Source organism: Ruegeria sp. CDSA241, from assembly GCF_059611265.1.
The window spans coordinates 111,066-220,619 of record NZ_JBXWPF010000004.1; the positions used below are offsets into that span (position 1 = coordinate 111,066).

Here is a 109,554-nt window from a genome sequence, read left to right on the forward strand (position 1 = left end):
GGCCGACGATAGGTCTGCGCGCTGATATGGACGCTTTGCCTATCCCCGAGGAAACAGGGGTCGCGTACCAATCAACCAAGCCCGGAAACATGCATGCCTGCGGTCATGACGGGCACACCACGATGTTGTTGGGCGCGGCGCGCTATTTGGCGGAAACCCGAAATTTCCGTGGACGCGTGGCGCTGATCTTTCAACCGGCCGAAGAAGAGGGTGGTGGCGCGGGCGTCATGGTCGAAGAGGGGATCATGGACCGGTTCGACATTTCCCAAATCTATGCATTGCACAATGCGCCTGGAATTCCCGAAGGATCCTTTCAGACAACCCCCGGGCCGATCATGGCTGCTGTTGATACGTTCGAAGTTCACATTCAGGGCCTTGGTGGCCATGGTGCCATGCCGCATGAAACCCGGGATCCGGTGATGGCGGCCTGCGGTATCGCCCAGGCGATTCAGACCATCGTCAGTCGTAACAACTATGCTTTGGACAGTCTGGTGATCTCGGTCACGCAAATCCATACCGGCACCGTGAACAACGTGATCCCCGATACCGCCTTTATCAACGGCACTGTGCGCACTTTTGATCCGACTGTGCAGAAAATGGTGATGGAGCGGATGGAACAGATCGTACAAGGACAAGCCCAATCCTATGGTGTCGAAGCGCGGCTGGACTATGAGGTCAACTATCCTGCAACAATCAATGACGCCGACAAGACTGGTTTTGCCGCAGAAATCGCGCGTGATGTTGCCGGTGCAGATCGCGTGATGACCAATGTCGACGCGATGATGGGGGCCGAGGATTTTTCATACATGCTGCAGTCGCGCCCCGGCGCTTACCTGTTTCTGGGGCAAGGCGAGGGGGCCGGATTGCATCATCCGAAATACAACTTCAACGACGACATCGCGCCGGTTGGGGCGTCTTTCTTTGCGCGGATCGTCGAAAAGGCCCAGCCTTTGGGCTGACAGGAGAAAGACATGGCACTGGAAGATTCAAAGAATTTCGTCGATGAGGCGTTTACCAATCCTGAACTGAAAGGCGTCTCGTACGAGAATACTTTCGGGGGGGCGATGTCATTTTTGCGCCGCTTGTATACCAAGGATCTGACCGGGATCGATATCGCCGTAACCGGCGTGCCATTTGATCAGGCGGTGACGAACCGCCCCGGTACGCGTCTTGGGCCACGCGCCATCCGCGAGGCCAGCACGTTGCAATCCCCGGATGAGCCTTATGGCTGGCCGTTTGATGCGCTAAGCGAATTGGCAATCGTGGATTATGGGGACATGGCTTATGACTACGCCAATATACCTGCCTTTCCGGACACATTGACGGACCACATTCGCACAATTCTCAACGCTGACGTGGCCTCGGTGACGCTTGGTGGGGACCACTATATCAGCTTTCCGATCCTGAAGGCCTATGCCGAGAAATACGGGCCAATGTCCTTGCTGCAATTTGATGCGCATACGGATACATGGGCTGACGACGACATGTCCCGCGTGGATCATGGGACCATGTTCTACAAGGCGGTCAAATCAGGGATAGTGGACCCTAAGCGTTCCGTTCAGGTGGGTATTCGTACGACGAACGAAGATACTTTGGGGGTCAACATCATTGACGCTCGGGAGGTGTACGAGTCCGGTCCCGCCGCCGTGGCGCAAAAGACCAAAGGCATTCTTGGTGACAACCCGGTTTACCTGAGCTTCGATATCGACGGTCTGGACCCGGCCTTTGCGCCTGGCACGGGAACGCCGGTCTGGGGTGGACTGAGTTCGATTCAGGCCCAGATCATCCTGCGCGACATTGCTGGGATTAACATCAAAGGCGGGGACGTGGTCGAGGTTTCACCGCCCTATGACACCTCAGGTGCGACAGCGATTGCAGGCGCACATGTGGCGACCCAAATCATTTGCCTGCTGGGATGGAACAAGCTGAAGCCTTAACCTTTGGTTAGCCATCTTTCCGGTATCAGGTTAGCAGCAGGGCAGGACGGAAGACATAACGGCATGACACAATTCAACCAACCAATCAGCGGTAACGATCTGGCGCGTTTTTCCGGCCCAAACACGTTTATGCGCCTGCCGCAGGCGGATACGTTGGCCGGATTGGATGTGGCCGTAATAGGCATCCCGATGGACATTGGCACCTCTTGGCGGTCGGGGACACGGTTCGGACCGAAACAGATCCGCAGCGAAAGTGCGATGCTGCGGCCTTACAATATGGCCACCTTTGCGGCCCCCTTCGACAGCCTGCAAATCGCCGACATCGGCGATCTGGCGATCAACACCTTTTCGCTGTCCGACAGCCTAAGGATCATCAAGGAAAGCTATGACGCGATTCTGGCGCAGGGTGTGACACCTGTGGCGATGGGGGGCGATCACTCGATCACCTTGCCGATCCTGCGGGCCATAGCCGCGAAACACGGGCCTGTGGCGCTGGTGCATGTGGATGCTCATGCGGATGTGAATGATGAGATGTTTGGGGAAAAGGAAACCCACGGCACCGTTTTCCGGCGCGCCTATGAAGAAGGGCTGATCGTGCCGGACAAAACCTTTCAGATCGGCATCCGAGGCTCTGGCTATGCGGCATCGGACTTTACCGAGGCCAAAGGGTGGGGCTTTCGCCAATACCCCGCATGGGAGCTTTGGCAGCAGAACCTGACGGTCATGGGCGCGCAGATACGCAAAGAGATCGGGGATCATCCGGTCTATATCTCCTATGACATTGACAGTCTGGACCCGTCTTTCGCCCCCGGAACCGGCACGCCCGAGATCGCCGGGTTAACCACACCGCAAGCGTTGCAACTGATCCATGCCCTGGGCGGGACAAATGTGGTTGGGTGTGATCTGGTCGAGGTTTCTCCGCCGTATGATCCCTCTGGCAATACGGCGCTGACCGCTGCCAATCTGCTGTTTGAACTGCTGTGCATATTGCCCGGAGTGACGTCACGGTAGGGATCACGGCAGTCTCTTGTTTGCTATGCGGAACTGCATATGGTTCCGCAATCTAACAGAGTGGAAAAGATGAAAATGGCGCTGTGGCTGATTGCTGGTCTGATTGTCCTTGTGGGGGCGTATATACGGCTTGCGCCATCTGATCCCGCCATCTGGCACAATACCCCCGTCGGCGACGCGAACAGAGACCTCCGTGGTGGCGTCGTGCGAGTACTTGAAACGGGGCCGGACGGGTTGGCGCAGTTGAACGAAATCGCTGCGTCCGCTCCGCGTACAAAGGTTCTGGCCGGGTCAATTGATGACGGGATGGTCACCTATATCACCCGTACCAAAGTGATAGGTTTTCCAGATTACACAACCGCCCAGCAGAACGGCGATACACTGCGCATCTATGGCAGGTTGCGCTTTGGTCGCTCAGATTTTGGGGTAAACCGAAACCGCGTTGATGGCTGGCTCGCGCGGATGCAGCCCTGAGGACAGGCATCCTTCCTGTACCTCGCGCCACATCGGAACGTTCAGTGACATCTGACATTGTGCAGTGAAAATGCGACCGTCGACCTGCAGGCAGATCATCTCACCCAATTCAACGCGTGACCCGGATTTGTCAGTGCAATAGCAGTCCTGTACCTTGCCGCCGGGACCGACGACATCGGCCATCACGGGCGTCGCAAAAAGCGATAGAACCAGAACCAACCGTCTCATGCGGGGCAGCTTAGCATACGGACAGCCCTTGACCATAGCCCCGGATTAAGAGACACCGCCCGGATGATCCCCGAAGAACGCCTTGAACAGATAACTCAGCGATTCCAATACCTCGAAGCAGCCATGGCAGATGGTGCTTTGGGCGGCGATATTGCTGTGCTGGCCAAGGAATATTCGGACCTCAAGCCCGTGGTCGATCAGATCATGGCATGGCGCCAGCTGGTCACTGACCTTGCCGAGGCCGAGGCGATGCTGGCCGATCCCGATATGAGGGAGCTGGCCGAAGAGGAAATCCCCGACCTGCAGGCCCAAATTCCCGGTGCCGAACACGCCCTGCAACTGGCCTTGTTGCCTAGGGATGCAGCCGATGCGCGCCCGGCCATGCTGGAAATCCGTCCTGGAACCGGTGGTGATGAGGCCGCGCTTTTTGCGGGCGACCTGCTGCGCATGTATCAGCGGTATTCCGAAGCGCGCGGTTGGAAATTCGAGATTATCGAGGAGCAGGCGTCGGATCTAGGCGGCATCAAAGAGGTGGTTGCCCATATCAAAGGCGACAACGTCTTTGCCCGTTTGAAATACGAATCTGGCGTTCACCGGGTGCAGCGGGTGCCGGAGACCGAAAGTGGCGGGCGCATTCATACCTCGGCGGCGACGGTGGCGGTTCTGCCCGAGGCCGAGGATGTCGATATTCAGATCGACGCCAATGATATCCGTATCGACACGATGCGCAGCTCGGGTGCGGGTGGGCAGCACGTGAACACCACCGATTCGGCCGTGCGGATTACACACTTGCCCACCGGGCTTGTGGTGACCAGCTCCGAGAAATCTCAACACCGCAATCGCGAGATCGCGATGCAGGTTCTGAAGACTCGACTCTATGATCAGGAGCGTCAGCGGATTGACAGCGAACGCTCGGCAGATCGGGCGAACCAGGTCGGGTCTGGCGACCGGTCGGAACGGATCAGGACCTATAATTTCCCGCAAGGCCGCATGACGGACCACAGGATCAATCTGACGCTGTACAAGTTGGATCAGGTGATGCAGGGCGATCTGGATGAGGTAATCGACGCATTGACCGCGGATGATCAGGCGCGTCTCCTGGCCGAGATGGCGCAATGACCGGCGGCCAGACAGCGGCTCAGGCAATGGTGGCCGCTACGGCAAGATTGCGTGCGGCTGGTGTGGCTGATCCGGCGCGGGATGCGCGGGTTCTACTCGCCCACGCCGCCCGGATCGAAGCAAGTCGCGTGACACTGATTACACCCGAAGAGCTTTTACCGGATATTGCTGAGCGATACGAGCAACTGATCTCGCTTCGGGTCATTCGTGTGCCCGTTTCTCATCTGTTGGGGGAACGTGAGTTTTACGGCCGTCGGTTCAAAGTTAGCCGGGACGTGCTGGATCCACGCCCGGAAACAGAGGTTCTGATCGAGGCCGCGCTGAGCGAACCCTTTGACTATGTCCTCGATCTGGGGGTTGGATCGGGGTGCATCCTGATCACATTGCTGTCCGAACGCACCAGTGCATCGGGTATTGGTGTGGATCTGAGTAAGGCGGCCTGCCTACAGGCCAGTGCAAATGCCGTGCAACACGATGTTCAGAACCGGATCGAAATTAAGCAATCCGATTGGTTTGGAGACATTGAAGCTAAATTCGACCTGATTGTTTCAAACCCGCCCTATATTTCCCTTCCGGAAATGGACACCCTGGCACCTGAAGTGCGGGACCATGAGCCGCGGATGGCATTGACAGACGAAGGTGACGGCTTGGGGGCCTACCGCAGGATTGCTGCCGCCGCCCCGGATTTTCTATTGCCCCATGGTCGGTTACTTGTCGAAATCGGACCCGAGCAAGGGCAGAGCGTCGCATCTTTGTTTGACGCAACAGGATTGACAGACGTACGGATCATTCCCGATCTGGACGGTCGCGACCGCGTCGTTTTCGCCAGAATGCCTTCATGACGGAACATTCTGAGGCCGAAATGCGCCGATTGATATAAAAAAGGTACAAAAATTGGGACAAACCTCTTGTCTGCACGCTCTGGACGTGTTTACTCAGGTGTAGTCAGAGAGGTTGACGCTGTTACAGCGGGCCCCTGACGCCAAGCCCAAAAAAGCCGACATCGTGTCATAGCTAAGCCCTTGAGCAGTGCAAGACGCGAACTGATCGGCAGCGAACGACAAGGCTGACTAAAGTAGATGAGATCTTCCAAATCCCGCTCTCGGGCAAAGAATAACCGCAATCGTCCTTCTGGCGGCAACGTCGTAAACCGAGTTTTCGACAGTTCTGGCCCAGAGGGCAAAGTGCGTGGCACGCCGCAACAGATTATTGATAAATATAATCAGCTTGCACGCGATGCTCAGTTGTCTAACGACCGTGTAGCTGCCGAAAACTTTCAGCAGCACGCCGAACATTACCTGCGTTTGCTTAGCGAAGCTCAGCGTGAAATGGATGCACGCCGTGAGGAGCAAGAGCGTCAGAATCGCGAACGCCAGGCTGAACGAGATCGTGAGCGTGCCGAGCGTCAGGAACGCGAAACCGTCCGCCAGTCGGATCCCGCTGAGGCACCTCAACCTGATGTGATGGGGTTTGCCGCTGACGCAGCTGCTCCGGAATCCGGGCTTGTAGAAACGCCTGAAAGCAAAAGCCCTGAAGAGGCCGAGAAAAAAGAAAAACCGGCCCGTCGGCCTCGGGCGCGCAAGCCCAAAGCCGCACCTGCTGCGACTGAGGACACGCCCTCCGGCAACGGTGATACGCCTGAAGCGGCAGAGTAAATCAGCCAGTATAGAAAAGAAAAACCCTGCGATCTGTTAGACTGCAGGGTTTTTTTGTTTCAGGATCTTTTGACTTCGCGGGCCAATGCGCAGAACGCTTCTAAAGGCACTTGTTCCGCACGTTCGGTGGGTTTGATCCCGGCGGCTATCAGGCGGTCTTCGATATCGGGTGCGACGCCTTTCAGTGAAGCCCGCAGCATCTTGCGGCGCTGATTAAATGCGGCGGCAACCACGCGGGACAGGGTGGCAGGGTCAGCCGGATATCGTGGTTGAGGCAGGGCGGTCAGGTGGACCACAGCGCTTGAAACCTTGGGGGGCGGGGTGAACGCGCCGGGTGGCAGTGACATGGCGATGCGCGCGTCGGCCCGCCATTGGGCAAGGATGGCCAAGCGGCCATAGGCTTTTCCGCCGGGTTGGGCGACGATCCGTTCCGCCACTTCGCGCTGAAACATCAGGGTCAGGCTTTGCCAGAACGGAGGCCATTGCGGCGGAGTCAGCCAGCGGACCAGCAATTCGGTGCCGACGTTATAGGGCAGGTTCGCCGCCACACGGATCGGTGGTGTGAGATGCACAAGCGGATCAATCTCAAGCGCGTCACCGTTGATGACCTCAAGCCTACCGGGATAGGCGGCGGCGATGTCGTTTAGGGCAGCGATACAGCGTGTGTCTTTTTCAACTGCGATAACCTTGCGCGCACCTTCTGAAAGTAGCCCACGGGTCAGCCCGCCGGGGCCGGGGCCGATTTCCAGAACATCGCATTCCGCAAGATCTCCGGCCTGCCGCGCGATCTTGGCGGTCAGGTTCAGGTCCAGCAAAAAGTTCTGGCCCAGCGACTTGCGAGCCGAGAGTTGATGCGAGGCGATAACCTCGCGCAGAGGGGGAAGGTTGTCGATAGTGCTCATGATCCGATCACCGTGGCGCGGTTTGATAGGAGAGCGCCAGAGAATTTTTACCTCTGGCCGGGATATTTACAGCCCGCTGAAGGATCAAGAGCTTTGTGCCATCTGCTGGGCAAGTTTCAGCGCTTCGATCAGGCTGGTCGGGTTTGCAAGGCCTTGCCCCGCAATGTCCAGTGCAGTCCCGTGATCGGGTGAGGTTCGGATAAATGGAAGGCCTAGTGTGACGTTCACACCGCGATCGAAATCCAGCGTCTTGATCGGAATCAGAGCCTGATCGTGATACATGGCGATGGCGGCGTCATAGCGCGCGCGCGCTGCGGCGTGGAACAATGTATCCGCGGGGTGCGGGCCGGTTACGGTATACTCTTTGCGGGGCAGCTCCGCGATCAGCGGCGCAATCCAGTCCAGTTCTTCTTGTCCCATCTTGCCGCCTTCACCGGCATGCGGGTTGAGGCCCGCGACGGCTATCCGCGGGGTGGCAATACCGAACTGTGATTGTAGTCCCTGGGCGGTGATTTCGATGGTTTCCCGCAAAAGCTCGGGCGTAAGCTCGCAAGGAACGCGTGAGAGCGGGATGTGGATGGTTGCTGGTACAACGCGCAGCTGGTCGCTCGCCAGCATCATCACAACACGTTGGGACCCAGCCAAGGCGCCCAGAAATTCAGTATGGCCGGGGAATGAGAAACCTGCCCCGTCGATAAGTGCTTTCTTGTGGATCGGTGCGGTACATAGCGCCGATGCAGAACCGGACTGAACCAGCGCCACGCCGGTTTCAATGGCAGTGACAACTGATCTGGCGTTGGCTGGATTAGGGTGCCCAGACCGGTTGGGGGCTGGAAAGTCCAGTTGCAGTACGGGCAGGGCAGAGCCACAGATCTCGACCGCCTGAGAGGCGTCGCTGATCTGTACCGACGGTGTCTCGGGCGGCAAATGCGCGGCATCGCCAATATAGAAGAAAGGGCAGGTGGTTCTAAGGCTGGCCCAGGCTTTTGCGGCGATCTCGGGCCCAATTCCGGCCGGGTCGCCGCAGCTGAGCGCGATTGGCTTCATTGTTCAACAATAGTTGCGTCGGCACGCATTTGCCCCAACAGGCTTTCTGCAAGTGTTTGCAGCCTTTGCTGGGTCAGAGCATTGGCGACATCTGCACGCGTTGTCTCTTCGCCAAGGTTGCGGGTACGTGTGCACAACATCACAAAAGCCAGTGTTTGGCCGTTGTTACGGGTCAACGTGGTTGAAACTTCGTTCAGGTCCAGTTTGGCTAGTTCCAATGCGATATCGCGCGGGATTTCCGACGGTTTGCTGACATTCCGCTCTAAGACTTCTGCTGGCTTGTTTTGCACGATACCGTACAGATCATCGCAAGTGTCTATTTCTTCTTTCAGCTTTTCGGCTGCGGCCAGTGTTTCCGTGCTACGACCACCGGGCATGTAATAGACAGCATAGTCGATCTCGGAATAGGTGGGCGTACTCGCAGCGGTCTCACGCAAACCGCGCATCTGAAACAGTGCAACGGCATTGGGCAGCGGAATGGGCTGGGTGACGTCACCATTTTTGAGCCCGATGATGACCGGCTGCAGCGCCGGGGGCAGATCGGTCAAGTTCAACCAGTCAAGGCGCCCCCCATTGGTGCGAGTTCCGGCCGCCGAGTACTGTGTTGCGGCGGTTGAAAAGGAATCATAGCCCTCGATCAAGGCGATCTCTTCGGCCAGCAGTTGAACCTGTGGCAGGTTTTGTTGGTTCACAGGAATAATGATTTCCGAAAGAAGGACTTGCAGGCCGCCACTTCCAGATTGTCCAAGTGCGCGATTGATCTCGTCTTCCGATGGTCTCGCCTGCGACAGAAAACGCGCGCTGACGAATTCACGCCAGGAAATCTGATCCTCGATGAAATCCCGAACCGTCTCACGGTCAACACCGGCATCCGCCAGAAGCTGCAGGAATTCGTCGCTCGAAAGCTGACCGCGGGCTGCAAATTGGTCTATTCCAACCTGAACGTCTTCGGGGGCGACCACGATTCCAGCGTCGCGCATCGCCTGTTTGCGCAGGCGGTCGTCTATCAGAGCTTTGCGCACGTCTTCCTCGGTTGCGCCGGGAACACCCAGAATCGACAGGAATTGCAGGCGCTGTTCCAGCTCATACCAGGTCACGATGTCTTGATTGACCTTTATGGCAGGCGAGAACAGGTTCTGCGCCACTGCCTTTACAGGTGCTATGGCAATCGAAACTGCAACCAGTGCCGGAGCAACCAGCCCGATATGGCTGGAACGAAAGAAACGTGAAAAACCTGTTATCAACTGCATCTTCTCTTGTACTGTTTGCCGCCACCTTCGACAGAATATCCTGTCAGAGCTACGGTAAAGCCGAATTCGGTCGAAGGCTCAATACTTGATGACGAGGTATAGCGCCTGCTGACCGACATGTTAACCTGAACACACTCGTTCCGGTACGTGATACCCAACCCATATCTGATCGGTTCAGATTCGCTCAGGTCATACCGCGCCTGAGCACGGGTTTGCCAGTTCTGATCGATGTCGTACCGCCCGCGCAACCAGATCTCGGAAATCTCATCGTCGACATTTTCTGCGGGATCGGGTTCTTGCCAGACATAGCTTCCGCTGAGGGCCGTTGTTTCCTTTTGCCATGCAGCACGCAGCTCGGCCTTGGCAAAGCTGAAATCTCCGTTCACCAAACCTCGCCCGGCCAAAGACCACCCATTGGGCGTTTCAAGTTGACCGGCGATCAACACATCGGACGAAGTGCCCTGAAGGCCCGATGTAAGGTTAAAGTCGGGATCAGCATCCGCACGAAAGACCTGACCGATCGTGGCACGCGCTTGCCAGCCCCTGGAGCCATAACGCGCCCAATTCACCCCAACAACGCCGCTGACCCCATCTTCGCGCCTGTCCTCGGCAGGGAATCGGGACAGGGATAACAGGTTACCCTGGTCAAACTCCTGAAACGTACTTTCGTCGATAGGAACATCATTGTCGGAGACATGCGTCCACCCGATCTGCGCGATGGGTTCCAGCAACTGGGTTGCGCCCGACGCCTCGCGGCGGGTCATTGGCAGGCGCAGCGTCAGTGCGGCGCGCGGGGTCGTGCGGGTCACCTGATCGGGATAGGCGCTGTCGTGGCGGATATTGAACGTGTCGATTGACGCGCCTACTTGGGCATCTGCACGCAGCCCCCAGCCCAGTATCCAGCTGCGCAGCCATTCGGTATCGAAGGTCGCTCGGGCAACATCGCGCCCGATAACGTCCTCATTGCTCGTTCTTTCATGGGCATGGCCGATGAAAGCCATCCGCACCTCTCCTCCGACAGCTGCCGGGAAGAAGCGTTTGCGATAGTTCAGGTCGAAGATGCGAGAAGGAATCTGATCCTGATCCTCGCTATCTCGCAAGGTTTTATAGTGGTTTAGGCTGGTCCGGAAAGCGGTATCGCGCTTGATCCTTTCCAGGGCAATTTCGCTGCGCAGACGGTCAAAGTCGGGCAGGCCGTAATCAGCCAGATAGGAATCGTCGGACGTGGTTCGAATGTTGAAGGTCAGGCGATAGTCGTCCGGCAGATCAAACCAGCCGTTGGTAAAGAAATATCCGCGCGCCTCGTCCCGTTGAAGGTCATCGCGAGTATGCGCGCCTTCGATTGTGAGCCGTCCGTTCTTAAAGGCCTGACGATAGCGATAGCCCAGAGTTCTGGTCTTACCGGAAAGGTAAGGTGTCAACGTGAGGTCCTTGTGATCTCCAAGCTTGAAGAAATAGGGAACCTTTATGCCTGTGCCCAACTGCGAGGTGGTGCGGACCGATGGGACCAGAAAACCAGTCGCCCGGTCCAGCGTTGGATCGGGGAGACGCAGGTAAGGGAAATAGAAGACCGGCACATCCAGCACACGGAATTGCGCACCTTCGAAATAGAGCTGTCGTTCCAACTGATCATGGGTCACCTTGCGGGCACGGATTTGCCAGAGCGGTGGCCGCCCATCCGTGCAGACATGGCAAGACGTCGCCGAGACTTTGCTGAACTGGGTGTATCTGCCGCCTGCACGTGTCGCCTGCACCGAGGCAATTTGCACCTGTTGGTCGAACACCATTCGGGCGCCGATCAAAAGGCCGTTGAGCAAACCCCGGTCGAGTTCTGCGGAATCCGCCAGAACTGTCGTTCGATTGCCCTGATCAATCCGGATCGGTCCTTCCAGTGTAAGCTCACCGCTTTCGCGGTCGTACAAAACCCGACTGGCCGTCATTTTGACGTCACCCTGAAACGCTTCGACATTGCCCTCTGCGATCAGCACACGCTCTGGGGTTATGAAAATCTTGTCGGCGACAAGTAAGGCTGGTGGCTCTTGCTGGGACGCGTCCGTCGTTTGATCCTGTTCCGGCAAAGTCTGGGCCAGGACACCCGAAGGCAAAGACAATGCAACCGCACCCGAGAGCAATAGCAGAGCGAATTTGCGCATCAGCCATCCTCCGCGTGCAACAGCAGGCCAAGAGAAAGAAGGATGGCCGCAAATGGCGGGGCCCAGGCTGCAACGAAGATAGGCAACTGACCGTTTTCTCCCAATATTTGCGCGAAATTACGGACGAAATAGATGGCGAAGCCCAGTAACACGGCCGTCAGCACCGCTATTCCGGTGCCGCCGAACCGGACATGCCGCATGGTAAAGGCCGCGCCAATCAAGACCATTGCGACCAGAAACAGAGGTCTTGCCAGTTGGACCTGAAACCAGACCTCGTATTGCTTGGTCGAAAAGCCCGCCTCGCGCAGGTCTCGGATCAACTGGGGCAAATCGTAGACAGACATCGAATCCTGGTTGGCCAGCCTGTCCAGAATGCGCTGACGTGTCAGGGTGGTCGGAATCTCCAGACGATCATGCTCTTTCGAGCCAGCTTCGGGATTGATGCCGTTCATAAGCGGCCAGATCTTGGCATCCTGTAAAACCCAAAAACCGTCTTCCAACTTGGCCTGTTTGGCAGAGATCTGGCGTGTCGGCTGACCAATCGCGTCGAATGTTATTATGGTGACGTCCTTCAACAGCAGGGTGTTACCGTTGGACGTTCGGCGCGCGTGGACAACCGATTGGCCCTCTTCTGTAGCTTGCCGTAACCACAAACCCTCACTGCTGATCGAAAGAGCTGAGCTGGTGCGGTTACGGTAGGAATCGGAAAGCCGTTGGAATTCTTCGGAAGTTGCGGCAGCAAACGGGTTAAGCACCGCAACCGCCAAGGCTCCGATCAACAGGGCCAAAGTTACAGGTGCAAGCAGGACGCGAATTCCAGATCGCCCGATCGAGCGCGTCACCACCAATTCCGAGCTGCGCGCCAATCCGATGAACAACGCAATCGTGGACAGGATGATCAGCAGGGGCAGCATCTCACCGATGGCGGCGGGCGTATTCAATAGGGTCAGATACAAAAGCCGGCCAAATGACAGATCGACCTCATCAAAGCGCCGTACCTGTTCAATCAGATCGATCAGAATCATCAGCGTCAAAAAGATACAGCCAATGACCAGAAAGCTCTGGGTGAACCGGCGGGCAAAATATCGATCCAGGATCACAAACGCGCCCCCGGCATCACTGCGTTGCCTGCAGCGGGGGCCTTGAAGTTAAGAGAATCAGCGGTACATGCGCCAGCGCGCAACGGCCTATGCCTGCCCCGATTTGCCAATTCGCCCTCCCGCTCTCCGACCCTGCCGGAACTTTTTCCGCGACTGTAATGCAAATGCCCGGCGGGGAAAACTGCTATCTGGTCAATGCGGTCGCCGCGGGCTAGGTCTTGGGAAACAGATTTTCAGGAGTTCCCAATGAGCAGTCTTGTTCCAATTCAGTTTAAGGCTTTTGACGTGGACGTGATGGCGCAGACCAAAGGGCGCGTCGTGATTATTGTCTCGGATGAAGGCAAGATGAACCCAGCTGCACGCCGCGCCAACCGTCTGACCCGGGGCGCAGTCGCGCGACTTGTCGAAAGCGACCGGTTCGAAAAGGTGAAATCCGGCGATGTAGTCTCTCTTGCCTGGCCAGGCGGAATGGCCGCTGAAGCGCTTGATATTCTCGTGCTGTCGCGCCGTGCCGATGCTGCAGAGGCGCGCAAGGCCGGGGCGAAGCTGGCCAAATTGTCTGATCACCAGCCCTTGTTGGTCATGGCCGGAAATCAGGCTCGGACCGAAGAACTGGCATTGGGGATCGTTTTGCGCAGCTATGATTTCGATGCCCATAAAACCCGAGATTCGGATGAAGCCGGACCAGTAACAATCAGTCATCAGAAACATGATGAGGTCGAAGCCTCATTCGCACCGCTGTATGCGATTGCCGATGGCGTTCGGATGACACGGGACCTGACCAATGAACCCGCCAATGTGCTGACAACGACCGAATTCGCGGATCGTTTGTCCGAAATGAAGGCACTTGGCCTGGACGTCGAAGTGCTCGACGAAGACAAACTGGCCGAATTGGGTATGCGCACCTTGTTAAGCGTCGGGCAGGGCTCGGTCAGCCCGTCCAAGGTTGTGGTGATGCAGTGGAATGGAGGCGACAAGGATGATGCGCCGCTGGCGCTGGTGGGTAAGGGCGTCGTGTTTGACACCGGCGGCATTTCCTTGAAACCCGCTGCAGGCATGGAAGACATGACTATGGACATGGGTGGGGCAGGTGTGGTCGCCGGCACCATGCGGGCGCTGGCCAAGCGCAAGGCCAAAGCCAATGTCGTGGGCCTTGTCGGGCTAGTGGAAAACATGCCTTCGGGCAATGCCACGCGCCCCGGCGATGTCGTCAAGTCGATGAAGGGCGACACGGTCGAGGTCATCAATACCGACGCCGAGGGCCGTTTGGTCCTGTGTGATGTGATGTGGTACGCGCAAGAGCGGTTTGCCCCCGTGGGCATGATCGACCTGGCAACATTGACCGGCGCGATCATCATTGGGCTTGGGCATGAGAATGCCGGTGTCTTTTCGAACAATGACACGTTCTGCAACGCCTTCCTAAAGGCTGCCGGGGCCGAGGATGAGGGCGCATGGCGGATGCCGCTGGGCAAAGCCTATGACGAGCAGCTGAAATCGCGTATCGCCGATATGAAGAATGTCGGTGGACGACCTGCCGGATCCATCACTGCTGCGCAGTTCCTGCAGCGGTTCGTGAAGGACGAAACCCCCTGGATCCATCTGGACATTGCTGGGGTGGCTTCGATTGCAACCGAGACATCCTATGCGCCCAAAGGGGCCACCGGTTGGGGTGTCCGCGCACTGAGCCGGTTCGTGCAGGACAATTTCGAATAATCCAATGGGCGCCGTTTATTTCTATCACCTGACCCGCCAACCGCTGGAAAACACCTTGCCCGTGTTGCTGGACAAGGCGCGGCAGGCCGGGTGGAAGATAGCCGTGCGGGGAACTGATCCCGCACGGATGGATTGGTTGGACGAAAAGCTGTGGCAGGGCCCCGAGGAAGGGTTCCTGCCACATGGCCGCACCGGGGGGCCGCATGACAGGGACCAGCCCATATTGCTGACGACAGGGGCCGAGGCCGCAAATGATCCGGCTTGCGTGATGGCTGTTGATGGTGCCGCGGTTGAACCCGAGGAAGTGAACGCGCTGGAACGCGTGTGCATCCTGTTCGATGGGAATGATGATCAGGCTCTCCAACATGCCCGCGGGCAATGGAAAACACTGACCGGGGCGGGCTGTTCGGCGCAATATTGGTCCGAGGAATCGGGCCGGTGGGAAAAAAAAGCCGAGGCATAGGGCCTCCGCAGATTTCAGGAGAATGAGCGATGGAAATGAAGCCCCTGGGCCGTACTGGAATCATGGTGACAGACCTGTGTCTGGGTACGATGACATTTGGTACGCAGACATCCGAGGCCGACGCGCATACTCAGATGGACATGGCACTTGATGGGGGCATTAATTTTGTCGATGCCGCCGAGATGTATCCGGTGAATCCCATCTCGAAAGAGACGGTGGGCCGGACCGAAGAAATTCTGGGCAACTGGAACGCCGCCAACCCGTCACGGCGTGGTGAATATGTTCTGGCAACCAAGCATTCTGGGGCAGGGTTCGCACATGCGCGCGATGGCGCACCGATTTCACCGCAGACAATCCCCGAGGCGGTCGAAGGTTCCTTGCGCCGACTGCAAACGGATTGCATCGACCTTTATCAGTTTCACTGGCCGAACCGCGGCAGCTATATGTTCCGGCAAAACTGGACCTATGCGCCTTCGGGGCACAATACCGATGAGGTTCTGGACAATATGCACGAGTGCCTTGTTGCCCTGAAGGAACAGGTCAACAAAGGAAATATCCGAGCGTTTGGCCTTTCGAACGAAAGCGCTTGGGGCACCGCTCAGTGGTTGCGGATCGCCGAAGCCACCGGCACGCCTCGCGTGGCATCGGTTCAGAATGAGTATTCTTTGATGTGCCGGCATTTCGACACCGATATGGCCGAGCTGAGCGCGCATGAGGATGCGGGGCTGATGGCCTTTTCACCGCTTGCCGCCGGATTTTTGACCGGGAAATACCAAAACGGCATGGTGCCCGAGGGTTCGCGGATGTCATTGGTGCCTGAGGTGGGTGGACGTCATCGCAGACGGGCATTTGAGGCGGTTGCGGCCTATCTAGAGATCGCTGACCGCCACGATCTGGACCCGGTCCATATGGCGCTGGCCTGGTGCCGGACGCGGCCCTTCATGATGTCGGCCATTTTCGGCGCGACAACGGTGGCGCAGCTTGGGCATATTCTCGACGGTAAGGAACTTCGCCTTTCTGGGGAAATCCTGACTGAAATCACCGAAGCGCATCGCGCGCATCCTATGCCGTTTTAGGGACGCTGGCCTCGTCTCCGCAGGCGGAGCCTCCCCCGAGGTATTTCAGCCAGATGAAGCAGATCCGCTTAGTGATGGCTGGGTTGTGTCCTGTCTTGCCTCAGGTCCCGGGCCGAAAGGCCGTGCGCTGTGCGAAAGGCACGGGAAAAGCTGGATTGCGAGGCGAAACCCGTCGCCAGAGCCACATCCATCAGTGACATATCGGTGTCCGTCACCAATCTGCGCGCCTCGGCCAGTCGGAGCTGCAGGTAATGGTCCTGCGGCGTGGTGTTCAGGCGCAGGCGGAATTGCTGTTGCAGGGTGCGTGAACTGGTGCCCAGGGTTTCGGCGATATCTGCCAATGGCATAGGGTCGTCCAGTGCGGATTGCATCAGCGTATTGGCTTTGGCGGTCAAAGCTGTGTGGCGGTGCGGCGCACCGGTGCGGCTTTGTGGTTTTGTGGGATCAGGCGCACCGTCATAGAGGAACAGACCCGAGACGCGGGCGGCAAATCCGGCGCCATGGCGGGCGGCGATGATATGCAGCATCATCTCGACCGCTGGGATCGCCCCGCCCGAGGTCAGGCGGCCTTCAGAAACGGTAAACCGGTCAGGGCGCACGTCCACTTCGGGGAAGCGGGCAGAGAAGTTCTCCAAATCTTCCCAATGGGTGGTGGCGGCGTGGCCGTCCAGCAGGCCTGCCTCGGCCAGCAGCCAAGGACCGCCATCAATACCTGCCATTGTGGCGCCGGTCTTGGCGATGCGGCGTAGGCCGGCCAGCAGGCTGGGTGTGGCATGGCGGGCCAGTTGGAACCCGGCAACGACAATCATCAGATCGCAGGATTGCAGCCGGGCCAAAGGTACACCCGGAACCGAAAGCGCACTGGTCAGCATGGCCGGTTCAGCAGTGGCTGTCACATAATCCCAGTCAAAGGCCGGACGATCCGCCAACCGATTGGCGGCACGCATTGGATCAACGGCCGACGCAAAGCTGAGCGTGTTGCATTCGTCCAGCACCAGCACAGCCGTTTTCAGGGCACGATGTTCGGGCTGCAATATGTTTTTTGCGGATTTCATCAAGTTCGATTCGCATTCTGACAAGTGTTTGACCAAAGCTGCGGCAAACTCGGGGGCGAAAGCAAATCGGAATCCGTGGAGAAGCCTGGGGAAAACTCAGGGTTAACCGGGTATAAGCTGGGGAGAACGCCATGCCTTTGGAAATGAACCGCGAAGTCTTCATTACATGCGCCGTCACAGGCTCGGGTGGGACGCAGGATCGCAGCCCGCATGTGCCGCGTTCGCCAAAGCAGATCGCCGACAGCGCGATAGCTGCAGCCAAGGCAGGGGCAGCGGTGGTGCATTGCCATGTGCGCGACCCTGAGACCGGAGCGCCTTCGCGTGATCTGGCACTGTATCGTGAGGTCACAGATCGCATTCGCGATGCCGAGGTCGACGCCGTGCTGAACCTGACTGCTGGCATGGGTGGCGACATGGTGTTTGGCGGTATCGAAAACCCGCTGCCGCTGGCCGAGGCGGGAACTGATTTGGTTGGCGCGACCGAGCGTGTGGCCCATGTGGCCGAATGCCTGCCGGAAATCTGCACCCTCGACTGCGGCACCATGAATTTTGCCGAGGCCGATTATGTGATGACCAACACGCCGGGTGCGTTGCGCGCGATGGGCCAGATGATGACCGATCTGGGTGTAAAGCCCGAGATTGAGGCCTTTGATACCGGCCATCTTTGGTTCGCCAAGCAGTTGGTGAAAGAGGGCGTTTTGGAACCGAACGCTCTGGTTCAGCTGTGCATGGGCGTGCCGTGGGGCGCGCCGGACGATCTGAACACCTTCATGGCGATGGTGAACAACGTGCCGGACGACTGGACCTTCAGCGCCTTTTCACTGGGTCGGAACGAGATGGCCTATGTGGCCGCCTCGGTTCTGGCGGGCGGCAATGTACGGGTCGGGTTGGAGGACAACCTGTGGCTGGACAAAGGCGTGCTGGCCGAGAACTGGCAACTGGTTGAACGCGCGGGCAGCATCATCGAGAACATGGGTGCGCGCGTGATTGGCCCCGCAGAAGTGCGTGAGAAGCTGGGCTTGGTGAAGCGGGCGCCGAAAAGCTAGGCGCGCCATGTTCCGCCGAGTTCTTTCATGGGTAGTTGGATGCTTGCTCGTTGGATTGATTCCAACGTGTGGCTTGGTAGACAATGAGGGCTTTCGAGCACGTCAATTTAATATTCAACCCGTCGAAGCGGTGAACTGGTCGATCTTTGACGAACCGTATTTTGAGGTTGCTGCGTCCAGACGCAAAAGCAAGGGCAAGCAGCGGCTTTTTGTGAGGCTTGAGGGACAGCCATACCCTAGCTATCAATTGCGTGACCCGGACCGGACCGAATGTTTTGGGTACATCGCAGGAGCAAGTGATTGCTTTGAAAACCACCTGAGCGTGCCTACCCGGCGATCCGAGTCTGCACTTGAATATGACATCACTGCCGCAAGCCCCACAAAGTTTCACATCATCTACGTGGGTGACGGGGAGCAGATGGTTGTATTGGCCCGCACAGATAGGTCGTTTGCAGTTGTACTGAGCAGAGATTTAACGATCACACAAAATCAACTGACGATTGCGCGTGACGTACTGAGCGAAAATGGGTTTGACCCTCAAGAGTTGAAAGTAGTGAAGTGATGACAAAAACAGCAGCAATCATTGGCGGCGGAGTTATCGGCGGCGGATGGGCCGCGCGGTTCCTGCTGAACGGTTGGAACGTTCGGGTATTCGACCCGGACCCGGAAGCCGAGCGTAAAATCGGCGAAGTTCTGGACAATGCGCGCCGCTCGCTGCCGGGGCTGAGCGACGTCCCGTTGCCTCCTGAAGGTGCGTTGTCATTCCATGATGATATGGCCGATGCAGTGCAGGGTGCTGCTTGGATTCAGGAAAGCGTGCCGGAACGTCTGGACCTGAAGCTGAAAGTTTACAAGGGCTTGCAAGAGGCTTGTGATCCGGGTGCGATCATCGGCTCCTCGACCAGTGGGTTCAAGCCGTCTGAATTGCAGGACGGCGCGCTGCGCCCCGAACAGATCGTGGTGACGCATCCGTTCAACCCGGTATACCTTCTGCCGCTGATCGAATTGGTGCCAACTGGCGCGAACCCGCCCGAGATGATCGAACGGGCGCAAGACCTTCTGAAATCGGTCGGATTCTTCCCGCTGCACGTCAAGAAAGAGATCGACGCACATATCGCTGATCGGTTCCTTGAGGCCGTCTGGCGCGAGGCGCTGTGGCTTGTCAAGGACGGCGTCGCCACGACCGAGGAAATCGACGAGGCGATCCGTATGGGGTTTGGCATCCGTTGGGGGCAGATGGGTCTGTTCGAAACCTATCGTGTCGCCGGCGGCGAGGCTGGGATGCGGCATTTTATGGCGCAGTTCGGCCCGGCACTGAAATGGCCCTGGACCAAGCTGATGGATGTGCCCGAATTCACTGACGAGCTTGTGGATCTGATTGCGGATCAGTCGGATGCGCAATCAGGCATGCATTCGATCCGCGAGCTGGAGCGTATCCGCGACAACAACCTCGTGGGGATGATGCGCGCACTCAAGGCGCAGAACTGGGGCGCGGGGGCGGTGCTGAACCAGCATGACGCGCTACTGAAACCGGGCGCGCTGCCATCATTGGAGCAAGCGGATCTGAGCCAACCGATCCTGACCCTGTCCCGTGCGGTGCCTTTGGATTGGACCGATTACAACGGCCATATGAACGAAGCCAAATACCTTGAGGCCTTCGCCGCCGCCACCGACCGGTTCATGGAGATCATCGGCTGCGATATGGAATATATCTCGTCCGGGGGCAGCTATTTCACCGCGGAAAACCACATTCGTTACATGAATGAGGTCCATGCGGGCGCAAAGATTGAGGTGCGCACCCAGATGCTGTTGGGGCAGGGCAAGAAACTGCACGTGTTCCACAGCATGTATAGCGGTGAGACGCTGCTGGCGACCGGGGAGAGCTTTTTGCTGCATGTCAGCCTGGACACCCGTCGCCCCAGCCCGCCATCGCCCAGAATTGAGGCCGCTATGGCCCGCATCGCCGAAGCGCAGGCCGGATTGCCTTATCCCGAAGGGGCCGGGGTTGCGATCAGGAAACCCTCATGACCTGCCGGGTGTTGGTGACGGCTGGCGCTTCGGGTGTTGGTCGGGCTATGGCAGAGGCGTTTGATGCGGCCGGGTATGATGTCTGGATCACAGATATTGATCGGGCGGCGCTAGATGGCGTGCCGGATCATTGGACAGCCCACCATGCTGACGTGTCGGATGAGGGTGATATGCGCGCCGTGTTCGCCGCGATTTCTGATGCGGGTGGTCTGGATTCGCTCTGCGCCAATGCGGGAATTGCCGGGCCAACCAGCGCAATCGAGGATATCGACCTGAATGATTGGCGTAGCTGCGTAGCGGTCAATCTGGAGGGGGCGTTTCTGGCGGCCAAATACGCCGCGCCGCTGATGAAATCCGCCCGGGCGGGTAGCATCATCCTGACCTCATCCACTGCGGGGCAATATGGCTATCCGTTTCGTGCGCCCTATGCCGCGGCCAAATGGGCGGTGATCGGATTAATGAAAACACTGGCGATGGAGCTTGGCCCTCACGGCGTCCGCGCCAATGCGATTTGTCCCGGCGCGGTGGAGGGCCCAAGGATGGAAGGCGTTCTGGCACGCGAGGCGGCGACCAAAGGCATGAGCCGGGACGAGGTCTATCAGGGCTATGCCTCGGGCACGTCCATGGGTCGTTTCGTCGAAGCGCAGGACATCGCCAATATGGCTGTCTTTCTGGCCTCTGGCGGGGCGCGGTTGGTGTCGGGTCAGGTGATCGCGGTGGATGGTCACACGGTCAATCCCGACCCGAAACTGTAACCTAGCCCTGGTTGGGGCCTCGGATCTGGCGGATGGTCTGACGAACGGCTTGCCAATCGCGGGCTTGCTTAGCGTTCCCGGCGGCCTCGCATTCGCGCATTTTCATTGCGGCTTCTGCCTCGGCCTGGTCACCGTGCGCCGTGTACAAAGCCCGTGCATATTGGGCTGTTTTCAGTGCGTCCATTCCTGTGGTCCTCCGTCTGTGGTCGGAATGCCCGAAAGTTCGCGCCCGGCGACGATACCACAGGTTGAACGGGGATGCATCACATGTCGCGGGAAATCGCTGCTCTGAGCTGTTGCAGGTGCTCTGGAAAGTCCCGCGCGGTCACGACCGCCTCGCGAACCAGAGTGTCGAAATGGCGGCTGAAAATTTCAATCCGGTCGCGATCGCGAAAGGCCATGTAATGGCTTCCTGCGTAAAACACGCAAAGAAGGGGACCGAAAATCGTTACGGGAGCCGAATACAGCCGTTTGGCATCAAACAGATAGATGCGCAGCCGTGGGTAGAGCTGTTCACACAACTCCAAAAGGTGGTCAATCTGATCCAGCCGCTTGCGAAGGCTAAGACCTTGATAATAGCCGGTTGCATGCGCAAAGCTGTCGATTTCGTACATCGGCATTGCGATCTCGTAATCGGACTGGGCGCTGCGCATCCAGGTCAGTCGATCTTCGGACGCACCTATGGCCTGATCTGCCGTGCGCCCCAGATGCGGTGCGTATTCCCATTCCAGAACGGTGCGGGTCTTGAGCATGTCGGGCAAGGTCGCAGGAACATATCTGATTTTGTAACCCGCTGCCTCTTGGTGCCACTCGAATATGCGCTCATCTACCAGGGCGCGGGGGGCCTCAGTCATGCTCAGCGACAAAGCCAGCAACTCGGCCGCGCTTTCCGGCCGGTCAGACAGGCTCAGCAACCAGTCCGCCGAAACACCCAATGCCGTCGCGCAGCTTCCGACAACATGGGCATTCGGCAACCGTGCCCCGTGATCGGTCAACAGTTGCGATACGGTTGAGCGGTCAACACCGATCTGGCGCGCGAAGGCGCTTCGGCTGATTTGGCGTTCTTCCATTGCGCGGGCCAGGCGCAAACGGAATTGAGCCGCACGGTCGCGTTTGTCTATTTTATCCTGCATGTGGTGATAAATATCATGTTTGATGAGTTTTGTTAATCATATTCAGAATGTTCAACCTAATCGATGGGCCGTAATTCTTAAGCCATAACAATATTATGGGTGACGGAATGGAAACACGGCGCAGATCGGTCGTGAAAGCGGTTGTGTGGAACATGATGGGCCTGATCATCATGTCGGTGATCGGGTTGATCGCCACAGGATCCGCCGCGATTGGCGGAACACTGGCCGTGGTGAACACAGCAATCGGTCTGACGCTCTATGTGATTTATGAGAGGGTCTGGGCGGGCATTTCCTGGGGCCGCAATGCTTGAGCGTCCGGGCCCGGAATGGGGCACTTTCACGCTGATGCTGGCCTGTTATGCTGCCTGGTTGGCCGTGATCTTCTTCCTGCCCATCTGGTTAGCGGTTCCAGTGATGGGCGCGGTGGCCGCGTTACATTCATCATTAACGCATGAGGCGCTGCACGGGCATCCTTTTCGCACCAGATGGATGAATGAGGCGCTGATGGCGCTGCCTTTGAGCTTGTTCATCCCATATCAGCGGTTCCGAGACTTACATCTGGCCCATCATCGGGATGCAACGCTGACCGATCCCTATGATGATCCTGAATCAAACTATCTGGACCCAAAAGTTTGGTCGGGGCTAGGCCATTGGCACAGGCGGTTGTTATCGGTGAACAATACTCTGCTGGGGCGGATCGTTTTGGGCCCTGCAATCGGACAGGTTGCCTTTGTCAGGGACGAGTTGCGAGGGGCCGCGCGTGGCGAATGGGACATATTGCGCGCATGGGCTTTGCATATGGCAGGCGTGGTTGCGGTTATCTGGATCGTGACCTTGTCGCCCATGCCGGTCTGGGCCTATGTCCTGTCCGCGTATTTGGGGCTTGGCCTTGTCAAAATACGCACTTTTCTGGAACACCGTGCGCATGAAGATGTGGGGGCAAGAACCGTTATCATCGAAGATCGCGGGATACTGTCTTTTCTGTTTTTGAACAACAATTTACATGTAGTTCATCATCTGAACCCGCGTACCCCCTGGTATCAACTTCCGAAGATCTACCAGCAGGGTAAAGAGGGCTATCTGGCCACGAATAAGGCCTATGTATACCCTTCATATGCCGATGTTTTCCGGGCGTATTTCTGGAAGGTAAAAGACCCGGTGGCGCATCCGCTCTGGCCAAAGGGTTGATTTGCGGCCACAAAAGGCGGCATGAGCCTCTGGATACCTGTCACTATCGCCGCCGCAACGTTTCAGACGGTGCGGTTCATGCTGCAAAAATCGCTGAGCAGTGTAAAGCTGACGGCCGCCGGGGCGACATTTGCCCGGTTTGCCTATTCAATCCCGCTGGTTCTAATCGCTCTGATCGTGGCGCTGCAGTTGACGGGGTATTCCTTGCCACCGTTGACCGCCCGGTTCTGGGTGTTTGCCACCATTGGAGGAACGGCTCAGATCCTTGCCACGATCTGTGTCGTCGCCTTGTTCAAACAGCGCAATTTTGCTGTCGGCATAACTTTTAAGAAAACCGAAGTAATCCAGACCGCCATCGTTGGTTTTCTGGTCCTGGGCGATCAGGTCTCGTCCTGGTCGCTTGGTGCGATCTTTCTGGGGCTGACGGCTGTGTTGCTGCTGTCGAAAAGTCCCGGTGGAGACGGGGCGTGGTGGCGACATCTGACGAACCGGGCCTCGCGGCTTGGCCTGGGATCAGGTGTGCTGTTTGCGTTTTCCTCGGTCAGTTATCGGGGTGCCTCGCTTGAACTGGGCGAGATTGATGCGTGGTTTCGGGCACTTGTGACGCTGGCAGTCGTTGTCTCGCTCCAGTTCGTCAGCATGGGCCTGTGGCTGTTGTGGCGAGACAGGGCCGAGCTGCGCGCCGTGTGGCAGACACGCCGAACAGGCGTATTTGTCGGACTGACCAGCCTGTGCGGATCGTTCTGCTGGTTCTTGGCATTCACCTTGCAAAACGCCGCCTACGTCAAGGCTCTGGGGCAGGTCGAGCTGATCCTCAGCCTGTTCGCGTCGATCTTGTTTTTCCGCGAAACCATTACCCGGCGCGAGATCGCCGGGATGACGTTATTGGGCGCATCAATTCTGGCGTTGGTTTTGTCTATTTAACCCGTGCGGCGTTCGTCGAAGCTGAGCGCGATAAAGCTGGGCAGGTGATCGCCCATTCCCACGACCGAAGGACCGTTGTCAGCGCGCCGTCCACGGCCTCTGACTTCTTTATCCTTCTTGCGATCTTCTCTTTTATCGTCGCTTTTGGGGGCCTCTGTTGGCCGGACTTCTGTTGGCCGGGCCTTTTTCTCGGGCTTTGGCCTCTCGGGTTTCGGCTCTTCCTTTACCGGATTGTCCAAGCGAGGAATTTCTTTTTGAATCAGCTTCTCGATCGCGGCCAATGCTTTTTCATCGCGTCCCGAACAGATAGTGATCGCTTTGCCTTCGCGTCCGGCGCGACCTGTACGGCCGATCCGGTGCACATAATCCTCGGGGTGGCCGGGGACGTCGAAATTGATCACATGACTGACCGAGGGCACATCCAATCCGCGCGCTGCAACGTCCGAGGCGACAAGCAGGCGTAGTGTTCCGTCACGGAAACCGTCCAGTGTTTTCGTCCGTTGTGACTGATCGAGATCGCCATGGATCGCGGCAGCATCATAGCCGTATTTCTTCAGCGATTTCGCACAGATATCCACATCGGTCTTACGATTGCAGAAGATGATCGCGTTGGTGCATTTTTCGCCCTCGGAGTCGATCAGCGAACGCAGGACCTGGCGCTTGGCGCTGGCCTCGCGGTCACGGCGACCACCTTTGAACATGACCACACTTTGCTCGATGGTTTCCGAGGCCGTTGCCTGACGGGCAACTTCGATCCGGGTTGGGGCCGACAGGAATGTATCGGTGATCCGCTCAATCTCGGGCGCCATGGTGGCTGAGAAGAACAGCGTTTGGCGTGTGAACGGCGTCAGCGAAAAAATGCGTTCGATATCGGGGATAAAGCCCATATCCAACATTCGGTCGGCCTCATCCACCACCATGATCTGGACGCCGGTCAACAGCAGTTTGCCGCGTTCGAAATGGTCCAGCAGACGACCCGGTGTAGCGATCAGAACGTCGACGCCACGGTCGATCAGCGCATCTTGCTCCTTAAAGCTGACGCCGCCGATCAACAGCGCTTTGGTCAGTTTCAAGTGCTTTGAGTAGGTATCGAAATTCTCGGCCACCTGCGCGGCCAGTTCCCGCGTCGGACACAGCACCAGCGACCGCGGCATGCGCGCACGTGCGCGGCCACGGGCCAGCAATGTGATCATCGGTAGCGTGAAGCTGGCGGTTTTGCCTGTACCGGTCTGGGCGATACCCAGAACGTCCTTGCCCTCAAGCGCGGGTGGGATTGCGCCTTCCTGGATCGGTGTTGGCGTTTCGTATCCGGCTTCCTCAATGGCTTTGAGGACCTTCGGGTTCAGGTTCAGTTCGTTAAACTTTGTCATGTATGTCCGGTTGTTGCGGACACTAAAACCTGGCCCGCGCGTAAAGAATGTGCCGGGCCCGGATGGCCATGCGATATTTTGTGCATTTCGGCTTGGCGGGACATAACAAAATCACGGGGCAGGGTCAAATGAAGTCACTTTTATGCTGCGACACCGGCTGACCATGCGGATTTATCGCAACAATTCAGGTACTTCCGGGGAAATGTTTCGCGACTTTTCCATCCAAATCCAGCGGACGGTGCTTAATCAGCCCAAACTTTTCGAGGCGGGTGCGAACTTCTTGGTCGGCGCCACTGATTTCATCATAGAAAGCCCGCAGGCCGTGAGCCCCATCTTCTTCTTCGATCCAGCTCAGTAATTCATTCATGTTCATCCCGCCTTGTTCGCGCGGAACATTGGGTGACATGCCTGGCTGATACGAGCCCTTTTCGAACCGGAACCGATAATGGGCTAGCCAATGATCCCAGTCAGGTGCATGACGGTGGCATAGATCAACCTGGGGCAGCTCGACCTTGGTCGGGAGGATTTCGCCATCCTGAAACAGATTGTGAATCCGGAAATTGATCTGAGGTAAGCCTTTGCGAACAAACAGTTTACCCTGAACATGGCTGAGGAATCCAGCAAGAACAAATCCGCCAAAATTCGGATATAGTGCCTGAACGATCCCATCACGGCCCTGACCAGCGGGGATATAGGCTTTGTACAGGTCTTCGGTTCCGCCCACGGGCTCGATCGGACGAACGCGCACCGCTGGGATATGTTGCGGAATCTCCGCTAATATCGCGCCAAGGTCGGATTGCGGCCAGAGGAACTCGTCCAGATCAATATGGGCAAGCCAGTCGACCTCAGCCTTTCTGTAAGTAAAGCTGGCATTTGCGGTTTGCCGGACCTGATGTTTGTCGGGCCTCTCGCGCTTTCGGTTCGCCCAGTACCCTTCGTCGCAGTTGCGTATTTCGATCCGTGGGTGGCGGTTCAGGGCGTTGAACGCAGCCGGGCAGGGCTCGTCCAGATACAGATACATCCGGTCGGCCCCGAGATCGAGGTGATAGGCCGCAAACCGAAGTATGTCCGGGGCCGAGCCCCGGATCGTTGATACAATGCCCCAGCTTGGGACATTATCCGGCATATGAAGCTCGTGACCCTGTCACGCCATCATCTCTTTGGTGGCGGTCAGGTTCAGGTCGGGATAGTCCCGCACGACCCGGTCGATGTCCCACTGCAGGCGAGTCAAATAGACGATGTCGCCGTCATGATCATGAGCGATGTGCTGCTTGTTGGCATTGACGAATTTCTCGACCTCAGCCTTTTCACCACTGACCCAGCGGGCGGAGGTGAACTGAGACGCCTCGAACCGTACCGGCAGGCCGTATTCCATCTCAATCCGGCTGGCCAGAACCTCGAATTGCAGTGCGCCAACGACGCCGACGATAAAGCCCGATCCGATCGACGGTTTGAACACCTTGGCCGCGCCTTCCTCGGCGAATTGCATCAGGGCTTTTTCCAGATGCTTGGCTTTCATCGGATCGCCCGGGCGCACGGTCTGCAGCAGTTCCGGCGCAAAGGAGGGGATGCCGGTTACCCGGATCGCTTCGCCCTCGGTCAGCGTGTCGCCGATGCGCAGCTGGCCGTGGTTTGGGATGCCGATGATGTCTCCGGCCCAGGCCTCTTCGGCCAGTTCCCGGTCGGATGCAAGAAACAGCACAGGGTTCGAGATTGCCATCGGCTTTTTCGATCGAACATGGGTCAGCTTCATGCCGCGTTTGAAATGGCCCGAGGCCATGCGCACAAATGCCACCCGGTCGCGGTGCTTGGGGTCCATGTTTGCCTGAACCTTGAAGACAAATCCGGACACTTTCTTTTCTTCCGGTGCGATCTGGCGGGGTTCCGCGGACTGTACCTGCGGCTGTGGACCATAGGCGCCGATGCCTTCCATCAGTTCCTTGACGCCGAACGAGTTGATTGCCGAGCCGAACCAGATCGGGGTCATGTGGCCTTCCAATACCGCTTGGGGGTCAAGCGCGGGCAGCAATTCGCGTGCCATCTCAACCTCTTCCAGCAGCTTCTCAAGCAGGTGCTCGGGCACATGTTCGGCCAGCTTGGGGTCGTCCAACCCGTTGATCTGGATGCTTTCGGCCACCTTGTTGCGGTCGGCGCGGTCCATCAGCTCTAACCGGTCGCGCAGCATGTCATAACAGCCGATAAAGTCGCGACCTACACCAATGGGCCACGCGGCGGGTGTGACATCGATGGCCAGCATTTCCTGAATCTCGTCGATGATTTCGAACGTATCGCGGCTTTCGCGGTCCATCTTGTTACAGAAGGTCAGGATCGGCAGGTCGCGCAGGCGGCAGACCTCAAACAGTTTCTGGGTCTGGCTTTCCACACCTTTCGCGCCGTCGATCACCATCACGGCCGCGTCCACTGCGGTCAGAGTGCGATAGGTATCTTCCGAGAAATCGCTGTGGCCGGGCGTGTCCACCAGATTGAACCGGAAGTTTCCATAGTCGAAGGACATGGCCGAGGCTGAGACCGAGATCCCGCGATCCTTCTCCATCTGCATGAAATCCGAACGTGTCCGCCGTGCCTCACCCTTGGCGCGCACCTGACCGGCCATCTGAATGGCACCGCCATAAAGCAGGAACTTTTCAGTCAGCGTCGTCTTGCCCGCATCCGGGTGCGAGATGATGGCAAATGTCCGGCGCCGGGCGATCTCGGGCGGCAAGGTGGGTTGGTTCGTGGCGGTATCAAGCATAGTCGCGCGTATAGGCGGGGAATTCTGCCGAAGCAAGACAAAGAGGCTGGTTCGAATCGTCTGCCTGTGGCAATAAGAACATATAGTGAACAGATAATGGAGAGGATCAATGAATTTGAAAGAAATCGCCGATGAGCTGGTGGCGGGATGCCGGGAAAACCGGGCCAAGGCCAATCTGGATAAGCTGTATGCGGCAGATGCCGTTTCGGTTGAGGCCGTCGATGCATCCGGTATGGGACGCGAGGCGCATGGGCGCGACGCGATCCGTGGCAAGCACGATTGGTGGGAGAGTTCGACCGAAGTGACGGGCGGAAACGTCAGTGACCCGATGGTGCATGGCGAAGACCGTTTTGCCGTGATCTTTGAGGTGCAGGGCAAGTTCAAGGAAAGCGGTGAGAGCTTCGATATGCGCGAAGTTGCGCTGTATCACGTCGCGGATGGCAAGATCGTCCGGGAAGAGTTCTTCTACTAACCCCTTGTCATCAATCTGTCTTCCCTATCTGCTGGGTGCAAGACATGCGGATAATCACAGATGGGGAGGAACAGATGGATCTGGGAATAGGTGGAAAGCGCGCGCTGGTCTGTGCCAGCAGCAAAGGTTTGGGTCTGGGCTGCGCCGAGGCTCTGGCGGCGGCTGGTGTGAATCTGGTGATGAACGCGCGAGGGGCCGACGCGTTAGAGGCTGAAGCCGCGCGTTTGCGTTCGGAATTTGGTGTCGATGTGCAGAGTGTTGCGTGTGATGTGACCTCGGAGGAGGGGCAGGCGCAAGTGATCGCTGCCGCGCAGGGCGTTGATATTCTTGTGACAAATGCTGGCGGTCCGCCTCCGGGCCTGTGGTCGGATTGGCAGCGCGAGGACTTCATCAAGGCGTTGGATGCCAACATGCTGACCCCGATTGCCTTCATGAAGGCCCTGTTGCCCGGCATGATGGATAAGGGCTGGGGCCGGGTGGTGAATATCACCTCGCAATCCGTACGGGCGCCGATTGCCGTTCTTGGCCTGTCTAATGCGGCACGGACCGGGCTAACCGGATATGTGGCCGGAACGTCCAGGCAGGTCGCACCGCATGGTGTGACAATCAATAACCTGTTGCCGGGGATACATGCGACGGATCGAGCGGATTCTCTGGACGGTGGTGTGGCTGCGCAGCAAGGCATTTCCGTTGACGAGGCACGCGCGCAGCGTGAGGCAACCATCCCCACGCGCCGCTATGGCTCGCGGCAGGAGTTCGGGGCAACCTGCGCGTTTCTGTGTTCGCAGCATGCGGGCTTTATCGTCGGCCAGAACATCCTGTTGGATGGTGGCGCGACCAATCTGACGATGTGACCATGGCGCAAGGGTTTTCACTGAAGGATCAGTTGTTTAATGCAGAAAAGACCGGCTATCTGGCGAGGCTTTTTGCCGAGGCTGATCCAGGGTTCGATGCACAGGCGTTTCAAACGCAGGTGATGTCACGCCTTCTCGAGCTTGAGTTGAAAGAGCGGATGGCGTGGATCGCCGAATGCCTGCAGCAACAGGTTCCGGGTGAGCTGCCAACTGTCGCTCCGACCCTTTTACGGGCCTTGCCGCCGCCGCTGGATCCGAACAAGACCGACGACGATTTTGGCGATTTCATCTTTGCGCCGCTGGGGGATTGGGTCGTGAATGTCGGCCTTGATCACCCCGACCTCGCGCTGGACGTGCTGGCTGAACTGACGCAGAGGTTTTCGATGGAATGGGCCATTCGCCCATTTCTCAATCGCCACCCCGAACACGTCATGGAGCGGCTGGAGGATTGGTGCGGACATGACAGCTATCACGTGCGGCGTCTGGTGTCCGAAGGAACACGCCCGCGTTTGCCATGGGGGCAGGCGGTGGGGCTGGAATTAACAGATCCGCTGCCTCTGCTGGATCGGCTACATCAGGACCAAACGCGCTATGTGACGCGGTCGGTGGCCAACCATCTGAACGACATCTCCAAAAAAGACCCGGATCTGGTACTGGACCGCCTGCAGGGCTGGTCTCGTTCACAGCGTCAAGACGCGGACGAGCTGCGGTGGATGACCTCTCATACCCTGCGCGGTCTGGTTAAGGCCGGGCACCCACGCGCGATGAAGATGCTGGGATATGACCCTGATGCCGATATACAGGTCTCGGTTATGGTAAATGGGCAGGCAAAGATTGGCGGCGCGCTTGAGTTTGATGTTTCATTGGCTGGTGAGGTGAACCAACCCGTTTTGATTGATTATATCATCCATTTTCAAAGACCTGGCGGCAAAAAATCGGCTAAAGTTCACAAGCTGAAACAGGCCGCGCTAAGGAATGGAAACCTGACCTTGAGCAAAAAGCACAAGCTCAAAGGCGATGCGACCACGTTCAGGCTTGTTCCCGGCGCACATCTTCTGGAGATTCAGGTGAATGGCCGGGTGCGCGCGGATCTGGATTTTGAGCTGCTGGACTAGCTCAACCTTTCGTCAGATTGCTCGGCTTTTGATTGCACGGTGCGCGGTGCTGGGTTAGCTCAACATCAGTCAGATCAGGGGATGACAGCGATGAAGCATGAATCGGTGCAGAACTATTATGGCGAGGTCCTGCAAAGCAGCGCGGACCTGCAGACCAACGCGTGTTGTACGCACGACGATATGCCGGATCATCTGAAAAAAATCCTCGCCAAGGTCCATGATGACGTGCTGACCCGCTATTACGGCTGCGGGCTGATCGCGCCGCTGGATCTGGAAGGGATGAGGATCCTTGATCTTGGCTGTGGCGCGGGTCGGGATGTATACGCCCTGTCTGCCATGGTGGGCGAGAAAGGGCGCGTGGTCGGCGTGGATATGACGCCCGAGCAGTTGGATATCGCCCGCGCGCATCAGGATTATCACGCCGAAACCTTTGGATATGCCCAAAGCAACGTGGAATTCCATCACGGCTACATCGAAAAGCTGGATGAACTGGACTTAAAGGCGGGGTCTTTCGATATCATCGTTTCGAACTGCGTGATCAACCTGGCCACCGATAAGGAGGCAGTTCTGTGCGGTGCGCACCGCCTGCTTAAGGACGGCGGAGAGATGTATTTCTCGGACGTTTATGCGGATCGTCGCGTACCGCAGGCAATGGCCGAGGATGAGGTTCTGTATGGCGAGTGTCTGTCCGGTGCGCTGTACTGGAATGACTTTCTGTCGATGTCTCGCAAAGCCGGTTTCGGCGACCCGCGTCGAGTCACGCACCGCCCCTTGACCATCGAAAACCCGGTTCTTGAGGACCGCGTGGCACCGCTCAAATTCCTGTCAGCCACCTATCGTCTGTTCAAGTTACCTGCGTTGGAACCCGCCTGCGAAGATTATGGTCAGGCCGTGATCTATAAGGGCACTGTGCCCAATGCGGCGCACATATTTGAGCTGGATGACCACCACGCAATCGCGACGGATAAGGTGTTTCCGGTGTGCGGCAACACATGGATGATGCTCAAAGACACGCGGTTTGCGCGGCACTTTGAGTTCATCGGTGATTTCTCAACCCATTTCGGCATCTTCGAAGGCTGCGGTGGTGAAAGCCCATTTGAGGTGACCGGGCAGGCCGAAACGGGCGGCTGCTGCTGATCCCTTGCACCCAAAGGGAGGGGTTGCTATCCCCGCCCAAGCCCGATTGATTTGATCGGGTAAGGCTACGGGGTTCATCGGTGACAGTAAACGCAACTCCTCCGCGTCTGGAAATTCGCAATCTGGTCGCCCGGTACGAAGGTCGGGTGGTGGTTGATGACGTCTCGCTGACCGTGCAAGCGGGGCAGGTGACATGCCTGTTGGGGCCGTCAGGGTGCGGCAAGTCGACGACGCTGCGGATGATTGCCGGTGTCGAGATGCAAGAGACAGGCCAGATCTATGTCGATGGCAAGCTGATCTGCGATACGGTGTTCCGTGTCCCGCCTGAGCGGCGCGAGATTGGCCTGATGTTTCAGGACTTTGCCCTGTTCCCACATCTTAGCGTAGCTGACAATGTTGCCTTTGGCCTGAAGGGTAGCAAAGATGAAAAACGCGCACGCGTGGATGAGTTGCTGGCCAAAGTCGACCTGATGCGTTTCGCAGACAGCTTTCCACATCACTTGTCGGGCGGTGAGCAACAGCGGGTGGCTCTGGCGCGCGCATTGGCCCCACGCCCCCGGATCATGTTGATGGATGAGCCGTTTTCGGGGCTCGATAACCGGTTACGCGATGGAATTCGGGATGAAACTCTGGCGATCCTCAAGGAAGAGGACGCCGCAGTCCTGTTGGTTACCCATGAACCCGAAGAGGCAATGCGTATGGCCGATGAGATCGCCCTGATGCGCCGTGGCAGAATCGTTCAGCAGGGTGCGCCTTACAACGTCTACACCCGTCCTGCGGACAAAGCTGCAGTTGCATTCTTTAGCGATATAAATGTGTTAGGCGCGCAAGTTAACGGAGCTTTGGCCGATACGCCATTTGGTCAGTTTCTTGCTCCGGGTGTGCCGGATGGAACGAATGTTGAGATTGTATTTCGGCCTCAGCACGTCCGTTTGGATTTTGATCGCAATGGCAAAGGTCCACTGCCGACACCGACGGACGGGGTAGCCGCGCGTGGTGTGGTCGAACGGGCGCGTTTTCTGGGCAACGAAAGCTTGATTGAATTCCGTATGGACTATGATGATTCAATCTTGAAAGCGACCGTTCCCAACGTGTTTGTCCCGCAAGCGGGGCGGGTCATGTGGCTGACCATTCGCCGCGATCGGTGCTTTGTATTCCCCAAATAGGGTCTAAAACTGCAGTTTAGGCGCAAGTGGTGCGTGAAAGCCTCAGATTGCGCCTGCGGGTTGCTTGCCGCAGTGCGGGGCTGGGTCTATCAAGGAAAAAACGCTGCGGTGGATGGGGCATATGCGTATTCTTTTAACCAATGATGACGGTATCAATGCGCCGGGACTTATCGCACTCGAGGCGATTGCTGCCGATCTGGCCGGACCGGGCGGTGAAGTCTGGGTCGTTGCGCCCGCTTTCGAGCAATCCGGCGTGGGGCATTGCATCAGCTACACGCACCCGATGATGGTTGCCAAGCTGGGAGAACGCCGTTTTGCTGCGGAAGGATCACCAGCTGATTGTGTCTTGGCTGGTTTGCACGATGTGATGAAGGACGCGCCGCCTGATTTGGTGTTGTCCGGTGTGAACCGCGGGAACAATTCAGCCGAGAACACGCTGTATTCCGGCACAGTCGGCGGCGCGATGGAGGCCGCCTTACAAGGCATCCCCGCGATTGCGCTGTCGCAATATTTCGGTCCGCGCAATCTGGGTCTGGATGACCCGTTCGAGTCCGCGACCCGATTTGGTGCTGAACTGGTACGTAAGATACTGGGCGCGGCGCCGGCAGAACAAGGCGATTACCGTTTGTTTTACAACGTCAATTTCCCCCCAGTGCCTGCGAATGAAGTACTGGGCACCCGGATTGCCCCTCAGGGTTATCGGCGTGACACACATTTCTCGGTCGAGCCGCACAGCTCACCTTCGGGGCGGCGGTTTCTGTGGATCAAGGGCGGGTATCAACACAACCCGACTGCACCTGGGACGGATGCTGCCGTCAATCTGGCAGGCTATATCTCGGTCACACCAATGCGTGCGGATCTGACGGCGCATGACGCGCTGGAAGCGTTAAAGTCGATCGAATGAGCGGACTGGACCCTGAAACAACCATGCAGTTCCTGTTTGCCCTGCGCTCGCGCGGGGTGACGGATGCACGCGTGCTGGCAGCAATGGAGCAGATAGATCGCGGCAGATTTGTCAAAGGCCTGTTTGCAGAACGCGCCTATGAGGATACGCCGCTGCCGATTACGTGCGGCCAGACGATCAGCCAACCGTCTGTCGTTGGGCTGATGACGCAGGCGCTGGAAGTACGTCCGCGTGATACCGTGCTCGAGATCGGGACGGGATCGGGCTATCAGGCCGCGATCCTGTCGAAACTGGCACGCCGGGTATATACGGTCGAGCGTCATAAGCGACTTGTGCGCGAAACCGGCCAGTTGTTCCGTGATTTGGGGCTGACGAATGTGACGGCAATGTTGTCGGATGGTTCGTTTGGTTTGCCCGAGCAAGCCCCGTTTGATCGTATCATCGTGACCGCAGCTGCCGAGGACCCGCCCGGGCCGCTCTTGGCGCAGCTCAAAATCGGCGGTATCATGGTCTTGCCGGTGGGGCAGTCGGATACGGTCCAGACGTTGATCAGGGTCCGACGCACCGAATCCGGTTTGGACTATGACGAATTGTTGCCTGTCCGTTTTGTGCCCTTGTTAGAAGGGCTTGGGAAGGATGGAGCTTAAAGGAATATTCTGCAAAATGCGCCGGAACCCCGATGAACAAGGGCAGGTGTCGAGGACAATAAAATGAGAGCAGTTTCCAAATCAGCAATGCGCCGCTGTGCGTTAGGAGTGGCTAGCCTTGCAATCCTGGCTGGGTGCGAAGGGCCGCTGGACTATGATCTTCGCGGACAGGTAGGCGGTTTTTCCACCGCCGAAGCAGCACAGTCGGCGACGACCAACCGGCCCGCACCGGATGCCAGGGGTGTCATCACATATCCGACCTATCAAGTGGCGATTGCTCGCCGCGGCGACACTGTCAGAGACTTGGCCGCAAGGGTTGGCTTGCCTGAAGGAGAGCTGGCGCGTTTCAATGGTCTAATGCCTACAGATACCCTGCGCGAGGGCGAAGTTGTGGCACTGCCCCAGACGGTCGGTTCCGCAAGCTCTGTCGATATTGCGACGATAGCTGGTACTGCAATCGACGAAGTCCCCGCAAATGGCTCGGTCCGTACATCAACGCTTGAACCCGCAAAACCTGCGGCGGCACCGGCACCAACCGGTCCCGAACCGATCCGCCACAAGGTGAAACGTGGTGAAACGGCATTTACAATTTCACGCCTCTATGACGTTCCCGTTGAGGCGCTGTCAGACTGGAATGGATTGGATTCCGATTTTACCGTCCGCGAAGGCCAGTTCCTTCTGATCCCGGTGAAAAGCCAATCCGCACCGCGCAAAGCTGCTGTGCCTGCAACGAATGTGACTCAGCCCGGTCAGGGGTCTCCGACACCGACGCCGCCCAGTGCTACGCAGCCCTTGCCTGACGAAACCATTTCCCCGGCCACTCCGGCGCCTGATGTGACCGCCGAGGCACCAACAAACCAAAGCAATTCGGCGCTTGGGCTTCCTGTGAACGGTACGATTATCCGCACCTATCAAAAGGGAAAGAACGAGGGGATCGACATCGCAGCGGCCGCAGGATCGCCTGTAATGGCGGCAGAGGCGGGAACTGTTGCGGCGATCACTGCTGATGCAGATCAGGTTCCGATCATCGTTGTTAAACACAACAGTGATCTGCTGACCGTCTATGCCAATGTGGCAGATATCACGGTCAAGAAAGGGGATCGCGTGCGACGAGGGCAGAAGATTGCCTCGCTACGGAGCGGGGACAACGCCTATGTCCATTTCGAAGTGCGCAAAGGCTTCGAATCTGTAGATCCAGAGCCCTATCTGAAATGATAAGAATGGCCCCGTCAGGGCCATGCCGCTGGCAGGGATAATCCCAACCCGATGACGGCAGGGTTAAGCGTATGGGTCGTAATCGCTCAGACGCTTTCCCGGCTCGTCTGCAAAAATCTCGGGCAGGGGAAGGACGGTTTCGATCAGGTCAATTCGGAAGACCCGGAAACCATCGCGGAGTTCACACCAGGAAGTCAGCGTCCAGACTCGTCCCCAATACTCCATATGCAATGGCCGAATGGTGCGCTCGGTCAGCACGCCGTCGATCCTGCGGTAACTCAGACGTAATTTTTGTCGTGATTTGATGGCGGCGCGGATCGGGGCCATATGCGCCAGCCCGCGTGCGGCATCGGCAAAGGGGTATACCGCAAATTTCCAGCTGTCAGCCTCGGCAATCACCTGTGTCGGCAGCACTGCGTCGATCTTTTCAGCCAAAGACTCGGCGGCGGTTTTCAAGTCGGGGTCGGCGGCCTCGGCCACGATTGCCATGCCAAGGTTCAGCGCTTCCAGTTCGGCCGGGGTCAAATTCAGCGGCGGCAGGGTGATCTGCTCACGCACCATATAACCCACGCCGCGCTCACCTTCGACCGGAACGCCCGAGGCGGCCAACGTATCCATGTCGCGATAGATCGTGCGGACCGACACCTCGAGCCGATCCGCAATGTCCTGCGCACGGTGCAGTTTGCCGTCGCGCAGGATCTGGATGATGTCGAACAGGCGGTCAGTGCGGCGCATGACACGCCGTTCTGACCGCGATCAGGCGGTCATGTTCCATAGCACGTTCTCGTGGCGCATCTGCATGCCTTCGGGGTTGATCGCGGCGATCAGTGCGGGCGCAAAACCCTGCTGCGGGAACTGCGCAGCTGCGTCCTGTGCGGCCTTCATATCGGTCCAGATCACGTAGTCAGTCCAGCGCCCGTCTTCGCCTTGACTGAGTTGACGATGGGCAAACCCCGGAGCTGCGCGTACAAAGGCTTCGGACGCTTGGCTGAGTTTTACGAACTCTTCCGGGGTTGTCCCGTTGGCGAGGGTGAAGGTGACGATTTCTGCAACATGGGTCATGTGAATCTCCGTTGACCAGGTTTCGATACCGCCTACCTAGCCCCTATCAACTGACACAAACCTGTCAGTTGATCAATCCGAGGCCGTAAAAAACATCGGATCGGATCAAATTTGAACGCAGATTTGAACCAACTCACTTTTGCAGGCGGGCCAGCGGGCGTAGACACGGACCCAGATCACATTTCCGGCGTACGGCGCCGACGTTATAGGAGAAGAGAGATGCTCAACAATATTGGCCTTCCCGGCATTCTGCTGATCGCAGTTGTGGTTCTGGTGCTATTCGGCCGTGGCAAAATCAGCTCGTTGATGGGCGAAGTGGGCAAAGGCATTACGTCATTCAAGAAGGGCGTCAAAGAAGGCGCAGAGGAACTGGATCAGGACGCATCCGAGCTGGCCAAGGACGTCACGCCCGAGACCGACAAAGACAAGGTCTGATCTGGTATGTTTGATCTGGGCTGGACCGAGCTTCTGGTCATCGGCGTCGTTGCCCTGATCGTTGTGGGGCCAAAGGATCTGCCGGTTTTGTTCCGTAATGTCGGTCGTTTTGTCGGCAAGGCCCGTGGCATGGCGCGCGAATTCAGCAGTGCCATGAACGAGGCGGCGGATCAGGCCGGTGTAAATGACATCAAAAAAGGTCTCAACGCGGCCACTAACCCTGTAGGCAGCGCCATGGATGGTGTGAAAGAAGCCGCGCAGGACCTGGCCAAAAGTATCGACCCCACCAAGTTCGACCCCGATAGCGAGACCGGTAAGCTGGCCACCGAACGGGCCGAGCAGGCCAAGAAGATTCAGGCCTCGACCGCACGTGCTGCGGCTGAGCGTAAGGCGAAAGAAGCCGCCGAAGCGATGGCCAAGGCTGAAGAGGCCGAAGCCGCGCTGAAAACCGAAGGCAAATCATGACCGACACAGACGAGATCGAAGACAGCTCGGCCCCATTGATCGAGCATCTGGCGGAACTGCGCACCCGGCTGATCCGCGCGGTCATTGCCTTTGTAATAGGCATTGTCCTGGCCTTTACGGTCGCGGAACCGATCCTGCAATTCCTGGTCCAACCAATCGAGGCAACGCTGCGCGATCTGGGCGATCCGTCTCCGACTTTGCAATATACCTCGCCACAGGAATATCTGTTTACGCTGTTCCGAATTTCGATGGTGTTTGGGTTTGCGCTGGCCTTCCCGGTGATCTCCTATCAACTCTGGCGCTTTGTGGCGCCCGGTCTGTACAGGTCTGAGAAGGGCGCTTTCCTGCCATTCCTGGTCGCCTCGCCGTTCATGTTCCTGCTTGGGGCATCATTTGCACAATTCGTGGTAACGCCGCTGGCCATGCAGTTCTTTTTGGGCTTTGCGGATGTCAGTTCGATTTTCGCCAATCTGTTGTCGGCGACTACCGGAGATGTTCCAGAAGAGATCGTGGTTGTGCCCGAAACCACCGAGGGCGTGAAGATCACGTTCTTCGGCAAGGTGAATGAATCGCTGGATATCACGCTGAAATTCATCCTTGCCTTTGGCCTGTGTTTCCAACTGCCTGTGCTGCTGACCCTAATGGGCAAGGCCGGTCTGGTCAGCGCCGAAGGTTTGGGCAGTGTCCGGAAATACGCCATGGTAGGTATTCTGGTGCTTGCTGCCCTTGTGACACCGCCAGACGTGATCACTCAGATCATCCTGTTTGTCGTGGTGTATGGTCTTTATGAGGTGTCGATCTTCCTTGTCGCCCGAGTTGAGAGAAAGCGCGAGGCCGAGCTGCGCGCAGAAGGATACTATGACGACGAAGAAGAGGCTGATGCCGATATCATCCACGAAGAAGACGGCAAATAAAGCTGCGATCAAGCAATGAACAGGCGCGCCCAGCCCGGCGCGCCTTTTTCATGCGCCGCTCTTGTCGCGCCGGGCGGAACATGGTTTGAGACCCTCCAAACACGACCGGAGGCCCCAATGGATACACAAGCCCTGAACCGTATTGCCGACGCGCTGGATCGCATGGCCCCGGCGCCTTTGGCCGCGCCCGATTTTGCCGCAGCTCCGGCTTTTGTCTGGCATGTCGAACCCGACCGCCTGGAACCGGTTAAGCAGGTCAATCGGGTCGATTTGGATCTCTTGGTGGGTATCAACCGGTCTCGCGATACACTTTTGGACAATACACGCCGCTTTGCCGCTGGATTTAAGGCCAACAATGCACTGCTCTGGGGTGCGCGCGGTATGGGCAAATCCAGCCTTGTCAAAGCGGTCCACGGCACCTTGCAGAACGAACATCCCGATCTGAAACTGGTTGAGCTGCAGCGCGAGGATATGGGCTCGGTCGCGCGTCTGCTGAACCATCTACGCGCCGCGCCGCATCGGTTCATCCTGTATTGTGATGACCTGTCCTTCAGCCACGATGATCAGCACTACAAATCGCTCAAGGCAGTGCTGGACGGTGGCATCGAAGGTCGCCCGGAAAATGTGGTGTTCTACGCCACCTCAAACCGCCGCCACCTGATGCCGCGGGATATGATCGAAAATGAACGTTCCAGCGCCATCAACCCGTCTGAGGCCGTAGAAGAGAAGGTCTCACTGTCGGACCGGTTCGGGCTATGGCTGGGTTTCCATCCTTGCGATCAGGACGAATACCTTGCCATGATCGACCGCTATTGTGCTTCTTACGGCGTCTCGGTCGACGCAAACTCCCTGCGCGCCGAAGCGATCGAATGGCAGGCCACACGTGGTGCGCGCTCGGGCCGTGTTGCATGGCAATTCTTCGTCGATCTGGCCGGAAGAAACGGTGTTCACATCGCGTAATCCGCCGGCTTCATCTGGCTAAAAATACCTCCGCCGGAGGCATGGCCCAATGGGCCATTCCTATAACAGAGCCAGAATGCGCGCCGCTTCATCTGCGGTGCTGGTCAATGCCTCCCGATCCTCACCGGGATGAAACCGGGCACGCACGGCAGTTGGCATGGCAGCCGGTTCCACGATGCTCACACGCGGCCCGGTGCGCTCAGTTTCCAGCGCCCAGCTACGGGCCAGAGCCATCTGCGCCGCCTTGGTGGCACCGTAGATGCCATAGAATTTCTCACCCGCCTTCGGATCATCGAAAAACACCGCATGGCCGGCCTCACCCAGCAAAGGCGCAACATAGGGGATCAGGACCGACGTGGCGGTTGCGTTGGTGTTAATGGCTTTGGTCCATTCCTTGGGGTCAATGAAATGGGTCGGCGTCAGGGCCGAAGTGTGAACCGCAGTATGCAGCCACAGGTCCACCTTGCCCCAGCGATCATGGATGCCACGACACAGAGTGGCCATCGCATTCGGGTCGGCAATATCCATCGGAGCCAGGGTGGCTGAACCGCCCTTTGCTTTGATGCGGTCGTCCAGTTCTTCCAACCCGCCGGTGGTACGGGCGACAGCGACGATGTGGTACTCTGGTGCCAGCGCCTCGGCCAGGGCAGCGCCCAGCCCGCGTGAGGCCCCGGTGATGAGGGCGATTTTAGTCTGATCGGTCATGACTGCGGTTTGAACCCAAGCGTGCAGCGCGTCAAGACAGGATTAGCTGCCTGGGATCGCTATGCGCGTCGTCTGACCGCTTTGTCGCAGCATGATGCCCTCGGCATCAATGGCCACAATAGTACCTGAAGACACACGGCTGCCCAGCTTGACCTCTTTGACCCGGCCAGAAGACATCCGCATCAGCGCGCGCATATCGGCTTTTGGCCCAAACACCCCAAGCAGGGTGACAGAGTTTTTGCTAAGCGCGCCCTGTTGCGTGGCCGCGCTTGTGACGGTTTTGTTTGACATAGAGTGCGGTTGCGGCACGCGGCCCCAACCCCTTTTGATGAGTGGTTGGAGGCGGGCTATCAAACGCAACAAGGGAACAAAAGGTCTGGTGAATTGTCCGTTCCGTCACTTTCAAAAGGCAATCGGTGAACCCATTGCGATTGCATTTCCTTCGCCAAAAAGTTGTGCGCGGAAACTAAGCGAATTTACACCGATGCAGGTCGGAAACCGCCCGGCTTGGACCGGGCAGAGAGCTACCGATTCGCCGGAAACTTATCCCGAAGCCAGCTTCGCCGCATTCCAGGATCCGCCGGGCACCTGCATGTCTTCACGTTTCTTACTAACGCGTGAGCTGCTTTCGAGCGTATCCAGATAGTCTTTGCTGACGCTTCCGGTGATGTATTTTCCGTCAAAACACGAACAGTCGAACGCTTCGATTTCTGGATTTCCTTCCTTGGCGGCCCAGATCAGATCGTCCAGATGCTGATAGATCAGGGCGTCTGCACCGAGCTCTTGCCGGATTTCCTCGACCTCTTTGCCATGGGCAATCAGCTCATGTTTGGTGGGCATGTCGATGCCATAGACATTGGGGTATTTCACCGGCGGTGAGGCGCTGGCAATGTAGACCTTCTTGGCTCCAGCCTCGCGGCACATTTGCACAATCTTCTTGATCGTGTTCCCGCGGACGATGGAATCATCGATCAACAGAACATTGTGGCCGTCAAACTCCAGCGGAACCGCATTCAGTTTGCGGCGCACGGATTTCTGACGTTCGGCCTGACCGGGCATGATGAACGTTCGTCCGACATAGCGGTTCTTTACCAGACCTTCGCGATAGGGAATGCCGGTGATCTTGGCCGCCTCAAGCGCGACCGGGCGGGCGCTGTCTGGGACCGGGATGATCCGATCAATCTCAAGCCCTGATTCCTGGATCTGTTTGGCCAGCGTCTGCCCCATACGCATCTGCGTTTTATAGACAGAGACGCCGTCCAACAGAGAATCCGGACGCGCCAGATAGACATATTCAAAGATACAGGGTGTCAGCTTGCCTTCGACCGCCTGGAATTCGTGCATGTTGCCGTCCAGGTCGATCAGAATCGCTTCGCCAGGGCGCAGGTCGCGCATCTTGTTGAAGCCGTTGATGCCAAAGGCCACATCTTCCGAGGCAAACGCAAAGTCGTCGCCACCGCTTTCGGTTTCGCGGATGGCCACCGAGAGCGGGCGAATTCCGTGCGGGTCGCGGAAGGCCAGCATTCCGACACCTGCAATCAGGCAGATTACCGAATAGGCGCCCTGTACCCGTTCCATCGTCATCTTCACACCGGCAAAGATATTCCGAATGGGCTCGGCGTTGCCATTGACCTTGATTGCGTCAGCAACCTTGTCCGCCAGAACGTTCAGCAGAATTTCCGAATCTGACGTTGTGCGCAGGTGGCGGCTGTATTTTCCGGTGACCTTCTCACGCTGTGCGGCAGTGTTGGTGATATTGCCGTTATGAACCAGGTAGATGCCATACGGGGCATTCACGAAGAACGGCTGCGCCTCGGCCGCGCTGAGCGACCCGGCAGTCGGATAGCGCACATGGCCAATGCCGACCTTTCCAAGCAGGGTATCGGCGTCCTGAGCGTTAAACACGTCCTTGACCAGCCCGTTGGCCTTCTTTTCGCGGAAGAACTCTCCGGTATACGTGACGATACCCGATGCATCCTGACCCCGGTGCTGTAGCATCAGAAGCCCGTCATAGATTTCCGCAAACACATCATGTGTTCTGCTTGCGATCCCCAAAATCCCACACATGTACGGGCTCCAAATTACTATGACGATTTAAGTTGTGGCGGTGTTCGGAACATCAGCATGGCGGTGTCTTTGCCTGATACTTCCCATAGATCTTGGGATGCAGACGCGCCCTGGTCGTAAGCGGCAGGCGCGAAAGAAAACAGATACAGCAAGATCGGCAGCTCCGATTCCATGTCAGTTCGGACTTCACATAAAGCCTTACGGTGGCTGTGTCATCAAAGGATCACATTTGCGATTTGACGCAGGTGGAATTTGCCACAATGGCCGAACAAAAGGTGACAGGTTTCGCAGCTTGTGCTGTCATAGAGGAAACAATCCGAAACAATAGTTTCTTCAAGCCAAGCGGATTTCAGACATGTGGCAAAACAATCAAGGTCAGAAAAAGCAAGAACCGGTAAAACGCCGGTGCCACCGATGCCGTGGAATGGGGCGCGCACCCTGTCAGATTTGCGGAGGCGCAGGTGAAGTGATCAAAAGTCGGGACATTTTTGGCAAGCCCGTCATGTCCCGTTGCGAGGGGTGCTTTGGGCTGAAAAACATCAGATGCACCGTTTGCGCCGGAGAAGGGTTTGTCTAAGTCGAATTGAAAAAGCCCGGCTTTGACCGGGCTTTTGCTTTATTCCGCTGCAGGTGTTTCAGGGGCGGCAGGTGCGTCGGATGGATCGGCGCTTTCACCACAGCTGGCTACCAGTTCTTCATATTGGGATGTTACCCACCCCAGCGCGGCTTCGGGGTTTTGCTCTTCGATTTTGTCGCTGAATTGTTCGAACACTTTGGCTGACCGGCTTTCGTCGACGATTGTGTAGGATTGGCCCGTCATGACTGTGTCATAGACGAAGAAGGCAATCGCCACCAAAAGGATGCCGCGCGCGATTCCAAAGAAAAACCCAAGTGCCTGATCCAAGCCGCCCAGCGCAGACCGTTGCACAAGCGATGAGAACAGTGGGGTAAATATACTAACCACGATCAGGGCAATGGCAAACACGCCAGCGAACCCGGTGATAACCGACAATTCACAACTGTCGCGCAGGAAATCTCCGACAACGGGGATTTCTTTGACCAGTGGAACGGCCTGTGGTGCGAAAATGAATGCCAAAACTGCCGCCGCAACCCATCCCGCGATCGCGAGAATTTCCCGCAACAGGCCACGGGAATAGGCCAGCAGACCCGATATAACGATGATCAGGGCAACTACCCCGTCAATTATTGTAAAACCTTCCATGGCCCTCGCCCGTAATTTTTTCTGCCCCTCAAGGCGTTACCTTAACCTGCTCCGAAGGTTTCGCCAACAAACCCTACCAAATCAGAGGGCCGGGTGAGTGTCAGACCTGCCACAGTACCGGTTTTCCCGCCTGCCGGAGCTATGGCGGATGTGAAACCAAGTTTTTGGGCTTCTTTCAACCTGTTTTCTGTCTGAGGGGCCGGTCTAAGTGCCCCGGACAACGAGATTTCTCCGAAAACGACGGTGTCCGTTGGCAGGGCTGTGTCCTCGCGCGCGCTGAGTAGCGCGGCAGCAACGGCAAGGTCCGCGGCTGGCTCGGTGATTTTAAGCCCGCCTGCGACGTTGAGATAGACATCAAGCCCGGCAAAGGGGATGCCGCAACGGGCTTCGAGCACGGCAAGGATCATTGCCAGCCGTCCGCTGTCCCAGCCGACGACGGTTCGGCGAGGCTGAGAGTGGGGGGATGGGGCAACCAGCGCCTGAAGCTCGACCAGAACCGGCCGTGTCCCTTCGATACCAGCAAATACGGCCGATCCGGGGCTGGGCTTGCCGCGTTCAGATAGAAATAGGGCCGACGGGTTTGTGACTTGTGCCAGACCCTTGCCTGTCATCTCGAACACGCCAATCTCATCGGCTGGACCAAACCGGTTCTTGACCGCGCGCAGAATGCGGAACTGATGCCCGCGTTCGCCTTCGAAATAAAGAACGGTATCAACCATGTGTTCAACCACGCGGGGGCCAGCGATCTGGCCATCTTTGGTGACATGGCCAACCATGATGATTGAAACTCCGTGTCGTTTCGCAAACGTGGTCAATTCATGTGCTGCGGCGCGGACTTGTGACACTGAACCCGGTGCGCTGTCGACGTTGTCGGCCCACATGGTTTGAATTGAGTCGATGATTGCGAGACCGGGTTTCTCGGCTTCCAACGTGGTGAGGATGTTACGCAGGTTGGTTTCGGCGGCCAGTTGCACGGGCGCATCTTCAAGCCCTAACCTGCGCGCGCGCATCCTAACCTGCGCGCTGGCTTCCTCGCCCGAGACGTAAATGGTTTTCACACCTGCACGCGAGAACCGGGCCGCGGCCTGCAGCAAAAGGGTGGATTTGCCGATGCCCGGATCCCCACCTACCAGCAAGGCCGAGGCGGGGACGAGTCCGCCTCCCAACACGCGATCCAACTCCTCGACCCCGCAGAGCGTGCGGGGAGGGGGCGTTTCCTCGGTCGACAGGTCCGTGAGTGTGATAGACTGGCCGCGCTTACCACCGAGGGATTTTTTGGCTGGGCCAGCCGAAAGGGGGACGTCTTGCGAGATGGAATTCCATTCACCGCAGCCGTCGCAGCGCCCGGACCACCGTGAATGAGTGGCACCGCAGGCCGAGCATGAAAAAGTTGTCTTTGCCATGGCGCCCTTGGTGCCCGAGGAATGGCGGTTCTTCAAGCCCTCGTGGGCCTTCATCTCCGCCGGTATGCGCCATATCCTCAGGCCCGTTTGGGCCATTGTCCAAAGCGGGCGCCGTCGCGCCTATTCGGCGGCGCGAGGTGGCGACATGGCTATGACGCTCGACGGTTTCGATGCACCGTCCTTGGGCTGCTGCAGTTGCGCTGACAGTTCCGGCAACAGTTCGAAAAGTTCGTCGCGCAGGCGGGTTAGCTGAGAACGAGCGATGGATTCCTCGATTTCAACATCATGGGTCCACTGGCGCAACTCGTGCTGAATGGTTTGTGCCTCTTCCAGCCGTTGCTGAAACAGTTCGATCTCTTCCTGGCGTTGCTGCAGGAATGTGCGGGCACGGGCGATGCGGGTATCCCCGTAAGTTTCGGCCAGTTCTTGGCTGATCTGGCTCATTTGCGCGGCCAGCTCCAGAATCTCTGGTTCGAGCGATTGCAGGTTGGGATGTTGGCGCAGGAAGGCCATCCGCTCTTTGACCGCATCAAATTCGGACGACAGGATAAATGCCCCGCTGCGGTCCTGCGCATGGGCCAGCTGATAGGCATGGGCGATGTCGTGCATGTTCAGCGCAAATTTACGGTGCGCGTTTTCCAGGGCCATCATTCGGGCATTCGCAGGAAGGTAGAAGGCCAGCATCAGGATCAGAGCGGTCAGGCCAATCTGAACATAGATCCCGGCGTCGATGATGGTACCGCCTGCCAGTCCGGCTTGCATGGAAAGCCATGGCAGCACGCCCAGGGCGGATAGCATAGTGGTTGCGACGGCCAGAAAAGCCGCGGAACAAATCAGAAAAAATGTCAGTCGTAAAAATGCGTTTTGAAACTGTAATGTTAACGTGTGGAGTGCGGTCATGTTCGACGATCTCCTTCTCAAACCGATACATATCGGGCCGAAGCGGACAAAGGTTGAACATAATTTTTGATCCGCTACGGACCGATCACTACAAGAAACTGGCTGCTCGAAATATTAAGATGATACTCAGATAAGTGTTTTCAATCAATTAGGTCTGATGATTTCGTGATCTGGATGTCATCTCGGTAATAATACCTAGGGCGATTGAGGCCAGAATACAGGCCGTAAACAGGTAAAGCCCCCATGCGGTTTCGATGGTCGCGTAAGAGATGCCTTTGGCCAGAGTGATATAGAGCGCGATCAGGAAAATGTCGGCCATCGCCAGCTTACCGAGAATATTCAGCGCCGGCTGAACGCGCGCATTCAGCAGGTCCCATTGGATCAGGGCGGTGCCGATGGTTTTCAGATAGGGTGCAAAAAGGGCGAAGACGGTGACGATCAGCGCGAGGAAGATATCGGACTTCCAAAGGGACTGGAGCCCGGTGATGACGCTGATTTCGGAAAGGCCGAAGATGGGCAGGAACCCTGCACGCATCAGCGGGGCGAACCACGCGATGGGGTAGAGGATCAGGAGCGAGAGGGTGGCGAGGCGGAGGGTCATATTCAAATCTCTAAGCCTTCAAACTGCCAGCAATCGCTACCCAACCTACTATGTAAATGAGGGCGATGGCGCCAACAATGCAGTGGGCAGCCAATTTATCGGATACAGACTGGTGAAGTTTTCTGTGCAAAAGCAACCCTGACACCACATAGCCAACCTCTGTTGGTACCAGCACTAATGGGCCAACAACACCAAATACCTCAGACAAAACAATGGACAGAAGAATCCCGGGCACGAAGCCTTTCAGCACTGAGAGAAAGATTGGATAGAAGATCACTTCAGCTTTTATCGCGCGTGGTATACCGGATTTTTCACCTATAGTATGAACGAGGAACCAAGCTGCCATTACAGATATTAGGTATGTAAATGGCAGTGGGTAGAGGATGAAGGAGAGTGCCTCCACTACCGAACCGCCTCAATCGGCCCTTCAGCACTCCCGCTGATGAACTGTTCCACATAGGGATCGCCCGAGGCGTCCATCTGCCCGACGGGGCCGGTCCATTGGATAACGCCTCCGTGCAACATGGCAACGTTGTCGGCAATCGCGCGGACCGAGCTCATGTCGTGGGTGATGGTCATCGCGGTGGCGCCCATTTCGGTCACGATCTCGCGGATCAGGTCGTTGATGACGCCGGACATGATGGGATCAAGGCCGGTGGTGGGCTCGTCGAAGAAAATTATCTCGGGCTCGGCGGCGATGGCACGGGCCAGACCCACGCGTTTTTGCATGCCGCCCGACAGCTCGGCCGGGAAACGATCGGCCACATCGGCTTTCAGACCCACGCGGCGCAGTTTCTCGACGGCGATCTCGCGCGCCTCGTCCACGGGACGTTTGAGCGAGCCGCGCAGCAGGCGGAAGGCGACGTTTTGCCAGACGGGCAGCGAGTCGAACAGCGCTCCGCCCTGAAACAGCATTCCAAACCGGGCCAAAAAGGCATCGCGGTCGCCTTTGGTGGCATCTTTGCCGTCCACATAGATCGTGCCGCTGTCAGGTTTGATCAGGCCAAGAACGCATTTCAGCGCCACAGATTTGCCGGTGCCCGACCCGCCGATGATGACCATCGAGGTGCCCTTGGGGATCTCGATATTGACGCCTTTGAGGACCTGATTGGACCCAAAGGCTTTATGTACATTCTCCATCCGGATCATATCGAGAAGAACACCCCTGTGAGAACGAAGTTTGCAGCCAGAATCATGATTGCGGCAGCCTCGACCGAAGATTTGGTCGCAGCGCCTACGCCCTGCGCGCCCCGGCCCGAATTCATGCCGTAGTAACAGCCCATGGTCGCCGTGATCAGGCCAAAGGCCGCGCCCTTGGTAAGCGAAGAGACGATGTCATGAAATTCGAGGAAATTCATGGTGTTTTGCAGGTAGGCCGCTGCGTTGAAGCCCAGGCTTTGGGTCGCCACGATATATCCGCCCGCAATGCCGATCACATCGCCAACCGCAACCAGAATCGGCACTGTGATGACGGCGGCCAGCACCCGCGGCGCGGTGAGGTATTTCATCGGATGGGTGGACAAAGTTACCAGCGCGTCGATCTGCTCGGTCACTTTCATGGTCGCAATTTCCGCAGCGATGGACGATGTGACCCGCGCTGCAATCATCAGACCACCCAGAACAGGCCCAAGCTCGCGCACCATGCCAATCGCTACGATTTGTGGCACCACAGCTTCGGCATTGAAACGCGCACCACCCGCATAGATCTGAAGCGCCAATGCACCGCCGGTAAATATCGCCGTCAGGCCAACCACCGGCAGGGACATCCAACCGATATTCATCAGAGCGACCGCAAATTCGCGCGGATAATAGGGGGGGCGGAAAATATGTGAAATCGCGTCTACAAAGAACAGAGCGACCTTGCCGAAATTTGCAAGCAAAGACAGGGCTGTACGTCCCAACCCGCCCAGCATTGAAAGAGGGTTCATTCGATATAGCCCCGAGAGTAGCGCGCGCCTAGAGATGTCAGAATTTCATACCCGATGGTGCCGGCGGCCTCGGCCAGATCATCTACTGTCTGGTGACCGTTGAGAATACGCAGGCGTTCCGGATCCTCGGGCAGATCCGTTACGTCGATGGTGATCAGATCCATTGAGATCCGGCCAACGACAGGGCAGGGCCTGTCCGCCACAAAGGCATCAATGCCGCCTCCGATAGCGCGGTGAAGCCCGTCTGCATACCCGGCCGCAACCGTGGCGATACGGGATTTGCGCCGCGCGACCCAGCTATTGCCGTATCCCACGCTTTCGCCGGGCTCGACCTCGCGCACCTGAATGACCGGAAGGTCGACGGTGACGACGGGTTTCGCATCGGCAAAGGGTTGTCCGCCATACATCCCGATACCGGGACGGCAAAGGTCGAAGTGATAATCGCTGCCCAGAAGGATACCGCCGGTGGCCGCAAGCGATCTGGGGGCCGCACTTCCATCAGTCAATTCGTGGAACACCCGCAGTTGGTGGCGATTCATCGGGTTGTCAGGTTCATCCGCACAGGCGAGATGCGACATCACCAGCGACGGATTAAGCGGCTCGATCTCTGTGCGCAACGCGGCCCAGTCCGCAGGCTCAATCCCCAAGCGATTCATGCCGGTATCCAACTGGATTCCAAAGGCGTGTTCAGGCAAGGCCTGACGATGGCGGCGGAACTGTTCGGGCGAATTCAGCAATGGCGTCAAATTGTGTTGGAGCAGTTGGTCGCTGTCGCCTTCCATATGCCCGGAAAAAACACTTATCGTTGCGTCGGGTCCGACAGCCTCGCGCACGGCGGCACCTTCTTCGGCAGCCGCGACAAAGAAATTTCTGACACCTTCTTCAGCAAGTGCGGCAGAGACAGGACCAGCGCCCAGGCCATAGGCGTCGGCCTTGACCACGGCACCCGTTTCACAGGACGTCTTTGCATCAAGCGCCTGCCAGTTGCTGGCCAGTGTATAAAGATTGATCGTTAAGCGTGCAGTACTCATGCGTCTGTTCATGACATTGGATCGCGTCAGGTCAAGGGGGGTCGCAGCGATAATTGACCTGTACGTTGCGCATAACGGCACCTTGAGCCCGGGAAGCGGGTTGAAACAGCGTAAATCTGCGTATTGAACATCTGAGGGCGCCAAATCACTATTGTGCGCACATCGTGGTCAACCATGATCGGGTCAAGGTGATCGTTCACTAATACCCAAGGGGGCCTGTTGGGATGAAAACATGATTGAACTCTCGTTTGGGTACAAAAACCAGAGCAGTAGGTTGCCTGATTTCTTTTATGATGTGTTCTCTGCTTCAGAGGGGGCCGAGGAAGGACGGGCCATTCAATCTTTGATCAGGGAATTGCTGAAAACCGAGCCCGATCAGGATCTGCAGGGATGTGTTGCGACTGATGGGGGCGATCTTCTTGGATGTATCATGTTCTCGCGCCTGACCTTTGATCAGGATCCGCGACGGGTGTTTCTGATGTCGCCCGTGGCCGTGCGGACGGATCGGCAGCAGGGTGGGATCGGGCAGAAGCTGATCACCTTTGGTCTGGACCAACTGCGGGCCCAAGGCGTCGACTTTGCAATAACCTACGGAGATCCGTCATATTACGGCAAAACCGGTTTCCTGCCCATTTCTGAGGCATTCGCGCAGCCGCCAATGCCGCTTAGCCAGCCGATCGGATGGCTAGGGCAATCTCTGTCTGGTTCACAGGCTGATCCGATAGTGGGGCCGTCACGCTGTGTCAGCGCGTTTGACCGACCCGACCTTTGGTGACGGTCAGTAGCCTTCGATCTGACCGTCCTGCTGCCAGGGTTTGACGAGGTTCCCGAAGCGGGTGAACTGTGCTTCGAAGGACAGCTCGACCGTACCGATGGGGCCGTGGCGCTGTTTGCCAACGATAACTTCGGCCTTGGCGTGCAGGCGTTCCATGGCCTGCTTCCACTCTTCCATCTTCTCCAACTCATGATCGCCGGGCTTTTCCCGTTCTTTGTAGTATTCCTCGCGGAACACGAACATCACCACGTCGGCATCCTGTTCGATCGAGCCTGATTCCCGCAGGTCGGACAGTTGAGGGCGCTTGTCGTCTCGGTTTTCAACCTGCCGGGATAGCTGAGACAATGCGATGACCGGGATGTTCAGTTCCTTGGCAATGGCTTTCATACCCATCGAAATCTCAGCGATTTCGTTGACGCGGTTTTCGGCCATGCCGCGGCACAGCTGCAGATAGTCGATCACCAGCAGGTCCAATCCATGGGTCCGCTTCAACCGCCGTGCACGCGCGGCGAGCTGTGAAATCGGTAGTGCCGGGGTGTCGTCAATGAACAGCGGGCAGGCTTCCAACTCCTTGGCTGCATCAACAAAGCGGCGAAACTCACCCTCGGTCATGTCACCCTGGCGGATCTTGTGGCTCGAGATTTCCGAGGCTTCGGCCAGAACCCGACCCGCCAACTGCTCGGCGCTCATTTCCAATGAGAAGAACCCGACAACGCCGCCGTCAATCGCGCCTTCGGTGCCGTCGGGTTTCAGCCCGCGCTTGTACGCTTTGGCCACGTTGAACGCCACGTTTGTCGCCAATGAGGTTTTCCCCATCGACGGACGCCCGGCCAGAATGATCAGGTCGGACGGGTGCAAGCCACCCAACTGCTTGTCCAAATCGGTCAGACCGGTGGAAATCCCGGCCATTCCACCACCGCGCTGATAGGCCTCGTTGGTGACGTTGACAGCCTCGGTGACCGCCTTGAGGAAGGATTGAAACCCCTGTTCGGTCTGGCCTTGTTCAGACAGCTGATACAACTGCTGTTCAGCCTCAACAATCTGTTCCTTGGGCTCGCTCGCCACATCGACCCGCGCCGCCTTGTCCGAGATATCGCGGCCAAGCCGGATCAACTCGCGCCGGATGGCAAGATCATAGATCATCTGGGCATAGTCATGCACCGCAAAGGCACTGATCGAGGCCCCGGCCAGCTTGACCAGATAGGCCGGACCGCCCAGTTCCTTCAGGCCTTCATCCTCGGCCATGAAAGATTTCAGCGTGACGGGCGAAGCCAGCGCGTTCTTGGCGATACGGGTCGCGGCGACCTCGTAAATACGCGCATGGACCGGATCATAGAAATGCTCGGCCCCGATGATCGAGGCGACCCGGTCATACAGATCATTATTGGTCAGGATCGCACCCAGAAGCTGTTGTTCAGCCTCAATAGAATGCGGCATGGTATCGGCGTTTTGGATCTGTGCCGCTGCCTGCTCGATGCTGCTTATCTCGTTCATTTTGTCCCCGCTGCCCGTCCCGAGGTTCTATACGCGAAACGCCATTGCAAGCTATCTGGAAATACCTGTGGCTAACTGGGGGTAAGGCCTAGGGATAACTTTCCAGACAGTTTGGACGCTATGGTGTGCTTGGCCTATTATGTAGGAAAGCGGGGAAAAGTCACCAGATATCGTATATGCTCAGCCGATTCTTTGACGCTTATCCCCAATCCATCCACAACAGGTTTAGGAGGGTTTATTGGCCTCTTGCCAGCCGCGCGGGTCGTTCAGGAAGGCTTCGACACCGTCAAGTGTTTCCGTATCAAAGGCTTTCTGTGCTTTGGCCTCGGCCAAAACATCCCACCAGGTGCACAGCGAATGCAGTTTCACCCCATGATCGCCCAGAGTTTTCTCGGTTTCCGGAAAGATGCCATAATAGAAGATCACCGCCGTATGCCCGCAGGTCGCGCCGGTTTCGCGGATCGCATCAACGAAGGACAGTTTGGATCCGCCATCGGTGGTCAGATCCTCAACCAGCAACACACGCTCGCCCTCGTTCATCGCGCCTTCGATCCGGGCGTTGCGGCCATAGCCTTTGGGCTTTTTACGCACATATGTCATCGGCAGGGCCATGCGTTCAGCGACCATCGCGGCAAAGGGAATGCCCGCAGTTTCGCCGCCAGCGATATTGTCGAACGCTTCAAAGCCCGCATCCCGCATCACTGTAACGGTCAGGAAATCCATCAGAGTAGACCGGATGCGCGGGTACGAGATCAGCTTTCGGCAGTCGATATAGGTCGGGCTGGGCAGTCCGCTGGCCAATGTGAATGGCTCGCGCGAATTGAAGTGAACGGCCTTGATTTCCAGTAGCATCCGCGCGGTCAGACGGGCGATTTCGGTGCTGTCGGGAAAGGAACTGGGGATCATGGCGGGACCTCTGAGCTGAAAAACCTTCGGGGCTGATAGCCTGCTGCTGCCGTCAGAGTCGAGAGGGCAGGCAAAAGAAAAGCGGGCCCGAATGGGGCCCGCTGTAAGCTTTCATAATGGCTTGGTGATTAGCTTGACATGTCGTAGGCACGTTCGCCATGCACCGACAAGTCAAGGCCATTGGTCTCAGTCTCGGCATCCACACGCAGCGGCGTGACGGCTGAGACCAGCTTGATCAGCACAAAGGTCACCACAGCGGTAAAGACGCCCACGATTGCCAACCCGCCAAGCTGCGCGGTCCAGGTACCCAGACCGAACAAGGCGATCATGATCGTGCCAAAGATGCCGCCAACGCCATGCACCGCAAACACGTCCAGCGTGTCGTCGATTTTCAAAATGTTGCGCATGACATAGACCGCTTCCTGACACAGGATACCTGCGACTCCGCCGATGATCAGCGCCTGAACCGGGCCGACGAAACCCGATGCTGGGGTAATCGAGGCGAGACCGGCGATGGTTCCGGTCACAAGACCCACCATCGAGGCTTTGCCAAAGCGAATTTTCTCCCACAAGGCCCAGGTCAGGGATGCAGTGGCCGCCGAAAGATGCGTCACGGTCATCGCCATCGCGGCACCGCCATCTGCAGCCAGTTGCGAGCCGCCGTTGAAGCCGAACCAGCCGACCCACAGCATCGCAGCGCCGATCATGACATAGCCTGGATTATGCGGGGGCGTTGTGCGGTGAAGGCGCGGGCCGAGTGCAACGGCAATGATCAAAGCGGCCAGACCTGCCGTTTCATGCACCACGATGCCACCGGCGAAATCTCGCACACCAATCTCGCCAAAAATGCCGCCATCGCTCAGCATTCCGCCGCCCCATATCCAATGGACCACGGGCGCATAACACAGCAGCATCCACAGGGCAGAGAAGGTCAGAACAAAGCCAAAGCCGACCCGTTCGACATAAGCACCGACGATCAGGGCGGGGGTGATAATGGCAAAGGTCATCTGGAAGGCAAAGAACAGAATTTCGGGCAGGGTGCCGGCCAGGCTGTCGGCATCAACACCATTCAGAAAGGCCTTGTCCAACCCGCCCCAAATCCCGCTTTCACCGGGGCCAAAGGCGATGGAATATCCTGCGACCAGCCAGAGAATGCTCATCAAGCAGGCGATGCTAAAGCAGTGCATGAACACGCTCAGCACGTTGCGGGCGCGTACAAGGCCGCCATAGAAGAGGGCCAGGCCCGGAAGTGTCATGAACAGGACCAGTGCAGTTGCTACTATGATCCAGGCGGTATCGGCTCCATTCATCAGCCACTCTCCTTTACAGAATGCGTGGCGGGGCTTGAAGCGGATTGCGACTGGGGAAAAAAGAGGCAGAGCCCAAAAAAGCAGCCTATTTCAGGGGCCTTTTTTGAAGAGTTGATTAATTGGGCGTCAAATTGTCGAGCATGCCCGATTATTGGGCAGTGCTGAAAAGTGCCTTTGACAGCAGTGCCAGCGCGTGATCCCGCGCAGCGCGGCGCACCCGATCGCGGCCCAATGCGCCGAATTCGACGGTTTCTGTCATGGGTGGGATGCCGTCACCGGCCACACCAAAACATACCCGGCCTTCGGGTTTAAACTCGGATCCGCCCGGGCCTGCAATGCCGGTAACCGACACTGCCAGTTGCGCCTGTGAATTCTGCAAGGCACCCTCGGCCATTTCGCGCGCGACCTGTTCAGAAACCGCGCCATGGGCATCCAATGATTCCTTGCGGACACCCAACATTTGCTGTTTGGCAGTATTTGTGTAGGTCACAAAACCGCGCTCAACGACCGCAGAGCTGCCGGGGATGTCGGTCAGAGCCGCAGCGACCATCCCGCCAGTGCAGCTTTCGGCGGTGGTGATCATCACCCCTTTCGCTTTGGCGCTTTCTAGCAGGTCGGAAACGGTCACAACCCCAGAACTCCGTGGCTGAACCCGGCGGCCAACATGATGCCTATGGCCGCGAATACCCCGGCAATCACATCGTCCAGCATAACGCCCATGGGATCGCCGCGCCGGTCAGCCCAACCCACGGGGCCGGGTTTCAGGATGTCGAACAGGCGGAACAGTACAAACCCAGTTACCCAACCTGGCCACAGCGCTGTAATGTCGATCCCGTGCGCCCAACTGGGATAGGATATCGCCCAAAGTGCGAGGAACTGACCTGCGACCTCGTCAATCACAATCTCGGAAGGGTCGTGGTCTTCTTGCCCGGCGGTCATCACCCGCGTGGCCCACAGACCGCCGAAAAACACCGCGACTGTCGCGACCGCCAGTAAGGGGAAGCCGCCCAGAGTATGCAGAACCCATACCAAGGGCAGGGCTACCAAAGACCCCCAGGTGCCGGGGGCGGGTCGCAGATATCCGACGCCACAAACAGTGCCAATCAGTTGTGCAACGGTCATGATTTCACCAAACAAGCTGTTGCAATAGAAGCAATTCCTTCAGCACGCCCGGTAAAGCCCAAACGCTCGGAGGTTGTGGCCTTGACCGAAATCTGATCCTGGCGCAATTCCATGATCTTCGCCATCTCTGCCCGCATGGCCGCGGCGTGAGGCCCGACCTTGGGGTATTCGCAGACCAGCGTGCAGTCGACATTCGAGATACGATATCCCATCTGCCCGGCCAACTCGACCGCATGGCGCAGGAAAATTTCGCTTGCCGCGCCTTTCCATTGGGGATCTGAGGGCGGAAAGTGCTGTCCGATATCCCCTTGTGCCAATGCTCCGTAAATCGCATCGGTGACTGCGTGCATACCGACATCCGCATCAGAATGCCCCTGAAGCGATCGGTTATGCGGAACTTTGATACCGCACAGGAATACGTGATCCCCGTCACCAAAACGATGCACGTCGTAGCCGTTCCCCAGCCTTACATCCATATCCGTTCCCAATATGCGTTCCGCCCTGGCAAAATCCTCGGGTCGGGTGATTTTCAGGTTGTCCGTATCGCCCGGCACGATGCAGACGTCCAGCCCGGCGGCGCGCGCGACTTCCACGTCATCCGCTGAACCTCCGGGATGCGCGGTGTGGGCAGCGACGATTGCGTCATAGTGAAAGCCCTGCGGGGTTTGCGCTGCATGCAACCCGGATCGATCCTGCGTGCCAGTGACCATAGTGTCGCTTGCTGTCCACAAGGCGTCCGTCACCGCAAGGCCAGGTGCGGCACCGGGGAAATTGTCCAGAGCGGCCAGAACGGCATCAATGATCTCGGTGCTGACACAAGGACGTGCGACATCGTGGATCAAGACGCGGGTCACATTCATGCCGTTCAACGCCGACAACCCGCTGCGCACCGATCCTGCTCTGTCTGACTCGCCTTCCGCGAGGATCAGATCGGCGCTTTCAAATTCTTCCCAGGCGGGGGCATCCTCCTTCGACAGCACAAGGACGATGTGATCGACTTGCCCGCGGAATCGGTCGATGGTCCAGTCGGCCACCCGACGACCTGCCAGATGGCGCCACTGTTTTGGCGTGCCGCCTCCGGCGCGTTGACCGCGTCCTGCGGCGACAATGATAGCTGCGGTCGTCATGTGTCGTGCTCTCCGACGAGTTAAGGGCAATGTTTAGGGTGCGGTGAAAGCAGAGGCAATCACTCGGTTTCATCTGCTTAAAAAATAGGCAAACGATGATTTTGCATGCTTGTTCATGGCGGTTTTGTTGTTCATATGCACTCAATTCGATATCAAAGCTGCAACTGCTCAAGGATTAAGCACGTTGACTCTGCGACTTGCCGACAAAGATTTGAACCCGCCCGTACTACTGGCGCCCATGGCCGGAATCACTGATCGTCCGTTTCGCGATCTGGTGATGCGCTTTGGGGCCGGGATGGTCGTCAGTGAGATGGTGGCCAGCCAGGAAATGGTGCAGGCCAAACCCGGTGTGCGCGAACGGGCCGAGCTGTCTGCGGATGTGGAAAACACTGCTGTCCAGCTTGCCGGACGCGAGGCGTATTGGATGGCCGAGGCGGCCCGCCAGGTCGCTGATCGGGGTGCGCGCGTGATTGATATCAATATGGGCTGCCCGGCCAAGAAGGTGACAAATGGATATTCGGGCTCGGCCCTACTGAAGACACCTGACCACGCGCTGACATTGATCGACGCCGTTGTCAGCGCCGTGGACGTGCCCGTGACGCTGAAAACCCGGTTGGGATGGGATGACAAATTGCTGAACGCGCCCGATGTGGCAAGGCGGGCGCAGGATGCTGGGATACGAATGGTCACGATCCATGGCCGCACACGTTGCCAGTTCTACAAAGGGCATGCCGATTGGAGCGCAATCCGGGCGGTCAAAGAAGCGGTCTCGATTCCGGTGATTGCGAATGGTGACATTGTTGATTCTGGCGCTGCACGCATAGCGCTGGATCAGTCCGCCGCCGATGGGGTCATGGTTGGGCGTGGGGCGCAGGGTAAACCGTGGCTACTGGCGCAGATGGGGCATGAGCTATACGGGGCAGAGGCGCCATTCATTCCCGCTGGTAGTGATCTGATCGACATGGTTCGTGCCCATTATCAGGCCATGCTGGGGTTTTATGGTTTGGATCTGGGCCTGCGCGTCGCTCGCAAGCATCTCGGCTGGTATATGGATGAGGCTGGAACACCGGCCCCGTTGCGCCGGGCGGTGCTGACTTCGCGCAACACGGACGAGGTGATGCACCTGTTGAGTGCTGCACTTGGCAGTGATGCAGAGGTGGCGGCATGACCTCGGATCACAGCATCTGGACCTCGCTACCGGTTCCTGCCTTTGTCATAGATGCAGGTGACCGGATCGCAGACATAAACTCCGCCGGTGAAGGGTTCCTGAACGCCTCGCGCAAATCCGTGATCGGGCATCCCGTCTGGGATCAGATTGCCGTGGACGCTCCATTAGAAGAAGCGTTTCTGAGAGCGCGTCAGCAAGGTACGCCACTATTTGTGAACGATGTGGATGTAGGGTCAGGCAACCGCGCGCCGTTGCAATGTGCGCTTCAGATCGCGCCGCTTGTAGGACACACGGGGTCAATGATCATGATCATCACGCCGCGTGAACTTGCTGGGCGTATGACCCGTGGAAACACGGTGAAATCTGCTGCGCAATCGGCGATAGGCATGGCCGAGATGCTTGCGCATGAAATTAAGAACCCTCTGGCAGGAATTACTGGCGCGGCGCAGCTTCTCAGCATGAATATCTCGCAGCAAGACCTTGAATTAACAGATCTTATTGTCGAAGAGAGTCGCCGTATCGTAAAACTGTTGGAGCAGGTTGAACAATTCGGAAATCTCTCTGAGCCCGATTTCAAACCGGTCAACATACATGACGTGCTGGATCGGGCACGGCGGTCGGCCCTGTTGGGTTTCGGTGCCCATATGACGATCATCGAAGATTACGACCCGTCGTTGCCACTTGCTTATGGCGACCCGGATCAGTTTCTGCAGGTCATCTTGAATTTGTTAAAGAATGCCTCGGAAGCCGCTGATCCTAAAGGGGGAACCATTCGGTTAAGGACGTATTTTGAACATTCTTTCCGCCTGCGGCGCAGCGACGGGTCAGGTCATTCTCTGCCACTGCAAATCGAAGTGACCGATGACGGCCCCGGTCTGCCGGAGAAGATTCGGGGCGAGATATTCGACCCGTTTGTGTCGGGCAAGGAAAACGGCACCGGCCTGGGGCTGGCGCTGGTCAGCAAGATCATTTCGGACCACGACGGCTGGATTTCGGCTGAGTCGGTTCCGGGACGAACGGAATTTCGCATCTCTCTGAGGCGCGCGCCGCGTGACGCGAAATAGTCAATAAATCGCCGGAAAGAGCAAGAATAAGGAAAGCACCTGATGGATGGAACAGTACTGGTTGCAGATGACGACCGCACAATTCGGACCGTTCTGACACAGGCCCTGACACGCGCTGGGTGTAAGGTGCATGCAACCTCGTCGTTGACCACTTTGATGCGTTGGGTGGCCGAGGGCAAAGGCGACGTGGTCATATCCGATGTAGTTATGCCGGATGGCAATGGGCTCGAGATGTTGCCAAAAATCGCACAGGACCGACCGGGATTACCGGTCATCGTGATTTCGGCGCAAAACACGATCATGACGGCCATCCAGGCAGCCGAGGCGGAAGCTTATGACTATCTGCCGAAACCCTTCGACCTGCCGGATTTGATGAAGCGTACCGCGCGCGCGCTGGAACAGAAACAGCGCACGCCGTCAGATGCCGGTAGCACGTCCCAAGAGCGTCCGGAAGAGCTGCCTCTGGTGGGGCGGACACCAGTGATGCAGGCGCTGTATCGCTTGGTGGCGCGGGTGATGAATACCGATCTGTCGGTCATGATTTCGGGCGAGAGTGGAACGGGCAAGTCGTTGATCGCCAAAGCGATACATGATTTTTCCGATCGCAGGACGCTGCCATTTGTAACGGCCACTGCCGCCGACCTGCGGGATCTTGAAGGCCCGGCGCGCGTCATGGCACGGGTGCGGGGCGGTACGCTGCTTATCGACGAGATCGCGGATATTGATGACGAATTGCAGGCGCGTCTCGTTCGGATGATGGACACTCCAGGCGATCATGTTCCTCGGTTCATGGCTACGAGCCAATCGGACCTGACCGAAGCCATGGAGAACGGGCGCGTCCGGCAAGACCTGTATTATCGCCTTTGCGGTGCGACAGTGCATGTTCCGGCCCTTCGCGAAAGGGTCGATGATATCACCTTGCTTGCGGATCATTTCCTGGCGCGTGAAGAACGCGAACATGGCGCGAAACGCTGGTTCAGTCCGGATGCGGTCGAGCTGGTACGGCGCTATTCCTGGCCCGGAAATGTACGGCAGCTTGAAAATGCGGTCCGTCGTTTGAGCTTGACCAGCCGCGCCGATGAAATCTCCAAAACCGAGGTCGAGTCGGTGCTGGGCAGCCAACCCGAAGCCGAGCCGGTGCTGGGCAATGGAGAACGCGAAAAGCTCTCGGCTTCGGTCGAACGCCACCTGCGCCGCTATTTCGATCTACATGGAAATATGTTGCCACCTCCGGGTCTATATCAGCGTATTTTGCGTGAGGTTGAGGCGCCTTTGATTGAACTGGCCCTGGATGCGACCGGGGGAAATCAGGCAAAATGTGCTGATCTTCTAGGGATTAACCGGAATACGCTGCGCAAAAAGATAACAGAGCTCGATATTCAGGTGACACGGCGGCGCAAACTGATGTAATATCGCCACACAAAGCGTGGCATCCGGGTTTCGACCGGGCAACGACCACGACATATGGCGGTAAGTCGCGCAAGCGGCACATCAGGATGAGGGCAGACGGTGGCAACCCGAGCACAGAGCGGGCTGATTTTATCAGTCAATCGGTGGCGAAAATCCCGAAGGCTGCGCAATTTTGGAACTTTGGGTCTGGTTTTGCTGGGCCCGGTGCTGGCTTTGACCACTTATCTGGTCATTGGTCCATTCGATCTGGGGGCAACCGCGCCCTCATTGCGCCTGATCCTGCTTGCGGATCTGGTCTATGTTCTCGTGGTTGCGGCGCTGGTTCTGGGTCAGGTAGGCAACCTGATTGCAGCGCGCCGGGCCAAATCCGCGGGGTCCCGTTTGCACCTGCGACTGATCGGAGCTTTCACGCTGTTGGCTCTGGTGCCGACTGTCACGGTTGCAATCTTTGCCGGTCTGACGGTGAATATTGGTCTTGAGGGCTGGTTTTCCGACCGCGTAAGGCAGGTTGTCGGATCCTCACTTACTGCTGCGGAAGCTTATGAACAGGAACACCGAGAGGGCCTGACGCAAGACGCCGTCGTATTGGCGCTTTTTCTGGACAATGCCCGGACGCGCGATTTCTATATTTCCGATGCTGAACTGCGAGAGGTTCTGGCGCAAGGGCAGGCGCAAATCCAGCGCGGTCTGCGTGAGGCCTATGTCATTGATGGAAATGGCGAAATCCGATCCCGGGGGGATCGCTCTTATCTTTTCAACTTCGAAAAGCCGACCTCCGAACAGATGGCCCAGGCGACTGAGAATGAATTGCTGATCATTGCCGATTGGCAAAACAGTGAATTTCGGGCGCTTGTGCCTTTGAAGGCTTATCTTGATCGGTATCTCTATGTCAGCCGGGAAGTGGACGGGCAGTTGCTGACGCTGCTGGACGATACCAAGGAAACAGTCCAGTTCTATCAACAGCTTGAAAGTGAACGCGGACGGGTATTGTTTGAATTCGGCCTGCTTTATCTGGGTTTTGCCGTGATCCTGATCCTGGCTGCAGTGTCGCTGGGAATGTGGTTCGCCGAGCGTCTCTCGCGCCCGGTTGGACGCCTGACCACCGCTGCGCAGCGTGTCGGGGCAGGCGATCTGGGCGTTCAGGTTATCGAAGAAGCCACCGATGACGAAATTGCGATGCTGGGCCGTTATTTCAATCAGATGACCCGACAGTTGAAAGGGCAGCGCGATACCCTTTTGGAGAACACACGGCAGATCGAACGCCGGCGTCGGCTGTTCGATTCGGTTTTGACCTCGGTCACATCTGGTGTTGTTGGTGTCGACCCCGATGGTTGCGTGACGTTTGTGAATCGATCCGCCGAACGCCTGTTGGATTGGTCCCGTGGAGAGGAACATCTTGCCATTGGAATTGCGGTGCCCGAATTCATGCCTTTGTTCGAAAGTCTCAAGGACAGCGGGCAAGAGGCTGTGCAGGGTGAAATCAAAGTCACGCGAAAAGGCCATTTGGAAAACCTTTTGGTCCGCATGGCGATCCGCCGCGGCGAAGATGGCGGGCTTGAAGGATATGTGGTTGCCTTTGACGACGTGACCGATCTGGTCAGTGCACAGCGAATGGCAGCCTGGGGTGATGTGGCGCGCCGCATCGCACATGAGATCAAGAACCCCTTGACCCCGATCCAACTGAGCGCCGAGCGGATCAAACGAAAGTTTTCGTCCAAACTGGATGAGGATGATTGCGATATCCTTGTATCCATGACTGATGTGATCGTTCGCCAGACGAATGACCTGCGGCGGATCGTGGATGAATTTTCAAAGTTTGCGCGCATGCCGGAACCGGATCGGCACGAAGAGAATCTGGTGGGGTTGGTGCGCGAGGCTGTTCTTTTGCAGCAAGCCGGTCAGCCGGATGTCGAAATCGAAGCGATGCTTCCAGATCAGCCGATTTCAGGTGATGTAGACGCAACAATGCTGAATCAGGCGCTTACCAACCTGATCAAGAATGCAGGCGAAGCGATTGAAACGCTGAAACAAAAAGGGGCGCCTGAGAACCTCAAGCCTCAGATCAAGGTTACTGTGATCGGTGACGATGCGGGCACAGTAATTACCATTGCCGACAACGGTATCGGCTTGCCGGAAGATCGTGCGCGGCTGTTTGAGCCTTACGTGACCACACGCGACGAGGGCACTGGGCTGGGGCTGCCGATCGTCAAAAAGATTATCGAAGAACATGGCGGGGTGCTGACACTTGAGGACGCCCCCGTATTTGACGGACAGGACCATTTTGGCGCAATGGCCGTGATCCGTTTGCCCGTGAGCAATATTTCCTCAAATTCAGCGCCGAAAAAGCAGGCAATTGATACAAACAAACTGAAAGCAGGCCAAAGATGAGCGACATTCTGATTGTAGATGACGAGCGTGATATTCGCGAGCTTGTGTCCGATATTCTCGAGGACGAAGGCTATTCCACCCGGCTGGCTGGCAACTCGGACGAGTGTATGGCAGCCATCAATTCCGAACCCCCGGGGCTTTTGATCCTGGATATCTGGCTGAAAGACAGCCGGATGGACGGGATTGATATTCTGAAGACTGTAAAGCGCGACAACCCAGACATTCCGGTGGTGATCATTTCGGGCCACGGGAATATCGAAATCGCTGTCGCTGCGATCAAGCAGGGGGCGTATGACTTTATCGAAAAGCCCTTTAACATCGACCAGCTGATGGTTGTGATCCGCCGCGCGATGGAAACCTCGCGCCTGCGCCGCGAAAACGCCTCGCTAAAGCGGAAAGAGGTCACAAGCTCGGATATGATCGGCAAATCGGCCTCGTTCCGGGCAATGCAGAGCCAACTGGACAAGGTTACCAAGTCCAACGGGCGTGTGATGCTGACAGGACCTGCCGGTTCAGGAAAGGAAATCGCCGCGCGCTATATCCATGCAGAATCGAACCGGGCAAATGCGCCCTTCGTGACCGTGAACTGTGCCGGGATCGAGCCGGAGCGCGTTGAAGAGGTTCTGTTCGGCCGTGAAACTACCGAACGCGGGGTTGAGGCAGGCCTGTTGGAAGAGGCCCATGGTGGCGTCGTCTACTTTGATGAAGTGGCAGATATGCCCATGGGAACCCAGTCAAAAATCCTGCGGGTTCTGGTTGATCAACAGTTTCAACGGGTTGGAGGTACCGACAAGGTTCGGGTCGACCTGCGGGTGATCTCTTCGACCAATCGTGACCTTGATGCAGAAATCGCCGCTGATCGTTTTCGGGAAGAACTTTACCATCGTCTGAATGTTGTGCCTATTTCGGTGCCTTCGCTAGAAGATCGGCGCGAGGATATTCCGGTTCTTGCCGAGTTTTTTATTGAAATGTGCAATGAATCCCAGGGCCTGCCGGTGCGCGAGATTTCAGACGAAGCTGTCGCGTTGCTGCAGACCATGACCTGGCCGGGCAATGTGCGTCAGCTTAAGAACCTGATCGAACGGGTGCTCATTCTGGGTGACGGTACGGGCCCGATCGAAGCGCGTGAGCTGCCAAACGAAGAAGAAAAAGCCGATGAATCAGGTCGCGTCGTTCTGTCCGGGGCATTGGCGACCTTGCCGTTGCGCGAAGCTCGCGAGGCGTTCGAGCGTGAATATCTGCTGACCCAGATCAACCGGTTCGGGGGCAATATCAGCCGCACTGCCAGCTTTGTCGGCATGGAACGCAGCGCGCTTCATCGTAAGCTTAAATCTCTGGGCGTTGTGACCTCGAACAAATCGGGGGCGCGAGTTGCACAACTGGACGAGGCTGAACCGGCGGAGTGATCCGCCGGCCTTTACCCTGCCTGACCTGGGGTAATTATCTGAAACGTTCCGTTGTCGAATTTGACGAAACATGAATCTGTGCTGAGCGGTGGCAGCTGTGTTGTTGGGACCGCAGCAACACGCGACTTTACGCCCTGCTTGCAAGGCGGAAGGCTGACCGGGCGATAGCCTTTCTGCGCCATGCATTGTGCTTCCAGCTTGTTGCGCAGCCCTTTGTTCACATCGACCGTATAGATCTGACCGGGCTGCCACCAGCCTCCGGTGCGATGACACCTTCCCCGACCATCGCAGTAGGTGCGACCTGGCCAATAGGTTGGTGCCCCTTGTCGCACCTGATTGGCAACGGGGGCGTCTTTGAGGGACTGAACCTGACATCCGGTCGTTTCCGACTGCATTTGCGAAACTGTCTCGCCCTCTTGATAATACAGGGAAAGCGGCCCACACGCAGTTAGCAACAGAGTCAAAGAAATCGTGAGAGCTATTGTTTTCATACGCTTACCTTGCCTCAGCTTTGCTTGTGTTACAAACTAATTGACCGTCTGGGGGGCATCTGTCATTCAAAGATTTCAGGCAGAAGGGCCAATAGCATGAAGGTCATCATTTGCGGTGCGGGTCAGGTTGGCTGGCAGATTGCACGGCATCTTTCGGGCGAGTTGAACGACGTTACTGTGGTTGACAACAATCCTGATCTGGTGCGACGGGCGACCGAAACCTTGGATGTTCAGGGGATTGCGGGATTTGCAAGCTATCCGGATGTTCTGAACCGAGCGGGCGCGCGCGATGCGGATATGATTATTGCTGCCACCCATTCGGACGAGGTGAACATGGTCACCTGTCAGATGGCACATTCGGTTTTCTCCATTCAGCGCAAAATCGCCCGGCTTCGGTCGAAATCCTATCTCGAGGCGATTCATTCAGATCTGTATCGCCGCGATCACCTGCCGATTGATGTGGTGATCAGCCCCGAGCGCGAGGTTGCCGCAGCGGCGATGCGCCGGTTGTCTGCCCCATCCGCCTTTGACACCGAGATGTTCATGGATGGCAAAGCGCAGTTGCTTGGCATTCGCATCGCCGAGGATTGCCCGATCGTGAACACGCCATTGCGGCAACTGACCGATCTGTTTTCGACGCTCAGCTCTATCGTGGTGGGTGTCCGGCGCGAGGGTACGCTGTTTGCCCCGGAATCCGAGGACCAGCTGTTTGTCGGTGACGAATGCTATGTCTTTAGCAATGTCAAAGACGTGGACCGCACGATGGAGGTTTTCGGCAAGGCGCAAAAACGGCAGGACCGGGTGGTGATTGTCGGCGGTGGTAATGTCGGTCTTGAAGTTGCTCGGACATTGGAAGAACGTGAAAGCCGCGTTCGTGCCAAGATAATTGAACGAGACCGCCACTGTGCGGAAGTGGCAGCCGAAGCGCTTGAGCGAACGATTGTCCTTCACGGTGATGGTCTGGACGCGGCGCTGCTGCGCGAAGCTGGCATCGAACGCGCGGATGCAATGTTGGCCGTCACGGATGATGACCGTGTAAATATGTTGGTTGCCGTGCGTGCCAAGGCCGAAGGTTGTGCTCTGGCGATTGCACTGATCAATGATCCCAGCATGGTTGCCCTGATGGGGCCGCTGGGTATCGACGCCTATATCAACCCCCGCGCCACCACCGTCAGTTCGATTCTGCGCCATATTCGGCACGGACGCGTGCGGCAGGTCTACTCCATCGGAGATGCAGAGGCCGAAGTGATCGAGGCCGAAGTACTTTCAACCTCGCCCATGGCCGGGCAGAGGCTGCGCGACATTGATTTCCCCGAAGGTGTGCTGGTTGGCGCCGTGCGTAAGGGCGATGAGATGTTGCGCCCCACCGGTAGTCTCAGGATTGAAGAAAAGGATGTGGTGGCGATTTTTGCCTTGGCCAAAGACGTCCCCGAGGTGGAACGGCTGATGCAGGTCTCGATCGATTTCTTCTGATGGCGCATGCACGGAAAAAACAGGTTAGCCTTGTACGGCGATTGCCGCTGTTTCTTCTGATCTGGGGTATTTTTGCCGCCGCTATGTGGATGCCTGCCATATTTGCGCTGGTGCTGGATGATCACGACACGTCCCGGTCGTTCTTCTATTCCGGGTTGCTGGGGTTGTTCGTGGTCGGGATCATCTCGCTGGCAACATCCAACAGAATGCCGCGTCGAGGGACATTGGGCCAGTTGGCGGTCTTGTTAGGCTGCTTCACCGTATTGCCCTTGTTTCTTGCGATCCCTCTGCATGATGCGTTGGGCAATACGAGCTTTCTGAACGCCTATTTCGACATGGTCAGCGCATTGACCACTACCGGGGCTGATTTGTTTCCAGATCCAGACCGGTTGTCGGCGCCGTTACACCTTTGGCGGGCTCAGGTCGGATGGATGGGCGGGCTTTTGATGTGGATTTCAGCGGCTGCGATTCTCGCGCCGTTGTCGCTGGGCGGGTTCGAGGTGACAGCCCGCGGTCAACCCGGTCGCCCGGTTTCAGGCGTGGCGCAAAGCGAGATGGTAGACCCTCGCGGGCGTCTAATCCGTGTCACGCTGACTTTGACGCCGGTTTATGTCGGGCTGACCGCTGTCATTTGGCTGTTGCTCGTGATCGCAGGAGAGCAGGGTCTGACCGCCATCTGTCATGCGATGTCAACCATGGCCACATCGGGTATCTCACCGGTTGGTGGGCTTGAGGGAGCGCAGGCCGGGGTAACCGGTGAGGCCATCCTGTTTCTGTTCCTGTTCTTCGCTTTGTCGCGTCTTACCTTTTCCTCGGACACAGCTACCTCCGGATATTCGCGGCTGGATAAGGACCCCGAGTTCCGGATCGGGCTCATGATCGTTGCAGGCGTAGCGGCGCTGCTTTTCTTCAGGGTTCTTGCCGGCGTCAGCGAAATTGGCGGCCAGATGGAGCCTCTTCAGGCGTTGAGCGTAATTTGGGGCATGATTTTTACGGTCTTGTCATTTCTGACAACCGCAGGGTTCGAAAGTGCAAACTGGGATGATGCCCAGCAAATTTCCGGTCTGGGCACCCCGGGATTGATCCTGATGGGGCTTGCGCTGATCGGCGGTGGAGTTGCAACAACGGCGGGCGGGGTAAAGCTGTTGCGGGTTTTCGCTCTGTACCTTAACGGCGCGCGCGAAATTGACCGTTTGATTTACCCGTCTTCAGTCAGCGGAGTAGGTGGCGGAAACCGTCGCATCCAAAGCGATGGGGCCTTTATCGCTTGGATATTTTTCATGATGTTTGCCCTGACAGCTGCTGTGTTCAATGTGTTGCTTGCTGCCATGGGTACGGGGTTCGAACACGCTATGGTGCTTAGCGTTGCCGCGCTGAGCACGACAGGGCCGTTGATCGAATTGGCAACCGATGTTCCTATCCGATTGATCGACCTTTCGGGCGGTGCCAAGCTGACCATGTGTGCCGCTATGGTGATCGGCAGATTGGAAACGCTGGCGATTATTGCCTTGATCACACCCGCTCTATTGAGGGGTTAAGAAACAATAACCATGCTAGTGACTGATTTTTCATCTGGAATATCAGTTAACGACACTCCATACTCCGCCGGAGGGAGCGCGTTGGTCCGCAGCGCGTAGCAAGAACAATGGCGAGATTATAAGAATATGGCTTCGGACAGACAGAATCTGCAGGACGCGTTCCTGAATAATGTACGGAAAGCAAAAGTCCCGGTCACAATTTTCCTGATCAACGGTGTGAAATTGCAGGGTGTGATCACCTGGTTCGACAACTTCTGCGTATTGTTGCGCCGCGACGGACAGTCGCAGCTGGTCTACAAACACGCGATTTCGACCATCATGCCATCGCAGCCGATCAGCCTGTATGAGGGCGAAGACGCCTCTTGATGGAACATGAAAGGGTGCGCACCCGAGCGTGGGTGCTGCATCCGGAAATCAAATCAGATGAACAGCGCCGCGTTCCAGGACCGGCGCTGGCAGAAGCGGTGGCGCTGGCCGCTGCATTGCCCGACCTTGATGTGATCGGATCCGAAGTTGTGCGCTTACCTCGGGCGCAGGCCGGTTTTCTGTTCGGTAGCGGCAAGATCGAGGAACTGGCCGAACGGTTGCACGAGAACGAAGTCGAGCTGGTTTTGATCGACGGATCGGTTACGCCCGTTCAGCAACGCAATCTTGAAAAGGCGTGGAAGGTCAAGATCCTCGACCGGACCGGGCTGATCCTCGAAATATTCAGCGACCGCGCGCGCACCCGTGAGGGCGTATTGCAGGTGGAAATGGCCGCGCTGAGTTACCAGCGGACCCGGCTGGTGCGTGCCTGGACCCACCTGGAACGGCAGCGGGGCGGATTGGGCTTTGTGGGTGGCCCGGGTGAGACCCAGATCGAAGCGGACCGCCGGGCCATTGATGAACAACTGGTGCGCTTGCGTCGTCAGTTGCAGAAGGTGGTCAAGACCCGCACGCTGCATCGCGCCGCGCGGGCCAAGGTGCCATATCCGATTGTGGCGTTGGTAGGTTATACCAACGCGGGCAAATCAACCCTGTTCAACCGCCTGACCGGGGCCGATGTCATGGCCAAGGACATGTTGTTTGCCACCTTGGACCCCACCATGCGCCGGGTCGAACTGCCTGACGGTCCCGAAGTGATCCTGTCGGACACGGTGGGGTTCATTTCGAACCTGCCCACCGAGTTGGTCGCCTCATTCCGGGCCACGCTGGAGGAAGTGTTGGGCGCTGATATCGTGGTTCACGTACGCGATATCAGCCACGATGAATCTGAGGCGCAGGCGAAGGATGTCGAAACTATCCTGACTTCACTGGGTATTGACGATACGCGGCCCCGGATTGAGGTCTGGAACAAGATCGACCTGCTGTCCCCGGATGAGCGCGAAGCAGCGACGGCGCGGGCAGAGCGGGATCAGGGGATTTTCGCGATTTCAGCCGTCACCGGCGAAGGGATCGCCCCGCTTTTGGCGGAAATTGCCGTCACGCTACAGGGCGTACGTTCTGAGGCAACGCTGGAACTGGGATTTGCCGAAGGCAACAAGCGCGCGTGGTTGTTCCGCCAGGAGGTCGTGCGGTCCGAAAAGCAGACCGAAGATGGCTTTGTGATCGACGTGCTGTGGACAGAGAAACAAGCTTCGCAATACGCAGCGCTTTGAACCCTGACTGGGGAAGAACTTTCCTATACCCATCGAACAAAGTGGTCCGTGATCAGCCGTCAATCTGGCGCTGAAAATCCTCGGCATCGAACCAACCCAAAGAGTTCTGGACCTGGTTGGTGTCGGTCATTTCCCATTCTTCCCAGCCCCGCGTCACGACGTGATTGCCGGTTTTGGAATGGTGCCCTTCAAGGGTCCAGACAAATATTGCGTGGCTTCCCGCCCAGCGAAACATGTCGCAGCGGACCTCAAGATCGGGGAAATCAGTGTAAAACCCGCGCGCCATTTCCGCCACTGCAGCGCGGCCAATGATCGGTTCTCCACGGTTGATCGTGATCTGTCCGTCGGGCGCATAGAAACTGGCAACGGCCTCGGGGTCGCCCGAGCTCCAGGCGATCGCATAATCTCGCGCGAGATTGTTCAGCTTATCCCGGATACTGGCCATTTGGTCCCCCGCACACAAATCCTAGGCCTATGGATCGTATGCCAAACGCCATTCAGCGTCCACGCGATGGAAAATAAACGGGCGAGGTCTTGCCGAAGCACAGACCTTAGCGGGGGATAAGGGTGGTCACTCCGACGGCGGCTGCATGTGCCAGGTCAAGGTCCAGGGACATCGGGATGTATTCACCCCGACGCCAAAGCTGGGCCTGATCGTCATAGTAGCGTGACAGGAAGTGACCTGACTGGCCCGTAGCCGTAATAAAGACCGAGCTGTCGGGATCCGCAAAATCATATACGCCGCGATAGCCTGCACCGTGCACGTTCTGAAACGGATCAGGGCCTTCGCCAGATGTTCTGCCACGCAGCAGGGTGTTGTCGCCACCACTGGTGGACTGTCGGATATTCACAAAGAATCGCAGCACCGGAACCGATCCCAGAACCGGGTGGTCATGCGTCGCCTGATGCGCGTCACCCCAGCGTAGAGATTCCAGTGATCCTCCGTATTTTTCGGAAATCCAGATCAGCGCATCGTCCAGTGCCATACGCGCCATATCGGTGCAGGTCTCTGTCGGCGCGCTCTGACGCACATTACACCAGGCCGAAGCTCCGTCGATGTCGCGATAGACACGTTCGATGAACAGTGGTTCGACATGTTTGTATTCAGCCGCCAGGGGGCCAAGCTCATCTGCGATCAACCGGATTTGCAGCGCCCGAACCCAAGCAGCATAGATCAGGGGTTCTGGCAGGTGTTCATTCATCTCGCCATTCCACTCGGCCAAAAGGTTCAGCGCGATCTGGCGCTGGCGTTCCTGGGTGCCTTCGGGGGCAGAGGCGCCGGTGTACCACAGATCAGCCCCGATCAGCGGAAGCAGAGAGCGCGCGGTAAAGCTGACCGTGTCCAGCTGTGCCTCGATAAAGCTGTCGCGCGTGTGTACCTCGCGCGATTGCATCAGCCGTTCCCAGCGATGGATGCGCTGCGTATCCCCCCATTCAAATGAGACATGTTCGGGAAATGGCCGGTCGATGATCTTGTTGTTTGTGTTGCCCAGAATGCCGCCCGCAGGTGCGACGAATTCGGGGTTGTCAGCATAGGGCAGGCGGCCTTGCCACCGGTTTTCGGCCAGCCAGCCAGGCGTCGGAATACGCCCCCGGCTTTGGTTCTTTGCGGCACGGTGCGGCATTGCACCGATCAGCTTCATGCCGATCGTGTCCTTGTCGACCAATGACAGGTTCTGAGATGGCGCCATGAACAGCTCGGCTGCGGTGATTGCTTGTCGGACAGTGTCCGCATTCATCAGCGCCATTGAGGCTGACATGGAAGTGTCCCGTGCGCTCAGGGCTGTCCAGGACAGCGAAGCGACATGACCCGGCGGCGTGATCGTCCCAAGATCGTAATGGGTGCCCGGCAGAACCGGTCCGTTCTCGGTCCAACGCAGGGTCAGAGTGATTGGGGCTTCGTCTTTGATCTCGATGATCGAAGGGCGGCTGCGAAAGGTCTTGTATCCTTCGGGGGTCAGGTATTCCTCGGGGTTTTCTGGGTTCAACTGCTCGATATGGATGTCCTGATCATCCAGATAGGATGAGGTCAAACCCCAGCCCAGCCGATCACTGCGTCCGGTCATCACCGCCGGGATGCCGGGGATCGTGGCACCGATCACGCCGCCTTTGGCCAGTTCCAGACGGGCCAGATACCAGATGCCCGGCGCTGTGAAACCCAAATGCGGATCATTGGCCAGAAGCGTCCCTCCGCTGGCAGATCTTGTGGGGGCGGCAGACCATGCGTTCGATGCTCCGGCCAATCCGCGCTTTGGAAAGGGCGAGATGGGCGTGTCCGGCATCGACGATCCGGCCGCATATCTGGGCAGGTTAGGAAACAGGGCGGCGTATTCGGGCAGAGCGGCGATTCCCGGCCCGGGAACATCAGGCAGAATATCCGCCAGTCGGGTCTGGTCATCCAGCATAAGCGATGTGCGCGCGCGCAGCACTTCATCCTCAAGATGGCCAGAAAGTTGCAGGCTCATGAGTTTGATGACGGCCAGGCTGTCGCCCGGTTGCCAGGGCGATACAGGCGCATTGAACAAAAACATCTCTGGCGCACCACGGCCCAATGCGTTTTCGTTAATCTCGGCCAGTCGTGCATTCACCCCGGCAGCATAAGCGCGCAGGGCCTCTTTGGTATAGTCGTCCTGGGCTTGTACCGACCGGTGTGCAAGCCCGTACAGATCAAACCGCCGCAACAGCTTGTCGATATGAACAGTGCGAGCGCCAAACACTTCGGACAATCGGCCCTGCGCTGTCCGGCGCAGAACAGTCATCTGCCAGAGGCGATCCTGTGCATGGGCATAGCCAAGCCCAAAGAAGACATCCGGGTCTGATGCGCCCAGAATATGGGGAACATTCGCTGTATCCCTGACAACCTCAACCGGCGCAGTCAGGCCATCAACTTTAACGGTCTGATCGTAGTCCGGCAGGGACTGGCTGGCCAGAAAATACACCAGCAACACAGCCGCCAATGTCAGCAGAACAAGACCCGAGGCGATACGCACAAGCCAGCGAAAGACAATTCCCATCAGCGGTCACATTTCCGTTCACTCTATGATTGCGCAGACACTAGAGGATGGCCGCACGGATCGAAAGAGGAACCGCATGAGAACATGCGTGTTTACCGCGGTTTGAATGAAAAACCCCGCTTCGGGCGTGATGCCGAAAGCGGGGTGTCTTGAGGGGGGAGGGTAGTCCGGTATCAGGGAATGATGCGGGTGTATTTCGTGCCTTCGACCGTCGCGCCGAACTTTAGCCCTGCCTGTCCGAAGACCGCCGCCAGAACCGGCGAACGCAGGGTGGTGGTGTCGGTCGACAGAGAGTCGCCCGTCGCATCGACCACGTAGCCGACTTCGGCCCCGGCGGTCCATCCGCTGGAACGGCGGAAATCGTTCAACGCGTCCTGTGTCATGAAGAACAGGACATGCGCATATTGCTGGGCACCGATTTGCAGGCCGGCGGTTCCCGAAATTGCGGAATAGTAATCAACTGTCGCGCCCTGAATGCGTAGCGCGCCTGTGCCGTAGGCACCGCCAAAGACGATTAGTCCGGCATCGGTTATCAGAGGCATGACCAGCATGCCGTTGGCCTTGTTCGCGATTTCGAGCGTGTTGGGGTAGGTGGCGTACATCTGGTTCAATGTCGCATCCACACGGGCGTCAATCGTCGCTGCGTTGGAACTGCCGACGCCATTGCCGCAAGCGGCGGTCACTGACAGACCGGCCATGCCAAAAGCAAAGCCACGACGGCTTAATCGAGTAGGTTTGGAACTGCTCATGTTTTTTATCTCTGTATAAATGCCTGATTGTCGGGTGCTCCCGATCTTGTCCGCAAGAATACGCCGATTGTCGCCTCGTGTCACGGGAAAGCTGCCCAGTGACCAAAGATAGTCGGCGAAAAATCGCGGAAACGCGGGGGATTAGCCCTGCAGGATCCGGGCGGCCTGAGGCGCGAAATAGGTCAGTATCCCGTCGCAGCCCGCGCGTTTGAACGCCAGCAGACTTTCGAGCATGACCTTCTCTCCGTCGATCCAGCCATTCTGCGCCGCGGCCTGTATCATCGCGTATTCACCCGAGACCTGATAGGCATAGGTCGGCGCGCCAAACGTGTCCTTGACCCGGCGGCAGATGTCCAAATAGGGCATGCCGGGTTTGATCATGACCATGTCTGCGCCTTCGGTCAGGTCACGCTCGATCATGCGCAGCGCCTCGTCCGAGTTTCCGGGGTCCATCTGATAGGTCTTCTTGTCCCCGGTCAGCGCGCCCGAGGCGCCCACTGCATCTCGGAACGGTCCGTAGAACGCACTCGCATATTTGGCCGCATAGCTGAGGATCATCACGTTGTGATGGTCTGCGCCTTCCAGGGCGCGCCGCATTTCACCGATCCGGCCATCCATCATATCTGACGGTCCGATGATGTCGGCGCCCGCATCTGCTTGCGCCAGCGTCATCTTTACCAGCGCCTCGATCGTTTGATCGTTTATGATCTCACCATCGACCACATATCCGTCATGGCCGTTGATATTGTATGGGTCCAGCGCCACGTCCGTCATCACCGCGATATTAGGTGCGGCTTTCTTGATGGCGCGAATGGCTCGGTTGGACAGGTTATCGGGGTTCCACGCTTCGGCGCAATCTTCGGTCTTTAGGGAGGCGTCGGTGTAGGGAAAGATGCAGATTGCCGGGATACCCAGGGCCTGCGCTTCGACCGCAGCCTGTGCGATCAGATCGACCGAGCGGCGCATGACACCAGGCATCGAGGGGACAGGCTCTTCAATACCTTCGCCGTCTCGGACGAAAACCGGCCAGATCAGATCATCGGTGGTCAGTGTATTCTCGCGGACCAGCCCCCGCACCGCCTGTGATTGGCGTGTTCGACGAAAACGGGCCAGAGGATAGGGGGCAATGGTCGGTTTCATGACGCGCTCTCCTTGTAAATTCCAGCATTGGGTGGCATGAATTCCGTGTAGTCTCAAGGGTAACGATGGACGCGTCTTTGCGAAGAAGGTCCCTGAAGACGGAAATTAAGGGCTGACGCGTGGACTTATACTCTTCGATTTTTGAACTCATCGACATGCGCAGCTTTTCGAATCTCTGGTATTGGATCGGGCTTGCGGTGTTGTGGTCATCGGCCAGCCACTGGGCCATGGGCGTGCCGTATGACCTTGTTGTGCGCGCAAGACGGGTAGGCGGGCAATCGGAACAGGATTTGATGGATATCGTCCGCATTAACGGAAACCGATTGCTCTATATATTGGATGTATCCGGCCTCGCGATATTAGCGTTTAGTTGTTTTTTGTTCACGGGTCTCGCCACTTTGGGGTTCTATTACGGTGTCGAATTCGCGCAGGCCGTGTTTTTGTTGCTGTTTCCGATTTGTCTTGTCGTGCTGATCAATGTATCAGCCGCGCGGAAACTGCGCAGGGAAACACCCAGTCTGGAGTATATTTCCAAGATTCTTACGCGCTGCCGGATCTATACCCAGATAGTTGGTATGATTTCGATCTTGATCACTTCGCTTTGGGGCATGTACCAGAATTTTTCCATCGGCGTCCCGGGTTGGTAAAATCAGAAAGGCTTGGCGATGACGGGTCCGAACCAAGTAATCGTTGGCGGCGCCCCCGAAGGGTTTGACGCGCAGCTTGTCCTGAATGAGCTGGCGCGCTCTGGCGGGCCGGTGTGCCATGTCGCGCGTGATGACAAACGGCTTGAGGCGATGCGCGCGGCGCTTGCCTTTTTTGCGCCTGACATGCCGGTATTTGTGTTCCCAGGTTGGGATTGTCTGCCATATGATCGGGTATCGCCCAATGCGGATATCTCGGCAGCGCGTGTGGCCACCCTTGCCGCACTTGTGCACCAGATGCCGCAGCAATACGTGCTGTTGACAACTCTGAACGCCGCAACCCAACGCGTGCCCGCCCGTGCAGTGCTGCGAGAGGCGGCGTTTACCGCCCGTGTCGATCACCGCATTGATGAAACCGCGTTGCGGAATTTCCTTGTGCGCATGGGCTTCACGCAAAGCCCCACGGTGATGGAGCCCGGCGACTATGCCGTTCGAGGGGGCATCATCGACATTTTCCCGCCCGGCGAATCCGGGCCGGTGCGGCTGGACCTGTTCGGGGATGTTCTGGATGGAGCACGTCGGTTTGATCCGGTGTCGCAACGTACGACCGAAAAGCTGGCTGTTGTGGAGCTGGCGCCAGTGTCCGAGGTCATTCTAGATGACGCCGCCATCACCCGGTTTCGGCAGAATTATCGCATCGAGTTTGGTGCGGCGGGCACCGATGATCCCCTGTACGAGGCCGTCAGCGCAGGCCGCAAGCATCAAGGCATCGAGCATTGGTTGCCGTTCTTTCACGAAAAGCTTGAAACGCTGTTTGATTATCTGCCTGGTGCCACAATCTCGCTGGATGATCAGGTCACGCCTGCCCGTTTGGCACGTTGGGAAACCATTGCCGATCAATACGAAACGCGGCGGCTCGCACTGGAGAACCGGTCGCGCATGGACACGGTGTATAAACCGACACCACCGGGCCTACTGTATCTAGATGACACTGCTTGGGAACAAGCTGTCGGCGATAGGCGCGTTCTGCAATTCAATGCATTGCCTCAGGCCCTTGGGCCCGGGGTGATCGATGCTGGTGGTCGGATCGGGCGCAACTTTGCCCCGGAACGCCAGCAGGAAAGCATCAGCTTGTTCGGAGCACTGGCCAGCCATATCACCGACAAAATGGCCAAGGGGCCGGTTCTGATTGCCTCTTATTCCGAAGGGGCCCGCGAACGTCTGACTGGGCTGATCGAGGATGAAGGCCTTGCCGAGGCGATCCCCGTGCCCGACGGTACGCGCATCGGCAAACGCGGGCTACATCTGGCCGTCTGGGCGCTGGAGCACGGGTTCGAAACGCCCGACCTGACCGTGATCGCCGAACAGGATGTGTTGGGCGACCGGCTGATCCGGCAGCCCAAAAAGCGCCGCAAGGCCGAAAATTTCCTGACCGAAACCCAATCCCTTAGCCCGGGTGATTTGGTGGTTCATGTGGATCACGGCATCGGGCGCTATCTGGGGATGGAGGTCGTGACGGCGGCCGGTGCCGCCCATGAATGTCTGCTGCTGGAATACGCAGAACAATCCAAACTGTACCTGCCGGTCGAAAATATCGAACTGCTGTCGCGATACGGTCATGATGAGGGTCTGCTGGACAGATTGGGCGGCGGCGCGTGGCAGGCCAAGAAGGCCAAGCTGAAAGAGCGCATTCGCGAGATGGCGGATAAGCTGATCCGCATCGCTGCCGAACGGGCCTTGCGCAAGGCCCCGATCATGGACCCGCCTCCGCACGCGTGGGAGGAGTTCAGTGCGCGCTTTCCCTATCAGGAAACTGACGATCAGCTGCGCGCAATCGGTGAGGTCATGGAAGACATGCATTCTGGCGCGCCGATGGATCGTCTGATTTGTGGCGACGTGGGCTTTGGCAAGACCGAGGTCGCAATGCGTGCCGCTTTCGTTGCCGCAATGTCGGGCGTGCAAGTGGCGGTGATCGCACCGACAACGCTGTTGGCGCGTCAGCACGCGGCCAGCTTCAAGGATCGCTTCCGGGGCTTCCCGCTTGAGGTGCGGCAGCTGTCCCGCTTCATCTCGGCCAAAGAGGCGCAACAGACCCGTGACGGGTTGGCGCGCGGCACGGTGGATATTGTGATCGGCACCCATGCCTTGCTTGCAAAAGGGATTCGGTTCAACAATCTGGGTCTGCTGATCATCGACGAGGAACAGCATTTCGGTGTTGGCCACAAGGAGCGTCTGAAACAGCTGCGTAGCGATATCCACGTCCTGACCCTGACCGCGACGCCGATTCCACGAACGCTGCAACTGTCCCTGACCGGCGTGCGTGACCTGTCGATCATCGGCACACCTCCCATCGACCGGCTGGCGATCCGCACCTATGTCAGTGAGTTCGACGCGGTCACGATCCGCGAAGCCCTGCTGCGTGAACATTACCGTGGCGGGCAGAGTTTCTATGTCGTGCCGCGCATCTCGGACCTACCCGAGATTGAGGAATTCCTGAAAGAGCAACTGCCCGAGCTGACTTATATGGTGGCGCATGGGCAGATGGCCGCGGGGGAACTCGACGATCGGATGAATGCGTTCTACGACGGCAAATACGATGTTTTGCTGGCCACCACGATTGTGGAAAGCGGGCTGGATATCCCGACTGCAAATACGATGGTTGTGCACCGGGCCGATATGTTCGGGCTGGCGCAGCTCTATCAGATCCGCGGCAGGGTCGGGCGGTCGAAAACCCGCGCCTATGCCTATCTGACCACAAAACCGCGCACCCGTCTGACTGCCACGGCCGAAAAACGCCTGCGCGTTCTGGGCTCGCTCGACACGCTGGGGGCGGGGTTCACGTTGGCGTCTCAGGACCTTGATATTCGAGGGGCGGGTAACCTGTTGGGAGAGGAACAGTCGGGCCAAATGCGCGATGTGGGCTACGAACTCTACCAGTCGATGCTGGAAGAGGCGATTGCCAAGATCAAAGCCGGTGAGATGGAAGGCCTGTCGGATGCAGATGACCAATGGGCGCCGCAGATCAATCTTGGCGTCCCTGTCCTGATCCCAGAGGATTATGTGCCCGATCTGGATGTCCGCCTAGGCCTGTATCGCCGTTTGTCGTCGCTGTCGACCAAGGTGGAATTGGAAGGCTTCGCCGCTGAATTGATCGACCGCTTTGGCACGCTGCCGAAAGAGGTCAACACCCTGATGCTGGTCGTGCGCATCAAGGCGATGTGCAAACGGGCGGGGATTGCAAAGCTAGATGGCGGGCCCAAAGGCGCGACGATCCAGTTTCACAACGACAAATTTGCCTCGCCTCAGGGGCTGGTCGAGTTCATCCAGAACCAGCGCGGGTTGGCCAAGGTCAAGGATAACAAGATCGTCGTGCGCCGCGATTGGAAGAAGGACAGCGACAAGATCAAGGGGGCCTTTGCCATCGCCCGCGATCTGGCGGAAAAACTTGTGGCCGAAAAGAAAAAGGCCAAAGCCTAGTCACCGCTGACAAAGGTGCACAACTGCCAGTCGCCCGCGTCGGATTGCGCCAATGCAGCCCGGAACCCGGTCATGGGCCACAGGAAATCGCTATGCATATAGCCCTGGCCGCCGTCTGTCAGCAGAACCCTCTGGTACTGCGCGATGGGGGAGAAGTCGCGGATGATGACGACCTCATAGCTGATGAGGTCCAGTATCGCCGCGCCTCGGTTTGGTGCGTTGCGCAGAGTTACATCCTGAGCGGTCACAAAATAGGCCAACGCCGGATCCAGCGAAGCGGGTAGGGTGAGCTGCCATTGGTGGGGCATCCAGAACTCGCCGTCTTCGTTGAAATAGCCAGGCTGTGTCAGGGTGTTTTCCAGATCGGACCAATAGGTTTCAACGTCCTTATCCCTTTCATAATCTTGTTCGGACGTGGCAGGGCCTGGGGTAAGATATTCGCGCAGCTCGTTCGGGCCGCCATCGCCGCCGTGGCTCAGGTAGATGTCCGGGCAGGCAACGGACAGCAGGCCGTCGACGTCGTGCGCCGCTACCATGTTCAGCAGCTCGCTGCGGAATTCGGTAAGGGTTGAATCCCGCTCAGCTTCGTCGACCGGCGGAAAGGATTGTCGATCCGCCAGCGCCGGGCTGCAGAGCAAAGCGAATAGCAGGGCGTATCTCATTCGGCGGCCCTCATGGCGGCTTGGGCACAGAAACAGGACGCCCCAACAGCCCGGTCCGCACGGGCCAGAGCCAGATCGAGCCGTTGTTTGATCTGCACGATCTCAACCGTCTCACCGCGCGCCTTCAGGCAGTCATGCAGGCCCTTGAGGCTCCAGACATTGTCAGGATGGACAGAGGCACGGCTGAGCGTACCGCCCAACCCCAAATCCTCGCGGTATATGGCCTCGGCTTCGGCGGTATGCCCTTGTTCGAACAGCAATGCACCCAACGCGTGACGAGTGGGCTGCATCCATCCCCATGGCTCGTCATAGGGCAAGGTGTCGTCCAGTTCGACCGAGCGGCGCAGATGGGCGTAGGCCGCATCGTAGTTTTCCATGCGATACTCGATTTCGCCACGCAGCATTTCGCGGGCAATGTCCAGCAGGTCGATCACGCTGTTATTGTGCAGCAATCGCGTTTCTGGCACGCGGGCCTTGGCAGCGAGGAACAACTGCTCTTCGGCTTCGGCTTCGCTGACCTGCCCAGTGGCGGCAAAAGCAATGGCCCGGGCATAATGCGTGGTTGCCGTGAGAGTGCAGTACAGATCGGGGTCCGAGGGCAGCTCAAGCGCCATTGCCTCTTCCCAACGGCCAAACCGGATGAGGATATGCGGCCCCATTGACATGTAACTTTCGAAGAAATCCGCCATGGGGGGGCTTTCTATGCGCAGCATGTCTTCGGGTGTGGTGTCCCACAATCCCTGATTGGCCCGCAGAGCCGGTTCCATCTGTCCCAGAAATAGGGCGCCATATATGACAAAATGATAATTGTGCTGGCGGTAGCCGGTGTAGATGTTGAACGCGCCTTCGCGTTCGTAATATTTCAGGTCGGCCTCAACGGCTTTTTGGTTCCAGTGGACGACGTTCTGATAGTGGCCGCACAGCACATCGATATGGGTGGGCATATGCACCAAATGGCCCGCATCGGGAACCAGCGTCCGCAGAACATCCCCCGCTTTCAGCGCTTTTTCCGGGGTCGGAGACATCTCCATCAGGTGGACATAAAGATGCAGTAACCCGGGATGAGACATCGCTGCTGGATCATCAGCCATCGCCTCCTCCAGCGTTTTTTGCGCCTCGACCGTGGCGGCCCCTTCGGCGGGCTGGCCGGTCGTCAAATCCCACATTTGCCAGGGGGTGAGATTCAAAAGCGCTTCGACATAGATCGTGCGCAGGTCCAGATGAGCGGGCTGCGATGCAAACGCTGCGCGCATGGCATCGGCAAAATCGTGATCCCAGTTGTGCATGTCGTCAATGGCTTCGCGCTGGGGATAGCGGGCGGGAAGCGCGCGGATCAGCGCTTGTTCAACCGGCGTACATTCGCCCGCAAGAGACATGGCCAGCTGCGTCGCATCATAGGCCAGCGCCAGCGCCTTTTGCCGGCCCGCGTCATCGTGCAGGTCCCAGGGCATGTTGTAATTCGGCCCCGCCGCATAGGCGACGCCCCAATGGGCCATGGCGCAGTTCGGGTCATGCTCTAGCGCGCGCTGAAAACAGACGACGGCCTCTTCGTGGCTATAGCCATAGGTCCAGACCAGCCCCCGGTCGAACCACAGTTGCGCATCGGGCGAAGAGGTGCTTACCGGACAGGAATGGGTGCCCAGATCGTAGTACTCGCTCATTGAAAATCTCCCCTCGAAACAAGGGGAGGATAACGTGTTTCACGCGCTCTGCACAGATCAGGCGGGCAATCTGTCTTCTATCCGGCCCATATACAGCATCAGGCCGAACCCCATCGTGCACATAGTCAGGACACCTATTGCCAAGGGAAGGATCGATCCGTCAAACAACTGTCCCAAGGGGGCTGCCACTGCAGCGGCCAGAACGGTTGATACCGCGCCTATGACTGACGCTGCCATGCCCGCAATATGGCCCATCGGCTCCATCGCGATGGCATTCAGGTTGCCCATCGTCATACCGGCCATGAAGAACACGGCAGTCTGCCAACTGACGAAAAGCGCAAATGAGGCGCCATCAGAAAGGTCCAGACCATTCATTAACATGACAAAACATGTAAAGACGATCTGTGCGCCCAAAGTCCAGGTTACAATCCGGCGCATCCCCAATCGGATGACCAAAGTCGCGTTCAATAAACTGGCCGAGCCAGCCATCAGAGCAACGAAACCAAACCAGAATGGGAAACTGTCTGCTCTGTCGTAGATGATGTCATAAACAGGTTGTACCATCGTCAGCATGGTGAACAGCATCCCAAGGCAAAGCGTTTGCACCATGATCGAAACCCGCACAGTCGGGTGTGTAAACATCTGCCGCGCGGCATCAATCATAAGCGGCAGGCGCAGGGGACGGCGATTTTCGGGTGCCAGAGGTTCGCTCAGACGCAGGCCCATCCAAGTGATGGTGATCAAAGAGAACAACATGAACGAAGCGAAGATGCCACGCCACCCGGCCAGAGCGATCACCCCGGCACCCATCATGGGCGCGATGGCGGGAACCAGCGTAAAGATCATCATGGCAATCGAGACGATGCGGGCCATCTCGCGGCCGGAATAAAGGTCACGGATAATGGCCATGGCCACCACGCGTGGGGCCGCGCTGCCAATGCCTTGAAAGATGCGCGCAATCAACAGCATCTCAAGCGAGGAGGTGGCCCAGGCAACTGCGGCAGACAGGATATACAGCGCAGAGCCGACGTAAATTACCGGCTTGCGCCCGAATGCATCCGACAGAGGGCCGGTGAAAAAGGTGCCGATCCCCATGCCCAGCACAAATGAGGTCAGGATCAACTGCGCCTTGTTTGCATCACCTGGGCTGAGTTGCGCGCTGATCTGCGGCAGGGCGGGCAGCATCGAGTCGATAGAAAACGCGATTGTCGCAAACATCATTGCGATCAAAGCGACAAATTCTCCGCGCGGCATGCGATTACTCATGGGGCTCTCCTGACCCGTTCGCGCTATCACAGCGGATTGGGCACGGCCAGTGATCAGAATGCACAGGAGGCTGTGCTATTTTGCAGGGGAAGCCTCGATTTGAGACATGATTTCACCGATCACGCGTTCCCACATTTCCGGTGGTTGCGCGCCGGGGACAGCATGTTGGTTGGCAACGATAAAAGTCGGTACCGACGTCACACCCATCTGCCGGGAATGCGCGTCACGGTTGCTGATGTCGGAGCGGTCGGCGTCGGATTTCAGCAGCTTCATGACGACGGCAGCGTCCATCCCCTGACTGTCGGCAATATCCGCCAGAACCTCGTGGTCGCCGATATCGCGACTCTGTACAAAATAGGCCTGAAACAGGGCATCAACTATAGCGTTCTGCTTGTTTTCGATTCCGGCCCAGTGGATCAGCCGATGAGCATCCAGCGTGTTCGGGGTGCGCTTCATCCCCTCAAAGTCGATGCCCAACCCTGCATTTTCGGCATGCTCGACCACCGGGGCATACGCACGGATGGCTCCGTCTTTTCCGCCGAATTTGCGCTCCAAGTATTCGCGCCGATCCATGCCTTCGACCGGCATATCGGGGTTCAGCTGAAAGGGGTGCCATTCAATGATGAATGGATGATCCGGAGTTGCAGCCAACGCTTTGTCCAGATGAGTCTTGCCAATATAGCACCAGGGGCAGATCGGGTCAGACATGATGTCGAGCTTGACGGTCTGGGTCATGTATTGGTCGCCTTGAAATAGGCCGGCAGCGCCCGGCGCAAAAGTTTGCCATTGCCGCCTGTTGGCAGCTGAGGCAGATGGATAAAGGCGCGCGGTTGCTTATAGCGCGCCAGATTTGTCTCGACATAGGCGCGCAGGGCGTCCTCGTCCAGCTTTTCCGGCCCGGTATAGAATGCCACTATGACAAAACTGTCCTGCTTGACCTCAACGGCGGCCGCGCCGACCTGCGAGATGCCGGGATATCGGGACAATGTGGCCTCGACCTCGATCGGTGAGACCCGGTAGCCGCCTGCATTCATCATATCATCGTCTCGGCCAAGATAGGTGATCTGACCATCAACTGCCATTGCACCCTGATCGCCGGTCAGAAACCACTCGCCCTGCATCCTGGCCAGCGCTTCGTCCGGCGCGTTGAGATAGGTCAGCATTAGGCCGGGGTCTGATCGGTGGATGGCGATGGTCCCTTCTTTCCCCTGTGGAACCGGCCCGTCTGGACCCAGAATTGCCACACGTCGCCCGGGTTGTGGTTGCCCCAGTGCATCGCCACGTGCCGGATAGGCTGGGCTTGAAGAGATGAAGGTCGAGCATTCGGACATTCCAAAAGCTTCATACAACTCGCGCCCGGTGATCCGTGTCCATTTCTGGTGCAGATGCCGTGAGAGTTTTTCACCAGCGCAAAGACCGTGCCTCAGATCGGGAAGGTGCAGATCGTTTGCTTCGTTCAAAATTTTCCGAAACACGCCAGGAGCTGCAGCAAATATCGTGGCACGGTGATTGCGCAGCATATCGGGTAGGGTCGACAGATCGATGCCAGGTTCCGGTATCAACGCTGTCGCGCCAATAGTCCAGGGATCCATCAGTCCTGTCCCCAACGTATAGGTCCAGTTGAACGCACCTGCATGGCACAATCGATCCGTTTCCTGCAGGCCGTACCACGCATCCACCATCATCTGCCGCGCCCAAATTGCACGATGGGCATGTGCAACGGCCCGTGGCTTGCCCGAGGTGCCAGACGTATAGACCACATAAGCCATGTCTTCGGGGTCGCCCATCCGAAACTCGGCCAGAGGTAGATCGCGCATCTCGCGCAGTTGGCTCAAAGATATCTGGTTCGGGTGATCCGCGCAGGCGATATCGGGACCGCGCAGTATGGCGGCGGGGTTCAGATCTTGGATGATCTTTGCCGTTTCTGGCTGCGTCAGCTGTGACGATGTCGGCACGGGTACAATGCCGACCGCGATTGCACCCAGATAGGTTATTGGGAAATCAACCGTGTTCCCCAAACGCATCAAGACCAGATCGCCCGGTTTCAAACCGGCCCGCAGCAGACCTGTACCGGTTGCAAGGATCGCGCGTTTCAACGCAGAAAAGCTCCAGTTCTGTGCCGACGTTGCGCCAAGTACCGACAAGGCAATCTTGTCGCCATTGCGATCTGCTTGACGCAACACATGCGCGGCCAGATTGAAGGGGGTGGGGCAGGCCTTGGGCGGGCCTTGATCGAACAGGGAAAGCATGGCGTCTGGCTAACGCGGCAACTGCTGCGTTGCAAGCGGGACAGGCTGGCCCTATAGAGTGGCGCATGAGAACCAAAGAGCAGACATCTCTGATCCGAATTGCCCGAAACTCGGGCGAGCATACAGAGGTCGAACCGCTGGACCTTGGCGTCCGTGTGCGTGAATTGCGCAAGGCGCGTAACTGGACTTTGGAACAAGCGGCCAATCAGGCGGGATTGGCGCGTTCAACGCTCAGCAAAATAGAAAACGGGCAGATGTCGCCTACATATGATGCGCTGAAGAAACTGGCGATCGGGCTGGAAATCTCTGTTCCGCAGCTGTTCACGCCGCCACAGCGCGAGCAGGTGATCGGGCGTATGGCCGTGACCCGGATGGGACAAGGTACCAGCCACGCAACCACAACATACGAGCACGAACTGCTGGCTGAGACGCTTACTAAAAAGCAGATGCTGCCCTATCGCGCCCGTGTACGTGCCCGGTCGATGGATGAGTTTGACGGGTGGGTCCGCCACGATGGCGAAGAATTCCTGTACGTGCTGACGGGTGTCGTTCGCCTGTATACCGAGTTCTACGAACCCGTCGAAATGCGCCGCGGTGACAGCGCCTATTACGACGGCAGCATGGGGCATAATGTCGTTTCGGTCAGTGAAGAAGACGCGATGATCCTGTGGGTGACGTCACTTACCTAGATGTTTGGTGACTTCACGGGTTAGCGCTTCGGTGAACAGGAAATCCTCAAGCTCTTCATGTGCCTCGTTCACCGTCAGATGATGGCGTTCGGCCAGATAAGCCTCGAATTGCGCACGGTCGCGCCCGACCGCATCCATGTCTCGGTCGCGCAAATTGGGAAACCGCCGTTTTGCACGGGCGTACATTTCATTCCAATCTTGCGTCAGATCGTTCCACTTAAACATCAATTGGGCTTTCTGTTTGTCTGGCTACAGATCTGCTCGGCCCTGAATTCAGGGTACGAATGGTGTTTGCAGGTAGGGCTATGGCAAAATGTCGCACCTTGAGCGTGCGAAGTTTAAATCAGTTAGGCCCGCCACAGGAAATCTGAGACGGGCCTACGGACCAAATAGTTTTGAGTGAGTGGAGGCTGGTCCGAAAATACTGTTCCTGATGTTGTAACACAGCTATGTGTCGGTAATGTTTGGCGTAATTCAAATTGGATACATTTGTACTAGTCGCAGGCTATATCTTTCGAACCCGTTACGTAAAGCCCCTTGTTGAAATTTTTCAAATTTGTCTGAAACTAGGGATCGCATCAATTTATAGCGGAATGCCCACAGCCTTTACCTGCATGTCGTGGTACTGCGGGTCTGTGCCAGAATCCGCCGAAGGGTATGAGACCCACACAGCAAACGCCGAACGGGTCTTATTGCATCACATCTGCAGCGGTTGCGATCCTCTGGAACGAGATTGGCACGGACAGTTAGCAATTAGGAAAGGACGGGGCCGCCTCTTTTGAGGCGCTGCTATTCCTCGTACCACCAGACCTGCGGCATGTATTCCGGCCCGTCACCGTATATGGGCAGGGTTTCCGGCTGTTTCAGCTCACGCGCATGTGCAATCCGGCCGACGTCAAAGCTCCAGATCGGGATGACATACCGGCCAGCGGTTAGAACGCGATCCAGCGCGCGGGTCGCAGACACGAAATCTTCGTGGCTTTCAGAGGCCAGCATCGTATCGATCAAACCGTCCACTGCTGGCGACTGAACCCCCATCAGGTTACGTGTTCCTGCCGTGTCAGCATTTTCACTGCCCCAATACAGGCGTTGTTCGTTACCCGGCGACAGGGAAAGAGCCCGGCGAAATGGGGTCATGTCAAAATCATGCGCATCCATCCGAGAGGTGTATTGTGCGTCGTCGATTTTTTCGACTGTAAGCTCGATGCCAAGCCGTTCAAGCGTACGCGCATAGATTTCGGCGATCGTTCCGACATTCTGGACAACGTTGAGGCTGCCCTGGCTGATGACCATGTCAACGATGAACGCTTCGCCATCTGCGTTTCGCAACACGCCATCCTGAACTGTCCAGCCAGCCTCTTGCAGAAGCTTGGTTGCCTTGCGCAGGTTGGCCCTGTTGCGTTCCGAACCGTCACCTACCGGCAGCTCGTAACCTTCCAGCGTACCGGGCAACAGTGTATCGGCGTACGGCTGCAGCAGTTCAGCCACCTGACCGGTGGCAGTACCGGGTTGCATCGCCAGATCCGAGCCCGAGAAATACGAGGTTATCCGCGGTTGCGCGCTTCCGGTGACGGTGTCGTTGATGAATTCGAAATTGAAAGCCAGAGTCAGAGCCTCGCGCACGCGCCAATCATCGAAGGGTGGCTTGCGCGTATTCATGACAAATCCGGTCATGCCCGAAGGCTTGCGATGCGGGATTTCGGTTTTCAGCACATCGCCGCGCTGTACCGCGGGGAAGTCATACTGGTTGTTCCACTTATCGGCGTTAAACTCGCGCACGGCTGAGAGCTCGCCTGCTTTGAAGGCCTCGAATGCGACTGTGCCATCCCCGTAGAACTCGATCCGCATCTCATCCAGATTCATGGTGCCGCGCCGAAACGGAATGTCAGCGCCCCAGTAATCCGGATTGCGACGCAGGTTCACATACCGTCCGGCTTCGTACCCGTCGATGACATATGGTCCAGACCCCAAGGGGATGTCTTGCAGCGGCGCGTCGGCAAAGTCTTTACCCTCCCACTGTGCCTTCTGAAGGATCGGGCGCATCCCGGCGATCAACGCAAGCTCGCGGTCGGGGTCGTTAAACGTGATGCGGACGGAACGCGGTCCGGTTTGTTCGATACTGTCGATCTTTCCCCAAAGGCCGCGATATCTCAGATGCCCTTCGGTTCCCAAAGTCTCATATGACCATATGACATCCTCGACAGTGACTGGTGACCCATCCGAGAATCGGGCATTCTCTCGCAGGGTAAATTCGACCCAGGATCGGTCTGGAGCCGTCTCAACTGATTCGGCTAACAACCCGTAAAGAGTGAAAGGTTCGTCCCAGGAACGCCCCATCAGGCTTTCATGGGTCCAAAATCGCAACTGCCAGGGTGACGTGCCTTTTTGCACAAACGGGTTAAGGCTGTTATAGCCGCCGGTATTTCCAAATACGACTTTGCCGCCTTTGGGTGCATCAGCGTTGACATAGGGTAGCGACACAAAATCCGGTGGTAGGGCAGGGTCGCCATACATAGCTATGCCATGGGTCGATTCTGCATGGGCTGCTGCAACGGCAAAAACACTAACGATTCCCGCGATCATAGGGCGAACGGGGCGAAGGAAATCGGGGCTCATTTTGGAAACAATCCTGCTCTGGCCTTATTTTGTTGGGATTCACCGTAGCCATGATTTTTCATATTATCAAACTTTTAGCTTGGACGAAGGCGTAGAATTGCTTATAAAGGGCGTACTGCTCGATAGGTTTCTTGCCTGTATGAAACCTGCCTCAATAACTTAACGCCCGCTTCGTGCGGGCGTTTTTTTGTGCGATTTTCGCTGATACAGCGCCCCCAATCTTTCCCCGTTTTCTTTGCAGGTGCAGCATGGCACTGTGCCGTCAACACGGAATCTGACGGAGAGCACCCATGAGTCTTTCAGGCAAAACAGCAATCATCACAGGATCGAATTCGGGCATCGGGCTGGGCATCGCCCGCGAGCTGGCCAAAGCCGGGGCGGATGTGGTGCTGAATTCGTTTACTGACCGCGACGAAGATCATGCTCTGGCCGCAGAGATCGGGCAGGAAACCGGAACCAACGCGCGCTATTTCAAAGCGGACATGTCCAAGGGTGACGAGTGTCGGGCGCTGATCGAAAAGGCTGGAGCCTGCGATATCCTGGTCAACAATGCCGGCATTCAGCATGTGGCGCCGATTGATCAGTTTCCAACCGACAAATGGGACGCGATCATTGCGATCAACATGAACTCGGCCTTTCACACCACTGCCGCCGCGTTGCCGATGATGCGCAAGGCGGGCTGGGGACGGGTGGTGAATATTGCATCGGCCCATGGGTTGACGGCATCGCCTTTCAAAGCCGCCTATATCGCGGCCAAGCACGGTGTTGTCGGGATGACCAAAACCGTAGCCCTCGAGACCGCACAAGAGCCGATTACCTGTAATGCGATTTGCCCGGGATATGTGCTGACGCCGCTGGTCGAAGAGCAGATACCCAATACGATGAAAGAATACGATATGAGCCGTGAGGATGTCGTGAAGAATGTCCTGCTAAAGCGGCAACCTTCGAAAGAATTCGCTACGGTCGAACAACTGGGCGGTACGACGATCTTTCTGTGCTCGGATGCGGCGGCGCAGATCACCGGCACGACGATTTCAGTTGATGGCGGGTGGACCGCGCTCTGAGCCTTGGGGAGTAGGGCAGTGATACGTATCAATCTGGCTTTGCAGGGCGGCGGCGCGCACGGCGCGTTCACTTGGGGTGTGCTGGATCGTCTGCTGGACGAAGATGATATCGAAGTCGCGGCGATCACCGGAACATCGGCAGGTGCACTGAACGGTGCGGCCTATAAGTCTGGCATGGTACGGGGCGGCCGGGAGGGCGCGCGCGCCAATCTTGATGCGCTCTGGGCTCGTATGGGGGCCGTCGACGATACGAACCTGACCAACTGGATGCGTGCGTTTGAGCCCTCACATATCGCACAGTCCATCGAAAATTCGCTGCCGTTTGCTGTAGGCGACGCCTGGTCGCGATTGGTTTCGCCTTATGCCTATGGGCCGTTCTACCGTAACCCCTTGCAGCCCGTGGTTGAGCGCTTTGATTTCGATGAAATATGCGCTGCCGAAGGTCCGCGTCTGTATGTCTGCGCGACATGCGTGCGCAGCGGAAAGATACGGGTGTTCACAGGGAATGAGCTGTCGACTGAGGCCATCCTTGCTTCTGCCTGTTTGCCAACCCTGTTTCAGGCGGTCGAGATATTCGATCCAAAATCGGGCCGGACCGAGGCTTACTGGGATGGCGGATATACCGGTAATCCAGCTCTGTATCCCTTGTTCAATTCCGATCTGCCCGAGGACGTGGTGATCGTGAACATCAACCCTCTGGAACGGGAAGAAATCCCCAAGACGCCGCAGCAGATCCAGAACCGGATCAATGAGATTGGCTTTAACTCATCGCTGTTTCGGGAACTGAGGGCCATAAGCTTCGTTCAGCGCTTGCTGGAGGATGGCAAGCTGAAAGCGGGCGAAATGAGCCGTGTTCTGGTTCACATGATTGCCGATGACGCGTTGATGAATGACCTCTCGGTCGCGACCAAGACAGTGCCCAACCCTGTGGTCCTGCATAAGCTCAAAGAAGCTGGCCGCAATGCAGCTGATCAGTTTTTGACAGATCACAAGGCCGATTTGGGTGCACGCAGCACGGTCAATCTGCCGGAAATGTTTGGATAGTCACTCTGGTGGCTGGGTCGGGTCTTTGTCGTTCGGGTAAACAAGACCGGCCGAAATCACCAGCTTGGCGGCATCTTCGATCGACATGTCCAAAAGGATGACGTCCTCGATCGGAAAGAACAGCAAGAACCCCGATGTCGGGTTGGGTGTCGTCGGAATGAACACGCTGTACAGATCGCCACCCGCTTCTGCGCGTTCGTTGACTTCTCCCTTGGCGGTGGTCGAGACGAACCCGATGGCCCAGATGCCACGGCGCGGATATTGAACCAGACAGGCTTTTTCAAATGACCGTTCAGTCTGGGCAAAGACGGTCTCGGAAATCTGCTTGATGCCTGAATAGATGGACCGGATGACCGGCATCCTGTTCACCAGGCTTTCGGTGAACGAGATAAAGGACCGGCCCAGGATGCCCTTGGCAACCCAGCCAACCACGACGGTGAACACCAGAAAAAAGATGACACCTACACCGCGCAGGTTGATGCCAACATATTGTTCAGGCTGGAATTGGTGGGGAACCAGCGGCAGGACCGCACTGTCGATCCAGCCGACAACAGACCAGATCAGCCAGATCGTCAACCACACCGGCGCAATAACGACGATGCCCGTCAGAAAGGACGCGCGCAGCCGTGAGAACAGGCCGGGCTGTCGGTTGGGTTCTTCGTCAAAAGGAGTGTTCATTACGGTCCTGAGTGGCTTGCGAATTTAGTTAAGCAGTCCTTGGCCTTGGTACAATAGCTATATGTTAATCCGCCTTGGCGGACAGGGTGCGGGCGATCCCGGCTGCCAGGCGGGCATTGTTGCGGACCAATGCGATATTGGCGGTCAGAGAACGACCTTCGGTCTGCTCATAAATCCGTTGCAACAGGTAGGGTGTGACCCCTTTACCGCTGATCCGATGCACATCTGCATCCGCCTGTGCCGAGGCGATGATCGGGGCCAGTTCCTCGGATGGGATCTGATCGGCCTCCGGGATCGGATTGGCGACAAGTTGGCCGCCGGGCAGGCCAAGCGCGCGTCTGGTCGCATGTGCGTGCGCGATGTCTTCCGCACTGTCCATGCGCAGAGGGGCTGCCAGCGGGGATTTTGCCGACCAGAAGGCCGGAAATTCGTCCTGGCCATAGGCAATGACCGGAACGCCCAGTGTTTCCAGAACCTCAAGCGTCTTGGCCAGATCGAGGATGGCTTTGGCGCCTGCGGCAACAACCGTGACCGGGGTATGGGCCAATTCGTGCAGGTCAGCAGAGATATCGAACGAGGTTTCAGCCCCTTGGTGGACGCCTCCAATACCGCCGGTGGCAAAAACGTCGATCCCGGCGTGATGGGCGGCGATCATGGTTGCGGCGACCGTTGTTGCACCGGTCCCACCGGTTGCCATGCAGGCGGCCATATCGGCACGGGACAGTTTGGCGACCCCATGCGCTTGGCCCAGTGCTTTCAACTCTTCGGTTTCCAGACCGACGTGAAGCGTACCATTGATCACCGCCATGGTGGCTGGCACCGCGCCCGCCTCTCGAATGTCTTGTTCAACCTGTGCCGCAACCTCGATGTTCTGCGGGTAGGGCATACCGTGGGTGATGATCGTGCTTTCCAGCGCAACGATAGGTTGGCCTGCGTCTTTGGCGGCGCGGACCTCGGCAGAATATTGAATGTTGATCACAGTGGGGTTTCTCCGGAAACGTAAGTTGCGGCGGCATGCAAGGCACGTGACAGGGCCTCATCGCTTGGGGCACCGGTGGCCTCGGATGCGATATGCGCCGCCATGAAGGTATCACCCGCGCCGGTCACACGGGTGACCAGAACGGGTGGGGGTTTTTGGGTCAAGATTTCCTCAGCGCTGGCAACGGTTGCCGAACTGCCGCCATCAGTCACCAGCACGCGCAGCGCGCCGCGATCCAGCAGCCCCTTGGCGGCGCTTGCCGAATCCGCGAATTCGCGCTGGCACAGGATGCCTGCCTCTTCGAGGTTCACATAAAGCGTCGCGCGGGCATGTTTGAGGAAAGGCAGCAGGCGATCGGCCTTGCCGGGTGAGGCCGGTGCCACGCGCAGGTCGGCTCCGGCGAAGGCTGGGCTTTGCGCGATTTCTTCCAAAAGCGACAGCGTCAGGTTGCCATCCAAAGCAACAGGACCATCAAATGGCATGGTCTCTGTGCCTAATGGGCCTTGCATCAGGGGTTTCAGAATTTTTGCCCCTGCAGCCTCAAGTGAATGGGCGTCCGCAATCGCGGCAATCAATCCATTGGCGCCCTCGACAGCCATATATCGGTCGGTCGGCAGGTCCTGCGAGCGATAGATGTGATCCGTTACCATCCCCAGCCGGGCGCAAGCATTGACCAACTCGTCGCCTTCGGGATCGCGACCAATGGCGGTCAGCAGGGTGGGCGTCATGCCAAAGCGCACCAGCGTCATGGCAATGTTCATTGCCACGCCTCCGGGCAGGCGGGTGATCCTGCCGGGAACATCCGACCCCTGCCGCATGGCGCTAGCAGAACGTCCGATCACGTCCCACAGGACAGAACCGATACAAAGAATTTCGCTGTTCTGAGTCATGTCGACGTCATGCCGCAGCCCCGGCGTGGGTGCAAGGGTTAACGCTCACATCCTGCTCAGCCCATGGCGGTGATCAGGTCGTTCAGTGCAGCGGATGGGTCATCCTGTGACCAGATCTCATCCCCGATGCCAAAGAAATCGGTGCAGGGGCTGAGGTCACGGATCAATTCGGGGGTCAGGCCGCCTTCTGCCACAACCGGCACTTCGATCATCTCGGACCACCACTGGAACAGATCGTGCTCGGCCACGGTTCCGTCACCCAAAGAGGACGTACCAACCGGGCCAAAGGCCACATAATCCGCCCCGGCCTCACCAGCCGACATGCCGTCATGGCTGGAGGTGCCGCAGAAGCAGCCGACAATGGCATCGGCACCCAATTCCTTACGCACATACCGGACCGAGCGCGCGCCATCATCCAGATGCACCCCATCCATACCCAGACGCTGCGCCAACAGGACGTGGTTGGAAATCACCAGCGCCACGTCCCGCGTATGTGCCACCTCGCGGCAGGCATCAGCGGCACGGGCAATCGTATCCTCGTCATTTCCCGCAAGGGCCAGACGGATGCAGGCGATTTCGGTGCTGTCCAGAACGCGGGCCAGTTGGTCGGGGAACGTGCTCAACGTGATGGTCGGCGGGGTGATCAGGTAAATCTGCGGCTGCTCGGGGGTGTCCATCGGCGCGTCCTTAGCTTTAAGTCTTTTGCGCGGTTTAGCGGATTGCGGGCCGGAAGCAAACTTTTATGCCCGTTTCAGGCAGAATTGGCGCCGCCAATGGCTTGCCCTGCGTTGGCGCGACGATTACAGCAGGCGCAGTTTTCGGAGACAACCATGCCCAGCGACAAATCCCAGCCCTCATTTGTGCTCGTGCGCCCGCAGATGGGTGAAAATATCGGTGCCGCCGCGCGGGCGATGTGGAATTTCGGGCTGGACCGGATGCGGATCGTGGCCCCACGTGATGGCTGGCCAAACCCCAAGGCGGTGGCCATGTCCAGTGGGGCGGGCCGTCTGCTGGATGAGGCGCAGCTGTTTGACGATCTGGCTGGCGCGCTGTCTGACAGTACCTATGTCTTTGCTACTACGGCCCGCCAGCGCGGGTTGACCAAGCCGGTCTTCAGCCCCGAACGCGCTATGCAGATCGCGGCCGAAAAGGTCGCCGCGGGCGAAAAAGTCGCCGTGCTGTTCGGCCCGGAACGGGCAGGGCTTGAGAATGAGGATATCGCCAAGGCCAATGCCATCATCTCGGTCCCGGTGAATCCGGAATATGCCTCATTGAACCTTGGACAATGCGTGTTGCTGACCGCCTATGAGTGGATGCGCCAGACAGGCGACGTCGTGCATGAGGCAACCGATCTGGGCAAAGGCGACTGGGCCACAGGCATCGAGGTCGAAAAGCTGGTCGAACATTATGAAGACCGGCTGGAAGAGGCGGGGTTCTTTTACCCCCCTGAAAAAGCCGAAAGCATGAAGACCAATCTGCGCAATCTGTGGTCACGGATGCGGATGACGCGGGCGGATGTGCAGATGTTGCACGGGGTCATGCGTCAGATGGTCCGTTGGAAAGACAAAGGGTAAGGCTGGACCTCGTCCCATGGTGGTCCTAGCTTGCAACGAAATTCAAGACACATGAGGAACGCATGAGCGGCAAGCGCAGCATCTTCGAAGAGGTCTCAGACTCTGAAAAACAACAAGCGGTTCAACCTGGTATGATTGACCGGGGCCGCGGTGGTGCGCGTAAGGCTATCCGGGCCTGGCTGATGATCCTGTTTGCGCTTGTGGTTGTGATGATTGCGGTGGGTGGGCTGACCCGCCTGACCGATAGCGGGCTGTCGATCACCGAATGGCGCCCGCTCACCGGGGCTGTCCCGCCGATGACCGAAACCGACTGGCAGGCCGAGTTCGACAAGTACAAGCAAATCGACCAGTGGCGCATCCAGAACCAGTGGATGGAGCTTGCGGATTTCAAATCCATCTATTGGTGGGAATGGGGCCACCGCCAGCTGGGCCGCGTGATCGGGCTGGTCTGGGCGCTTGGCTTCTTTGGGTTCCTTATTGCGCGCAAGATACCCACCGGCTGGACCGGCAAGCTGGTGATCCCCGGTGCCTTGGGTGGGGTACAGGGCGCCGTTGGCTGGTGGATGGTCGCGTCCGGCGTGACGCAGGGCGAGGGGATGATCGCCGTTGCCAGCTATCGCCTGGCGATCCATCTGGGTCTGGCCTTTGTGATCTTGGGTTTCCTCGCCTGGTATATGTTCGAACTTGGCCGGGATGAGCGTGACCTGATGCAGGCCCGCCGCGCGAAAGAGGCCAAACTGTTTTCCCTGTCTACCGGCCTGATGCATTTCGCATTCCTGCAGATCCTCATCGGTGCACTTGTCGCAGGTATCGACGCTGGGCGGTCTTATACCGACTGGCCATTGATCGGCGGGCAGATTTTCCCGCCGGACGCGGCGATACTGGAACCGATGTGGCGGAACTTTTTCGAAAGCCCCGGGCTTGTGCAGTTCATCCATCGTTGCGCGGGTTATCTGCTGTTCATCTTTGCCATCGTTGTCTGGCGTCGTGGCAATTCCAGTGCGCATCCGCAAACGCGCTTTGCCTTCAACACGATGTTCGCTGCCTTGTCGTTGCAGGTGGTTGTCGGGATCATGACCGTGATCTACGCGGCCCCCTGGCAGATCGCCATTTTCCATCAGTTCATGGCCGTGATCGTGTGGACTCTGATCCTGCGTGCGCGATTCCTGACAGCCTATCCCATCGCAACTTCGATCCGCGGAGCCTGACCCAGATGACTGCCTATGATGAACTGATGGCCTTCCAACGTGAAACCTCGGCACTTGGTCAGATTGCCGGGCGTCTGGGATGGGATCAGGAAACAGTGATGCCGCGCGGCGCAGCGCCGCAGCGCGCAGAAGAAATGGCCGCGATCGAATCTGTTTTGCATGCCCGACGGTCTGATCCGCGTGTGGCAGAGTGGCTGGAGCAGGCCGACCCGCAGGACGATGTCGCCCGCGCGCAACTGCGCGAGATACGCCGGTCCTATGAGCGGACCGTGAAAGTGCCCGCCGATTTGGCCAAGACCATCGCACGCGTTACCTCAGCCGCGCAGGGCACATGGGCACAGGCGCGCGCCGATGAGGATGTGGCGGCCTTTTTGCCCGTGTTGGAAGAGGTTGTGGCGCTCAAACGTCAGGAAGGTCAGGCCCTGGCACAGGGCGGTGATGTCTATGACGCCATGGTCGAAGATTACGAGCCCTATACGACCGGCACTCAGATCGCTGCGATCTTTGACCAGATGCGTCCGCGTCTTGTGGCATTGCGAGCAGCTGTGTTGGACCAACCCGGACCGGCCGCCCTGACCGGGGCGTTTGACGCAGCGACCCAGATGCAACTGTCACAGAAGCTGGCCACTGGATTCGGTTACGACCTGAACACTGGCCGGGTCGACAAGGCCGTTCACCCGTTCAGCTCGGGCAGCGGATTGGACGTGCGGATCACCACGCGCACCAGCGAGACCGATCCATTCAACTGTTTCTATTCAACCATTCACGAGGTCGGCCACGCCGCCTATGAACAGGGCATCGACCCAGCCTACCTTTTGACCCCGCTGGGGCAGGGCGTGTCGATGGGCGTGCATGAAAGCCAGAGCCGGATCTACGAAAACCAACTGGGTCGATCACGCGCCTATACTGGCTGGCTGTTTGGCCAGATGGTCGAGGCTTTTGGCAATTTCGGCGTCGCCGATGCCGATGCGTTCTATGCCACGGTCAACCGGGTCCATAATGGCTATATCCGCACTGAGGCGGATGAGGTGCAGTACAACCTGCACATCATGCTGCGCTTTGACCTTGAGCGCGCGTTAATGAGCGGCGATCTGCAGGTCAGAGACCTTGAGGGTGCATGGAACGACCGGTTCAAGGCCGATTTCGGCTATGCGGTCGATAGGCCCTCGAACGGATGCTTGCAGGATGTCCATTGGTCCGTCGGTCTGTTCGGGTATTTCCCGACTTACTCGTTGGGCAATGTCTATGCCGGATGCCTGAACCAGGCTTTGCGATCCGCGCTGCCCGATCTGGATACTCAACTGGCCAAGGGTGACACGTCGGGCGCCACCGGTTGGCTGCGCGAAAACCTCCAACGCCATGGCGGCCTTTACGCCCCCCGCGACATCATCCAACACGCCAGTGGCATGGAACCGGGTCCAGAACCACTGTTGGAGTATCTGGAGCAAAAGTTTGGATCGTTGTACGGGTTGTGATAGTGGGCCTAACTGGGCCTGACCAGACAACGCACTCAATCGTACACCCAATTCGTGATAGGAGACGAAAGCTTGCTCTGAGCCCAAACCTGCCGAGAAAGCGCCAACCTGCTTATAAGTTGACACTTGTCAAGGATCGAGACTTTTAGTTCACCTACTCTGACAATGGATTGTCCACTACTTAGGCGCTTCCGACATGAACGGATTTATCCAAATTGGTATAGCAATCAGTATTATAGTTTGGGCAGTTCCCTCAACTGCCCAGAGGGCGAATCCCCATTTGATCTACGAAGAGAATTGCGCGTCTTGTCACCTGCCGCATGCAGGAGATTTTGTCTCCGAAAAATTGATTGTGTCAGAAAGCGGCATTGTCGGAAAAGCTTCTGGTCGTCCCGTCATTGATTATCTGAAGGCAGGACACGGCGAGTTGTCAGACGAAGAAATCAATGTGCTGATAGAACAGTTTGAGTTCATCCAAGAATCTGGCCGTCTATTCCAAGAAAAATGCATTATTTGCCACGACAACGCCGCCGAATTTGCGCGCCAAAAGTTGATCTTGCGCGATGACATAGTTACGGGCCGGTACACAGACAGAGATGTCGCAGAGTTTTTGTTGCAGCACGGACGGCTCGATGCTTCTGAGGCACAAAAGATGGTTGAGGTCCTTATGCGCCAACTTCAGGTAAAATAAAGAGCATCAAAATACCACGCGATGCAGGTCGGTTCTTAGCCTTAATTCGGGCATTAGGTCTATGCATTGATAGGCAGTTTTGTCCGCACACCAGACACCCAGAAACATCGCCGAGGCCAGAGAGCCTCGGCTTTCATTGCTTACTCTTCCGTCTCGTCCTCATCACCCTGATCTGCGATCCAGGCAACGGATACGACCTCTTCGCCTTTGCCGGTGTTGAACACCTTCACGCCACCTGCTGACCGCGAGCGGAATGAGATGCCTTCGATCGGGACCCGGATCGACTGACCTTTGGACGTGGCCAGCATGATCTGATCTTCGATATCGACGGGGAACGAGGCCACAAGTGCCCCGCCGCGCATCGCCTTATCCATCGCCGCAACACCCATGCCACCGCGCCCGCGGACCGGGTAGTCGTGGCTGGAGCTCAGCTTGCCTGCACCGCCCGTGGTGATCGTCAGGATCATGTTTTCGGCAGCGGACATTTCGGCATAGCGTTCCTGTGTGATGGTGCCGGGGGTTGCTTCATCCTCATCCGTCTCACCGTCATCGGCGATGCCTGCCACTGCGCGGCGCATCTTGAGATAGGCGGCGCGTTCATCCGGATCAGCTTCGAAGTGGCGGATCACCGACATCGAGACGACACGGTCGCCACCGCTCAGCCTTATACCCCGAACACCGGTAGATTCGCGTGAGTTGAACACGCGCACATCAGTGGTGCGGAACCGGATTGCGCGGCCCGAATTGGTGACCAGCATCACATCTTCGTCTTCAGAGCAGATGCGTGCATTCACCAGTTCGATGCCTTCGGGCAATTTCATCGCAATCTTGCCGTTGCGGCGGACATTGGTGAAATCCGACAGTCGGTTCCGGCGCACATCGCCTGCGCTGGTGGCAAAGATGATCTGTAGGTTTTCCCATTCTTCGTCCGGCACATCCACGGGCATGATCGCCGCGATGGAAACCCCGGTCGGAATCGGCAGGATGTTGACAATGGCCTTGCCCTTGCCAGTGCGCCCGGATTGCGGCAGACGCCAGGTTTTGAGCTTGTAGACCATCCCGTCAGTGGTGAAGAACAACAACTGTGTATGCGTGTTCGCCACGAAGAGGTTGGTAACGACGTCCTCTTCCTTGGTCTGCATTCCCGACAGGCCCTTGCCGCCCCGCTTTTGCGCGCGGAAATCGGCCAGCGGAGTACGTTTGATGTAGCCGCCCGACGTGACGGTCACGACCATATCCTCACGCTCGATCAGGTCCTCGTCTTCCATGTCGCCGGACCAATCGACGATCTCGGTGCGACGGGGCACGGCAAACTGTTCACGCACGCTGCGCAGCTCATCCCCGATGATCGACATGATACGCTCTCGCGAGGACAGAATATCCAGGTATTCCTGGATCTTACCCGCCAGTTCTTCCAGTTCGTCCGTAACCTCTTTGACACCGATCTGGGTCAATCGCTGCAGGCGCAGGTCGAGGATCGCGCGGGCCTGAACTTCGGTCAGGTTATAGGTGCCGTCGTCGTTCATCATCGACAGAGGGTCGTCGATCAGGCGCAGATAGCTTTCGATTTCAGCCGCGGGCCAGCGGCGGGTCATCAGCTTTTCACGCGCTTGCGCGGCGTCAGCGGATGACCGGATGGTTGCAACCACCTCATCCACATTCGAAACTGCCACGGCCAAACCGCACAGGATGTGACTGCGTTCGCGGGCCTTGCGCAGGTCGTAAGCCGTACGGCGCGCAACAACGTCTTCGCGGAAATCGATAAAGCTGGTCAGGAAGCGGCGCAGAGTCAGTTGCTCGGGTCGCCCACCATTCAGAGCCAGCATATTGCAGCCAAACGAGGTTTGCATCGGCGAAAACCGGAACAGTTGGTTCAGAACCACTTCGGGCGTGGCATCACGTTTCAGTTCGACCACAACGCGTACGCCGTTACGGTCGGATTCGTCCTGAACGTGGCTGACGCCTTCAATCCTCTTCTCACGCACGGCCTCGGCGATCTTTTCGATCATCGAAGCCTTGTTCACCTGATATGGAATCTCATCAACCACGATGGCATAGCGGTCTTTGCGGATTTCCTCGACGCGGGTCTTGGAGCGGATTATGACGCTGCCGCGCCCTTCCAAATAGGCTTTGCGCGCGCCGGACCGGCCCAGCATTACGCCGCCGGTCGGGAAGTCGGGGCCTGGAACATACTCGATCAGCTGCTCGGAAGTCAGATCGGGATCGTCGATCAGGGCGAGGGTGGCATCGACCACCTCACCAAGATTATGCGGCGGGATATTGGTCGCCATGCCCACGGCAATGCCGCCAGCGCCGTTGACCAGCATGTTCGGGAACCGTGCGGGCAAGACTGTCGGCTCTCTGTCTTTGCCGTCATAGTTGTCCTGAAAATCGACGGTGTCTTTCTCGATATCCGCCAGCAGAGAGGCGGCGGGCTTGTCCATCCGCACTTCGGTATAGCGCATGGCCGCCGGGTTATCGCCGTCCATCGAGCCAAAGTTGCCCTGACCATCCAGCAGCGGCAGCGACATCGAGAAATCCTGAGCCATCCGCACCAACGCGTCATAGATCGCGCTGTCGCCGTGTGGGTGGTATTTACCCATTACGTCGCCGACCGGACGGGCCGATTTGCGATAGGATTTGTCATGGGTGTTTCCGGTCTCGTGCATCGCGTAAAGGATGCGCCGATGTACCGGTTTCAACCCATCGCGCAGATCAGGAATCGCACGGCTAACAATGACCGACATCGCATAGTCCAGATAGGACGTGCGCATTTCGGATTCGATGGAGACCGTCGGGCCACCGTAAACGGGGCGTTCTGGCGGGTTTTCATCCATATTTTCAGGAACTTCTGGCGTATCGCTCACGTAAACTGCCCGTTCTGTATGCAGACTCTATATCTTGTGGATACACCTTATCAGACCCGGCACATAAGGTGCAAGCAAGCAACCATTTTGCAAGTGAGAAACTCCGGTAACATCACGGTAACATATTGTTAACTAAGGATTAGGGTGTTTTCGTGATACAATAGGGGGACCTTGCAATTAATATTGAGGTCGAAATGGAGCGCAGCGAAACGGAATTGATGCTTAAAGGATATGGGCTGACAACGGCGGAATTATTCTACCACATGCCCGACTATATCCATGTTCTGAACACCTTCATCTGGCAGGAATACGATCTGGCGCCGGATCATCCGAAACTGTTCGAGTTCATTGATTTCTGGCAGCGAGAGATCGAAGGCCCCTTACATTCTGTAAAATTCACGCACCGTAAGATGATCGCGCCCGGAGAGTGGCGCAACCAAGTTGGCGAGTTTCGGGTGAATTAGCCACCCTGGCAGATTATTGGCTGTGTAACGAAAGGGCGTGTTCCATTTGATTTTCTTAGGCTAGGGTCGTGTCCAAACCATTGATCAGCTAAGGAAATGCCGCATGCCCAGAATGTTGCTGTTTGTCGCCGCCGTTTTGCTTGGTGGGCCAGTCGCCGCTGAGGGAGTTTTGGACAAGATCAAAAAAGGCGCGGCAAACGCGGCTGACGTTGTCGGGCAAGGGGCCGAAACCGTTGGCGAGACAATCGATAAAGGCGCGAAAGCTGTTGAGGGTACGGTCGACTCGACCACCGAATTGCTAAGCAATGAGGCCACTCCGGAAGAGACGCGCGCCAAGCTGGACACATTGGCCACGCAGATTCTGGATCAGTTGCTGGCCGAAAATCCCGAAGCGCATGCGCTGTACGAGGTCTGTGCCGGCTATGCCGTGTTCGACTCGCGCAAGGTTACGGTGTTTCCAGTCTCGGCTGGGTATGGGCGGGGTGTGGCGGTGTCAAAGGACACCGGCCAGCACACATATATGAACATGGGAACAGGCGGCGTGGGTGGCGCGATCGGCATCGGCGGCTTTGAATCCAAGTTTGTGATCATGTTCGAAACCCCTGCTGATCTGGATAAGTTCATCACCCAGGGCTATGACGCGACGGCCGAAACCCGCGCCATGTACGGCGATGAAAACACGACGGAAACCGTGCGCTTCACCGATGGCCGGTCTTTTTTTGAACTGTCCAAGAAAGGGTGGCGCGTGGCAGCGGGCGCGTCGGGCTCAAAGTTCTGGAAATCGCCGGAACTGAACTGATCACCCCGAACAGCTGGCCCCGCCCAGGACGCAGAATTTGGCGCAATGCGGATGGTTCAGATGCACGTCCGCTTCCGCCTCGGCCAGCGTATGGCCCATCTCGAATTCCGGCTCATAAGGCAGCAGCGTGCAGGCCAGAACAGCCGGTTTTTCAGCGCGTTTGCGTTTGACCACCATCCGGGCGCTGGCACACATCACGGATGCAGGAGATTTGTTCAGGATACCCCAGCAGGCGGTGGTGATTTCCGGCACTTCCACGGTCTCGTCCATTTCCGGGAAAAGGACCGTTCGCGCAGGGTCATGCGCGTCGATGCCAAACCCGTGGTGGTTGAATAACGTAGCATATCCCTGACGGCTTTTTTCATCGTCCTCGCCCCATACGGTTCTGCCGGCAACAGCCATCCGGAATCCGCCATCGCGTAGCCACTTCATACCTTCCACGGTTTTGTCAAAACTGCCTTTGCCACGTTCCTTATCGTGCAGGTCGGCACGATAATGGTCGAGCGATACCCGCAGCGTCAGTTTCCCAGAGTAGTCGCGCTGAAGTTCAGTCAATCCCTCGCGCATCTTCTGGCGCATCATTGGCCGCATGGCGTTGGTCAGGATCAACACCTCATAGCCGCGTTCCAGCGCAGCGCGCGCCATCTCGATCATGTCGGGGTTCATGAACGGCTCACCACCGGTAAAGCCAATCTCACGCACGGGCCAGTTTCTGTCTTCGATCTGGTCCAGATAGTCTCGCACTTCATCCGCCGAGATATAGACCAACGCATCATTGGTCGGGCTGCTTTCGATATAGCAGTTGACACATTCGATGTTGCACAAAGTCCCGGTATTGAACCAGAGCGTCTCGGGGTTGGTCAACGCCACCGAGGCACGAGTCTGGCCATCCGCTGTCACCAATTTGTTTTGAAACTTGCCGATATTGACGATCTGAGGGGCGTTGTCTTTCATTCCGGTTTCCGGTTCTTTTCTGTTGTCACCTTGAATTAGAGGTTTCAGACCGTTTCGCAAAGTGAGACATGGGTGAACTGACAGAGAATTGATGTCGCGGAAATCCGCAAAAATGGTTGCGCTAACATTGGACATTGAGCATAGGGCAAGGTAAGGAAAACACATGGTTTCTCGCGTCATACCTGTAGACCCCTTTGATCTGGTCATTTTTGGCGGAACTGGCGATCTGGCGCAGGGTAAAATCCTGCCCGCTCTGTTTCGCCGGTTTTGTGCTGGCCAGTGGGCTGAAGGCGCGCAAGTAATCGGGGCGGCCAGAACGGATTACGACCGTGACAAGTTCCGCAATTTGGTCCGCAACTCGCTTGAGGCACATGCCGGACGACACAGTCTGGACACTGCTGCGTTGAACGCGTTTTTGCAGCGGGTTGATTATGTGACATTGGATGCTGTTGCGGATCATGGCTGGGCCGAGCTTGCGCGGAAACTTCAGCCGAATCGGGTTCGGGCGTTCTATTTTTCGGTGGGGCCGCGGTTGTTTGGCCCTCTGGCGGAACGGATCGAGGCGTATGATCTGACAACGCCGCAGACGAGGATCGTGGTTGAAAAACCCTTTGGCCATGATCTGGAAAGTGCGCGAGCTTTGAATGCCACGCTGGCCGCGCATTTCAGGGAAAGTCAAATCTATCGAATCGACCACTATCTGGGCAAGGAAACCGTCCAAAACCTGATGGCTGTTCGATTCGGCAACATGTTGTTCGAACCACTTTGGAACAGCCAGTATGTCGACCATATCCAGATCACCGTAGCCGAATCCGTCGGAATTAACGGCCGTGAAGAGTATTACGAGCGCGCAGGCGCAATGCGCGACATGATGCAGAACCACCTGATGCAGCTTTTGTGCCTGATCGCCATGGAACCTCCGGCCAAGTTCGACCCGGATGCGGTGCGTGATGAAAAGCTCAAGGTCATTCGCGCTCTGGACCCGGTAAAGCCGCATCATATCGTGCGGGGGCAGTTTGAGGGCGAAAGTTCAAGTTACCGCAAAGCCGTTGGAAATCCACGCTCGACTACCGAAAGCTATGTGGCGCTGCGGGCGCATATCAGCAACTGGCGATGGGCAGGAACACCGTTCTACTTGCGCACGGGCAAGCGCCTTGTGGCCCGGTCTTCGGTGATCAATGTGATGTTCAAAGACGCGCCGCACTCGATCTTTGGAGCGGATGCCGGGCGTCATGCGAATGCGCTATCGATCCGCCTGCAGCCAAATGAGGGCATCACGCTGAAAGTGACGATCAAAGAGCCCGGGCAAGGAGGTATGCGTTTGGTCGACGTGCCCCTGGATATGAGCTTTGCCGAGGCATTGGGCGCCGAGAACCAGGACCCGCCAGACGCCTATGAACGTCTGGTGATGGATGTGATCCGAGGCAATCAGACGCTGTTCATGCGCGGTGATGAGGTCGAGGCCGCCTGGGCTTGGACAGACCCGATCATCGCAGGATGGCAGGCGCGTGGCGACGTGCCGAAACCTTATGAGAGCGGCAGCACTGGGCCGGGCGACGCCGAGCTGCTGATGAAACGGGACGGTCGCCGTTGGCAAGGGATAAACCCATGAAAATTCAGGAATACGCCGACCGGGATATGCTAGCCATCGACGTGGCCAATGCTATCGCCGGAGATCTTGAGGCGGCGCTGCTGCATCACGATCTGGTCTCTTTTGCTGTGCCGGGCGGTACCACACCCGGGCCGGTCTTTGACGGATTGTGTGCCGCTGATTTGGACTGGGATCGGGTCCGAATTCTGCCAACGGATGAACGGTGCGTATCCAGCGACAGCGATCGCGCAAATGCGCGGCTGATCCAAGAGCGTTTGCTGACCAATCGCGCCTCGGTCGCGCAATATGTGCCGCTGTATCTGGATGGCAAAGATCCGGAATCGGTGCTGCCCGAAATTGAAAGCTTGATTGCGCCTGTGCTGCCTCTTTCGGTTCTCATGCTGGGTATGGGCGAAGATATGCACACCGCCTCGCTGTTTCCGGGGATGGACGGGTTGGCCGCCGCATTGGACGGGCATGCGCCACCTTTGGCCGTGGCCCGACCCGAAGTTCAGCCCGAGGCGCGGATTACATTAACGGCTCCGGTCTTGGACGGCGCATTGTCTAAGCATCTGGTGATTTTTGGGGAAACCAAACGCAAGGCGCTGGACCGGGCCATGTCCCTGCATCCCAAAGAGGCGCCGATTGCTGCTGTGTTGGGCGGCATGACGGTCCATTGGGCGGAGTAGAGTTATGAACCTGGATACTCTCAAGGCATTTGCGTCAGATGGCGGTCGTTCCATTTTGGACTTGTTCGAACAAGACGTGGATCGGGCACAGGTTTTCTCGACCTCAACGGGCGATATGCTGTTTGACTATTCAAAGACGCAGATTGACGCAGATATTCGCGCAGCCCTGATCTGCCTATGCGACGAGGCGGGGCTTGCCGACAGGCGCGACGCGATGTTTGCGGGTGCCAAGATCAATGAAACCGAAGAACGCTCGGTTCTGCATTCGGCATTGCGGAATCTGGATGGCGGTCCGGTCGACGTGGATGGTCTGGATGTCATGCCTGGCGTTCTGGATACGCTGCAGCGGATGCGTGTCTTTGCCGAAGAGGTCCGTGGGGGGGCCGTGTCCGGGGCAGGGGGCAGCTTTACCGATGTGGTGAATATCGGAATTGGTGGGTCTGATCTGGGACCGGTTATGGCCACGCATGCGCTGGCTCCGTATCACGACGGGCCGCGGCTGCACTATGTCTCGAATGTAGACGGGGCACATATTGCCGATGTTCTACGGCAGCTGGATCCGACGCGGACACTTGTGATTGTCGCGTCCAAGACGTTCACGACCATTGAAACCATGACCAATGCCCGCACCGCGCGCGCCTGGATGGTCGATGGCGGCGGGGAGCCGGCCCGACAGTTTGCTGCGGTTTCCAGTGCTTTGGACAAGACTCAGGCCTTTGGCATTCCCGAACAGCGCGTGTTTGGTTTCGCCGATTGGGTCGGCGGGCGTTATTCGGTTTGGGGGCCTGTGGGCCTGCCGGTGATGATTGCCGTAGGCTCGACGGCCTTTGATGCGTTTTTGCGCGGTGGACAGGCAATGGACGTGCATTTTCGCGCAGCCGATTGGTCCGAGAATATGCCTGTGATGTTGGCTTTGACCGGTGTCTGGCATCGGCAGGTTCTGGGATATGCCAGCAGGGCCGTGCTGCCATACGATCAGCGTCTCCTGCGCTTGCCCGCATATTTTCAGCAGCTCGAGATGGAGTCGAATGGCAAATCCGTTGCCATGGACGGCAGTGCGCTGACCATTCCTTCGGGTCCGGTGGTCTGGGGTGAGCCTGGTACCAATGGTCAGCATGCGTTTTATCAGCTGATCCATCAGGGCACAGACGTTATCCCTTGCGAATTCATGGTCGCTGCCGAGGGACATGAACCCGAGCTGACCCACCATCACCGGCTGCTGCTGGCCAACTGTCTGGCCCAGTCCGAGGCGCTGATGCGCGGCCGATCGCTGGACGAGGCGCGGCAGCGCATGGCCGACAAAGGGTTGACGGGTGAAGAATGCGAACGTCAGGCCCGACATCGGGTGTTTGCTGGCAATCGTCCCTCGACCACGCTGATGTACCCCAAGCTAACGCCTTTTGTTCTGGGTCAGATCATTGCCCTGTATGAGCATCGCGTATTCGTCGAAGGGGTCCTGTTGGGGATCAACTCTTTTGACCAGTGGGGCGTTGAACTGGGCAAGGAACTGGCGACTTCACTGGGGCCAATCGTGGACGGTGCAGAAGGTACCGAGACCAAAGACGGGTCAACCGCCGCCCTTGTTGCCTATGCCATGTTGCACCGGGAAACCGAATAAAAGCCAGCTTTGCCGCCCTGGCATGATGCATTCTTCTATTGTCAGACAATTAAATGCTTGGCAGGATTTCTTTTGACCGCGCCGATTGCAGAAAATGCGTGGCAAACAAGAAGGTGCTGCAAAAAGCGGCCCCGACACAGGGAGAATGTCCATGCTGGGACAAATGATGACGCAACCGTTGCTGATCTCGTCACTGATCGAGCATGCCGATCGCTATCATGGCCAAACCGAGATTTATTCTGTCGAAACTGACGGCAGCTTGACCGAAACGAACTGGTCGCAAGTCGCCGAGAACGCGCGAAAATTGGGTTCTGCACTGTTAGGTCTTGGGCTGGAACCGCACGCTCGGGTAGCGACATTGGCATGGAACAACCGCCGCCATCTGGAAATCTACTATGGCACTTCGGGTGCTGGATTCGTCTGCCACACCGTAAACCCCAGGCTGTTTCCAGAGCAACTGACCTATATCATCAATCATGCGCAGGACCGGGTTCTGTTTTTCGACGCCACATTCATCCCGCTTGTCGCCGCTTTGAAGGACCAACTGACAGAGGTGCAGCATTTCGTGTTAATGGGTCCGCGGAATGATGACGCAATCGCGCAGGTTCCAGGGGTGCAGTTCTATGATGAGCTGATCGAAACCGGTAATTCCGGCTTTCAATGGCCGAGGCTGGACGAAAACACAGCCTCAAGCCTTTGTTACACTTCGGGCACAACCGGCAACCCCAAAGGGGTGCTCTATTCCCATCGCTCGACAGTTTTGCACAGTTTTGGGTCCAACACGCGTGACGTGATCGGGTTTTCGGCGATGGATGTGGTACTGCCAGTTGTACCGATGTTCCATGTGAACGCTTGGGGATCGCCGTACGCTTGCGCGATGTCGGGGTCTCGGATGGTATTACCGGGACCAGATTTGCATGGCGAGGCATTGGTCAATTTGATTGACAGCTATGGGGTGACACTGGCCATGGGCGTGCCGACGATCTGGCAGGGTCTGCTGGCCTCTGCAAAGAAGTCGGGCAGTCAACTGTCCAGTCTTGAGCGCACAGTTATTGGTGGGGCCGCATGTCCGCCGTCGATGATCGAGACGTTCCGCGAAACCTATGGTGTCGATACAGTCCACGCCTGGGGGATGAGCGAGATGAGCCCGCTGGGAACCGCGAACCAGCCCTTGGCGAAACATGGAAAACTGCCCAAAGAAGAGCAGTATGGGCTTCGGGAAAGTCAGGGCCGTCCTTGTTATGGGGTCGAATTGAAAATCGTTGATGATTTCGGCAATGAGCTTCCGCGTGACGGTGAAACACAGGGAGACCTGATGGTGCGCGGATACTGGGTATTGGACAGCTATTTCATGATGCAGGATCAGGGTCTGCTGCAAGACGGTTGGTTTGCCACTGGCGACGTGGCGACACTGGACCCGGACGGGTATATGACGATCCGAGATCGCTCAAAGGACATCATCAAATCCGGCGGTGAATGGATCAGTTCGGTCGAGCTCGAAAATATCGCGGTGGCACATCCAAAGCTGGCAGGCGCAGCCGTTGTGGGTGTGCCGCATCCGAAATGGGACGAACGGCCCGTTCTTGTGGCGGTGAAAGCCGAGGGGGCAAACCCAAGCGAAGAAGAATTGCTGGCGTTTTTTGGTGGTAAGATCGCCAAGTGGCAGATCCCGGACAGGGTAGTCTTTGTGGACGCGCTGCCACTGAACGCGACTGGCAAGATCCTGAAACGCAACCTGCGGGAAGACTTCAAAGATGTGCTGAGTACCTAGCGCAAGATCACTGACCTGGCAGACACAAGCGAGATGGTTTGCCGGGTTTTCTGACTTCGCGGCGAAGTAGATCTATAGCCCCTCAGCCTTCTGAAGTTCCACGCCTGAAATCTGCCAGTTTGGGTTTCCTCGTGCGCCTGAAATACTCGAATGAACTGCCGGGCCAGTTGGTGGTTATCCGCTCGCCATCTTTGTAATAGCTGCGCTCGATCCGCGCCCACTGACTTTTGGCAAGACGCTGTTGCATCTCGTCATCGAAACGCAATGCCGCCTCAGGTTTTACTTCGATCGTGCCGTGATCGGCCGCCTTGATAAGTTGGATGACAAAACCGATTTGCGCTTCGATCATGGCCAGTACCGTCGTGTGGCCAAGGTTTGTGTTTGGTCCGTAAATAATGTGCAGATTGGGGAATTTGGGAACCGAAATACCAAGATAGGCCCGCGCACCACCCTTATCCCAAACATCGCGCAACAAGATACCATCACGTCCCTTGATATCAATAGCTTGCAGGAAGGGGTTGGATTGGAAGCCGGTGCCAAGAATGACCACATCATGGTTGCGTTCGGTACCGTCTGTGGTCTTGATCCCATCTTTGGTGAAACAGTCGATTCCGTCCGTCACCAGATCAACCTTATCATGGTTCAGGGTCTGATAGTAGCTGTCGGAAACCAAAAGACGACGCGCGCCGGGTGGGTATTTTGGTCGAAGCTCCTCGCGGAGTTTTGGGTCCGATATCGTCTTTTCCAGATGCCGGTTCAGTATGTTCTGCATCAGCATCTCGTGCAGTTTCGATCCTTTCATGACTGGAAAGATCTTGAACTCATTCTCGGCCCAAAGGCGGAAGCGATAAAGTTTTTGAAGGAAAGGCATCGAACGCATCAGCGACTTGAAGCTCTCGCCATAGGTCTTGTTGCCTTTGGGCATGACCCAATTTGCCGTGCGTTGATAAACTGTCAGACTGCGTGCCTGTTTGGCGATCTCTGGGATAAACTGCAGCGCGCTGGCTGCATTTCCAATCACGGCAACCGATTTGTCCTTCAGGTCGATATCATGGCGCCATTCGGCAGAATGGAATATGGTTCCCCCGAAGAGTTTCATCCAAGGTATCCCAATACGGTTGGGAAAGTGCAACTGACCAACCGAGCAAACCACGTGGCGGCAGAGATAGGTTTCATCTCCATTGCCCTTGGTCGTTACAGTCCACATTTCACTTGTCGGATCGAAGCTTGCTGAAGTGACGGCGCAGCCAAGGCGTAAATGCGCGATCACTCCGAATGTTTCCGCACAATCCCGGATGTAATCCAGAATCTCTTTCTGTCCCGACCATTTTCGGCTCCAGTTCGGCGTTTTGCTGAAAGAGTAAGAATACAAATGCGAGGGCACATCGCATTCCGCACCGGGATAGGTGTTATGCTGCCAAGTGCCCCCAAATTCAGTGGCCTTGTCGAGTATTGCGAAGCTGTCGATTCCCGCTTGTCTGAGCTGGTAGCCCATACCAATGCCGCCAAAGCCAGCACCTATGATCAAACAGTTCACCTGCTTCATGATACTTCCTTATGCTCGTATGTCCGTTTCGCGACTTACCAGTGGCGTTTCTGATCTGCCTGGTTTGGCTTTGGGACAAGCGTGACCGGCATAAAATCTTCTTTCAATCTATCTCAAGTTCACCTGAGCCTGCTAATAACTTGGGCCCAGACTAAGTCCTTCAATGCAAATGTAATTGGGAACTTATCCCTCAACTTTGAGTTGAATGGAATGAAAAAATTAGAGGATGAACCTTTGAAACCGTTTATCATCTGCCTTGAGTTATGGCGCACGGCCTGAGGCAGGGTGTTTCTATAGTCGTGAAAATTTTGGAAGATTGGCTCCGGCGGTAGGGATCGAACCTACGACCAATTGATTAACAGTCAACTGCTCTACCGCTGAGCTACGCCGGAACGGTTCGCGCCGTATAGCAACCCGACTCTTCGGCGTCCAGAGGGGGGCGTGAGTTTTTTCGTCGAAAAAACATGCGCACAGCGAAGGCGGGCATCCATGATAATTTGCGGTGTGTTTTGGGGAAATTGGCTCCGGCGGTAGGGATCGAACCTACGACCAATTGATTAACAGTCAACTGCTCTACCGCTGAGCTACGCCGGA

104 protein-coding genes and 2 tRNA genes (1 of these 106 cut by a window edge) are annotated in these 109,554 nt (G+C 57.4%); 54 read left to right on the plus strand and 52 right to left on the minus strand.

Annotated elements, in window-relative coordinates; translation table 11 throughout:
• From AC2FJV_RS05260 to AC2FJV_RS05275, 4 genes are all read left to right on the plus strand, one after another.
• Window positions 1-959, plus strand: the 3' portion of a protein-coding gene (locus AC2FJV_RS05260; RefSeq protein ID WP_142633389.1) for a M20 aminoacylase family protein. Its footprint begins 205 nt before the window's first position; 959 of the gene's 1,164 nt are visible here — the last part of the coding sequence; its start codon lies off the left edge, out of view; it ends in the stop codon at window positions 957-959.
• A gap of 12 nt (window positions 960-971) precedes the next feature.
• Window positions 972-1,937: an agmatinase gene (gene speB / locus AC2FJV_RS05265; protein ID WP_496712917.1), complete on the plus strand. Its 966-nt coding sequence runs from the start codon at window positions 972-974 to the stop codon at window positions 1,935-1,937.
• 63 nt (window positions 1,938-2,000) lie between these two features.
• The gene (gene speB / locus AC2FJV_RS05270) at window positions 2,001-2,948 is read left to right on the plus strand and encodes an agmatinase (protein WP_496712918.1); all 948 of its coding nucleotides are present in this window, start codon (window positions 2,001-2,003) and stop codon (window positions 2,946-2,948) included.
• Between the two features lie 69 nt (window positions 2,949-3,017).
• Window positions 3,018-3,422: a DUF1499 domain-containing protein gene (locus AC2FJV_RS05275; protein ID WP_496712993.1), complete on the plus strand. Its 405-nt coding sequence runs from the start codon at window positions 3,018-3,020 to the stop codon at window positions 3,420-3,422.
• On the opposite strand, the gene AC2FJV_RS05280 is transcribed toward AC2FJV_RS05275, so the two are convergent.
• Window positions 3,363-3,650, minus strand: a complete 288-nt coding sequence (locus AC2FJV_RS05280) for a hypothetical protein (protein WP_142633397.1) — start codon at window positions 3,648-3,650, stop codon at window positions 3,363-3,365. The genes AC2FJV_RS05275 and AC2FJV_RS05280 overlap by 60 nt on opposite strands.
• A gap of 63 nt (window positions 3,651-3,713) precedes the next feature.
• Here AC2FJV_RS05280 and prfA point away from each other — a divergent pair, with 63 nt between their 5' ends.
• From prfA to AC2FJV_RS05295, 3 genes are all read left to right on the plus strand, one after another.
• Window positions 3,714-4,769, plus strand: a complete 1,056-nt coding sequence (prfA, locus tag AC2FJV_RS05285; RefSeq protein ID WP_281971980.1) for a peptide chain release factor 1 — start codon at window positions 3,714-3,716, stop codon at window positions 4,767-4,769.
• Window positions 4,766-5,611: a peptide chain release factor N(5)-glutamine methyltransferase gene (prmC, locus tag AC2FJV_RS05290; protein WP_496688316.1), complete on the plus strand. Its 846-nt coding sequence runs from the start codon at window positions 4,766-4,768 to the stop codon at window positions 5,609-5,611. Before prfA ends, prmC begins: the two co-directional genes overlap by 4 nt.
• A 237-nt stretch (window positions 5,612-5,848) precedes the next feature.
• Window positions 5,849-6,424: a DUF4167 domain-containing protein gene (locus AC2FJV_RS05295; protein WP_281971982.1), complete on the plus strand. Its 576-nt coding sequence runs from the start codon at window positions 5,849-5,851 to the stop codon at window positions 6,422-6,424.
• Between the two features lie 59 nt (window positions 6,425-6,483).
• Here AC2FJV_RS05295 and rsmA read toward each other — a convergent pair whose 3' ends face one another.
• From rsmA to lptG, 5 genes are all read right to left on the minus strand, one after another.
• Complete coding sequence (gene rsmA, locus AC2FJV_RS05300) at window positions 6,484-7,326, minus strand: 16S rRNA (adenine(1518)-N(6)/adenine(1519)-N(6))-dimethyltransferase RsmA (RefSeq protein ID WP_496712920.1); 843 nt, start codon at window positions 7,324-7,326, stop codon at window positions 6,484-6,486.
• A gap of 84 nt (window positions 7,327-7,410) precedes the next feature.
• The gene (pdxA, locus tag AC2FJV_RS05305) at window positions 7,411-8,373 is read right to left on the minus strand and encodes a 4-hydroxythreonine-4-phosphate dehydrogenase PdxA (protein ID WP_496688311.1); all 963 of its coding nucleotides are present in this window, start codon (window positions 8,371-8,373) and stop codon (window positions 7,411-7,413) included.
• On the minus strand, window positions 8,370-9,623 hold the full coding sequence (locus tag AC2FJV_RS05310; RefSeq protein ID WP_496712922.1) for a peptidylprolyl isomerase: 1,254 nt from the start codon (window positions 9,621-9,623) through the stop codon (window positions 8,370-8,372). The genes pdxA and AC2FJV_RS05310 overlap by 4 nt, the downstream gene beginning before the upstream one ends.
• Window positions 9,614-11,776, minus strand: a complete 2,163-nt coding sequence (locus AC2FJV_RS05315; protein WP_496712924.1) for an LPS-assembly protein LptD — start codon at window positions 11,774-11,776, stop codon at window positions 9,614-9,616. Before AC2FJV_RS05315 ends, AC2FJV_RS05310 begins: the two co-directional genes overlap by 10 nt.
• A complete protein-coding gene (gene lptG, locus AC2FJV_RS05320) occupies window positions 11,776-12,876 on the minus strand; it encodes an LPS export ABC transporter permease LptG (RefSeq protein WP_142633419.1) in 1,101 nt (366 codons plus the stop codon). The genes AC2FJV_RS05315 and lptG overlap by 1 nt, the downstream gene beginning before the upstream one ends.
• Window positions 12,877-13,122: 246 nt before the next feature.
• On the opposite strand from lptG, the gene AC2FJV_RS05325 reads away from it, so the two are divergent.
• The 3 genes from AC2FJV_RS05325 to AC2FJV_RS05335 are packed head-to-tail and all read left to right on the plus strand — an operon-like array spanning window position 13,123 to window position 16,128.
• Window positions 13,123-14,589 carry a leucyl aminopeptidase gene (locus tag AC2FJV_RS05325; protein ID WP_496712926.1) on the plus strand — a complete coding sequence of 489 codons (1,467 nt, stop codon included), beginning with the start codon at window positions 13,123-13,125 and terminating at the stop codon, window positions 14,587-14,589.
• Window positions 14,590-14,593: 4 nt separating this feature from the next.
• Window positions 14,594-15,052, plus strand: coding sequence for a DNA polymerase III subunit chi (locus AC2FJV_RS05330; protein WP_271947429.1), 459 nt, complete (start codon window positions 14,594-14,596; stop codon window positions 15,050-15,052).
• Between the two features lie 29 nt (window positions 15,053-15,081).
• A complete protein-coding gene (locus tag AC2FJV_RS05335; protein WP_496712928.1) occupies window positions 15,082-16,128 on the plus strand; it encodes an aldo/keto reductase in 1,047 nt (348 codons plus the stop codon).
• A gap of 68 nt (window positions 16,129-16,196) precedes the next feature.
• Here the strand turns inward: AC2FJV_RS05335 and AC2FJV_RS05340 are convergent, their stop codons facing one another.
• Entirely contained in the window at window positions 16,197-17,183 is a 987-nt protein-coding gene (locus AC2FJV_RS05340; protein ID WP_142633426.1) for a GlxA family transcriptional regulator, read from the minus strand.
• Window positions 17,184-17,314: 131 nt separating this feature from the next.
• On the opposite strand from AC2FJV_RS05340, the gene bcoG reads away from it, so the two are divergent.
• The 4 genes from bcoG to AC2FJV_RS05360 are packed head-to-tail and all read left to right on the plus strand — an operon-like array spanning window position 17,315 to window position 21,012.
• Window positions 17,315-18,229: a 3-dehydrocarnitine:acetyl-CoA trimethylamine transferase BcoG gene (bcoG, locus tag AC2FJV_RS05345; RefSeq protein ID WP_142633428.1), complete on the plus strand. Its 915-nt coding sequence runs from the start codon at window positions 17,315-17,317 to the stop codon at window positions 18,227-18,229.
• A gap of 7 nt (window positions 18,230-18,236) precedes the next feature.
• The gene (locus AC2FJV_RS05350) at window positions 18,237-18,791 is read left to right on the plus strand and encodes a lipocalin/fatty acid-binding family protein (protein WP_496712930.1); all 555 of its coding nucleotides are present in this window, start codon (window positions 18,237-18,239) and stop codon (window positions 18,789-18,791) included.
• Window positions 18,791-20,257, plus strand: a complete 1,467-nt coding sequence (locus AC2FJV_RS05355; RefSeq protein ID WP_496712932.1) for a carnitine 3-dehydrogenase — start codon at window positions 18,791-18,793, stop codon at window positions 20,255-20,257. Before AC2FJV_RS05350 ends, AC2FJV_RS05355 begins: the two co-directional genes overlap by 1 nt.
• The gene (locus AC2FJV_RS05360) at window positions 20,254-21,012 is read left to right on the plus strand and encodes an SDR family oxidoreductase (RefSeq protein ID WP_496712934.1); all 759 of its coding nucleotides are present in this window, start codon (window positions 20,254-20,256) and stop codon (window positions 21,010-21,012) included. The genes AC2FJV_RS05355 and AC2FJV_RS05360 overlap by 4 nt, the downstream gene beginning before the upstream one ends.
• A gap of 1 nt (window position 21,013) precedes the next feature.
• Here the strand turns inward: AC2FJV_RS05360 and AC2FJV_RS05365 are convergent, their stop codons facing one another.
• Window positions 21,014-21,196, minus strand: a complete 183-nt coding sequence (locus AC2FJV_RS05365) for a hypothetical protein (RefSeq protein ID WP_271947417.1) — start codon at window positions 21,194-21,196, stop codon at window positions 21,014-21,016.
• 79 nt (window positions 21,197-21,275) lie between these two features.
• The gene (locus AC2FJV_RS05370; RefSeq protein ID WP_271947415.1) at window positions 21,276-22,145 is read right to left on the minus strand and encodes a helix-turn-helix domain-containing protein; all 870 of its coding nucleotides are present in this window, start codon (window positions 22,143-22,145) and stop codon (window positions 21,276-21,278) included.
• 107 nt (window positions 22,146-22,252) lie between these two features.
• On the opposite strand from AC2FJV_RS05370, the gene AC2FJV_RS05375 reads away from it, so the two are divergent.
• From AC2FJV_RS05375 to AC2FJV_RS05385, 3 genes are read left to right on the plus strand one after another with little or no spacing between them, the layout of a single operon-like run.
• Window positions 22,253-22,456 carry a DUF2061 domain-containing protein gene (locus AC2FJV_RS05375; RefSeq protein ID WP_271947413.1) on the plus strand — a complete coding sequence of 68 codons (204 nt, stop codon included), beginning with the start codon at window positions 22,253-22,255 and terminating at the stop codon, window positions 22,454-22,456.
• Window positions 22,449-23,333, plus strand: coding sequence for a fatty acid desaturase (locus AC2FJV_RS05380; protein ID WP_496693443.1), 885 nt, complete (start codon window positions 22,449-22,451; stop codon window positions 23,331-23,333). The genes AC2FJV_RS05375 and AC2FJV_RS05380 overlap by 8 nt, the downstream gene beginning before the upstream one ends.
• A gap of 21 nt (window positions 23,334-23,354) precedes the next feature.
• Window positions 23,355-24,257, plus strand: a complete 903-nt coding sequence (locus tag AC2FJV_RS05385) for an EamA family transporter (protein ID WP_496712936.1) — start codon at window positions 23,355-23,357, stop codon at window positions 24,255-24,257.
• On the opposite strand, the gene AC2FJV_RS05390 is transcribed toward AC2FJV_RS05385, so the two are convergent.
• The 3 genes from AC2FJV_RS05390 to AC2FJV_RS05400 form a co-directional block, all read right to left on the minus strand.
• Window positions 24,254-25,627 carry a DEAD/DEAH box helicase gene (locus tag AC2FJV_RS05390; RefSeq protein ID WP_281994523.1) on the minus strand — a complete coding sequence of 458 codons (1,374 nt, stop codon included), beginning with the start codon at window positions 25,625-25,627 and terminating at the stop codon, window positions 24,254-24,256. The two genes, AC2FJV_RS05385 and AC2FJV_RS05390, sit on opposite strands and share 4 nt — an antisense overlap.
• Before the next feature lie 184 nt (window positions 25,628-25,811).
• A complete protein-coding gene (locus tag AC2FJV_RS05395) occupies window positions 25,812-26,753 on the minus strand; it encodes a glycosyltransferase family 2 protein (RefSeq protein WP_496712938.1) in 942 nt (313 codons plus the stop codon).
• A gap of 18 nt (window positions 26,754-26,771) precedes the next feature.
• Window positions 26,772-28,379, minus strand: a complete 1,608-nt coding sequence (locus AC2FJV_RS05400; protein WP_281971993.1) for a peptide chain release factor 3 — start codon at window positions 28,377-28,379, stop codon at window positions 26,772-26,774.
• A 109-nt stretch (window positions 28,380-28,488) separates the two neighbouring features.
• On the opposite strand from AC2FJV_RS05400, the gene AC2FJV_RS05405 reads away from it, so the two are divergent.
• The 8 genes from AC2FJV_RS05405 (at window position 28,489) to AC2FJV_RS05440 (ending at window position 35,889) form a co-directional block, all read left to right on the plus strand.
• On the plus strand, window positions 28,489-28,851 hold the full coding sequence (locus AC2FJV_RS05405) for a nuclear transport factor 2 family protein (protein WP_142633450.1): 363 nt from the start codon (window positions 28,489-28,491) through the stop codon (window positions 28,849-28,851).
• A 74-nt stretch (window positions 28,852-28,925) separates the two neighbouring features.
• The gene (locus AC2FJV_RS05410) at window positions 28,926-29,705 is read left to right on the plus strand and encodes an SDR family oxidoreductase (RefSeq protein WP_496688658.1); all 780 of its coding nucleotides are present in this window, start codon (window positions 28,926-28,928) and stop codon (window positions 29,703-29,705) included.
• 2 nt (window positions 29,706-29,707) lie between these two features.
• Window positions 29,708-30,820, plus strand: coding sequence for a YhaZ family DNA alkylation repair protein (locus AC2FJV_RS05415; RefSeq protein ID WP_496712940.1), 1,113 nt, complete (start codon window positions 29,708-29,710; stop codon window positions 30,818-30,820).
• Between the two features lie 90 nt (window positions 30,821-30,910).
• A complete protein-coding gene (locus AC2FJV_RS05420; protein WP_496712942.1) occupies window positions 30,911-31,957 on the plus strand; it encodes a methyltransferase domain-containing protein in 1,047 nt (348 codons plus the stop codon).
• A gap of 80 nt (window positions 31,958-32,037) precedes the next feature.
• Entirely contained in the window at window positions 32,038-33,123 is a 1,086-nt protein-coding gene (locus tag AC2FJV_RS05425) for an ABC transporter ATP-binding protein (RefSeq protein WP_185956606.1), read from the plus strand.
• 121 nt (window positions 33,124-33,244) lie between these two features.
• Complete coding sequence (gene surE / locus AC2FJV_RS05430) at window positions 33,245-34,027, plus strand: 5'/3'-nucleotidase SurE (RefSeq protein ID WP_496712944.1); 783 nt, start codon at window positions 33,245-33,247, stop codon at window positions 34,025-34,027.
• Window positions 34,024-34,674, plus strand: a complete 651-nt coding sequence (locus tag AC2FJV_RS05435; RefSeq protein ID WP_496712946.1) for a protein-L-isoaspartate(D-aspartate) O-methyltransferase — start codon at window positions 34,024-34,026, stop codon at window positions 34,672-34,674. The genes surE and AC2FJV_RS05435 overlap by 4 nt, the downstream gene beginning before the upstream one ends.
• 63 nt (window positions 34,675-34,737) lie before the next feature.
• A complete protein-coding gene (locus tag AC2FJV_RS05440) occupies window positions 34,738-35,889 on the plus strand; it encodes a peptidoglycan DD-metalloendopeptidase family protein (RefSeq protein WP_496712948.1) in 1,152 nt (383 codons plus the stop codon).
• Between the two features lie 63 nt (window positions 35,890-35,952).
• Here AC2FJV_RS05440 and AC2FJV_RS05445 read toward each other — a convergent pair whose 3' ends face one another.
• Together AC2FJV_RS05445 and AC2FJV_RS05450 are read right to left on the minus strand one after the other, a co-directional pair.
• A complete protein-coding gene (locus AC2FJV_RS05445) occupies window positions 35,953-36,624 on the minus strand; it encodes a helix-turn-helix transcriptional regulator (protein ID WP_496693449.1) in 672 nt (223 codons plus the stop codon).
• A 21-nt stretch (window positions 36,625-36,645) separates the two neighbouring features.
• Complete coding sequence (locus AC2FJV_RS05450) at window positions 36,646-36,951, minus strand: hypothetical protein (RefSeq protein WP_142633465.1); 306 nt, start codon at window positions 36,949-36,951, stop codon at window positions 36,646-36,648.
• Between the two features lie 219 nt (window positions 36,952-37,170).
• Here AC2FJV_RS05450 and AC2FJV_RS05455 point away from each other — a divergent pair, with 219 nt between their 5' ends.
• From AC2FJV_RS05455 to AC2FJV_RS05470, 4 genes are all read left to right on the plus strand, one after another.
• On the plus strand, window positions 37,171-37,386 hold the full coding sequence (locus AC2FJV_RS05455) for a twin-arginine translocase TatA/TatE family subunit (RefSeq protein ID WP_142633467.1): 216 nt from the start codon (window positions 37,171-37,173) through the stop codon (window positions 37,384-37,386).
• A 6-nt stretch (window positions 37,387-37,392) separates the two neighbouring features.
• On the plus strand, window positions 37,393-37,851 hold the full coding sequence (gene tatB / locus AC2FJV_RS05460; RefSeq protein ID WP_496712950.1) for a Sec-independent protein translocase protein TatB: 459 nt from the start codon (window positions 37,393-37,395) through the stop codon (window positions 37,849-37,851).
• Window positions 37,848-38,765, plus strand: a complete 918-nt coding sequence (gene tatC, locus AC2FJV_RS05465; RefSeq protein WP_142633471.1) for a twin-arginine translocase subunit TatC — start codon at window positions 37,848-37,850, stop codon at window positions 38,763-38,765. Before tatB ends, tatC begins: the two co-directional genes overlap by 4 nt.
• A 117-nt stretch (window positions 38,766-38,882) precedes the next feature.
• A complete protein-coding gene (locus AC2FJV_RS05470; RefSeq protein ID WP_496693451.1) occupies window positions 38,883-39,725 on the plus strand; it encodes an ATP-binding protein in 843 nt (280 codons plus the stop codon).
• Between the two features lie 60 nt (window positions 39,726-39,785).
• On the opposite strand, the gene AC2FJV_RS05475 is transcribed toward AC2FJV_RS05470, so the two are convergent.
• From AC2FJV_RS05475 to alr, 11 genes are all read right to left on the minus strand, one after another.
• Window positions 39,786-40,430 (minus strand): SDR family NAD(P)-dependent oxidoreductase, encoded by a 645-nt coding sequence (locus AC2FJV_RS05475; RefSeq protein WP_496688285.1) that lies wholly within the window; start codon window positions 40,428-40,430, stop codon window positions 39,786-39,788.
• 42 nt (window positions 40,431-40,472) lie between these two features.
• A complete protein-coding gene (locus tag AC2FJV_RS05480; RefSeq protein WP_496688283.1) occupies window positions 40,473-40,721 on the minus strand; it encodes a hypothetical protein in 249 nt (82 codons plus the stop codon).
• Window positions 40,722-40,973: 252 nt separating this feature from the next.
• Window positions 40,974-42,497: an amidophosphoribosyltransferase gene (purF, locus tag AC2FJV_RS05485; RefSeq protein WP_281994533.1), complete on the minus strand. Its 1,524-nt coding sequence runs from the start codon at window positions 42,495-42,497 to the stop codon at window positions 40,974-40,976.
• A gap of 616 nt (window positions 42,498-43,113) precedes the next feature.
• Entirely contained in the window at window positions 43,114-43,719 is a 606-nt protein-coding gene (locus tag AC2FJV_RS05490) for a CvpA family protein (protein WP_496688281.1), read from the minus strand.
• A gap of 41 nt (window positions 43,720-43,760) precedes the next feature.
• Entirely contained in the window at window positions 43,761-45,122 is a 1,362-nt protein-coding gene (radA, locus tag AC2FJV_RS05495; protein WP_496706041.1) for a DNA repair protein RadA, read from the minus strand.
• 120 nt (window positions 45,123-45,242) lie between these two features.
• Window positions 45,243-46,022: a DNA repair protein gene (locus AC2FJV_RS05500; protein WP_142633486.1), complete on the minus strand. Its 780-nt coding sequence runs from the start codon at window positions 46,020-46,022 to the stop codon at window positions 45,243-45,245.
• Between the two features lie 148 nt (window positions 46,023-46,170).
• Complete coding sequence (locus AC2FJV_RS05505; RefSeq protein ID WP_496712952.1) at window positions 46,171-46,623, minus strand: paraquat-inducible protein A; 453 nt, start codon at window positions 46,621-46,623, stop codon at window positions 46,171-46,173.
• A 10-nt stretch (window positions 46,624-46,633) separates the two neighbouring features.
• Window positions 46,634-46,969, minus strand: a complete 336-nt coding sequence (locus AC2FJV_RS05510; protein WP_496712954.1) for a hypothetical protein — start codon at window positions 46,967-46,969, stop codon at window positions 46,634-46,636.
• Between the two features lie 56 nt (window positions 46,970-47,025).
• Window positions 47,026-47,772: an ABC transporter ATP-binding protein gene (locus tag AC2FJV_RS05515; protein ID WP_496712956.1), complete on the minus strand. Its 747-nt coding sequence runs from the start codon at window positions 47,770-47,772 to the stop codon at window positions 47,026-47,028.
• Window positions 47,769-48,551 (minus strand): MlaE family ABC transporter permease, encoded by a 783-nt coding sequence (locus AC2FJV_RS05520; RefSeq protein ID WP_142633494.1) that lies wholly within the window; start codon window positions 48,549-48,551, stop codon window positions 47,769-47,771. The genes AC2FJV_RS05515 and AC2FJV_RS05520 overlap by 4 nt, the downstream gene beginning before the upstream one ends.
• Window positions 48,548-49,582: an alanine racemase gene (gene alr, locus AC2FJV_RS05525; protein ID WP_282027372.1), complete on the minus strand. Its 1,035-nt coding sequence runs from the start codon at window positions 49,580-49,582 to the stop codon at window positions 48,548-48,550. Before alr ends, AC2FJV_RS05520 begins: the two co-directional genes overlap by 4 nt.
• A gap of 232 nt (window positions 49,583-49,814) precedes the next feature.
• On the opposite strand from alr, the gene AC2FJV_RS05530 reads away from it, so the two are divergent.
• On the plus strand, window positions 49,815-50,357 hold the full coding sequence (locus tag AC2FJV_RS05530) for a GNAT family N-acetyltransferase (RefSeq protein WP_496693455.1): 543 nt from the start codon (window positions 49,815-49,817) through the stop codon (window positions 50,355-50,357).
• Between the two features lie 3 nt (window positions 50,358-50,360).
• Here the strand turns inward: AC2FJV_RS05530 and AC2FJV_RS05535 are convergent, their stop codons facing one another.
• The 6 genes from AC2FJV_RS05535 to AC2FJV_RS05560 form a co-directional block, all read right to left on the minus strand.
• Window positions 50,361-51,851: a replicative DNA helicase gene (locus tag AC2FJV_RS05535; RefSeq protein WP_142633499.1), complete on the minus strand. Its 1,491-nt coding sequence runs from the start codon at window positions 51,849-51,851 to the stop codon at window positions 50,361-50,363.
• 225 nt (window positions 51,852-52,076) lie between these two features.
• Window positions 52,077-52,757, minus strand: coding sequence for an orotate phosphoribosyltransferase (locus AC2FJV_RS05540; RefSeq protein WP_142633501.1), 681 nt, complete (start codon window positions 52,755-52,757; stop codon window positions 52,077-52,079).
• A 128-nt stretch (window positions 52,758-52,885) separates the two neighbouring features.
• Window positions 52,886-54,067 (minus strand): ammonium transporter, encoded by a 1,182-nt coding sequence (locus AC2FJV_RS05545; RefSeq protein WP_282027374.1) that lies wholly within the window; start codon window positions 54,065-54,067, stop codon window positions 52,886-52,888.
• Between the two features lie 148 nt (window positions 54,068-54,215).
• Complete coding sequence (locus AC2FJV_RS05550) at window positions 54,216-54,695, minus strand: CinA family protein (RefSeq protein ID WP_496712958.1); 480 nt, start codon at window positions 54,693-54,695, stop codon at window positions 54,216-54,218.
• Window positions 54,692-55,189: a phosphatidylglycerophosphatase A family protein gene (locus AC2FJV_RS05555; RefSeq protein WP_142633508.1), complete on the minus strand. Its 498-nt coding sequence runs from the start codon at window positions 55,187-55,189 to the stop codon at window positions 54,692-54,694. Before AC2FJV_RS05555 ends, AC2FJV_RS05550 begins: the two co-directional genes overlap by 4 nt.
• A complete protein-coding gene (locus AC2FJV_RS05560) occupies window positions 55,186-56,316 on the minus strand; it encodes a bifunctional 2-C-methyl-D-erythritol 4-phosphate cytidylyltransferase/2-C-methyl-D-erythritol 2,4-cyclodiphosphate synthase (protein ID WP_281994541.1) in 1,131 nt (376 codons plus the stop codon). Before AC2FJV_RS05560 ends, AC2FJV_RS05555 begins: the two co-directional genes overlap by 4 nt.
• 184 nt (window positions 56,317-56,500) lie before the next feature.
• On the opposite strand from AC2FJV_RS05560, the gene dusB reads away from it, so the two are divergent.
• The 5 genes from dusB (at window position 56,501) to ntrX (ending at window position 63,752) form a co-directional block, all read left to right on the plus strand.
• Window positions 56,501-57,484, plus strand: coding sequence for a tRNA dihydrouridine synthase DusB (gene dusB, locus AC2FJV_RS05565; RefSeq protein WP_425596233.1), 984 nt, complete (start codon window positions 56,501-56,503; stop codon window positions 57,482-57,484).
• Window positions 57,481-58,548 (plus strand): two-component system sensor histidine kinase NtrB, encoded by a 1,068-nt coding sequence (locus AC2FJV_RS05570; RefSeq protein WP_496712960.1) that lies wholly within the window; start codon window positions 57,481-57,483, stop codon window positions 58,546-58,548. Before dusB ends, AC2FJV_RS05570 begins: the two co-directional genes overlap by 4 nt.
• A gap of 42 nt (window positions 58,549-58,590) precedes the next feature.
• Complete coding sequence (locus AC2FJV_RS05575) at window positions 58,591-59,958, plus strand: response regulator (RefSeq protein WP_496712962.1); 1,368 nt, start codon at window positions 58,591-58,593, stop codon at window positions 59,956-59,958.
• Between the two features lie 99 nt (window positions 59,959-60,057).
• Window positions 60,058-62,346, plus strand: a complete 2,289-nt coding sequence (locus AC2FJV_RS05580) for a sensor histidine kinase NtrY-like (RefSeq protein ID WP_496688272.1) — start codon at window positions 60,058-60,060, stop codon at window positions 62,344-62,346.
• Complete coding sequence (gene ntrX / locus AC2FJV_RS05585) at window positions 62,343-63,752, plus strand: nitrogen assimilation response regulator NtrX (RefSeq protein ID WP_142633520.1); 1,410 nt, start codon at window positions 62,343-62,345, stop codon at window positions 63,750-63,752. Before AC2FJV_RS05580 ends, ntrX begins: the two co-directional genes overlap by 4 nt.
• A gap of 11 nt (window positions 63,753-63,763) precedes the next feature.
• Here ntrX and AC2FJV_RS05590 read toward each other — a convergent pair whose 3' ends face one another.
• Window positions 63,764-64,243 carry a hypothetical protein gene (locus AC2FJV_RS05590; RefSeq protein ID WP_142633522.1) on the minus strand — a complete coding sequence of 160 codons (480 nt, stop codon included), beginning with the start codon at window positions 64,241-64,243 and terminating at the stop codon, window positions 63,764-63,766.
• 96 nt (window positions 64,244-64,339) lie between these two features.
• On the opposite strand from AC2FJV_RS05590, the gene trkA reads away from it, so the two are divergent.
• The 4 genes from trkA (at window position 64,340) to hflX (ending at window position 68,891) form a co-directional block, all read left to right on the plus strand.
• Window positions 64,340-65,716, plus strand: coding sequence for a Trk system potassium transporter TrkA (gene trkA / locus AC2FJV_RS05595; protein WP_142633524.1), 1,377 nt, complete (start codon window positions 64,340-64,342; stop codon window positions 65,714-65,716).
• On the plus strand, window positions 65,716-67,254 hold the full coding sequence (locus AC2FJV_RS05600; protein ID WP_496712964.1) for a TrkH family potassium uptake protein: 1,539 nt from the start codon (window positions 65,716-65,718) through the stop codon (window positions 67,252-67,254). Before trkA ends, AC2FJV_RS05600 begins: the two co-directional genes overlap by 1 nt.
• A 126-nt stretch (window positions 67,255-67,380) precedes the next feature.
• Window positions 67,381-67,620 carry an RNA chaperone Hfq gene (hfq, locus tag AC2FJV_RS05605; protein ID WP_010440340.1) on the plus strand — a complete coding sequence of 80 codons (240 nt, stop codon included), beginning with the start codon at window positions 67,381-67,383 and terminating at the stop codon, window positions 67,618-67,620.
• Window positions 67,620-68,891: a GTPase HflX gene (gene hflX / locus AC2FJV_RS05610; RefSeq protein ID WP_496688268.1), complete on the plus strand. Its 1,272-nt coding sequence runs from the start codon at window positions 67,620-67,622 to the stop codon at window positions 68,889-68,891. Before hfq ends, hflX begins: the two co-directional genes overlap by 1 nt.
• 52 nt (window positions 68,892-68,943) lie before the next feature.
• On the opposite strand, the gene AC2FJV_RS05615 is transcribed toward hflX, so the two are convergent.
• The 4 genes from AC2FJV_RS05615 to hemB form a co-directional block, all read right to left on the minus strand.
• A complete protein-coding gene (locus AC2FJV_RS05615) occupies window positions 68,944-69,336 on the minus strand; it encodes an SgcJ/EcaC family oxidoreductase (protein WP_496691158.1) in 393 nt (130 codons plus the stop codon).
• 106 nt (window positions 69,337-69,442) lie between these two features.
• Window positions 69,443-71,905, minus strand: a complete 2,463-nt coding sequence (locus AC2FJV_RS05620; RefSeq protein WP_496693460.1) for a penicillin acylase family protein — start codon at window positions 71,903-71,905, stop codon at window positions 69,443-69,445.
• A 173-nt stretch (window positions 71,906-72,078) separates the two neighbouring features.
• Window positions 72,079-72,654: a lipid-binding SYLF domain-containing protein gene (locus tag AC2FJV_RS05625; protein ID WP_142633534.1), complete on the minus strand. Its 576-nt coding sequence runs from the start codon at window positions 72,652-72,654 to the stop codon at window positions 72,079-72,081.
• A 141-nt stretch (window positions 72,655-72,795) separates the two neighbouring features.
• Entirely contained in the window at window positions 72,796-73,794 is a 999-nt protein-coding gene (hemB, locus tag AC2FJV_RS05630) for a porphobilinogen synthase (protein ID WP_496712966.1), read from the minus strand.
• Window positions 73,795-73,913: 119 nt separating this feature from the next.
• Between hemB and AC2FJV_RS05635 the strand changes: the two genes are divergently transcribed.
• Together AC2FJV_RS05635 and mfd are read left to right on the plus strand one after the other, a co-directional pair.
• Window positions 73,914-74,441: a component of SufBCD complex gene (locus tag AC2FJV_RS05635; protein WP_142633539.1), complete on the plus strand. Its 528-nt coding sequence runs from the start codon at window positions 73,914-73,916 to the stop codon at window positions 74,439-74,441.
• 18 nt (window positions 74,442-74,459) lie between these two features.
• Window positions 74,460-77,915 (plus strand): transcription-repair coupling factor, encoded by a 3,456-nt coding sequence (mfd, locus tag AC2FJV_RS05640; protein WP_496712968.1) that lies wholly within the window; start codon window positions 74,460-74,462, stop codon window positions 77,913-77,915.
• Here the strand turns inward: mfd and AC2FJV_RS05645 are convergent.
• The 5 genes from AC2FJV_RS05645 to AC2FJV_RS05665 form a co-directional block, all read right to left on the minus strand.
• Complete coding sequence (locus tag AC2FJV_RS05645) at window positions 77,912-78,577, minus strand: SH3 domain-containing protein (protein ID WP_496712970.1); 666 nt, start codon at window positions 78,575-78,577, stop codon at window positions 77,912-77,914. The two genes, mfd and AC2FJV_RS05645, sit on opposite strands and share 4 nt — an antisense overlap.
• On the minus strand, window positions 78,574-80,238 hold the full coding sequence (locus AC2FJV_RS05650) for a tetratricopeptide repeat protein (RefSeq protein WP_496712972.1): 1,665 nt from the start codon (window positions 80,236-80,238) through the stop codon (window positions 78,574-78,576). Before AC2FJV_RS05650 ends, AC2FJV_RS05645 begins: the two co-directional genes overlap by 4 nt.
• Before the next feature lie 57 nt (window positions 80,239-80,295).
• On the minus strand, window positions 80,296-81,504 hold the full coding sequence (locus AC2FJV_RS05655; RefSeq protein WP_496693464.1) for a multidrug effflux MFS transporter: 1,209 nt from the start codon (window positions 81,502-81,504) through the stop codon (window positions 80,296-80,298).
• A gap of 75 nt (window positions 81,505-81,579) precedes the next feature.
• Window positions 81,580-82,239 carry a DsbA family oxidoreductase gene (locus AC2FJV_RS05660; RefSeq protein ID WP_496693465.1) on the minus strand — a complete coding sequence of 220 codons (660 nt, stop codon included), beginning with the start codon at window positions 82,237-82,239 and terminating at the stop codon, window positions 81,580-81,582.
• A complete protein-coding gene (locus AC2FJV_RS05665) occupies window positions 82,236-83,753 on the minus strand; it encodes a class I adenylate-forming enzyme family protein (protein ID WP_496712974.1) in 1,518 nt (505 codons plus the stop codon). Before AC2FJV_RS05665 ends, AC2FJV_RS05660 begins: the two co-directional genes overlap by 4 nt.
• 65 nt (window positions 83,754-83,818) lie before the next feature.
• Between AC2FJV_RS05665 and AC2FJV_RS05670 the strand changes: the two genes are divergently transcribed.
• On the plus strand, window positions 83,819-84,442 hold the full coding sequence (locus tag AC2FJV_RS05670; protein ID WP_142633550.1) for a helix-turn-helix domain-containing protein: 624 nt from the start codon (window positions 83,819-83,821) through the stop codon (window positions 84,440-84,442).
• Here the strand turns inward: AC2FJV_RS05670 and AC2FJV_RS05675 are convergent.
• Window positions 84,431-84,667, minus strand: coding sequence for a hypothetical protein (locus AC2FJV_RS05675; RefSeq protein WP_142633552.1), 237 nt, complete (start codon window positions 84,665-84,667; stop codon window positions 84,431-84,433). The two genes, AC2FJV_RS05670 and AC2FJV_RS05675, sit on opposite strands and share 12 nt — an antisense overlap.
• A 564-nt stretch (window positions 84,668-85,231) precedes the next feature.
• Window positions 85,232-87,058 carry an extracellular solute-binding protein gene (locus AC2FJV_RS05680; protein ID WP_281972021.1) on the minus strand — a complete coding sequence of 609 codons (1,827 nt, stop codon included), beginning with the start codon at window positions 87,056-87,058 and terminating at the stop codon, window positions 85,232-85,234.
• A gap of 290 nt (window positions 87,059-87,348) precedes the next feature.
• On the opposite strand from AC2FJV_RS05680, the gene AC2FJV_RS05685 reads away from it, so the two are divergent.
• Window positions 87,349-88,122, plus strand: coding sequence for a 3-hydroxybutyrate dehydrogenase (locus AC2FJV_RS05685; protein ID WP_496688253.1), 774 nt, complete (start codon window positions 87,349-87,351; stop codon window positions 88,120-88,122).
• An 18-nt stretch (window positions 88,123-88,140) separates the two neighbouring features.
• Window positions 88,141-89,166 (plus strand): patatin-like phospholipase family protein, encoded by a 1,026-nt coding sequence (locus AC2FJV_RS05690; protein WP_281972022.1) that lies wholly within the window; start codon window positions 88,141-88,143, stop codon window positions 89,164-89,166.
• Here the strand turns inward: AC2FJV_RS05690 and AC2FJV_RS05695 are convergent, their stop codons facing one another.
• From AC2FJV_RS05695 to AC2FJV_RS05710, 4 genes are all read right to left on the minus strand, one after another.
• A complete protein-coding gene (locus tag AC2FJV_RS05695; protein WP_142633557.1) occupies window positions 89,167-89,844 on the minus strand; it encodes a DUF502 domain-containing protein in 678 nt (225 codons plus the stop codon).
• A 64-nt stretch (window positions 89,845-89,908) separates the two neighbouring features.
• Window positions 89,909-90,823 (minus strand): pseudouridine-5'-phosphate glycosidase, encoded by a 915-nt coding sequence (locus AC2FJV_RS05700; RefSeq protein ID WP_496712976.1) that lies wholly within the window; start codon window positions 90,821-90,823, stop codon window positions 89,909-89,911.
• On the minus strand, window positions 90,820-91,713 hold the full coding sequence (locus tag AC2FJV_RS05705) for a PfkB family carbohydrate kinase (protein WP_271947322.1): 894 nt from the start codon (window positions 91,711-91,713) through the stop codon (window positions 90,820-90,822). Before AC2FJV_RS05705 ends, AC2FJV_RS05700 begins: the two co-directional genes overlap by 4 nt.
• 56 nt (window positions 91,714-91,769) lie before the next feature.
• Window positions 91,770-92,390, minus strand: coding sequence for a thiamine phosphate synthase (locus AC2FJV_RS05710; RefSeq protein ID WP_496712977.1), 621 nt, complete (start codon window positions 92,388-92,390; stop codon window positions 91,770-91,772).
• A gap of 153 nt (window positions 92,391-92,543) precedes the next feature.
• Between AC2FJV_RS05710 and AC2FJV_RS05715 the strand changes: the two genes are divergently transcribed.
• The 4 genes from AC2FJV_RS05715 (at window position 92,544) to AC2FJV_RS05730 (ending at window position 96,661) form a co-directional block, all read left to right on the plus strand.
• The gene (locus tag AC2FJV_RS05715; RefSeq protein ID WP_281972025.1) at window positions 92,544-93,287 is read left to right on the plus strand and encodes an RNA methyltransferase; all 744 of its coding nucleotides are present in this window, start codon (window positions 92,544-92,546) and stop codon (window positions 93,285-93,287) included.
• 62 nt (window positions 93,288-93,349) lie between these two features.
• The gene (gene ctaA / locus AC2FJV_RS05720; RefSeq protein WP_496693470.1) at window positions 93,350-94,495 is read left to right on the plus strand and encodes a heme A synthase; all 1,146 of its coding nucleotides are present in this window, start codon (window positions 93,350-93,352) and stop codon (window positions 94,493-94,495) included.
• 5 nt (window positions 94,496-94,500) lie between these two features.
• Window positions 94,501-95,970: a carboxypeptidase M32 gene (locus AC2FJV_RS05725; protein ID WP_496712979.1), complete on the plus strand. Its 1,470-nt coding sequence runs from the start codon at window positions 94,501-94,503 to the stop codon at window positions 95,968-95,970.
• A 196-nt stretch (window positions 95,971-96,166) separates the two neighbouring features.
• The gene (locus AC2FJV_RS05730) at window positions 96,167-96,661 is read left to right on the plus strand and encodes a hypothetical protein (RefSeq protein ID WP_271947312.1); all 495 of its coding nucleotides are present in this window, start codon (window positions 96,167-96,169) and stop codon (window positions 96,659-96,661) included.
• Window positions 96,662-96,801: 140 nt separating this feature from the next.
• Here the strand turns inward: AC2FJV_RS05730 and gyrA are convergent, their stop codons facing one another.
• Complete coding sequence (gyrA, locus tag AC2FJV_RS05735; RefSeq protein ID WP_496693509.1) at window positions 96,802-99,498, minus strand: DNA gyrase subunit A; 2,697 nt, start codon at window positions 99,496-99,498, stop codon at window positions 96,802-96,804.
• A 224-nt stretch (window positions 99,499-99,722) separates the two neighbouring features.
• Between gyrA and AC2FJV_RS05740 the strand changes: the two genes are divergently transcribed.
• Window positions 99,723-99,992: an usg protein gene (locus tag AC2FJV_RS05740; protein WP_142633572.1), complete on the plus strand. Its 270-nt coding sequence runs from the start codon at window positions 99,723-99,725 to the stop codon at window positions 99,990-99,992.
• Window positions 99,993-100,095: 103 nt separating this feature from the next.
• Window positions 100,096-100,791 carry a lipid-binding SYLF domain-containing protein gene (locus tag AC2FJV_RS05745; RefSeq protein WP_221929471.1) on the plus strand — a complete coding sequence of 232 codons (696 nt, stop codon included), beginning with the start codon at window positions 100,096-100,098 and terminating at the stop codon, window positions 100,789-100,791.
• On the opposite strand, the gene AC2FJV_RS05750 is transcribed toward AC2FJV_RS05745, so the two are convergent.
• A complete protein-coding gene (locus AC2FJV_RS05750) occupies window positions 100,792-101,745 on the minus strand; it encodes a radical SAM protein (protein ID WP_496688239.1) in 954 nt (317 codons plus the stop codon).
• 163 nt (window positions 101,746-101,908) lie between these two features.
• On the opposite strand from AC2FJV_RS05750, the gene zwf reads away from it, so the two are divergent.
• The 4 genes from zwf to AC2FJV_RS05770 all read left to right on the plus strand — a co-directional run bounded on the left by zwf (window position 101,909) and on the right by AC2FJV_RS05770 (window position 107,414).
• Complete coding sequence (zwf, locus tag AC2FJV_RS05755) at window positions 101,909-103,357, plus strand: glucose-6-phosphate dehydrogenase (RefSeq protein ID WP_271947306.1); 1,449 nt, start codon at window positions 101,909-101,911, stop codon at window positions 103,355-103,357.
• Complete coding sequence (gene pgl, locus AC2FJV_RS05760) at window positions 103,354-104,025, plus strand: 6-phosphogluconolactonase (RefSeq protein WP_496712981.1); 672 nt, start codon at window positions 103,354-103,356, stop codon at window positions 104,023-104,025. The genes zwf and pgl overlap by 4 nt, the downstream gene beginning before the upstream one ends.
• Window positions 104,026-104,029: 4 nt before the next feature.
• A complete protein-coding gene (pgi, locus tag AC2FJV_RS05765; protein ID WP_496712983.1) occupies window positions 104,030-105,643 on the plus strand; it encodes a glucose-6-phosphate isomerase in 1,614 nt (537 codons plus the stop codon).
• A gap of 151 nt (window positions 105,644-105,794) precedes the next feature.
• Window positions 105,795-107,414 (plus strand): long-chain-fatty-acid--CoA ligase, encoded by a 1,620-nt coding sequence (locus AC2FJV_RS05770; RefSeq protein WP_496712985.1) that lies wholly within the window; start codon window positions 105,795-105,797, stop codon window positions 107,412-107,414.
• Window positions 107,415-107,496: 82 nt separating this feature from the next.
• Here the strand turns inward: AC2FJV_RS05770 and AC2FJV_RS05775 are convergent, their stop codons facing one another.
• From AC2FJV_RS05775 to AC2FJV_RS05785, 3 genes are all read right to left on the minus strand, one after another.
• Window positions 107,497-108,960: a flavin-containing monooxygenase gene (locus AC2FJV_RS05775; protein ID WP_496712987.1), complete on the minus strand. Its 1,464-nt coding sequence runs from the start codon at window positions 108,958-108,960 to the stop codon at window positions 107,497-107,499.
• A gap of 317 nt (window positions 108,961-109,277) precedes the next feature.
• A tRNA-Asn gene (locus tag AC2FJV_RS05780) sits at window positions 109,278-109,352 on the minus strand.
• 127 nt (window positions 109,353-109,479) lie between these two features.
• Window positions 109,480-109,554: transfer RNA gene (locus tag AC2FJV_RS05785), tRNA-Asn, on the minus strand.

Bases quoted from the DNA above. Each gene is read 5' to 3' on its own strand.
- AC2FJV_RS05400 (WP_281971993.1), bottom strand. From the start codon at position 28,379: ATGCTTGATACCGCCACGAACCAACCCACCTTGCCGCCCGAGATCGCC.
- AC2FJV_RS05505 (WP_496712952.1), bottom strand. From the start codon at position 46,623: ATGACCCTCCGCCTCGCCACCCTCTCGCTCCTGATCCTCTACCCCATC.
- AC2FJV_RS05730 (WP_271947312.1), top strand. From the start codon at position 96,167: ATGAACGGATTTATCCAAATTGGTATAGCAATCAGTATTATAGTTTGG.
- AC2FJV_RS05560 (WP_281994541.1), bottom strand. From the start codon at position 56,316: ATGACGACCGCAGCTATCATTGTCGCCGCAGGACGCGGTCAACGCGCC.
- AC2FJV_RS05355 (WP_496712932.1), top strand. From the start codon at position 18,791: ATGACAAAAACAGCAGCAATCATTGGCGGCGGAGTTATCGGCGGCGGA.
- AC2FJV_RS05470 (WP_496693451.1), top strand. From the start codon at position 38,883: ATGGATACACAAGCCCTGAACCGTATTGCCGACGCGCTGGATCGCATG.
- AC2FJV_RS05695 (WP_142633557.1), bottom strand. From the start codon at position 89,844: ATGAACACTCCTTTTGACGAAGAACCCAACCGACAGCCCGGCCTGTTC.
- AC2FJV_RS05665 (WP_496712974.1), bottom strand. From the start codon at position 83,753: ATGCTTTCCCTGTTCGATCAAGGCCCGCCCAAGGCCTGCCCCACCCCC.
- pdxA (WP_496688311.1), bottom strand. From the start codon at position 8,373: ATGAAGCCAATCGCGCTCAGCTGCGGCGACCCGGCCGGAATTGGGCCC.
- prmC (WP_496688316.1), top strand. From the start codon at position 4,766: ATGACCGGCGGCCAGACAGCGGCTCAGGCAATGGTGGCCGCTACGGCA.
- AC2FJV_RS05500 (WP_142633486.1), bottom strand. From the start codon at position 46,022: ATGACCGCACTCCACACGTTAACATTACAGTTTCAAAACGCATTTTTA.
- AC2FJV_RS05615 (WP_496691158.1), bottom strand. From the start codon at position 69,336: ATGGCCAGTATCCGGGATAAGCTGAACAATCTCGCGCGAGATTATGCG.
- AC2FJV_RS05710 (WP_496712977.1), bottom strand. From the start codon at position 92,390: ATGGACACCCCCGAGCAGCCGCAGATTTACCTGATCACCCCGCCGACC.
- AC2FJV_RS05280 (WP_142633397.1), bottom strand. From the start codon at position 3,650: ATGAGACGGTTGGTTCTGGTTCTATCGCTTTTTGCGACGCCCGTGATG.
- hfq (WP_010440340.1), top strand. From the start codon at position 67,381: ATGGCTTCGGACAGACAGAATCTGCAGGACGCGTTCCTGAATAATGTA.
- AC2FJV_RS05330 (WP_271947429.1), top strand. From the start codon at position 14,594: ATGGGCGCCGTTTATTTCTATCACCTGACCCGCCAACCGCTGGAAAAC.
- hflX (WP_496688268.1), top strand. From the start codon at position 67,620: ATGGAACATGAAAGGGTGCGCACCCGAGCGTGGGTGCTGCATCCGGAA.
- AC2FJV_RS05555 (WP_142633508.1), bottom strand. From the start codon at position 55,189: ATGACCGTTGCACAACTGATTGGCACTGTTTGTGGCGTCGGATATCTG.
- AC2FJV_RS05540 (WP_142633501.1), bottom strand. From the start codon at position 52,757: ATGATCCCCAGTTCCTTTCCCGACAGCACCGAAATCGCCCGTCTGACC.
- alr (WP_282027372.1), bottom strand. From the start codon at position 49,582: ATGAGTACTGCACGCTTAACGATCAATCTTTATACACTGGCCAGCAAC.
- tatB (WP_496712950.1), top strand. From the start codon at position 37,393: ATGTTTGATCTGGGCTGGACCGAGCTTCTGGTCATCGGCGTCGTTGCC.
- AC2FJV_RS05660 (WP_496693465.1), bottom strand. From the start codon at position 82,239: ATGACCCAGACCGTCAAGCTCGACATCATGTCTGACCCGATCTGCCCC.
- AC2FJV_RS05405 (WP_142633450.1), top strand. From the start codon at position 28,489: ATGAATTTGAAAGAAATCGCCGATGAGCTGGTGGCGGGATGCCGGGAA.
- AC2FJV_RS05725 (WP_496712979.1), top strand. From the start codon at position 94,501: ATGACTGCCTATGATGAACTGATGGCCTTCCAACGTGAAACCTCGGCA.
- AC2FJV_RS05360 (WP_496712934.1), top strand. From the start codon at position 20,254: ATGACCTGCCGGGTGTTGGTGACGGCTGGCGCTTCGGGTGTTGGTCGG.
- AC2FJV_RS05375 (WP_271947413.1), top strand. From the start codon at position 22,253: ATGGAAACACGGCGCAGATCGGTCGTGAAAGCGGTTGTGTGGAACATG.
- purF (WP_281994533.1), bottom strand. From the start codon at position 42,497: ATGTGTGGGATTTTGGGGATCGCAAGCAGAACACATGATGTGTTTGCG.
- AC2FJV_RS05675 (WP_142633552.1), bottom strand. From the start codon at position 84,667: ATGTTTAAGTGGAACGATCTGACGCAAGATTGGAATGAAATGTACGCC.
- AC2FJV_RS05740 (WP_142633572.1), top strand. From the start codon at position 99,723: ATGGAGCGCAGCGAAACGGAATTGATGCTTAAAGGATATGGGCTGACA.
- AC2FJV_RS05365 (WP_271947417.1), bottom strand. From the start codon at position 21,196: ATGGACGCACTGAAAACAGCCCAATATGCACGGGCTTTGTACACGGCG.
- AC2FJV_RS05350 (WP_496712930.1), top strand. From the start codon at position 18,237: ATGTTCCGCCGAGTTCTTTCATGGGTAGTTGGATGCTTGCTCGTTGGA.
- AC2FJV_RS05390 (WP_281994523.1), bottom strand. From the start codon at position 25,627: ATGACAAAGTTTAACGAACTGAACCTGAACCCGAAGGTCCTCAAAGCC.
- AC2FJV_RS05415 (WP_496712940.1), top strand. From the start codon at position 29,708: ATGGCGCAAGGGTTTTCACTGAAGGATCAGTTGTTTAATGCAGAAAAG.
- AC2FJV_RS05770 (WP_496712985.1), top strand. From the start codon at position 105,795: ATGCTGGGACAAATGATGACGCAACCGTTGCTGATCTCGTCACTGATC.
- AC2FJV_RS05590 (WP_142633522.1), bottom strand. From the start codon at position 64,243: ATGAAAACAATAGCTCTCACGATTTCTTTGACTCTGTTGCTAACTGCG.
- AC2FJV_RS05575 (WP_496712962.1), top strand. From the start codon at position 58,591: ATGGATGGAACAGTACTGGTTGCAGATGACGACCGCACAATTCGGACC.
- ctaA (WP_496693470.1), top strand. From the start codon at position 93,350: ATGAGCGGCAAGCGCAGCATCTTCGAAGAGGTCTCAGACTCTGAAAAA.
- AC2FJV_RS05570 (WP_496712960.1), top strand. From the start codon at position 57,481: ATGACCTCGGATCACAGCATCTGGACCTCGCTACCGGTTCCTGCCTTT.
- AC2FJV_RS05295 (WP_281971982.1), top strand. From the start codon at position 5,849: ATGAGATCTTCCAAATCCCGCTCTCGGGCAAAGAATAACCGCAATCGT.
- ntrX (WP_142633520.1), top strand. From the start codon at position 62,343: ATGAGCGACATTCTGATTGTAGATGACGAGCGTGATATTCGCGAGCTT.
- AC2FJV_RS05655 (WP_496693464.1), bottom strand. From the start codon at position 81,504: ATGAGTAATCGCATGCCGCGCGGAGAATTTGTCGCTTTGATCGCAATG.
- AC2FJV_RS05515 (WP_496712956.1), bottom strand. From the start codon at position 47,772: ATGATCCGGATGGAGAATGTACATAAAGCCTTTGGGTCCAATCAGGTC.
- AC2FJV_RS05775 (WP_496712987.1), bottom strand. From the start codon at position 108,960: ATGAAGCAGGTGAACTGTTTGATCATAGGTGCTGGCTTTGGCGGCATT.
- AC2FJV_RS05385 (WP_496712936.1), top strand. From the start codon at position 23,355: ATGAGCCTCTGGATACCTGTCACTATCGCCGCCGCAACGTTTCAGACG.
- AC2FJV_RS05705 (WP_271947322.1), bottom strand. From the start codon at position 91,713: ATGACTCAGAACAGCGAAATTCTTTGTATCGGTTCTGTCCTGTGGGAC.
- AC2FJV_RS05530 (WP_496693455.1), top strand. From the start codon at position 49,815: ATGATTGAACTCTCGTTTGGGTACAAAAACCAGAGCAGTAGGTTGCCT.
- AC2FJV_RS05680 (WP_281972021.1), bottom strand. From the start codon at position 87,058: ATGAGCCCCGATTTCCTTCGCCCCGTTCGCCCTATGATCGCGGGAATC.
- AC2FJV_RS05340 (WP_142633426.1), bottom strand. From the start codon at position 17,183: ATGAAATCCGCAAAAAACATATTGCAGCCCGAACATCGTGCCCTGAAA.
- AC2FJV_RS05715 (WP_281972025.1), top strand. From the start codon at position 92,544: ATGCCCAGCGACAAATCCCAGCCCTCATTTGTGCTCGTGCGCCCGCAG.
- AC2FJV_RS05410 (WP_496688658.1), top strand. From the start codon at position 28,926: ATGGATCTGGGAATAGGTGGAAAGCGCGCGCTGGTCTGTGCCAGCAGC.
- AC2FJV_RS05745 (WP_221929471.1), top strand. From the start codon at position 100,096: ATGCCCAGAATGTTGCTGTTTGTCGCCGCCGTTTTGCTTGGTGGGCCA.
- AC2FJV_RS05670 (WP_142633550.1), top strand. From the start codon at position 83,819: ATGAGAACCAAAGAGCAGACATCTCTGATCCGAATTGCCCGAAACTCG.
- AC2FJV_RS05455 (WP_142633467.1), top strand. From the start codon at position 37,171: ATGCTCAACAATATTGGCCTTCCCGGCATTCTGCTGATCGCAGTTGTG.
- AC2FJV_RS05685 (WP_496688253.1), top strand. From the start codon at position 87,349: ATGAGTCTTTCAGGCAAAACAGCAATCATCACAGGATCGAATTCGGGC.
- AC2FJV_RS05510 (WP_496712954.1), bottom strand. From the start codon at position 46,969: ATGGCAGCTTGGTTCCTCGTTCATACTATAGGTGAAAAATCCGGTATA.
- AC2FJV_RS05380 (WP_496693443.1), top strand. From the start codon at position 22,449: ATGCTTGAGCGTCCGGGCCCGGAATGGGGCACTTTCACGCTGATGCTG.
- AC2FJV_RS05620 (WP_496693460.1), bottom strand. From the start codon at position 71,905: ATGGGAATTGTCTTTCGCTGGCTTGTGCGTATCGCCTCGGGTCTTGTT.
- hemB (WP_496712966.1), bottom strand. From the start codon at position 73,794: ATGAAACCGACCATTGCCCCCTATCCTCTGGCCCGTTTTCGTCGAACA.
- AC2FJV_RS05545 (WP_282027374.1), bottom strand. From the start codon at position 54,067: ATGAATGGAGCCGATACCGCCTGGATCATAGTAGCAACTGCACTGGTC.
- AC2FJV_RS05535 (WP_142633499.1), bottom strand. From the start codon at position 51,851: ATGAACGAGATAAGCAGCATCGAGCAGGCAGCGGCACAGATCCAAAAC.
- AC2FJV_RS05435 (WP_496712946.1), top strand. From the start codon at position 34,024: ATGAGCGGACTGGACCCTGAAACAACCATGCAGTTCCTGTTTGCCCTG.
- AC2FJV_RS05420 (WP_496712942.1), top strand. From the start codon at position 30,911: ATGAAGCATGAATCGGTGCAGAACTATTATGGCGAGGTCCTGCAAAGC.
- mfd (WP_496712968.1), top strand. From the start codon at position 74,460: ATGACGGGTCCGAACCAAGTAATCGTTGGCGGCGCCCCCGAAGGGTTT.
- AC2FJV_RS05315 (WP_496712924.1), bottom strand. From the start codon at position 11,776: ATGCGCAAATTCGCTCTGCTATTGCTCTCGGGTGCGGTTGCATTGTCT.
- AC2FJV_RS05440 (WP_496712948.1), top strand. From the start codon at position 34,738: ATGAGAGCAGTTTCCAAATCAGCAATGCGCCGCTGTGCGTTAGGAGTG.
- prfA (WP_281971980.1), top strand. From the start codon at position 3,714: ATGATCCCCGAAGAACGCCTTGAACAGATAACTCAGCGATTCCAATAC.
- AC2FJV_RS05645 (WP_496712970.1), bottom strand. From the start codon at position 78,577: ATGAGATACGCCCTGCTATTCGCTTTGCTCTGCAGCCCGGCGCTGGCG.
- AC2FJV_RS05450 (WP_142633465.1), bottom strand. From the start codon at position 36,951: ATGACCCATGTTGCAGAAATCGTCACCTTCACCCTCGCCAACGGGACA.
- AC2FJV_RS05335 (WP_496712928.1), top strand. From the start codon at position 15,082: ATGGAAATGAAGCCCCTGGGCCGTACTGGAATCATGGTGACAGACCTG.
- AC2FJV_RS05475 (WP_496688285.1), bottom strand. From the start codon at position 40,430: ATGACCGATCAGACTAAAATCGCCCTCATCACCGGGGCCTCACGCGGG.
- AC2FJV_RS05625 (WP_142633534.1), bottom strand. From the start codon at position 72,654: ATGAGCAGTTCCAAACCTACTCGATTAAGCCGTCGTGGCTTTGCTTTT.
- AC2FJV_RS05480 (WP_496688283.1), bottom strand. From the start codon at position 40,721: ATGTCAAACAAAACCGTCACAAGCGCGGCCACGCAACAGGGCGCGCTT.
- bcoG (WP_142633428.1), top strand. From the start codon at position 17,315: ATGCCTTTGGAAATGAACCGCGAAGTCTTCATTACATGCGCCGTCACA.
- surE (WP_496712944.1), top strand. From the start codon at position 33,245: ATGCGTATTCTTTTAACCAATGATGACGGTATCAATGCGCCGGGACTT.
- AC2FJV_RS05490 (WP_496688281.1), bottom strand. From the start codon at position 43,719: ATGGAAGGTTTTACAATAATTGACGGGGTAGTTGCCCTGATCATCGTT.
- zwf (WP_271947306.1), top strand. From the start codon at position 101,909: ATGGTTTCTCGCGTCATACCTGTAGACCCCTTTGATCTGGTCATTTTT.
- AC2FJV_RS05325 (WP_496712926.1), top strand. From the start codon at position 13,123: ATGAGCAGTCTTGTTCCAATTCAGTTTAAGGCTTTTGACGTGGACGTG.
- trkA (WP_142633524.1), top strand. From the start codon at position 64,340: ATGAAGGTCATCATTTGCGGTGCGGGTCAGGTTGGCTGGCAGATTGCA.
- tatC (WP_142633471.1), top strand. From the start codon at position 37,848: ATGACCGACACAGACGAGATCGAAGACAGCTCGGCCCCATTGATCGAG.
- radA (WP_496706041.1), bottom strand. From the start codon at position 45,122: ATGGCAAAGACAACTTTTTCATGCTCGGCCTGCGGTGCCACTCATTCA.
- pgl (WP_496712981.1), top strand. From the start codon at position 103,354: ATGAAAATTCAGGAATACGCCGACCGGGATATGCTAGCCATCGACGTG.
- AC2FJV_RS05600 (WP_496712964.1), top strand. From the start codon at position 65,716: ATGGCGCATGCACGGAAAAAACAGGTTAGCCTTGTACGGCGATTGCCG.
- AC2FJV_RS05750 (WP_496688239.1), bottom strand. From the start codon at position 101,745: ATGAAAGACAACGCCCCTCAGATCGTCAATATCGGCAAGTTTCAAAAC.
- gyrA (WP_496693509.1), bottom strand. From the start codon at position 99,498: ATGGATGAAAACCCGCCAGAACGCCCCGTTTACGGTGGCCCGACGGTC.
- rsmA (WP_496712920.1), bottom strand. From the start codon at position 7,326: ATGAGCACTATCGACAACCTTCCCCCTCTGCGCGAGGTTATCGCCTCG.
- pgi (WP_496712983.1), top strand. From the start codon at position 104,030: ATGAACCTGGATACTCTCAAGGCATTTGCGTCAGATGGCGGTCGTTCC.
- AC2FJV_RS05650 (WP_496712972.1), bottom strand. From the start codon at position 80,238: ATGAGCGAGTACTACGATCTGGGCACCCATTCCTGTCCGGTAAGCACC.
- AC2FJV_RS05370 (WP_271947415.1), bottom strand. From the start codon at position 22,145: ATGCAGGATAAAATAGACAAACGCGACCGTGCGGCTCAATTCCGTTTG.
- AC2FJV_RS05520 (WP_142633494.1), bottom strand. From the start codon at position 48,551: ATGAACCCTCTTTCAATGCTGGGCGGGTTGGGACGTACAGCCCTGTCT.
- AC2FJV_RS05275 (WP_496712993.1), top strand. From the start codon at position 3,018: ATGAAAATGGCGCTGTGGCTGATTGCTGGTCTGATTGTCCTTGTGGGG.
- AC2FJV_RS05445 (WP_496693449.1), bottom strand. From the start codon at position 36,624: ATGCGCCGCACTGACCGCCTGTTCGACATCATCCAGATCCTGCGCGAC.
- AC2FJV_RS05310 (WP_496712922.1), bottom strand. From the start codon at position 9,623: ATGCAGTTGATAACAGGTTTTTCACGTTTCTTTCGTTCCAGCCATATC.
- speB (WP_496712917.1), top strand. From the start codon at position 972: ATGGCACTGGAAGATTCAAAGAATTTCGTCGATGAGGCGTTTACCAAT.
- speB (WP_496712918.1), top strand. From the start codon at position 2,001: ATGACACAATTCAACCAACCAATCAGCGGTAACGATCTGGCGCGTTTT.
- AC2FJV_RS05395 (WP_496712938.1), bottom strand. From the start codon at position 26,753: ATGCCGGATAATGTCCCAAGCTGGGGCATTGTATCAACGATCCGGGGC.